Source organism: Azospirillum rugosum (genome assembly GCF_017876155.1).
Classification (GTDB): Bacteria; Pseudomonadota; Alphaproteobacteria; order Azospirillales; family Azospirillaceae; genus Azospirillum; species Azospirillum rugosum.
Genome location: NZ_JAGINP010000030.1, coordinates 1 through 101,087 on the forward strand (window position 1 = coordinate 1; position 101,087 = coordinate 101,087).

Here is a 101,087-nt window from a genome sequence, read left to right on the forward strand (position 1 = left end):
CAGGAACCAGCCCGCGGACCACAACGGCTCATCACCGCCGCCTGCGCATCCCTTCTCACAACACGGTATCCACTTATCCAAGAACCCGCGGTCCCGAAACGAGGAACCGCAATGCCCCGCGCTCAACCCTCCCGAAGGAGTGAGCCGCCAGGGCGAATTGTCTGTCTGTTTCCGCCGCGCCGCCGCCTCGTTGGCGACCGTCGCTGCGGTGGACGGGGTTATAGGCGCGGCCCCGTCGATGAGGCAAGCGGTTTTTTGCACGCCGATGAAAATTTCCTGACGGTTTGACTTTTCACCGGAGACGGGCCGGGAAACCGTGTATGGGGAAAGGGCGATCCCTGCCCCCAATGATGGGACAAGGATTGTCGATGGAGCCTGCTGTACCGGCTTCGCCAAGCCTGACCTTCACGGTTGACAGTGGCAATAACGGCGCGCATGGTCGGTCACGTTTCATCTCCGCACGGATGGCTTCACATCCGGCTTCACGAAAAATTTGTGGTTCGGGTGAGGAACAATAGGAGGATGACGGTGCGTTCGAGGCTTGGCAGCCTTCCCACGCTCGCCCTGGTCGCCGCTGCGCTGGCGGGGGTCCTCTCCCACACGGTCTGCCGTTCGGCGCTGGCGGCGAACAGCCGTCCCGCCGAGCAGGAGCGCAACAGCGCCGACGCGGACGACGAGGGCAAGCCGACGGCCGCGCACCGGCAGGTTCTGTCGGTCGGCAACGGCGACACGCTGATGGACATGCTGACCGGGGCCGACGTGCCGGCCGACGAGGCGACCAACGCCATCGCGGCGCTTCGCAAGGTCTATGACCCGCGCAAGCTGCAGGTCGGCCAGCGGGTGACGGTGCTGTTCGAGCCGCGCCGCGGCGGATCCAAACGGTTCGTGGGGCTGGAGTTCGTTCCCGATGTGGTCCGTTCCGTCTCGGTCTCGCGAAAGGGCGACAGCGATTTCACCTCCAACGAGGTCGAGAAAGCGGTGACCCGCCAGCCGGTCGCCGCCCAGGCCGTCATCCGGTCCAGCCTGTTCGAGGCGGGAAGTGCTGCCAACGTCCCGGTGTCGGTGATGATGGCGCTGATCAAGGACTATTCCTACGACATCGACTTCCAGCGCGACCTGCAGCCCGGCGACCGCTTCGAGGTGCTGTACGAGCGGCTGGTGACCGCCGACGGCAAGGTCGCCGGCGAGGGAGACATCCTGTACGCGGCGCTGGTGCTGAGCGGCGAGGAGTTCCCGATCTTCCGGCACAAGAGCCGCGACGGCCGCATCGACTACTACAACCGCGAGGGCGAGAGCATCCGCCGCGCCCTGCTGCGCACGCCCATCGACGGCGCCCGGATCACCTCCGGCTTCGGGATGCGCCATCATCCCATCCTCGGCTTCAGCAAGATGCACAAGGGGATGGACTTCGGCGCCCCGACCGGAACGCCGATCTTCGCCGCCGGCAGCGGCGTGGTGGAGGAGGTCGGCCCGCACGGCGGCTACGGCAACTACATCCGCATCCGGCACAACACCCAGATTTCCACCGCCTACGCCCACCTGAGCCGCATCGCCAAGGGCACCAAGCGCGGCGCGCGCATCGACCAGGGCGACGTCATCGGCTATGTCGGCACCACCGGCCGATCGACCGGCCCGCACCTGCATTACGAGGTGCTGAAGGCCGGCCAGCAGGTGAACCCGAAGAGCGTCGACCTGCCCACCGGCGAAAAGCTGGCAGGCCGCGAGTTGCAGGCCTTCGAGCAGACCGTCCGGTCGGTGGAGAAATCCTTCGAGCAGGCGCGCAGCGGCATGCAACTCGCGAAGAGCCCAGGTTCCCACGACGACAAGAGCTGCACCAAGGCCACGACCTGCTGACGGCCGTCGCCCGGCGGCCAGTCACCCCGCAGCGGGAGTCCTATTCCTGGTGAAGGAGGTTGCGGATGGCCGAGGCCAGGACCTGCAGCCCCTTCTCCTCATCCTCCGCCATCTTGCGCAGACGGTCGCGCATCGCCTGGACCTTCGGCTGGCGCTGGGCCGCCTTGGCGATGGCGAGCTGGGCCTCTTCCGGTGTCATGCCATTGTCGTCGGCCATGCGCGCCTCCTTGTGCGGACCCAGGATGATGCAAGCGGCGGGACGAATCAACGCCCGCCCGTCGCCTAACGGTAGAGACCGACCGTCTCGGTCGCCTGCCCGCCCGTGCCCAGCTTGAACTCCGTCACGCCGGGGGCGCTCTCCGGGTTGATGCCGCCGAGGTCGAGCCAGTCGACCCCGCGCGCCTTCAAGGCCAGCGCCGCCCGCCACAGCACCAGGCGCATCGCCCCGCTCTTGCGCCCGGCGTCGTTGGCCCAGCCGATCTGGTAGGTGGCCGACCGGCCATGGATGTAGAAGAGGCCGCTCGCGACCGGCTTGGCGTCCTTCGCCCGGCTTTCCAGCGCCGCCGCCATCAGAACCCCGCTCCCCTTGTTGTCGCCCTTGTTGACCAGAGCGTTGCGGATCCGGACCGCGAGCGGGCCGGTCATGGGCCGGAACTGCTTGGTCAGCGCCTGGTCATGCTCCTGCTTCATCAGCCAGGGGAGATTCTTCGCCTCCCAGTCCAGGTCGACGACCAGCCCAGCCTTCTCGGCGGCCTTCAGGCGCTGGCGCCAGTCGCGGGCCATGGCGGCGCGCAACTCCTCCTCACTGCGGCCGAGGTCGAGCCACACCGTGCGGTAGCCCGGGCCGAAGCGGCGGAACCCGCAGCGGTCGAGCATCGCCGCCGTCTCCGGATCGGCCGGCAGCTCGGGCAGCAGGCTCGCCCGGCTGAGCGGGTTGTCCGGGCAGGCGCGGCGCAGGAGGCGGAAGGTCTCCTCGCAGCTGGCCGCATCGGGCGGAACGCCGTCGAACCACAAAGGCCCGCGGTGCATCTGGCGCTGGCGGAACAGCCGGAGCAGGCGGCGTTCCAGAATCTGGACGAGACCGATGGGCTCCCCATCCCGCCGGATCACGCCGAGACGCGGCACGAAGCCGTGGGTCCGCCCCATGGCCTGGGCATAGCCGAAGCATTGCGGCAGGGTCGAACGCGGAATCCGGGCGAAATGGGCGTTCCATTCGCCCATCGTCCCGTCGTTCCAAGTGATGGAAATGGGCATCGGCTTGCCTACGCCGGCGGCAGCGCGGACGTCGCCTCTTCCACGTTGGCGAAGGTAGGTCGGTATTCGGGTTCCAGCACGTTGCGCGCGTATTCGACGGAAATGGCCGGGGCGTAGCCGGACAGATGGGCGATCAGGCCGGTCTTCATCGCTTGGTAGTACTTGCCCTCGGCGTGATAGACGTTCTTCAGGCCGCTGGCGATCGGCGCGACGAACCCATAGGCCACGAGCACGCCGGTGAAGGTGCCGACCAGCGCGCCGCCGATCAGCTTGCCCAGCACTTCCGGCGGTTCGGTGATCGAGCCCATGGTGTGGATCACGCCCAGCACCGCCGCCACGATGCCCAGCGCCGGCACGCCGTCCGCCACCGCCTGGATGGCGTCGGACACGCGCTGGTGCTCGTGGTGCATCGTCTCGATGTCCTCGTCCATCAGGTCCACCAGCTCGTGCGGGTTGTCGGCGCCCAACGACATCAGGCGGAGATAGGTGCAGAGGAAGGCGATGGCGTGGTGGTCGGCGTAGAATTTCGGGAACTGCTGGAACAGCGGCGAGTCCTCGGGCTTCTCGATGTGCTGCTCAAGCGCCAGCAGGCCCTTGGTCTTCGCGATCTTGAAGACCTGGTACATCATCGTCAGAAGTTCGAGATAGTCGTCCTTCTTGTATTTCGGCCCTTTGAAGAGGTGGCCGATCTCCTTGCCGGTGTGGGTGATGACGCTCTTCGGGTTGGCGATCAGATAGGCGCCGGCGGCGGCGCCCAGGATGATCAGGTATTCGAAGGGCTGCCACAGCACGCCCATGTGGCCGCCGCCCATGACGTAGCCGCCGAACACGCAGAACAGCACGACGCCGAAGCCGATCATCACGAACATGTCTTACCGTCCTCCAGCGCCCACCCGGTCCGCACCCGCCGACCGGCCGTCGATGCCCGTTTCCGTTTCGCCGCTACAATGACGGGAAAACCTCTTGAGTTTTTGTAAACTCCTCAAGACACGGGCCAACAAAATCGCCGGCCCGATCCTACCGGCCACCGCCGCCCCTGTCACGAAGGGAGTACCCCGGAAACGAAGAAGGGCCGCCCGCAGGCGACCCCTCCCCTAGCCATTCACAGTGTCCGTCCGAAGCGTTCGGCTCAGCCGATGCGCCACACGTCCGGGCTGGCTTCCAGGCGCTTCAGCAGTTCGACGCGCTGCTGCTCGATCTCGTTCGGCAGGTGACTGCCGAAGCGGTTGAACAGTTCCTCCTGGTCCTTGGCCTCGGCCTCGGCTTCCTTCCGGTCGATGTCCATGATCTTCCGGAACTTGTCCTCGGCGAAGTTCAGGCCGGCCCAGTTCAGGTCCTGGTAGTGCGGCATGTAGCCGAACGGGCTCTTCGCCGGCTCCGGCGCACGGCCGCGGACGCGGTCGACGATCCACTTCAGGACGCGCATGTTGTCGCCGAAGCCCGGCCACACGAACTTGCCGTTCTCGTCCTTGCGGAACCAGTTGACGCGGTAGATGCGCGGCAGGTTCTCCACCCGCTTCTCCATCGCCAGCCAATGGTTCCAGTAGTCGGCCATGTTGTAGCCGCAGAAGGGCAGCATGGCGAACGGGTCGCGGCGGATGGCGGCCTGGCCCACGGCGGCGGCGGTCGCCTCCGAGCCCATGGTCGCGGCCCAGTACACGCCCTCACGCCAGTTGTAGGCCTCGAACACCAGCGGGAAGGTCTTCGACAGGCGGCCGCCGAAGATGAAGGCGGAGATCGGAACGCCGGCCGGATCCTCCCAGGCCGGGTCGATCGACGGGCACTGCTCGGCCGGCGCGGTGAAGCGCGAGTTCGGGTGCGCGGCGGGACGGCCCGACTCCGGCGTCCAGTCGTTGCCCTGCCAGTCGATCAGATGCGCCGGCTTCTCGTCGGTCAGGCCTTCCCACCACACGTCGCCGTCGTCGGTCAGCGCGACGTTGGTGAAGATGACGTTGGCGTTCAGCGTCTTCAGCGCGTTCGGGTTCGACTTGATGCTGGTGCCCGGCGCCACGCCGAAGAAGCCGGCCTCCGGGTTGATGGCGCGCAGCGTGCCGTCCGGTTGCGGCTTCACCCAGGCGATGTCGTCGCCGATGGTGCGGACCTTCCAGCCCTCGAACTCGGCCGGCGGAACCAGCATGGCGAAGTTGGTCTTGCCGCAGGCCGACGGGAAGGCGGCGGCGACGTAGGTCTTCTCGCCCTCCGGGCTCTCGACGCCCAGGATCAGCATGTGCTCGGCCAGCCAGCCCTGCTCGCGGCCCATGGAGGAGGCGATGCGCAGCGCGAAGCACTTCTTGCCGAGCAGCGCGTTGCCGCCGTAGCCCGACCCGTAGGACACGATCGAATGGTCCGCGGGGAAGTGGACGATGTACTTGTGCTCGGCGTTGCACGGCCAGGCGACGTCCTGCTGGCCGGGCTCCAGCGGCGCGCCGACGGAGTGCAGGCAGGGCACGAAGTCGCCGTCGCCCAGGATGTCCAGCACCTTCTGGCCCATGCGGGTCATCAGGCGCATGTTCACCGCGACGTAGGGGCTGTCGGAGATCTGCACGCCGATGTGCGAGATGTCGGAGCCCAGCGGGCCCATGCTGAAGGGCACCACATACATGGTGCGGCCGCGCATGCAGCCCTCGAACAGGCCGTCCAGCTTCGCCTTCATCTCGGCCGGGGCGACCCAGTTGTTGGTCGGGCCGGCGTCTTCCTTGCGCTCGGAGCAGATGAAGGTGCGGTCTTCCACGCGGGCCACGTCGCCCGCGTCGGACCGGCAGAGATAGGAGTTCGGGCGCTTCGCCTCGTTCAGCTTGATGAAGGTGCCCGATGCGACCATCTCGGCGCAGAGACGGTCGTACTCCTCCTGCGAGCCATCACACCAGTACACCCGCTCGGGCTTGCATTTCGTCGCGATCTCCTCGACCCAAGCCAGGAGCTTCTTGTTCCGCGTGCGCGTCGTTCCGGTCATCCTTTGCCTCTCAACTCATCCCCGGCGTTCCACCGCCCTGCGACATCAGGGCGCGGCACCGGAGGTTCTGACGGATGGGCCTGTTCCGACCCTTGTGGAATCCGTCGCCAAACGATGGCGGCATTCACCGCCGGTTCATCACGCCATCACCCGCCCGGGGGCGGAGCGGCACACCATCACCCGCCACAGGACGGGGCGGCGAACACACCGATGCGCGCGGCCGGCGCATCCGGTTCCCTGGATCGGCAAGAACGGGGAGGCCCGAGAGCCACATACCCGGAACGGCGACAAGTCGGTCCGTTATGGTCCACTGACGTTTTCTCCTGGTTGCGCGGGTGCGCGCCGCTTTGCGCGGCGTCGTGGTTTGACGTCTCACTCTCTCGATCAGAGCCTGGGGCTCCCCGTTCCCGCGCCGGCGTTGCCGGCTGAGGACAGGGGTTGGCGGGCCCTTCGGGCAAGCCCGGCCAAGTTGACCCTAGCACTCATGGGGTCATCCACGCGCTGATCGAAATCAACCCGCGCGATGGTGCCGCCGCAGCGGAGGTCGCAGCCGTCCGGATCGAGTCCGGTCATCGTCCAGCCCTCTTCCGCTGTATTTTGGGACACGCCGGCGAGCACCGTGGCGTAGAGCCGGACGGCGTCCGCGTGGTCCGCGTTCATGTGCGCCAGAATGTCGCCCTCCGCCTCGGCCAGCGCGGCCGGGACGCCATAGGGGAGCAGATCGGCGCGCTCGATCCAATGGACGCGCCCGAAACCCGCGACGTGATGCGCCCGCTCCACCGAAACCGCGTAGATCGCGAAGTCGCCGAAGCCGGCGTAGAAGGATGCGGCGGGATGCCGCGCCAGGAAACGCGCGCGGTGGCGCGGCTCCTCCGACCGCTCGGCCCGGCCGAGAACCGACACGCGCGAACCGGCCAACGGCTGCGCCAGCCCCGCGGTGCCGTCGAACAGCAGCCCGACGCGCGGATCGGCCGCGATGTTCTTCGTGTGGTCGGCCAGCGTGGAGAGAAGGAGAAGCGGCGTGCCGTCCAAGTCCAGCGCCACCTGCACCAGCGACGGGTAGGGCCAGCCGCCAAGCTCCCCCGCCGGATGGTCGCCCCGCAGCGCGCCCCCCAATGCAGTCGCCAGCGCCGCCCGGTCGACGGCGCGCATGACGCGCCGAGCCGCGTCGCCCAGCATCGCGGGGGAAGCGTCGGACGACGCGGACGGAGCCGGGCCACTGGGGGGACCGCTGGGGCCGCCGGCGTTGGAAGGCTGGTCGGAACTCATGCCCAAAACGAATGCGTTCTCCCACGCCGCGCCGTTTCTCCGGCGCCGCATTGGTGCCATATTGGCCCAGAAAAATACGTCGGGAAAAGCAAAAACTTGCCGCGTCATGCCATTGGGTCGCCATATGGCTAAGATGGCGAAAAGGTCAGACCGCTTTTCGAAATAAGTTGGAACCACTCTTCTGTATCGGGCAAAGGCTATAGGCGGATCCGCTGAACGCCGAGAGTCCGAACTGGGAAGCCGCATTGAGAAGCTGAGGACCATGTCCCACACCGTAGCGCTGGTGGACGACGACCGGAACATCCTGACCTCCGTTTCCATGGCGCTGGAAGCGGAAGGGTTCGAGGTGCGCACCTACACCGACGGGGCCGACGCCCTGCGCGGCCTGACCCAGCGCCCGCCCGACCTGGCCGTGCTGGACATCAAGATGCCGCGCATGGACGGGATGGAGCTGCTCCAGCGGCTGCGCCAGTCCAGCCACATGCCGGTCATCTTCCTGACCAGCAAGGACGACGAGGTGGACGAGCTGATGGGCCTGCGCATGGGCGCGGACGACTACATCAAGAAGCCCTTCTCGCAACGCCTGCTGATCGAGCGGATCCGCGCGCTGCTGCGGCGGGAGACTCTGACCCGCGACAAGGCGGTGGTGGCCGACCCGGGGCAGGTCCTGACCCGCGGCCCGCTGGCCATGGACGGTGCCCGCCATTCCTGCACCTGGAAGGGCCAGCCGATCGACCTGACGGTGACCGAGTTCCTGCTGGTCAAGGCGCTGGCCCAGCGGCCGGGCCACGTGAAGAGCCGCGACCAGCTGATGGACGCGGCCTATGGCGAGAACGTCTATGTCGACGACCGAACCATCGACAGCCACATCAAGCGGCTCCGCAAGAAGTTCAAAGCCATCGACTCCGACTTTTCCCAGATCGAAACGCTCTATGGCGTCGGTTACCGTTACAAGGAATAAGGCGTCGGCCGCCGAGGAGCGCGCCGACGCCCCTGCCCAAGCCTCCGCCGGAAAGGCGGGGGCCCGGCCCGGCCGCCCCGCCGGCCGCCCCGCCACCCGGCCGCGGCGGCACTGGGGCGTGTCGCCGCTGACCCTGCGCATCCTGGCCGTCAACGTGCTGGCGCTGGCGCTGCTGGTGGTCGGGCTGCTCTACCTTGGCCGCTACCAGGACCGGCTCGTCCAGGCGGAGCTGGACGCGCTGGAGACGGAGGCGCGCATCTTCGCCTCGGCGCTGGGCGAGGGCGCGGTGCAGCGCGCCGCCAACGAGGCCGAGACGGGGCGGGAGAGCTACGAGCTGTCGCCGGAGCTGGGGCGCCAGATGGTCCGGCGCCTCGCGCTGGCGACGGACACCCACACCCGCCTGTACGGCGCGGAGGGGCAGCTCCTGTCGGACAGCCGCGTGCTGACCGGCTCCCCCGGCAAGATCGAGATCCGCGAACTGCCGCCCCCGCCGGCCGGCGACGCGGTGTCGCGCACGGTCAACGACCTCTACAGCCGCTTCATCGACGTGGTGCCGAGTCGCGAGGGGCTTCCGCTCTACCGGGAGCGGTCGTCCGGCAAGGACTCCGAGCCGCCGGACGTGGAGCGCGCGCTCGCCGGCGAGAACAGCAAGACCGTCTGGCGCCTGGAGGCGCGCGGGGAGCACGCCGACCTGCTGCTGACCGTGGCGGTGCCCGTCCAGCGCTACAAGGAGGTGCTGGGCGCGGTGCTGCTGTCGCGCAGCGGCGCCGGCATCGACGACGCCATCCGCTCCGTCCGGTTCGACATCCTGAAGGTCTTCGCGGCGGCGCTGCTGGTCACGGTGGGGCTCTCCTTCTATCTGGCCAGCACCATCGCCCGGCCGGTCCGCCGGCTGGCCCAGGCCGCCGACCGGCTGCGCACCGGGCACGGCCGCCACACGGAAATTCCCGACTTCACCGGCCGCGGCGACGAGATCGGGGAGCTGTCCGGGGTGCTGCGCGACATGACCGCCGCGCTGTGGGCGCGCATGGACGCGATCGAGCGCTTCGCCGCCGACGTCGCGCACGAGATCAAGAATCCGCTGACCTCGCTGCGCAGCGCGGTGGAGACGGTCAACCGCATCCAGGACCCCGGCCGCCGGGACCGGTTGATGGCAATCATCGCCGACGACGTGCAGCGGCTGGACCGGCTGATCAGCGACATCTCCAACGCCTCGCGCCTGGACGCCGAGCTGTCCCGCGCCGAGCCGGAACCGGTGGACGTCGGCGCCATGCTGGACACGCTGGCCGACATCCACCGCGCCACGGCGGCCTCCGCCGGGAGCGAGGGCGAGGACGCGAACCCGCCGCGGGTGGTGGTGGAGGTGCCGCCGGGCGGCGGCCTGACCGTGCCGGGGCTGGAGGGGCGGCTGACCCAGGTGTTCCAGAACCTGATCGCCAACGCCCTGTCCTTCTCGCCGCCGGGCGGGCTCGTCCGCGTGGCCGTGCGGCGCACCGGCAACGGCAGCCGCGGCATGGTGGAGGTCACCGTCACCGACGACGGCCCCGGCATCCCCGACGGGAAGGAGGAGGCGATCTTCGAGCGCTTCTACACGGAGCGGCCGGCGGGGGAGAAGTTCGGCACCCATTCGGGCCTCGGCCTGTCCATCTCCAAGCAGATCGTCGAGGCGCACGGCGGCCGGATCACCGCGGCCAACCGCCGCACGCCGGACGGCGACGTGGCGGGGGCCGTGTTCACCGTACGGCTGCCGCGCCCCTGACCGGGGTGCGGCAAAGTTGCATTGACCGCAAACCGCCTGGACATTCGCGAGTGCACAACGGATGCTGTTTGCGGTCATGCACCGCTTCGCCGGCCGGCTGGCCTTCGTCCGCACTCACGAGGGGTCATGTCCGAGACAGCGCCTGCGACCGCCCCGGTCTCCGCCCAAGTCACCGCCCAGGTCATCGACCTCCGCCGATACCGCCTGGCGCGCCTGATTCGCAACGCCAGCGGCCAGCAGAGCGAGTTGGCCCGGTTGATGCGCGCCTCCGTCGCGGAGCGGACCCAGCTGGCCGAGGCCCTGCAGGGCGCGCAGCGCCACCTGTCGCACATCGCCGACAGCTACAAGGTCCTGCTGGTGCGGCTGAAGCGGGAGAAGGACTTCCGCGACGCCTGCCAAGAGGCCGCGGAGCTGGACGATCTGGACGAGATGATCCGGCGCCGCGACGCCCTGGTGCGGGAGCTGGAACGGATCCGCGTCGACCGCCGTCCCCCGCCCCGCCACCAGGACGACGCCTAGGCGAGCCCTCCGGAAGGCTCCGGGACAGACATACTCGGGCATGTCAGCTCCGAGAAATAACGCATTTTCTCCATCCCATTGACAGAACCCGCGCAACGCCTCACCTTCGCGGGATCATGGTGACGATACACGGCACCTGCGTCCTGATTTCGGGCATCGGTGTCCTGCTGCGCGGTCGGTCCGGCAGCGGGAAATCCGATCTGGCCCTGCGGCTGGTCGACAGGGGTGCGCGGTTGGTGGCCGACGATCAGGTGGAGCTGCGCATGGTTCACGGCAGACTGATGGCGACAGCGCCGGCGGCGCTGGCCGGTCTGCTGGAAGCGCGCGGCGTCGGCATCCTGCCCGTCCCCGCGGCGGACGCGGCGGAGGTCGCGCTGGTCGTCGACCTGGTTCCGCGCGACCGGGTGGAACGGCTGCCGGAACCGGAAACGGCGCTTCTCCTGGACCGTCCCGTGCCGCGCCTGTCGCTCTGCGCCTTCGACGCGTCGACCCCCGCCAAGCTGCGGCTCGCCGCCGCGGCCGCGCGGACCGGCACCCTGGGAAACATCCCGGAGGCAAACATCCCGGCGGGAGAGGTTCCGGCACAGCCATGACCCTTCAGCCCCCTCCGGAGTCGCCGAACACCGCCATGCCGCCCACCCCGTCTGCCGGCCAGCACGGCCGGCTCGTTCTCGTCACCGGCATGTCCGGCGCCGGCATGTCCGTGGCGCTGAAGGCGCTGGAGGATTTGGGGTACGAGGCGGTGGACAACCTGCGCCTGTCGCTGGTGCCGGCGCTGCTCGAACAGGCGGACCCGCGCAAGCGCCCTCTGGCGCTGGTGATCGACAGCCGCACGCGCGACTTCTCCGCCCACGCGGTGCTGGAGCAGGTCGAGTCGCTGAAGGCGCGCGACGACCTGGACGTCCGGCTGGTCTTCCTGGACTGCGGCGACGAGGTGCTGCAACGCCGCTTCACCGAGACGCGGCGGCGCCACCCGCTGGCCATCGACCGGCCCGTGCCGGACGGCATCCAGCGCGAACGGGCCCTGCTCTTCCCGCTGAAGCAGGAAGCCGACGTCACCATCGACACGACGCAGCTGTCGATTCACGACCTGCGCCGCCTGCTGGCCGGCAATTTCCAGATCGACGCGCAGGCCGCGCTTCAGGTCTTCGTGACCTCCTTCTCCTTCCGGCTGGGATTGCCGCGCGAGGCGGACCTCGTGTTCGACGTGCGCTTTCTCACCAATCCGCATTATGATCCGGATCTGCGGCCCCTGACCGGGCTGGATCCCCGGGTGGCGGCGCGGGTGGAGGGGGACCCCGATTTCGACGCCTTTTTCCGCCATCTGACGGACTTGTTGCAGCCGCTCCTGCCGCGCTACAACCAGGAAGGAAAGAGTTACCTGACCATCGCGGTCGGCTGCACGGGGGGACGGCACCGGTCGGTGTTCGTCGCGGAGCGGCTGGCGGCGTGGTTGACGGGATTGGGCCTCAAGGTCGGATTGAGCCATCGGGAATTGGACCGCCAGTCGTCGCGCGCCGGGTGAGAGGGCGCGTCTGCGGGAACGAGCGGTCCGGTCGGTGAAAGAACGGGAACAGGCGTGGCCTTGGAGGATCCCAAAGTGAAGGATGTCCCATGATCGGTATGGTTCTGGTGACCCACGGACGCCTCGCGGAAGAGTTCATCGCCGCGCTGGAACATGTGGTGGGCGAGCAGCAGCAGGTGCGGGCTGTCTGCATCGGTCCGGATGACGACATGGAGCAGCGCCGCCAGGACATTCTGAACTCCGTGGCGGAGGTCGACGACGGCTCGGGGGTCGTCGTGCTGACCGACATGTTCGGCGGCACGCCGTCGAACCTCGCCATCTCCATCATGGACAAGGCGAAGGTGGAGGTCATCGCGGGGGTCAACCTGCCGATGCTGATCAAGCTCGCCAGCGTCCGCCGCCAGGAGACCCTGGCCCACTCCGTGGCCGCCGCGCGCGAGGCCGGGCAGAAATACATCAACGTCGCCTCTTCCCTGCTGTCGGACGGATGACCGGATGACCAACCCAGACGAGAAGACGCCCACCGAGGGCGCCCAAATGAACGGCGCCCAGATGACGGGCACCCAAATGACCAGCGGGCATAACCCCGAGATCTGCCAGACCGTCACCATCCGCAACCAGCGCGGCCTGCACGCCCGCGCCGCCGCGAAGTTCGTGAAGCTGGTCGCCACCTTCGACTGCGAGATCGAGGTCCGCCGCGGCGAGACGCAGGTGTCCGGCGAATCGATCATGGGCCTGATGATGCTGGCCGCCGGCCCCGGCACGTCGGTGGAGCTGTGCGCCTATGGCCGCGAGGCCGAGGCGGCGATGGCCGCCCTCGTCGACCTGATCACGCGCAAGTTCGATGAAGACTGACGTTCCGGCCGCCGGCCAGGGACGGTCGCTGCGCGGGCTGGGCGTGTCGCCCGGCATTGCCATCGGTCCGGCCCATGTGGTGGAGAGCGGCGCCGTCCGCGTCCCCGAATACAGCCTGACCGCCGACCAGGTGGAGGCCGAGGCCGCGCGCTTCGCCGAAGCCTGCGGGAAGGCCCGGCGCCAGATCCGCAAGCTGAAGAGCAAGGCGCTGATCCTGCCCGGCTCCGCGTCGGAGGAGATCGGCTTCCTTCTGGACGCCCATCTGGCGATGGTCACCAACTCCCGCCTGACCCGCGGCGTCGAACGCCGCATCCAGGAGGAGCGCGTCAACGCCGAGGCCGCCGTCCAGGCGGAGATCGCCACCATCGCCCAGACCTTCGCGGGCATGGAGGACAGCTACCTCGCCGGCCGCATCGCCGACGTGCGCGAGGTCGGGCGGCGGCTGATCCGCAACCTGATGCGGCACGAATACACGGCCTTCTCCATGCTCACCCCCGGGGCGGTGATCCTGGCGGAGGAGCTGACACCCGCCGACACCGCCCTGCTGGACCCGCGCCGCGTCGCCGGCTTCGCCACCGTGCTGGGCGGGGCGGAGGGGCACACGGCCATCATGGCGCGCTCGCTGGGCCTGCCGGCCGTGCTGGGCGCCGCCGGGCTCCTGACGGGCATCAAGAACGGCATCACCGTCATCGTGGACGGCGTGCAGGGCCGCGTGATCATCGACCCGACGCCCGAGACGCTGGACGATTACCGGCTGCGCCAGGCGGAGCGGGAACGCGAGCGCGAGCAGCTGAAGAGCCTGCGCAAGCTGCCGGCGGTCACCCGCGACGGCACGGCGATCACGCTGCAGGCGAACCTGGAGCTGCCGCGCGACCTCGACCACGCGCTGGAGAACGGGGCGCAGGGCATCGGGCTGCTGCGCACCGAATTCCTGTTCATGAACCGCGACCACCTGCCGGACGAGGACGAGCAGTACACCGTGCTGCGCGCCATCGTGGAGGGCATGGGCGGGCGCACCGTCACCGCCCGCACCATGGACGTGGGCGGGGAGAAGCTGGCCGGCTGGATGGCCGGCCGCTATGGGGAGCCGGCCAACCCGGCGCTCGGCCTGCGCGCCGTGCGGCTGGGCCTGCGCGAGCCGAAGCTGATGGAAACGCAGCTCGCCGCCATGCTGCGCGCGGGCGTGCACGGACCGCTGCGCATCCTGCTGCCGATGATCTGCTCGGTCAGCGAGGTGCAGCGCGTGCGCGAGATGATGGGCCAGGTGGCCCGCCGCCTGCGCCGCCGCGGCGTTCCCATCGCCGACCCGCTGCCGCCCGTGGGCGTGATGGTGGAGGTGCCGGGGGCCGCCCTGTCGGCCGACGCGCTGGCCTACGCCGCCGACTTCTTCGCCATCGGCACCAACGACCTGACGCAGTACACGCTGGCCATCGACCGCGGCGACGAGCAGGTCGCCTCGCTCTACGACCCGCTGCACCCGGCGGTGCTGCGCCTGATCCAGTTCACCATCGAGGCGGCGCTGCGCGCCCGTATCCCCGTGTCCGTCTGCGGCGAGATTGCCGGCGACCCGCGCTACACGGCGCTGTTGCTGGGGCTCGGCGTGCGCGACCTGTCGATGGTGCCGCCGGCCATCGCCGTGGTGAAACGGCGCATCCGCACCCTCGACCTGATGGAGGCAAGCCGCCGCGCCCGCGTCATCATGGACCAGAGCGACAGCGGCCGCATCGCAACGCTGCTGGACGACTTCAACGCGGTGGGGTGAGGCGCGCCGCGGGCAGCGTCCGAGCCTGCCGGATTCCGGACAGGATGCCCGTCGGCAACCCTCCTTTCTTGACGGTCATCGCCCCGACGCTATGGAATTCTTGATCACGCGCAACTCTTTTGACATTGCCTCAAGCTCAGCGCTCATCCGATTTCGTCCAACCAGGCTTCGCACGCACATATAGAACACGGCCGCCAACCCAATCGGAATGATGGTCGTTTGAACGATAAAGATTTTGATGATGTTGACCACATGGTCGGCGGTGTCACTGATCATGCTCTTGATTTTGGCAACATCCGGAACGTTGCGCACGGAATCAGGAACGGCGGATTTCACCCCATCTTTCACGGTGCTGGCGGTCTTCTGGAACCACTCCATGAGGCCCCCGTCTTCTTGCGCGCTGTCTGGGGAGATTGCACTTCCACAGTTCATATCAGAGACACACGAATATTTTGCTTGGCTGTCCAGGGATTCATTCGCGATCTGGACTGACTGAAGAGAGGCTTCAAGGTCCCGGCTTAGGAATTTCTCGCTGATTTCACTGCCCAGCCAACCGGTGAAAGGCACCAGGAACCGGAAAAAGACGATGAGCATCAACAAGGAACGGCTCAACGTCGAAAGCCTTTGCCGCGCCCCAATCATTGATGCTGGGGTCCAGACGGTCAAAAGCCATATCGCCCCCAGCATCGGAACGCCAATCTTCAGCGCGAAATCCATCGAGATCTTGTGAGCCAGATCCTGAACGAAAAGAGCTGATATGGCATAAACCATGACCTGCGAGAAGTCTTTGGACAGATCATCGATAGGTTCAACTATTTGAAGTGGATTGACCCCAACGAACACCAAATTCAGCTCAAATGACTTCAAGACCGATAAGGCCGCGTTTAAAGATCGCGCCGCCACGAAGGCGACGGCGGCCTTTTCTTGAGATTGATGGAAATAGCTCGACGCAGCCTGATCCATGGCACCAAGGGGGCTGCTGTTCACCAAAAGATCCCAAATCCCCACCACACCGGCAAGAATGACCGCACAAATCAGCAGAGACTTTCCAAATTTTGCAAAGAACTTCCGAACCGAGCGTGCGGACATCTTTCCTTGCCTTTCATATGCTGCATGCGGTCTTGCGCGCCGAAAACCTGCCACACGCAAGAACACGCGTATTAGGATGCTTTCCTTTTAACGTTTTCTAGCCTTGGTACCAAGCAGCACATTTGGCATACACCTACGGATTTGCTCCGCCACACTCTAAAGCGTCCCCATTTGCGCAGCGCTGGAGACCGGAAACCCGTGGCGCCGGGCAGGGAAAGACATGAGACGGCCCGCTTCCCCCCACACGGCCGGGCAAGGCAGGCGGAGGGCACTCAAAGCCGGATAGACGTTTGCGCGGGAGCGCTTTCAAGCGCCCAGCACCCGCACCGGGTTCCCCGCGCGCCAGGCCAGGATGTCCTCCAGCGCGTCGCGGTAGAAGACCTCGCAGTTCTCGCGGGTGACGTAGCCGAGGTGCGGGGTCAGCACCGTGTTGGGGGCGTCCAGCCAGGGGCTGCCGGCCGGCAGCGGCTCCACCGGGTAGACGTCGATGCCCGCCCCGGCGATGCAGTGCTCGTGAAGCGCCGCCAGCAGCGCCGTCTCGTCCACCAGACCGGCGCGGGAGGTGTTGACGAACAGGGCCGTCGGCTTCATCGCCGCGAACTCCTCCGCCCCCACGACGCCGCGGGTGCGGTCGCTCAGCACCAGATGGACGCTGACGATGTCGGACGTGGCGAACAGCTCCCGCTTGTCCAGGCGGGCGGCGCCCGCGGCGGCGGCGCGCTCGTCGGTCAGGTTGGGGCTCCAGGCCGCGACCTCCATGCCGAAGGCCCGGCCGACCGCCGCCACCTGGGTGCCGAGCTTGCCGAGGCCGACCAAGCCCAGCCGCTTGCCCGCCAGCCCCTGCGTCAGGCCGGTCTGCCAGCGCCCCTCGCGCAGAGCCCGCTCCTCCGCCGGGATGCGCTTCACCAGGGCCAGGATCAGGCCCCAGGTCAGCTCCGCCGTCGGGGTGCCGACCATGCGCGTCCCGCAGACGGGGATGCCCCGCGCCTGACAGGCCGCCAGATCGATCGCGTTGTTGCGCTGGCCGGTGGTGACCAGCAGGCGCAGGTTCGGCAGCCGGTCGATCAGGGACGCTGGGAAGGGCGTGCGTTCCCGCATGATCACCAGCACGTCGTAGGGCTCCAGCGCCGCCGCGACCTCGTCCGCCGGGATCGGGCGGTCGAAGACGGTCAGCGCGCTGCCGTTCGGCAGCTGGTGCCACTCCGCCAGGTCGCGGGCGACGTTCTGGTAATCGTCGAGGATGGCGATCTTCATGGTCGTTTCGGGCGATCAGTTCGGAACGTACGGCGCCAGATTGGCGCGGATGCGCTCGACGACCGGGGTCACCGCGGCGGGGACCTCGAAGGTCTGGCCGGTGATGGTCTCATAGGCCTCGATGTAGATGCGCGCGGCCTCCAGCACGACCTCGGCGGGGATCTCCGGGATCGGGTCCTTGTAGGGGTCGCAGCGCTGGGTGACCCAGCTGCGCACGAAGTCCTTGTCGAAGCTCTCCGGCCGTTGCCCGGCCTCGTAGCGCTCCGGGTAGCTGGCGGCGAACCAGTAGCGGCTGCTGTCCGGCGTGTGGATCTCGTCGGCCAGGATGATGTTGCCGGCCTCGTCGAAGCCGAACTCGTACTTGGTGTCCACCAGGATCAGGCCGCGCGCCGCCGCCATCTCCCGCCCGCGGGCGAACAGCGCCAGCGCCTTGGCGGTCACCTCGTCCCACTGCGCCTGGGTCAGCAGCCCGCGCTCCACGATCTGGGCGGCGGTCAGCTCCTCGTCGTGGCCGGCGTCGAAGGCCTTGGTGGTCGGGGTGATGATGGTCTGCGGCAGCTTCTGGTTCTCGCGCAGGCCGTCCGGGAAGACGTGGCCGTACATCTCGCGCCGGCCCTTCTTGTACATGGTCCACAGCGAGGTGCCGGTGGTGCCGGCCAAATAGTCGCGGACCACGATCTCCACCGGCATGATGGTCAGCCGCTTGGCGACCACCACGTTGGGATCCGGGTATTCGATGACGTGGTTGGGGCAGAGGTCCTTGGTCGCCTCGAACCAGTGGCGGGCGATCTGGGTCAGCACCTGCCCCTTGAAGGGGATGGCCGTCAGGATGATGTCGAAGGCCGACAGCCGGTCCGTTGCGATGATCACGCGCCGCCCGTCCGGCAGGTCGTAGTTCTCGCGCACCTTGCCCCGGTAATGGTTGGGCAGTTCGGGGATGGCGGCGTCGCGCAGGACGTTCGACAGGTGCGGGGCAAGCTGGGCGGTGTCGACCATGGTTCCAAATCCGGCAAAAGGGAGCCGCATGATAGCGCAATCGCCGCACAGGGCCAGCGCGGTTATGATCCCGCTTTCGGCGGATGAGGGCTGCGCATGGTGACGGGTGGGGCGATAGAGGTCTGGTATGCCGATCTCGGCGCCCTGTCGGGCCGTCTGGAGGCCTTTCGCGCCCTGCTCTCCCCCGACGAGGCGGAGCGCGCGGCCCGATTCCGGACCGAACCGCTGCGCGAGCGCTGTGTGCTGCGGCGCGGGCTGCTGCGCCACCTGCTCGGCCGGGCGACGGGGCGGAATCCTGCCAGCCTGTCCTTCGCCTACGGGCCGCAGGGCAAGCCCTTCCTGGCGGACGGGCCGGCCTTCAACCTCGCCGACTGCAAGGACGACGTGCTGGTGGCCATCGCCCCGCCCGGCGCGACGCCCACCCTGCCGCTCGGCGTGGACGTCGAGCGGCTGCGCACCGTCCCCGACGCCGACGGGATCGCCGAGCGCTTCTTCGCCCCGGCTGAGCACGCAGCCTTCCGGGCGGTGCCGGAGCCGTTGCGCCCGCGGGCCTTCCTGAACGGCTGGACCCGCAAGGAGGCGGTCATCAAGGCGACCGGCGCCGGCCTGTCCATGCCGCTGGACCGCTTCGCGGTGGAGCTGACCCCCGGACGCCCGTCCCGGCTGCTGTGGATCGACCCGTCCCTGGGCGAAGGCGAGGCGGAGGACTGGGCGCTGTTCGACCTGCAACCCGCCACGGACCGGGTGGCGGCGCTGGCCGTGCGCGCCGGCGGCTGGCGCCCGCTGCTGCGGCCGGTCGCCGAGGCGCTCAGCCCCGCGTGACTTCCCAGGCGATGCGGGCGGGCTCCTCCCCCAGCTCGGGCGTGCCGATGACGATCTCCCCGCGCGGGCCGAGCGGGATCGTGTCGCCTTGCGCCAGCACCTGCGGTTCGGCGCCCGGCACCAGGACCTGCGTGCCGTTGCGGCTGAGATCCTCCAGCATGAAGACGCCGTCCTGCTGGAACAGCGAAGCGTGCTGGCGCGAGGCCGACGGAACGTCCAGGACGATCCCGCATTGCGACGACCGCCCAATGACCAGCTGCGGCCCATCGTCCGGAATCCGGTGGGTCTGCCCGCGGAAGGACAGGACCAGCCGCGCCGGAACCGCCCGCGGCGCCCGCACGTCGACGGTCTGCTCCGCGGAGTGCGCCACCGGCGGCGCCGAGAATGGGGCCGCGGCTGGCACCGGCGCGCCGAGCAGCGGCGTGCTGAGCGAGCGCTGTCCGTCCGGGATGGAGGCGATCTTGGCGATCAGCCCTTCGGCCAGTGCGCGCGGAATGCCGGCGGCGCGCAGCCGGCGGCCGAGGCCGGCGCGCACCTCGTCCACGCTGACGCCGGGGGCGGCCAGTTCGCGGGCGGAGGACACCCGCTCGAACTCGCCCGCCACCTGCCGGATCAGCACGCTGGCCTTGTGCCGGCCGAAGGGGCTGGTCGCGAGGTCGAGCAGGAAGCCGATGCGCTGCGCCGGCATGGGCAGGCGCCCGGCCAGCCGCTGCACCGTCGCGTCGAAGGCCGCGTCCTGCCCGCCGGCACCCCAGACCATCTTGGCGCGGCGGGTGAGCGATTCCGCCATCGCCGGACCGCCCAGATAGCCGTCGAAACCGGCCAGCCGGTCCAGGATCGCCTGGAAGGCCTTGCCCTCCGCGGAATCGGAGGTTCGGGTCAGCGGCGTCAGCCCGCCCAACCCGCCCTGGACCCGCCGCAGAAGCGCCCCCCGCGTTTCCAGAAAGCCGCCGCCGCCCAGCGCGTTCGACAGGGCCAGCAACTCGTCCGTCATGGGCAGCCGGTCGTCCAGGTCGCCGTGGACCACCGCCAGCAGGCTCTGCAACGCGGTCCCGAGGTCGGGCGCGTAGCCGATCAGGGCGCGCACCGGCTCCCGCCCGTCCACCGTCTCCGCCAGGAACTGGTCGATGACGCCGCCGTTTTCCGCGTCGCCCTCCTCATGGAAGCGCAGGATCGCGGTGACCTTGGACGGCCAGTCGCGGCACGGCTCCAGCACGGCGCCGAAGGCGTGGGTGACCAGGCGGTCGCGCTCCTCCGGCGCGCGGTCGAGCGTTGCCGCCAGCAGCCCCGCCACGCCGCCGCGCGCCAGCGCCTGGTCGAAGGGAGCCAGCGCGTCGGAGCCCTGCGCCAGCTCCTTCAGCGCCGCGAACAGGCGGAGGATCTGGTCGTGCCGGTCGAAGGGCTTGATCCCCAGAAGCGGCGCCTGGAGCGTGGCCAGCCGCATGATCGCCGGGTTGAACAGCAGCGCCTCGCGCTCGAAGTAGCGCAGCGGGTAGTAGCGGTGGAGCTGCTCCGCCGGAATGACCGCCTGCTCGTCCCAATAGCCGCGCAGCAACCGCAGCAGCACCTTCCGGCTGCCGAAGGAAAAGACCTGAAGGACGTCGGTGCAGAGTTCGGCGGCGGAAAGGTCGGCTTCGTCGATGTGCGAAATGGTCGTGGTCTTGGCGCCGCCCGAAGAGGCTTTCTGGAAGATGACCTCTTCCTTTCCCGCCCCATTGGTCTTCATGACCCGGACAACCGGAAATTTCGCAAGGCGCAGCAAATAGCCGGCCCGCTCCCGCGCCGCCGCTTCATCCTCGAAGACTCCGTCGATGTTGGGCTTGCCGCCCTGTTCGACGACCACTTCGAATTTCACGTCCCGACGCCGTGACATCATTGGCCGCGTGCCTCTACTCTGTTCGCGCGGGGACCCTTTGGCCACGTTATGGTAGGGGAGCTTCGCCTTTTTCGCAGCAAGAATCGATCCGTTCCACCCCGGCGAAACCTCCGAATGCTACCGGCGACGCCGGGCCCTTTGCGTTAGACTGCCGGACCATGCGCTTCCCGATCGTGTCCCTGAGGGTCCTGCTGGTCTGCCTGGTGGCGGCTTCCGCCCCGGCGGCCATCCATGCCCAAGCCGTCTCCGGTCCTGCCATCGCCAGTCCCGCCAACGTGGGGCCGGACGACCGCGAGGCCATCGCCCGCTCCAACTTCCGGGCGGAGGACGTCGGCTATGTCCTGTTCGACCTGGACAGCGGCGCCCCGGTTGCCGCGCGGCAGGCGGACCGGCCGTTCGCCCCGGCCTCCGTCGCCAAACTCCCGGCCATGGCCGCCGCCCTGGCGATCCTCGGGCCGGAGCACCGGTTCGAGACCAGCCTGCACGTCACCGGCACGCTGCGCGACGGTGTGCTGGACGGCGATCTGGTCCTGAAGGGCGGCGGCGACCCGTCCCTCGCCACAGAAGGGCTGATGGAGCTGGCGGCGGAGCTGCGCGCCATGGGCATCGCGCGGATCGCCGGCCGCTTCCTGTTCGACGCCTCCGCCCTGCCGGAACTGCCGGAGATCGATTCCGGCCAGCCCTGGACGGCCGGCTACAACACCGGGGTCGGGGCGCTGTCGGTCAATTTCAACCGCTTCCAGCTGTCCTGGACGGCCCGCGCGGGGCAGCCCGTGCAGGCGTCCGCCTGGTCGGTGTCCGACGCGGGGCGCGTGCCGCTTGACAGCGTCGCCGTGGAGATCGCCGCGGGCGAAGCGCTGACCGTCACGCCCGTCTCCACCAAGGGGGTTTCCGCCAGGGAGGGCGAGCGCTGGCGCCTCGCCCCGCGGCCGGGAGCCGCGTCCAGCGTTTGGCTGCCCGTCACCCATCCCGGGTTGGCCGCCGCCCACGTCTTCCGCCGCGTCGCCGCCGACACCGGGGTCGCTCTTCCCGCCCCGGTGCCGGGAACGGCGCCGCCATCGGCCACGCTGGCCGCCCTGCACCGGAGCGAGCCGTTGGGCGTGCTGGCCCGTCAGGTGCTGCGCTATTCCAACAACCTGTCGGCGGAGCTGATCGGGCTGGCCGCCGCCCGGCGGCTTGATCCACGGGTGGCGACCCTGGCCCAGTCGGCGGCCGTGCTGTCGGCCCTGCCCATGGCAGCCCTGCCCAGGACCGACTGGACGGGCTGGCGCCTGCTCAACCACTCCGGCCTCACCACCGCGTCCCGGGTGACGCCCGCGCAGATGGCGGCGGTGCTGCGCGCGGCCGGGCCGGAGGTCTGGGACCTGTTGCCCGGCGAGGACGAGGGCAAGGTCCTGCCCCGCGGGGTCCACGCCAAATCCGGCACGCTGGCCTACGCCAAGGCGCTGGCCGGCACGCTGACCACGGCCGGCGGGCGCCGGCTCGGCTTCGCCTTCTTCGTGACGGACGAGGGGCTGCGCCGCGCCATGGACGCCGCCATGGACCGCCGCGTCGCCGAGATCCCGCCGGAAGCCCGCGCGTGGCTGGCCCGTGCCCGGACGCTCCAGGCGGATCTGCTGGCGCTGTGGATTGCGCAATTGTGAAATAGCGCGCCGCCGCCCACCGCCGCGGTTGCCAAGCGGGAGCGGCGCTGTACATTAGAGGAGTCTCCGCCATTGGACTGCGTCACTGGGACGCGCGACTGGGGAATGCCATGCCGATGACACCGACAGGGCCGACCAGCCAAGCCCGGCGGCGCGCCGGGGCTCCGGTGGAGCATCGGGACATCGCGGCCAACCGCTACCACGACCGGCGGCTTGGGGCGGAGATGGTCAACATCGTGGTCGGCGGCTGCGTGGTCAGCGACGATCCGAACGTGATCATCACGACCACGCTCGGCTCCTGCGTCGCCGCCTGCCTGTTCGACCCCGTCGCCGCGATCGGCGGCATGAACCATTTCCTGCTGCCGGAACAGGGCAACGACCGGTTGTCCATCGCGTCCCGCTATGGCAGCGCCGCGATGGAGCAGCTGATCAACCGCCTGTTGTCGGTCACCGGCCGGCGCGACCGGCTGCGCGCCAAGATCTTCGGCGGGGCCAGCGTCAACGCCGCCAGCGGCCGCAGCGCCAACATCGGCCAGCGGAACGTCGAGTTCGTGATGGAGTATCTGGCGACCGAGGGCATCCCGACCATCAGCTGGGACGTCGGCGGCACCGCGCCCCGCGCGGTGCGCTTCTTCCCGACCAGCGGACGGACGCAGCGCCGCCTGATCGGGGAGGAGACGGTGCGCGACATCGCGCGGTCCGAAGCCTCCTTCATGGAACGGTTGCGCACGACCGAGATCGAGGGCGATATCGAGCTGTTCTGAGGCGTGCTGTTCCGAAGCGGGCCTGTTTCCACGAAGGGTGTTCCGACCGCATGCTCCACGGCCTTTCCCGCCTGCTGCCCGAGATCGAGGAACAGGGGCTCGACGAGGCCGCCGTCTACCGCCGCGAGGCGCTGTACGAACGGCCGCGCTTCGAACAGGGCCGCGGGCGCCTGACGCCGGCCCGCGGCGCCCTGCTCTGCCCCGTCTGCGGGCGCAGCGCCACGCGCTTCCTGCCCTTCGGGCTGGGCGGGCGGCCCAACGCGCGCTGCCCGGATTGCGGGTCGCTGGAGCGGCACCGCTTCCTGTGGACCTTCCTGGCGGAGCGCACCCCCCTCCTGCGCCGCCGGCTGAGCATCCTGCACACCGCGCCCGAACCCTGCCTGGAACCCGCCCTGCGCGCCCGGCACGGCCGTCGCTACGTGACGCTGGACCGCTTCAACCCCAAGGCGGACGTTCGGGCCGACCTGACCGACCTGCCCTTCCCCGACGGTCGCTTCGACCTCGTGCTGTCGAGCCATGTGCTGGAGCATGTGCCCGACGACCGCGCGGCGCTCAGCGAGATCGCGCGGGTGTTGAAGCCTTCGGGCATCGCGGTGCTTCTGTTCCCCTTCGATCCCAAGGGGATCACGCGGGAGGACCCGGCCGTGGACACGCCGGCCAAGCGCCTGGCCGCCTATGGGCACCCCTACCATTACCGCATCTACGGAACCGACACGCCGCAGCGCATGTTCGAAGCCGGGTTGGAGGCGACGCTCGTCGCCTCGGCGGATGTGTTGAGCGCGCACCGGCGCCGGCGCCGGCGCATCAACCGCAACCACCTGTTCCTGGCGCGCCCGCGCTCCACGGCGGCGGAGCACGGGGACGGCCCCGGAGAACGTTCCAGGGGACATTGATGAGCCGAGAGTTCCGCATCGCCACCTTCAACCTGGAAAGCCTGGACGACACGGGCGAGCCGCCCTTCGAGGAGCGGGTCGCCGTCCTGCGTCCGCAGTTGGAGCGGCTCCGGGCTGACATCCTCTGCCTTCAGGAGGTCAACGCCCAGCGGGTGGCGAAGGGGGAACCGCGCACGCTCCGCGCCCTGAACCGCCTGCTGGAGGGAACGCCCTACGCCGGCTATCACGTCACCACGGGGGGCGCAGGGAACAAGGGAGACGGGCACAAGCTGGCCGACCGCCACAACCTGGTGCTGCTCAGCCGCTGGCCCATCGCGGGGGCGCGGCTGTACCGTCACGACCTCGTGCCGGCCCCGCAGGTCCGCATGGTGACGGCCGATCCCGCACCCGCCGCGCCGGAGCCGGTCGTCTGGGATCGTCCCGTGCTGCACGCCGAGGTCGACCTGCCCGGCGGACGCCGCCTGCACGTCTTCGACCTGCATCTGCGCGCACCCATCGCCGCCCCGGTGCCGGGGCAGAAGAAGAACGCCTCCACCTGGAAAAGCGTCGGCGGCTGGGCGGAGGGGTTCTACCTCGCCTCCCTGAAGCGGGCCGGACAGGCGCTGGAGACGCGGCTGGCGGTGGACCGGCTGTTCGACGCCGACCCGCAGGCGCTGGTCGTGGTCGCCGGGGACCTGAACGCGGAGTTGGAGCAGACCCCGGTCCGCATCATCCGCGCCGACCTGGACGAGACCGGCAACGGCCATCTGGCCGGCCGGTCGCTGGTGCCGCTGGAACGCTCCGTGCCGGAGGAGCGGCGCTTCTCCGTCCTGCACGGCGGGGAAGCCGTGATGCTCGACCACCTCCTGGTGTCGCGCGCGCTGCTCGGCTGGTTCCGTCGCGCGGAGATCCACAACGAGGCACTCGGCGACGAACTGATCGCCCATGCCACGGTCAGCCATTCGCCGGAGAGCTATCACGCTCCCCTCGTCGCCCATTTCGAAATGCCGGAGTAACTGACCGAACCCGCCGTTACACCGTCACCGACACCAGCCCGCCGGGTGCGCCGCGGGTCGGGCCGGACGGCGCCGGAACAACACCGGCCGCACCACTTGAACCGGCTTGCGTGGCGGCTGCCGAAGAGCCGCTCGTCGGTGCCGGGGCCGAACGGCTCGCCGGAAGGCCGGCTGCGCTTCCCGAGTCGGAAAACCCGGCGGAAAGTCCCGAGGCCGACCGTACTTCTTGTCCCGTACCGGCGGTGGAGGAGCGGTCCGCCCTGGCCTGCGCGTCTTTCCCGTCCTCCTCGGCCTTCCGTGCCGCCGCGGTGTCCGTTCCGCCGTTCAGGCGAAGCGAGTTGCGCCGGTATTCCTCGACGATCCGTTCGGCCGGGATCTGGTCCTTGGTCTCGCCCGTGTCCGTGTCGCGGAAGAACAGCACCGCGACATGCGCCATCTGGTCGTAACGCAGATAAGGGCTGATGTAGCCGCCAGTGACCCGCCCCGGTGTCGTGGGAGCGGCCGAGGATGTGGCTGGGGGTGCGGCGGACGACGGGGCCGGCGCACTTTCGGCCGCCGGCGTTCCGACGGGCGATGGCGCCGCCGCGCCGCCGCTTGGCGCTGCACGCGTCGCTGCGATGCTGGACAGGCTGCCAATCACCATCGCTGCCCCGCCTCTCCGCTACGGCGGCTGGCTCCCAATCGCGAGGCCGCCCGTGACCGGGCGCGCGACCGGATGGCGCTCGCTCAGGCCGTGATGTTCAGGTTCTGCCCACGGGTCGGCGTCGTGTATCCGCCGCCGCTTTGCGCCTGCTGGGCTTGCAACTGTTGGGTCTGCTGGTCCTGGCGCCGACGGTTTTCCTCGGCCGCCGCCGTTTGCGCGGTGGAACCGGCGTCGTCGGTCTTCTGGGCCGCCGACGGTCCGCTGCTTAACGGTGTGACGTAAGGCTGCTGATAGCCCCCTATGCCGCTGACGCCCATGGCTCGCACTCCTCGCTGGCAGCACCACTACCTCGATAGAGTAGGCAATTTTTGCCGATTCTTCAAGCCGGCCTCGCTCAAGGTGGCTGGGTTTGGCGCGGGCAAGTTGTCGCGTCCCGGATCGGCGCGCCGAACGCTCCGCCGACGCAAGGGTTTGGCAAGCATTCACGCGCCACAGTCGGGATTTGGCGCCATCGGGCGGACGGGGTGATGAGACTTCTCTACCGCAAGGGCGACGTGCTGTTCCGCGAGGGCGATCCCGGCGACTTCGTCGCCCGCGTCCTGGACGGGCGCGTGGCCGTGGAAAAGGACCATGACGGGGAGGCGGTGCGGCTGGGTGACCTCGGCCCCGGCGACTTCGTCGGCGAGATGGGCGTGATCGAGCGCAAGCCGCGCAGCGCCACCGTCCGCGCCCTGACGGAGGTGACGGTGGAGTTGATCCCGGCGGACGCCTTCCTGGAACGCATCGCCGCGGAGCCGGAGACCGCCCACGCCCTGCTGTTCCGGCTGAGCGAAAAGCTGCGCACCCTGAGCGAAGAGGTCGTCCGCCTGCACGGCCTTCAGGAGACACCCGCGCCGGTCCCGGCCGCCAACCCCGTCGCGGAACCGCTGACCGGCGGTGCGCTGGTCCCCATGGTACCGGCGGGCGTCGTCCTGGAGCGGGGCATCCAACTCTACCAGCGCTCCTCGACCGCCTCGACGCGAATCGGGCTGCGCTGCGAGCGGTTGTTCGGCGGTCGGACGCTGTGGATCGACCAATTGCCGTTCCGAGTCGCTCGCACCAAGCGCTGGAACGATCCGCCCGCCGCCACGCCGGGCCTGCTGCGCGTGCCGGACGCCGAGCCGCACCGCCTGTCCGACCCGCATTTCGCGATCGACCGCGACGACCGGCTGGGCTTGGTCGTCCGCGACCTAGGCAGCGAGCTGGGCACCACCGTCAACGGGCAGTTCCTGGGCGGCATTTTCGCCAAGGACACGCAGATCCTGCACCTCGGCGAGAACTGCGTGGTGGCCGGCGGCGTCAAGTCGCCCTTCGTCTTCCGAATCGACGTGACGGGCTGATTCGTCAGGCCGGTTCCGGCGCCAGGAAGGCGTCCTCGCGGATGGCGAAGTCGAAGCGGTCGCCGCTGAGTGCGGTGACGTCGTAGACCAGGGTCTTGTCGATCCGGTTGTCCGGCAGAAAGGTCAGGACCCGCGGCTTCAGCGTGGCGATCTCCGCCGGCTGGCAGTAGAGGGAGGCGGCGATGATCACCTCGTCCCCCGGCTGGCAGGTCCGCGCCGCCGACCCGTTCAGCACGCAGCAGCGCGACCCGCGCTCGCCATAGATCACATAGGTGCTAATCCGCGCGCCGGAGTTCTTGTTCCAGATGTCCACGAACTCCAGCGGATAGATGCCGACCGCCTCGCACTGCTCGGGGTCGAGCGTGATCGATCCCTGATAGTTCAGGTTCGCGTCGGTGACGCGGATGCAGTGAAGCTTGGCGCGAACGACTTTGATCATCAGCCCTCTCCGGTCGGCAGCCCGGCCCATGGCCCCGTAGGTTGGGTGGAGCCGCAGGCGCAACCCAACACCGCTGGCGTGGCGACGTGTGTTGGGTTTCGCTGACGCTCCACCCAACCTACGGAATTTTACATGCCGCCGGGGTAGTTCGGGCCGCCGCCGCCTTCCGGGACGACCCAGTTGATGTTCTGGGTGGGGTCCTTGATGTCGCAGGTCTTGCAGTGCACGCAGTTCTGCGCGTTGATCTGCAGGCGCGGGTTCGTCCCGTCCTCATTGCGCACGATCTCGTACACGCCCGCCGGGCAGTAGCGCGTCTCCGGCGCGTCGTACAGCGCCAAGTTCACCCGGATCGGCGTCTCCGCGTCCCGAAGCGTCAGGTGCGCCGGCTGGTTTTCCTCGTGGTTGGTGTTCGACAGGTACACCGACGACAGCCGGTCGAACGACACCACGCCATCCGGCTTCGGGTAGGCGATCTTCGGCGCCTCGCTGGCCTTCTTCAGCGTCGCGTGGTCGCCGTGCTTGTGGTGGAGCGTCCAGGGCGACTTCCCCCGGGTCGCCGTCTCGTAGGCCGCGTTGGCCAGCCCGGCCCACAGCCCCTTTTGGAAGCCCGGGCGGATGTTGCGGACCTCATGAAGCTCCTTCCACACCCAGGACGCCTTCAGCGCCTCCGGGTAGGCCGTCACTTCACGCCCGTTGGTGCCGCCGGTCAGGTGCTCGAAGATCGCCTCGGCCGCCAGCATGCCCGACTTCATGGCGGTGTGGTTGCCCTTGATCTTCGGCACGTTCAGGAAGCCGGCGGCGTCGCCGACGATCAGCCCGCCGGGGAAGGTGAGCTTGGGGATCGACTGCAAGCCGCCCTCGCTCAGCGCGCGGGCGCCGTAGGCGATGCGCCGGCCGCCCTCGAAGGTCGGGCGGATGGCCGGGTGCGTCTTGTAGCGCTGGAACTCCTCGAACGGCGAGAGGTGCGGGTTCTCGTAGTCGAGCCCGACCACGAAGCCGACCGACACCAGGTTGCCCTCCATGTGGTAGAGCCAGCTGCCGCCGTAGGTCTTGGGGTCCATCGGCCAGCCGATGGTGTGGACGATCAGGCCGGGCTGCGACTTGGCGGGGTCGACCTCCCACAGCTCCTTGATGCCGATGCCGTAGGTCTGCGGGTCGACGCCGTCGCGCAGGTCGAACTTGTCGAACAGCGTCTTGGTGAGCGAGCCGCGGCAGCCCTCGGCGAAGATGGTCTGCTTGGCGTGCAGTTCCATGCCCGGCGTGTAGTTGCCGGTGCGCTCGCCGTCCTTGCCGATGCCCATGTCGCCGGTGGCGACGCCCTTGACCGCGCCGTCCTCGTCGTAGAGCACCTCGGCCGCGGCGAAGCCCGGGTAGATCTCCACGCCGAGCTCCTCGGCCTGGGCGGCCATCCAGCGGGCGAGGTTGCCCAGGCTGATGATGTAGTTGCCGTGATTGTGCATCTGCGGCGGGGTGAAGGGCGACTTCAGCGCCTTGGTCGGGGTGAGGAAGAGGAAGCGGTCCTCGCGGGCCGGCGTGGTGAGCGGCGCCCCCTTCTCCTTCCAGTCCGGGATCAGCTCGTCGAGCGCGTGCGGCTCGAACACCGCGCCCGACAGCAGGTGGGCGCCGACCTCCGAGCCCTTCTCGATGACGCAGACCGACAGCTCCTGCCCGGCCTCATTGGCCAGCTGTTTCAGGCGGATGGCCGCGCTCAGGCCCGACGGGCCGGCTCCGACGACGAGGACGTCGTACTCCATCACCTCGCGCGGGTCGCGATCCATATCCCCTAACCTCCGCGTTGTCGTTGCCGCCGCCGGGGGCCCAGTGTCCGCTTGGGTCCGCTGGGTCCGGTTGCCGTCCGGGGCGGGGGGCGCCATTTCGCACCCGCCAAAAAGGATATCGGGGGCATGAAAGACCACAGGAGCCGTGCTAAGGTCAAACGATGATTGACCAATGCGACATCCTTGCTGCGCTGCGCTGGCACGTGGACATCGGCTGCGACGAAGCCATCGGCGACGAACCGGTGGACTGGGCGAGCTTCACCGCCCGCCCGCTCGTTGCGCGCGCTCCGGCCCCCACACCCGGTGGTCCGATGCCCGGCGGCGGGATGGCGGGCGGTGCGATGCCGGGGTCCGCACGTCCGGCCGCCGCGGCGCGTGCCTCCTACGCCGCGACTCCGGCGCCGACCCAACCGCTGGGCGCCAGCGAGGCGGGGGCGAGCGCGCGGGCCCGCGCCAAGGAAGCGCGGACCCTGGCGGAGTTGGAAGCGGCGCTTCGCGACTTCGACGGCTGCCCGCTGAAGGCGACGGCGATGAACACGGTGTTCGCCGACGGCAACCCGCAGGCCTCCATCATGCTGATCGGCGAGGCGCCGGGCGAGGACGAGGACCGGCAGGGCAAGCCCTTCGTCGGGGTCAGCGGCAAGCTGCTGGACCGCATGCTGGCGCAGGTCGGGCTGGACCGCGGCAAGGTCTACATCAGCAACATCCTGCCCTGGCGCCCGCCCGGCAACCGGTCCCCCACCCAGGCGGAGATCGCCGCCTGCCTGCCCTTCCTGGAACGGCATGTGGAGCTGATCGCGCCCAAGGTGCTGGTGCCGCTGGGCGGAACCTCGGCCAAAACGCTGCTGAACCGGGCGGAAGGCATCACCCGGCTGCGCGGCCAATGGTTCGACTACGCGTCCCCCGGCCTGCCCGGCCCGGTGCCGGTCATCCCGATGCTTCACCCCGCCTACCTGCTGCGCAACCCCATCGCCAAGCGCGAGGCGTGGCGCGACCTTCTGACGCTGGCGCAGCGCTTCGGGGCGTAGCGCCCGGCGCGGGCGGCGTTCGCCACACCCAAATGCTTAAAATACTTCGTTTATGCGATCTATTTTCGCCGCAACCACCGAATATTCGACTCTTTTGAATTTCACAGTAAAAGCCAAATACTCCGATCGATCGGAAAGGTTATCGAAGATCCCGCTATGCGGTTGCGCCGAACCAGACAATGTGACGCATGACCTAGCGCCGAACGGGTCTTCCATCCGAGCTAGGGCCATTTTTCCGGTCATATTAAGTGCCTGAAAAACATCACGAACGCACCAGCTAGTCCGTCATTGGAGAATCATCTACTTGCGATTCTCGGCGTATGCGGTTACACGGATTCCATGCTCCGGAACTTTTGCATCGCAGCGACGACGATCGCGCTGCGGCGGAACCTTCTGGGGGCGCTGGGAACTGTGGCCGTTTTATGCGCGGCACCCGACCCGACCGGCGGTTTCCGTTCGGCCCAGGCAGCCCTCGTGATCCACGCGCCGGACGGACGCCCCGTGATCCCGCCGGGCTTCGAGCGCGCGGACCAGCCCCTGATGCTGGCCACCGACGAGGATGCCCTCTCGGTCCAGATGTCGGAGGAGGAGGCGCACCGCTACCGTCGCATCTTCGCGCTCCAGGACCGCGCGGAGTGGGAGGCGGCCGATTTGGAAATCAACCAGCTCCGCGACAAGCGGCTGCTGGGCTATGTGCTGCGCCACCGCTACCTGCACCCCGACCGCAAGGCCAGCTACGAGGAGCTGGCCGCCTGGATGCGCGAGTACGGCGACCTTGCCGGGGCGGAGCGCGTCCACAGCCTCGCCCAGCGCCGCCAGCCGGCCGGCCAGCGCGCGCCGAAGCCGCCGCGCGGCAACGACGGGGAGCGGCTGACCGGCTCGCTGGAACGGCTGGGCGGCTTGCGCCCCGATCCCCCGCCGGAACCCGCGCTGGAGGAGGCGTCCGTCGAGGATGGAGCCATCGAGAGCACGGCCATCGAGAACACGGCCGACGAGAACGCCCCGGGCGATGCGCCGGCGGAGTCCGCGGACGCCGTGGCGGAAAAGGACAAGGAAAAGATCACCGTCGCCCCGCGCAGCCGCACGACGAACCGCCCGCGCGACGACCGCAACGCCGTGGCCCGCGTGCAGGATCTCCTGCGCGCCGGCAAGCCCGGCGCGGCGCTGGCCCTGCTGAGCCAGGACGACATCGGGCGCAAGCTGGACAGCGTGCAGTACGACCGGTCGCGGGCGCGGATCGCCGCGGCGCTCTATTATTCGGGGGAGGTCACGCAGGCCCTGTCGCTGGCCTCCGCCAGCGCGGCGCGGTCCGGCGACGTGGTGACGGACGCGCATTGGATCGCCGGGCTCGCGGCGTGGCGGCTGAAGCAGCACGACCGCGCCGCGCGGCATTTCGATGCCATGGCCGCCGCCCGACCGCGGTCCCCCTGGATGGCCACGGCCGCCGATTATTGGGCGGCACGCGCGCACGCCCGCAAGGGCCGCGCCGAGGAGGCGCGCGCCCATCTCGCCGCGGCGGCGCGTTTCCCCCACACCTTCTATGGCCTGCTGGCGCACCGCACGCTGGGCGGGATCGGGAACCTGCACTGGCAGACCCCGGAACTGACCGGCCGGCATCTGAAGGCCCTGGCGGACAAGCCCGGCGGCCTCCGCGCGATCGCCCTGCTGCAAGCCGGCCAGCGCGACCTGGCGGAGCTGGAGCTGCGGCGCATCCACCCGCGCGGCGATGCGCTGGCGGAGCAGGCGCTGGTGGCCCTGGCCGAGCATGCGGGGCTGCCGGCCCTGGCGCTCCAGGTCGGCAACGCGGTCACGGGGCCGGACGGCGCGCCCTACACGGCGGCGCTCTACCCGATGCCGCACTGGAAGCCGCGCGACGGCTTCGCCGTGGACCGGGCGCTTCTGTTCGCGGTGATGCGCCAGGAATCGCGCTTCGACCCGAAGCTGGTCAGCTCCGCCGGGGCGTCCGGGCTGATGCAGATCATGCCCGCCACCGCCCAGCACGTGCAGGAGCGCAACGCCGACATCGGGGAGGCCGACACCAACCGGTCCGGCCTGTTCGACCCCGCCACCAACATGGAGCTGGGCCAGCGCTACCTCGCGGAACTGCTGAACAGCCCGGACATCGGCAACAACCTGTTCCTTTTGGCCGCCGCCTACAACGCCGGGCCCGGCACGCTCGCCCGCTGGCGCCGGGACATGGCGGAGGTCACCGACCCGCTTCTCTTCATCGAGAGCCTGCCTTACGCCGAGACGCGGAACTATGTGGAGAAGGTCGTCGCCAACTTCTGGATCTACCGTTTGCGCCTTGGGCAGGAGATCGGGTCGCTCGACGCTGTTGCGGCCGGGGAGTGGCCACTCTATATGGCAGTGGACGTCCGCCCGACCGCACGAGCAGCCCAAGTCGCCCAGCATGCCGAAGATTGACGAATCCCGCCCCTTCCTGTCCGTCAACATTGCCGTCGTGACGGTGTCCGACACGCGCACGCTGGAGGACGACCGCTCCGGCGACGCCCTGGTGGAGCGGCTGACCGGCGCCGGCCACCGGCTGGGCGCCCGCGCCATCGTGAAGGACGACATCGCCAGCATCCGCGCCCAGGTCCAGGCCTGGATCGCCGACCCGGAGATCGACGTGGTGCTGACCACCGGCGGCACCGGCGTCACCGGCCGCGACGTCACGCCGGAAGCGGTGGAGGCCCTGTACGAGAAGCCGATCCCCGGCTTCGGCGAGCTGTTCCGGTATCTCAGCTACGCCAAGGTCGGCACCTCGACGATCCAGAGCCGGGCGACCGGCGGCGTGGCCAACGGCACCTACATCTTCGCCCTGCCCGGTTCGCCCAGCGCCTGCCGCGACGCGTGGGACGACATCCTGGTGTGGCAGCTCGACAATCGCCACCGCCCCTGCAACCTCGTCGAGTTGATGCCGCGCCTGCGGGAGCATCAGGCCTGACGGCGGAAGCGCCGCGCCGGGCCCAATCATGCTGACCGCCCTGCACACGGCGCTCGCCCGCCTGCCAGGCTTCGCGGATCTCCCGCCCGACGCGCTGGAACTTATGCCGCGCAAGGGCGTGGCGCACGACCATGTTCGGCTGAAGGGCCGCGGTCTGGTCGCGCGCGTGCCGCGCTGGAGCCAGATGGGCCTCGACCCCGCGGCGAACCTGGAGCAGCAGGCCACCGCCTTCCGCCGCGCGGCGCCCAGCGGCCACACGCCGGAACTGGCGGCCGTGCTGCCGCCCGGCCCAAGCCCAACATCTGCCCTCCCCATGGGCGCCCTGCTGGTGACCGAAATCGTCGGCCGCTCGCCCCGCCTGCCGGAGGACATGCCGGCGATCGCCCGCGCCCTGGCCGCCCTGCACGCCTTGCCCCTGCCCGATCCGGCCGACCGGCCGCCCCTGCCGGCGCCCGCCGACCCCGTCGCCGCGACCTTGGCGCAGGTGGAGCGGCAGGCCGCCTGGTTCGACCGCGCCGGCTTGGCGCCCGAAGCGCTGGCGCGCATCCATGCGGAGTTGGAGGCGGCGCGCGCCTTCCGGCCGGCGACGGCCCCGCCGTTGACGCTGGTCGGCAGCGACGTGCACCCCGGCAATTTCCTGATCGACGGTTCCGGCAAGGCCTGGTTCACCGACCTGGAGAAGGCGCAGTACGGCCACCCGGCCATCGACCTCGCCCACGCCAGCCTCTACACCTCGACGAAATGGGAGCGGGAGGTCGCCGCCGCCTTGACGCCCGAGGAGGTCGCGGACTTCATCGGCGCTTGGCAGGCCGCGGTGCCGGCACCCCTCGCCGAAGCGGTCCGGCCGTGGCTGCGCCCCTTGCGCCGGCTGACCTGGCTGCGCACCTTGTCCTGGATGGCGCGGTGGGCGGTCGAAGGGGCGGCGCTGTCGCCGGACATGCCGGAGTCGCTGGCGGCCTACATGGACGCCCACGCGACCGACGTCCTTCGTCCGGACACCGTCGAACGGGTAAGCCGTGATTGGCGGTAGCGACTCGGGCTTGCCCAAGGTTAATGTTTCTTGTTGATTGCTCCAGGCCATCCGGCCGTTCGTGGGTCATGATGGCTTGATGACGTGGACACAGTTGTCCTTCATTTAAACCCGGTGGCGTGCAGGTGAACGCGGCATGACGACATTCCGAAGCAGGCCCTTCAGCGGCGGTCCCTTCAGCGGTGGGCGGGCGGCCCTGGCCGCCCTGCTCCTCTCCACGGCGGGCGTTCTGCCGGCCGCCGGCGCGGAGGCCGCACCGGGCTCGGTGGACCGGCCGTCGCTGACCTCGGCGACCGGCAGCTACCTCGCCGGGCGCTACGCCCAGCGCCAGGACGACTGGAGCAACGCCGCGCTGTTCATGGCGCATGCCCTGTCGGCGGACCCCGGCGACCTCGCGCTCCTGCGCCGCACCTACCTGCTGAAGCTCGGCGAAGGGCGCATCGACGCCGCGCTGGATCTGGCCAAGCGGCTGATCGACAAGGACAACGATCCGCAGCTCGCCATCATGCTGCTAGCCGCCGACAATCTGGCGCGCGACAAGCTGAACGAGGCGGAGGCGATGGCCGCCCGCATGCCCAAGGAGGGCATGGCGAAATACATCGGCCCTCTGCTCGACGCTTGGCTCGACGCCGCACGCGGCAAGACCGACGAGGCGTTGCAGGCGCTGCGCCCGCTCGGCCAGGCCAGCGGCTTCAACGCGCTGCACGACCTGCATGCCGGGCTGATCCTCGACCTCGGCGGCCGCAAGGACGAGGCTGCGGAGCGCTACGCCAAGGTGGTGGACAAGGAAGCGCCGCTGCGCGTCGTCCAGATCGTCGGCAATTTCTATGAGCGCGCCGGCCGCAAGGACGACGCGCGCAAGCTCTACGAGGCATTCCGCGCCGACAATCCCGACAGCCTGATGATCGAGCCGACGCTGAAGGCGCTGGACGGCGGCACAGCGCCGGCTCCCACGGTGGGCGACGCCCGCCAAGGCCTTGCCGAAGCCATGTTCGACATGGCCAGCGCCGTCCATCACGAAGGGGCGGAGGAGACCGCCCTGCTGTTCGGCCGGATCGCCCTGCACCTGCGCCCCGACTTGACGCTGGCGCGCCTGATGATCGGCGACGTGATGGAAAGCCGCGACCATCACGCCGATGCGCTGGCCGAGTACTCGTCGCTGGACAAGGACCCCGTGCTCGGCTGGTCGGCCCGCCTGCGCGCGGCCGACGCGCTGGCGCGGATGGACCGCAACGACGACGCCATCGCGCTGCTGAACCAACTGTCCGCGGAGCGGCCGGAACGCACGGACGCGACCATCCGGCTCGGCGACCTGTACCGCAGCGCCAAGCGCTTCGACGAGGCCGCAGCCACCTACACCCGCGCGCTGGACCGCATCGGCAAGCCGGAGGAACGGCATTGGGCGGTGCTCTACGCCCGCGCCATGTCCTACGACAAGATCGACCGCTGGCCGGACGCCGAGCGCGACCTGATGGCCGCGCTGGCCCTGAAGCCGAACGAAGCCTACCTGCTGAACTACCTCGGCTACAGCTACGTGGACCGCAACATCAACCTCGACGAAGCCAAGGGGATGATCGAGCGGGCGGTGGCCCTGCGCCCGAAGGACGGCTACATCGTGGACAGCCTGGGCTGGGCCCTCTACCGCACCGGGGACTTCGAGGGCGCGGTGGAGAAGCTGGAGCGCGCGGTGGAGCTGAAGCCGACCGACGCGACCATCAACGACCACCTCGGCGACGCCTACTGGCGCGTCGGCCGGCGCAACGAGGCGCGCTTCCAGTGGAACCGCGCGCTGCGCACGGCCGACGAGGAACCGCTGAAGGAGCAGATCCGCGCCAAGCTCGACCAGGGCCTCGTCGACCCCAAGGCCGCGCAGGCCGCTCATCCGAAGGTGCAGTGAGAGCGAGTTATCCCTCTCCCGCCCCGGGAGAGGATGGCCGCGCAGCGGCCGGGTGAGGGTCGCGCGAGGATCAGCGCAATGATCCTTGGCAACACCCTCACCCTCCCGCCTTCGGCGGGCCCCTCCCTCTCCCGAGGCGGGAGAGGGGTTTTTCGGCTTTCCCACCATCACCAAATCCGCTTTAGTCTCCGCGCCCCACCGCGGAGACGACCGACCATGACCGCCATCGCCGAGACCGCACCGGCCAAGCTGAATCTCTACCTCCATGTGGTCGGCCGCCGGCCGGACGGGTACCATGAGCTGGACAGCCTCGTGGCCTTTGCGGAGGTGGCGGACCGGGTGACGGTGCAGCCGGGGATCGCGCGGCTCGCGCTCCGCGGGGTGGAACTGCCGCCGGTCGGGCCGCGGCTGGCCATTTCCGGGCCGTTCGGTCCCGTGCTGATGGGGGAGAACCCGGCGCAGAACCTCGTCATCCGCGCAGCCTACGCGCTGGCCGGCCGGCTGGGGCGGGACGCGGACGCGATGATCGGGCTGGAGAAGCTTCTGCCGGTCGCGTCGGGCATCGGCGGGGGGTCGGCGGACGCGGCGGCCACGCTTCGTGGGCTCGCCCGGCTGTGGGGCGTGCCGGTCACCGACCCGCGCCTGTATGAGGTGGGCGCCGCGCTGGGCGCCGACGTGCCGGTCTGCCTCGCCGGGCGGGCCTGCTATTTCGGCGGGATCGGGGATGTCCTGGACGAGGCCCCCGCCCTGCCCGAAACCCAGGTGGTGCTGGTCAATCCCGGCGTGCCCGTGCCGACTCCGGCCGTCTTCAAGGCGCGCACCGGCGGCTTTTCCGAGTCGGCCCGCTTCACCGAGGCCCCGGCCGACGCCGCCGCCCTCGCGGCCCTGCTGCGGGAGCGCCGCAACGACCTGACGGCGCCGGCCCTGACCGTGGCGCCGGTCATCGCCGACGTGCTGGCGGCGCTGGAGGCGACGCCCGGATGCCTGCTGGCGCGCCTGTCCGGCAGCGGCGCCACCTGCTTCGGCCTCTACGCCGACGCCGGCGAGGCCGCAGCCGCGGCGACCGCCATCCAGGCGGCGCAGCCGCGCTGGTGGGTCAAGGCGGCGCGCCTGCTGCCCACCGCTGCGGACGCGCCGCCGCTGCCCAAGGGGATCGCCGCCGCTCCGGCCGGAGCCGTCGCCCCGCCACCGCCGGTCCCCTTCCCGGACACCGGCGGCTGGGGCGTGGGCTGACCGGGGCTGACCGCTCCCTTGTTGCCGCGACGGAGCGTCAGCAGCCGCCGCCGCGGGTCATCGCACCGCCGAGCATAGCGCCGCCGAGCGTGCCGGCGGCGGTCGCCGCGAGCTTGCCGTCGCCGCGACCGAACTGCGACCCGACCAGACCGCCAACGGCCGCCCCGCCGAGCACACCGACCAGATCGCCGTCCAGCAGGCCGCAATCGGCCGGCGGAGGAGCTTGGCGTACGACCCGCCGGGGCTGCTGGACGATGACCGGGGGCGGCTCCTCCACATAGACGGGGGCCGGGGCGTAGTGCACTACGGGCGGCGCTTGCCGGACGATCACCGGCGGCGGCCGGCGAACGATCACGACCTCGTCATCCTCGTAATACTCCCGCTGATGCCCGTGGTGGCCGTGCTTGGCGCGCCAGCCATGGGCCGGCGCCCAGTCGGGCGGATCGGCCAGGACCGGCGGCGCCCAGGCGCCGAGGGCCACGACGCCGGCCACCAGCGCGACGGCGAGGGACTTGGGTGCGAAGCGGACGTGCGACATGGAAGCTCCAAAGGAGTGTTCTTACCCAGATGAACAGCTGGGGCTGAGCGGTTCTTCCATCAATCAACCCAGACGGGGCATGACATTTTGTGGCCCCTGGCGCCGATCGGGCAGCCACTCCGGGAGGAGGCGCGCCGCAAGCGTCGCGCCCGTCCGCAAAGCGGATTGTTGGGAAAGCAAATTTTTTTCGTCCCTGACGGATTAAGTGCGATCCCGCTTCGTAAACCGTATGTCAGTGAGCGCCTCAATGGTCGCGCATGACAACAGGCGTTTTATTGTGCCCGTTCAGCAAGAAACACGTTTCGACAACAAGATGAGGAATTTTCTTGAAGATGATCTTGCAGGAAAGCGTGGCTTTCATTAAATAGACATCGCCGGCGAAGAGCAGACGTTGGCCCTTCGGCCGATCAGGCTGAATGAAGCGATCTCATTGCGAGGCCGCACCGTAACAGGTGCGGCCTTTTTTTGCTTTCCTTCTGGTAGAAATCGGTAAGCAATCCTTACGTTCCCCGGATTTTTTTTCGCGACCACGGATTAAGACTCGGTTTTCCCCCAAAGAGCCCACTTGCCTTTCCCGATGATTGTGGTATACCAAGTACCAGATGCGGCACACCAAGCGCTTGTCTCAAGCGCGGCACCGCGAGAACACGAAGGGCGAAACGCCCCGATCAAAGGTCAATGCGACAACGACCAACAGCCCCGCCTGGCTGAAGCGAATTGTTTGAACACCGCATTGGGGAGGACCAGATGAGTCACACCGTAGCCGCACCGCCAGCCGGGCCATCCGCCATGGTGTCCGACAAGGTGCGCTGGATGCAGATCGTCGCCGGCATCGTCTGCATGGTGGCGTCGGCGAACATCCAATACGCCTGGACCTTGTTCGTGCCGGAAATCCAAGCCACCCATGGCTGGACCCGCGCCTCGATCCAGACCGCCTTCACGATCTTCGTGGTCGTGCAGACCTGGCTCACGCCCATCGAGGGCTATTTCATCGACCGCTACGGCCCCCGCGTGATTGTCGCCTTCGGCGGCCTGATGACCGGCCTCGCCTGGATCGTCAACAGCTACGCCGGTTCGCTGTCCTTGCTCTACGTCGGCTCCGCCATCGGCGGCATCGGCGTCGGCTGCGTCTACGCCACCTGCGTCAACAACGCGCTGAAGTGGTTCCCGGACAAGCGCGGCCTCGCCGTCGGCCTGACCGCGGGCGGCTACGGCGCCGGCTCGGCCCTGACGATCCTGCCCATCGCATCGATGATCGCCAGCTCCGGCTACCAGTCCACCTTCTTCTTCTTCGGCATCCTGCAGGGCGCGATCATCTTCGTGGCCGCCTGGTTCCTGCGCACCCCGGCCAAGGAAGAGGTGAAGGTTTCCAACAAGGTGGCGCAGAGCCGCCGCGACTACACCCTGTCCGAGGCCCTGCGCACCCCGGTCTTCTGGGTCATGCAGGTCATGTTCATCTGCACGGTCACCGGCGGCCTGATGGCCGTGGCGCAGCTGGGCGTCATCGCCCACGACCTGGGCGTCAAGGAAACCCCGGTCAGCATCCTCGGCATCACCATGGCCGCCCTGCCCTTCGCGCTGATGCTCGACCGCATCATGAACGGCATCTCCCGCCCGCTGTTCGGCTTCGTGTCCGACCACATCGGCCGTGAGGCGACCATGTTCATCGCCTTCACGCTGGAAGGCCTGGGCATCATCATGCTCAGCCGCTTCGGCCACGATCCGATGATGTTCCTGATCCTGTCGGGCATGGTCTTCCTGGCCTGGGGCGAAGTCTACAGCCTGTTCAGCGCCACGTCGGCCGACACCTTCGGCACCAAGCACGCCGGCAAGATCTACGGCGTCCTCTACTGCGCCAAGGGTGTCGCCGCCCTGCTCGTGCCGCTCGGCAACCTGCTGATGGAAGCGACCGGCACCTGGGCCACCGTGCTCTACGTGACGGCGACCATGGACCTGATCGCGGCCTTCTGCGCCATCGCCGTCCTGAAGCCGATGCTGAAGCGCCACCACGCCCGCAACGAGGCCGAAGCCGCCGCCCGGCGCGGCAGCCCGGTGGCCGCCACCGTCAGCCCCTGATCGCGGCACCACCGAAAAAGGCAAAAGGGGTCACGGCATCCGTGGCCCCTTTTTGCCGTCCGGCGTTATTCAGGTCCGGCCTTATGGCCGGCAAGGAACGGGCGGGGAGCGAATGGGCAAAGGGAGAATGGACCCCGACGACTGGAGCAATTTGAAGCTGGTCTGCGCCTGGGCCATCGGCGGCCTGACGGTCAGCGCGGTGGCGGTCGCAGCGCTCCTCACGGTTCCGAAGCCGCCCGGCGGGGTCATCGTCGAGCGGGCGATCCACAACATGGACCAGGAGACCTGCGAGCGGCTGCTGCGCCGCTTCGCCGAACAGCCCCTGACAGGATCGAGCATATCGGGTTTGGGCATGGCGGGATCGCGGGTGCTGTGGCTGTGGGCGGAGGAGTCGACGCCGGGCGTCTACACGGGCGCCCCCTGGACCGCGCAGATCGCGGGCATGCCATCAGCCGGGGGCACGACCGCCTCGCCGCGCCCCTACGCCTTCGACCCGGCCGCCCAGGCCATTCCGCCGGAGGCCTGCTCCTTCCCCAGCAACTCGCTGTACATCGTCGCGGTGGAAGGGGCGGCGGGCGAGAAGCACGCCTCGGAGCGGACCAAATCGCCATAAAAAAAGCGGCCGCGCGAGGCGGCCGCAGTTACCCAAGACAGTACCGAACTTGACAGAAGGAAACCCGTATCAACCCGTACTCGTTGCCCCTTACTCCTCGCGCTGCCCCATGAGCTGGAGGAGCATCTGGAAGAGGTTGATGAAGTTGAGGTAGAGGGAAAGCGCGCCCATGACGGCGAGCTTGGTGTTGGTCTCGTGGCCGTAGCCCTCGGCGTACTCTTCCTTGATGCGCTGGGTGTCGTAGGCGGTCAGGCCGGTGAAGATGACGACGCCGATGACCGAGATGGCGAACTGCAGCGCGCTGGAGCCGACGAAGATGTTGACCAGGCTGGCGATGACGATGCCGATCAGGCCCATCATCAGGAAGGAGCCCATCTTCGACAGGTCGGCCTTGGTGGTGTAGCCCCACAGGCTCATCGCGGCGAACATGGCGGCGGTGATGAAGAACACCCGCGCCACGCTGGCCCCGGTGAAGACCAGGAAGATCGACGCCATGGAGACGCCCATCACCGCGCAGAATGCCCAGAACAGCCCTTGCAGGCCGCTCGCCGACATCCGCTCGAACCGCCAGGACAGAACCATGATGAAGGCCAGCGGCGCCAGCATCACCACCCACTTCAGCGGCGTGGTGAAGATCGGCACGTACAGCGCCGGCGTGCTCGCCACGAACAGCGCCACCAGCCCGGTCACGCCCAGGCCCAGCATCATGAAGTTGTAGACCCGCAGCATGTGCTTGCGCAGGCCCTCGTCGAAGGCAGCGCCGTAGGTCTGGGCGGCGCCGCCGAATCCTTGTCCGTAATAGGGTCCGCTCATCGTTTCACCGTATGAATTGCAAAGGGGGGATCAGAACCACGCCATCCGCGCGTCGCGGGCGTGGGCCAGGATTTCACGTTCGGACCGCTCGCCGCACAGCGCGTAGACGGTGGTCCCGACCTGCCAATAGGCGACCGAGACCTCGCCGATGCGCTCCGCCTGCGGTTCGGTCACGGCGAAGCTGTCGACCTCGCTGGCGAACAGCGTGATCAGTTCGTTCTGGCTGGAGTGGTAGGCGGCCTGGATCGCCACGCCGCCGTCCCAGGCCACCGTGCGAAGCCCGTCCGGCGCGCGCGCGATGTCCAGCTCCGGCAGCGGGACGGCCGCCGCCGGGTCGGCGGGGCTGTGCAGGCGCTGGAACAGCGAATGCGCGACCTCGGCGAAGGGCTTGAAGGAGATCTCGCTGTGCTGGGCCTGCTGGTGGGTCTGCGCGGCGATGGTGATGTAGTGGGTGGCGGCGTGCGCCGCGGCCACGGGGTTCACCGACAGGTGCTCCATCGTCGCGTGCCCGACCCAGCCGAACCCGATCAGGCACAAGGCCGCCGCCGCGCGGCGCCCCTTCCCGGAAGCCGAACGGTCGCGCGCCCGCCGGGGCGCCGGGGCATCCGCGCGACGCCACAGGGACCGCCAGCCGAGCCGGCGCGGCTGCGCCTCCCCCGTGGGGACCGCCTGCGGTTCGGGTGCCGGTTTGTTCGCCTTTGGCACCGGCACCGGGGCCGGGCTGTCCATGAACAGGATGATCTCGTCGCGCACCCGCATGTCGTGCATGACCCGCGCGGCGATCTCCGGGTTGTTTTCCAGATAGGCTTCCACGTCGATGCGCCGCCGGGCATCCAGTTCGCCGTCGATGTAGGCGTTCAGGTCGATGTCGCTGATCGGTTCGTTCATCGTCACTTCACCACGCGAAACGGGGGGCGCGCCTGACCGCTGGAAAGGGGGGCGCCGGAGGTGGCAGCCGGGAATGAGCCCGCCGGGCGCTCGCCGCTGGTCGCCGCCCGCAGCGCCTCGCGGGCGCGGCCGAGGCGCGACATCAGGGTGCCGACCGGCACGCCCAGGCATTCCGCCGCGTCCTTGTAGGTCATGCCGTCCAAGGCCACGAGGACCAGCGCCTCGCGCTGTTCGACCGGCAGGGTCATCAGCGCGGCGATGGTCTGGCCCAGGTGGACGGCGCTCATCTGCGGCGGCGGGGCGGCCTCGTCGGCCATGGACAACAGATCGCCGGTCGCCTGCCGCTCGGCCTGCAGCCGCCGCCAGCGGTCCACGAAGGTGTTGTGGACGATCGCCAGCAGCCATTTGCGCAGGTCCCGCCCGTCCATGTAGGACGCCGAGCCTTCGATGGCCTTGACAAGCGCCTCCTGGACGAGGTCTTCCGCCTGGTCGGGATCACGCATCAGGACGAGGGCGTAGCGCCGCAGTACGTCCAGATGCTGTCCCAGCTGCTCCTTCATCACCCTTCCCGAACTGTTCTCAACCGCGGGGGCCGTTACCACCCCTCCCTTCGAATACGGATGGCGAGACACCTTAATCCCAGTTCTGCCGGAAAAATTGGATTCGAGGAAATTGGCATCGATGGGACTTTTCACTAACGTCGCCCCGGCAAAGGAAGAGGCAAGCATGGCAAACGAAAAGGAAGCGGTGGCGCTCGGCTCGATCCTGGCCAGCGGGGCGATGACCGTGGGCAAGTTCACGGTCGGCATGGCGACCGGCAGCCTGGGCCTGCTGTCGGAGGCTCTGCACAGCCTGCTCGACCTCGGCGCCACCGTGCTGACCTGGTTCGCCGTGCGGATCAGCGACCAGCCGGCCGACGCGGAGCATCCCTACGGCCACGGCAAGGTGGAGAGCGTCAGCGCGCTGGCCGAGACCGGCCTGCTGTTCCTGACCAGCGCCTGGATCATCTACGAGGCCGCACACCGCCTGATGGCCGACCGGGTGGAGGTGGAGGCGACCTGGTGGGCGGTGGCGGTGGTGCTGGTGTCCATCGCCATCGACTACTACCGCGCCCGCGAGTTGTCCCGCGTGGCGAAGGAAACCAACAGCCAGGCGCTGGAGGCTGACGCCCTGCACTTTTCCTCCGACATCCTCAGCTCCGCGGTCGTGCTGGTCGGGCTGGGGCTGGTGTGGCTCGGCTATCCCCGGGGGGACGCGCTGGCCGCCATCGGCGTGTCGATCTTCGTGTGCCTGGCGGGCTACCGGCTCGGCCGCCGCACCATCGACACGCTGATCGACGCCGCCCCCGCCGGTGCCGCGGAACGGGTGGAGGGCATCGTGCGCGCGGTGCCGGGAATCGCCGCCGTGCAGCGGGTGCGGGTGCGCCCGGCGGGCAGCCTGCTGTTCGTGGACCTGGACGTGGCCGTCGGCCGCGCCCTGCCGCTGAACCGGGTCGCGGAGATCAAGGCCGCCGTCGTGGAGGCCCTGCGCGCCGCCATGCCGGAGGCGGAGGTGACCGTCGCCGCCCACCCGCTGGCGCTCGACGACGAGACGGTGCTGGAGCGCGTGATGGTCCGCGCGGCCGACCTCGGGGTCGGCGTCCACCACGTCACCGTGCAGCGGGTCAACGGCCGCCTGTCGGTCAGCTTCGACCTGGAGGTGAACGGCCGCCTGCCGATCCGCCAGGCCCACGCCCTGTCCTCCCGCCTGGAACGCGCGCTGAAGGAGGAACTGGGCGACGACATCGAGGTGGAATCCCACATCGAGCCCCAGCAGGACAATGGGCAGGAGGACGGCGTCGACGGCGTGGACATCGCGGCCGAACGGACCGCGGCGATGCAGGCCCGCATGGAGGCCTGGGCCGCGGAATCCGGACGACTTCTCGACGTCCACAACGTCCGCGTCCGCCAGACGCCGTCCGGGCTGGTGGTCAACTTCCACAGCCACGTCCCGCCCGACCTGACCGTGTCGGAGGTGCACGACGCGGTGGACGATCTGGAACGCCACATCCGCCAGCAATGGCCGGAGGTCTGCCGCATCGTCGGCCACCCCGAACCCGCCCACGACCCGGTGGGGGGAGGGACACCTGTCCCTTCTCCCCTCCGGGGAGAAGGTTAGGATGAGGGGGCGCCCGAAGGGCGGACAGGCACTGCAATGAGCGTGCGTTGTCGGCCTACGGCCGCCCCCTTACCCAACCCTCTCCCCAGAGGGGCGGGGGCTTGAACTCCGATCGGCCCTGCAATCCGGGCATGCCTCCGTGTGCGGATTGTCCACTAGGCTGATCGCCCCTTGCCGCCTGCCGCCGAGACGATGCCGAACTCCCAGCCCGCCCAGCCGGCCGCCCCACCGGCGGAGACCGCCACATCCGCCATGCGCGCCGTCTCTCCCAGTGATTCCCGGGGCGACTTCCGATCCGCCTTCCGCCACCGCGCCTTCGTCCTATTCTGGTGCGCGCGCATTGCGGCTTGGCTCGCCATGCAGATGCAGGTTGTAGCGGTGGGCTGGCAAATCTACGCGATGACCGGGACGGCGATCAGTCTGGGGCTGGTCGGGCTGCTCCAGTTCCTGCCGACGCTGCTGCTGGTGCTGGTGTCCGGGCACATCGTGGACACCCACGACCGGCGGAAGATCCTCGTCGCCGTGCTGGCGGTGGAGTGTGCCGCCATCGGCGCGCTGTTCGCGCTGACCGCCTCCGGCGCGCTGACCCCGGCGCTGATCTTCGCCATCGTCATCGTGCTGGGGACCGCCAAGTCCTTCGAGGGGCCGGCGATGCAGGCGCTGCTGTCGGCCTTGGTCCCGCCGGAGGATCTGCCCAACGCCATCGCCTGGAACTCCTCGGCCATGCAGTCGGCGATGGTCGCCGGCCCGGCGCTGGGCGGCCTTCTCTACGTCGCCGGGCCGGCGGTGGTCTACGCGACCAGCACGGTCCTGCTGGCCGTCGCCACCCTGTTCGTGGTCCTGCTGAAGCCGCGGCCGGTGGAGCTGCCGCGCCGGGCGGTCAGCCTGTCGACCCTGCTGGCCGGCGTCTCCTTCATCCGCAACCAGCCGGCCATCCTCGGCGCCATGTCGCTGGACATGGTCGCCGTGCTGCTGGGCGGGGCCACGGCCCTGCTGCCGGTCTACGCGCACGACGTGTTGCTGGTCGGCCCCTGGGGCCTTGGCCTGCTGCGCAGCGCCCCGGCGGTGGGCGCCCTGCTGATGGCGCTGGCCCTCGCCCGCTTCGGCGTGCGGCGCAACGCCGGCGCCTGGATGCTGGGCGCCGTCGCCGGCTACGGCGTGGCGACCATCGTGTTCGGCCTGTCCACCTACCCCGGCCTGTCCTTCGTCGCGCTGGCGATCCTGGGGGCCATGGACCAGGTCAGCGTGTTCGTGCGGCAGACCCTAATCCAGCTGTCCACGCCCGACCAGATGCGCGGCCGCGTCGGCGCCGTGTCGTCGCTGTTCATCGGCGCCTCCAACCAGTTGGGCGAGTTCGAGTCCGGAGTCGCGGCCACCTGGCTGGGCGCCGTCCCGGCGGTGGTGGCCGGTGGCGTCGGGGCCTGCGCCATCGCCTTCGTCTGGGCCTGGCGCTTCCCCAGCCTGCGCCGCCTGGACCGCCTCGACCGGCTGACGCCGTTGGGGTGATGCGCGTTTTCATCCGTCATTCCCGCGAAGGCGGGAATGACGATGGAAGGGTGTCGCCCAGGACACCTTCCGCTTTACGCCACCAGCTGCGCGCCCAGGAACTGCTGAAGCTCCGGCGTGCGGGGGCTGCCGAACACCTCCTCCGGCGGGCCGATCTCGTGGACGCGGCCCTGGTGCATGAAGACGACGCGGTCGCAGACCTCGCGGGCGAAGCGCATCTCGTGCGTCACCATCATCAGCGTCATGCCGTCGGCGGCCAGTTCCTTCACCACGGCCAGCACCTCGTTCACCAGTTCCGGGTCGAGCGCCGAGGTGATCTCGTCGCAGAGCAAAGCCATCGGCTGCATGGCCAGCGCCCGCGCGATGGCGACGCGCTGCTGCTGCCCGCCGGAGAGCTGGTCGGGAAAGGCGTCGAACTTGTGGCTGAGGCCGACGCGGTCGAGCATGCGGCGGGCCATGGCCTCCGCCTCCGCCGCGGGCGTCTTCTTGACGACCATCTGCGACAGCATGACGTTGCGCCCGGCCGACAGATGCGGGAACAGGTTGAACTGCTGGAAGATCATGCCGACCTTGAGGCGCAGCGCCTTCAGGTGCAGCTCGTCCGGGATCAGCTGCGCGCCGGCCACCATGATGGAGCCGTCGTCGATCATCTCCAGCCCGTTGACGCAGCGCAGGAGCGTGCTCTTGCCCGAGCCGCTCTTGCCGATGATGGCGATCACCTCGCCGCGTTCGACGTCCAGGTTGATGCCCTTCAAGACTTCGACGTCGCCGAAGCGCTTCTTCACCTCAGTGATGGCGATGAGCGACATTGAACTTCCTTTCCAGAATCTGGCTGCTCTTCGACAGGGGCCAGCACAGCGCGAAGTAGATCAGGGCGACGAGCCCGTAGACGGTGAAGGGCTGGAAGGTCGCGTTGGTGACCACCGTGCCGGCCTTCGACAGTTCCACGAAGCCGATGATGGAGGTCAGCGCCGTCCCCTTCACCACCTGGACCGAGAAGCCCACGGTGGGCGGGATGGCGACCCGGACGGCCTGCGGCAGGATGACGTAGCGCATCTGCTGCACATAGCCCATGCCGAGGCTGGCCGAGGCCTCCCACTGGCCGCGGGTGACCGATTCCACACAGCCGCGCCAGATCTCCACCAGGAAGGCGGCGGTCCACAGGATCAGCGCCAGCCCGGCGGCGAGCCAAGCCGGCACGTCGATGCCGAACAGGCCGAGCCCGAAGAAGGCCAGGAACAGCTGCATCAGCAGCGGCGTGCCCTGGAACAGCTCCACATAACCCTGCACGAACAGCCGGCCGGCCCGCCGCTTGCCGATGCGCAGGAACAGCAACGCAAGGCCCAGCAGCCCGCCGCCAAGGAAGGACACCAGCGACAGCAGCACGGTCCAGCGCGCGGCCAGCAGCAGGTTGCGCAGGATGTCCCAGACGGTGAAGGTCATCATCGCGCCGCCCTCCGCGGGAACAGCAGGCTGCCGACGCCGCGCAGCGCCTGGCGGAGCGCCAGCGCCAGCAGCAGGTACAGCGCGGTGGACAGGAAGTAGGTCTCGAACGCCCGGAAGGTGCGCGACTGGATGAAGTTGGCGGCGAAGGTCACGTCCTCCGCGGCGATCTGCGACACCACGGCGGAGCCCAGCATGACGATGACGATCTGCGACGACAGGGCCGGCCAGATCCGTTGCAGCGCCGGGATCAGCACCACGTGCCGGAAGGTCTCGAACCGCGTCATGGCGAGGCTGGCGCCCGCCTCGAACTGGCCGCGCGGGGTCGCCTCGATGCCGGCGCGGATGATCTCGCTGCTGTAGGCGCCGAGGTTGACGACCATCGCGAGGTTGGCGGCCTGAAGCTCCGACATCTGCAAGCCCAGCGACGGCAGGCCGAAGAAGATGAAGAACAGCTGGATCAGGAACGGCGTGTTGCGGATCAGCTCCACATAGGCGGCGACCACGGGGCGCAGCCAGCGCGGCCCCAGCGCCCGCACCCCGGCGCAGGCGACGCCCAGCGCCACCCCGCAAAGCGCCCCGACGAGGATCAGTTCCACCGTCGTCAGCAGCCCCTTCAGGATGACGGGCCAGTAGAGGGGAAGCCACGAAAAGTCAAAGCGGTAGGTCATTCAGCCCTCCGGTCGGCCGCGCGTCCGCCACATCCGAGAAATGGCGAACTCCGGCGTAAAGCCCTTCTCCCCTCGTGGGAGAAGGGTTGGGATGAGGGGGCGGCCGCAGGCCGGAAAGGTCTCTCCAAACCAGCGCCCTACCCCTCACCCCAACCCCTCTCCCACAAGGGGAGAGGGGCCACACGCGAGCCTCAGAGATCCTTCGGCAGGTCGGCGGACAGCCACTTCTGCGCAATGGCGTTCAGGGAGCCGTCGGCCTTGGCCGCCGCGATGATGGCGTTCACCTTCGCCAGCAGGGCCGGCTGTTCCTTGTTCAGGCCGATGAAGCAGGGGGAGTTCTTGATCAGGAACTTCAGCTCCGGCCGCTTCGGCGGGTTGCGCTCCAGGATCGCCGCGGCGACCACGTTGCCGGTGGCGACCACCTGGACCTGACCCGACAGGAAGGCGGAGATGGTGCCGTTGTTGTCCTCGTATCGCTTGATGACCGCGTCGGTCGGGGCGATCTTGGTCAGCTCCAGATCCTCGATGGCGCCGCGGGTCACGCCGACCGTCTTGCCGACGAGGTCTTCCGGCTTGGCCACCGCCACGCCCGACGGGGCGAAGACGCCGTTGAAGAAGGGCGCATAGGCGTCGGAGAAGTCGATGACCTTCTCGCGCTCCGCGTTCTTGCCGAGGCTGGAGATCACCAGGTCGACCTTGTTGGTCTGCAGGTAGGGGATGCGGTTGGCGCTGGTCACCGGGACCAGTTCCACCTTCACGCCCATCTTCGAGGCGATCAGCTTCGCTACGTCGATGTCGTAGCCCATCGGCGTCATGTCCGTGCCGACCGAGCCGAAGGGCGGGAAATCCTGCGGGACGGCGATGCGGATGGTGCCGCGCGCGGTGACGTCCTGAAGCGCGTCGGCGCGCGCCTCCGGGGCCTTGGCGAGCGTCAGACCGGCGACGGCCGCGGCGGCCAGGGCAAGCAGGGTCCTGCGGTTCATGTCTCTTCTCCTCCTGCGTTTGGAAAGGCAGTGTTGGAATTGGCGGCAAAGGGAAAGGCGGGTGCGCCGGGCGACAGGATTTCGCGCAAGCCCGCCAGGGGATCGGGTGTGGCGGCGAGGTCGAGCCCGTCCTCGACCCGCCGGATGTGCTCGTCCATCAGCGCCGCGGCCCCGGCGAAGTCGCCGTCGGCCAGCAGCGCCACGATGCGGTCGTGGTCGTCGCTCGACTCCGCGGCGTGCTGCTCCGACTGGTAAAGCATGGACACCAGCGTGGTGCGCGCGGTCAGGTCGCGCAGGATGTCGGTCAGGAAGGGGTTGCCGAAGGTGTGGGCGAGGTGGATGTGGAAGTCGCCCAGCAGGCAGGTGCGGGAGCCGACCTGCCCGGCGTCCAACGCGCGGCGTTCCTCCTCCACATGGGCGCGCAGATGCGCGACCGCGTCCGCCGGCACATGGTGGAGCGCGCGCAGCATGCCGGCCTCGATCAGCCGCCGCGCCTGGAAGGCGGCGCGCGCGTCGGTCGCCGAGGGCTCCACGATGAACCAGCCGCGCCGCGCGCTGACATGGACGATGCCGCGCGCCTCCAGCCGCATCATGGCCTCGCGCACGCGTGTCCGCGACACGCCGTAGATCTCGGCCAGCTTCGACTCGCCCAGCCGGGTGCCGGGCCTGAGCCGGCCGGCCAGGATGGCGGTGACGACGGAGTCTTCGATGCTGTCGGACGCAAGGGTCATCAAACTGCCGAACCAATCTTGTATACAAGACTGATCAGCAAGAGCCGTGCCAGCCGCGAAGCCGCGGTTTTGCTCGACCAGGGCAATACCTTTGGTCAAAACACAGGCACACGAATGACCTGCTCAAGAACAATGCATCGATATTGGGCAAGCGGGAGCGGCGCAGGATTCGCGCGCCGGCGGCGGCGCGGTTGCACCGGTGGCCAGCTTGGGCATGGAATTGGAAGGGAAAGAATTCGTCCCCGCGCTAGACCTGCGGTCCGCGCCGACGAAAGCATTGCCGCGCGAAAGAGTCAGGTTCCGCCTGTCGGCGGAAACAGCGGCAAGATTTGGGGGAGAAAGGAAAAGTGGTGCCCAGGGGCGGAATCGAACCACCGACACGGGGATTTTCAGTCCCCTGCTCTACCAACTGAGCTACCTGGGCACCGGGGCTGCGGCGTCTTCGGCCTTGTCGGCCACCGCAGCGCGTCGAGGCGCGCTTTGTAGGAAAAATCGGAGGGCCTGTCTAGCCCAAAAATGCAAAAAATACGGCGCTCACCGAACGCCGTCCTCATCGTCGTCGGCGCCCGGATCGACATCCGGCCGGTCGCCGCTTTCGATGCGGTAGACACCGCCCAGCCAACGCGACAGGTCCACGTCGGCGCAGCGCTTGGAGCAGAAGGGATGCGCCTCCGGCGTCGCCGGACGGCCGCAGATCGGACAGGGCTTGTCCGCGGACTTCCTGTTGTCGTTCATCGCTTATCCTCCGTCGAGGGTACAGACGGCCGCGCCAGCAGGTCGGCCAACGCCGTGCCGCGCCGCGCCCGCGTCATCTCCACCAGCCCGAGCTTCGACAGCCCATAGACCTGGGTCTGCGCCGGATCGTCCTCCACCGCGCGGGACAGGGCGTTCAACAGGCGCTCCGCGTCGCCGCGGTTGCGCATGTTCACGAAGTCGACGACGACGATCCCGCCGACGTTGCGCAGGCGCAGTTGCCGGGCGATCTCGTCCGCCGCCTCCAGATTGACGTCCAGCGGGTTGCCGCGCTCCCCGGCGTTCACGTCCACGACGGTCATCGCCTCGGTCCGTTCGATCACCAACGACCCGCCGCCGTCCAGCGGCACGCGGATGCCCAACAGCCCGGCGATCTCAGCGTCAAGATCCCGCAGGTCGAACAGGCGCTTCGCCCCGCCCGCCGCCGCAATCGTTGCCGCGGCCAGCGGACGCGGGTCGTGCGGCGCGATGCGGTCCTCCAGATCCGGGGCGCGGTCGGCGCACCAGACCGCGAGGTCGCGGGCCAGGGCCGCGTCGTCCACGATGACCCTCTCGACCCCGGCCGCACCATGCTCGATCAGGGCGCGGCGCGGCGCGTCGGGGCCGGGCAGCAGCAGGGCGGGGGCGGGCCCCCGCTCCGCAGCCGCGCTGAGCGTCCGCCACGCGAGGTGCAGCGCGTCCGACTCGGCCGCCAGCAACCCGTCGTCTGCGGCGGCGGCACCGGCCCGCACGATCCAGCCGGAACCGGACGCGAGGCCCTGGATGCGACGGGCCAACTCCGCGCGCTCCGGGCCGCTGCCCAGGCGCTTGGACACCGCCACGTCGCGTCCCAGCGGCGCGTGCACCAGGAAGCGGCCGGGCAGCGTGACGTCCATGGTCAGCGACGGCCCCTTGGCGCCGACCGCGTCGGCCTTCACCTGGACGAGCACCGACTGGCCGGTGCGCAGCAGGGTGCCGATGCGGTCGTCCCGGCCGCGCGGCCGGCCTTTCGGCCCGCGGACGTCGCCGCCGGACAGCAGGCCCGAGACTCCGTTGCCGAGGTCGACGAAGGCCCCGTCCAGCCCGGTCGCGATGCGCTCCACCTTGCCGAGGAACACATGGCCGAGCAGCGACGGGCGCTCCGCATGGTCGATGTAGAGGTCGGTGAGGCGGCCATCGGTCAGCACGGCCGCCCGCGTCAACGGGCCGTCCCGGTCCACCAGGATTTCCAGGGAGCGGCCCATCCGAGAATCCGCCTTGCCGGTCACGGCAGCGGGAAACCCGCACCGCGGAGCAGGGCGGCCACCTCGAACAGCGGCAGCCCGACCACGTTGCTGTAGGAACCGCCGATCCAGCGGACATGGGCCGCCGCCCGTCCCTGGATCGCGTAGCCGCCGGCCTTGCCGTGCCATTCGCCCGACGCGAGGTAGGAGTCCACCTCGTCGGGGCCCAGCACCTTGAAGGTCACGTCGGTGCGCACCACTCGATCCGACCGGCGGGGCGGTTCGCCGGCGCCGGTGGGGGACAGCAGCACGACTCCGCCGAACACCCGGTGTCGGCGCCCCGAAAGCAGGCCGAGGCAGGCGCGCGCCTGCGTCTCCTCGTCCGCCTTGGGCAGGATTCGCCGGCCGCAGGCGACGACCGTGTCGGCGGCCAGCACGAAGGAACCGGGGTGACGGGCCGCCACCACGGCAGCCTTTTCGCCGGCCAACCGCAGGGCATGCTGCGGCGGCAGCTCGCGCGGCAACGGCGATTCGTCGATGTCTGCGGGATCGACCGCGTCGGGAACCACGCCGATTTGGCGCAACAAGTCGAGCCGGCGGGGCGAGGCGGACGCCAGCACAAGCCGGGGCGTGGATACAGTGCTCATCACGCGGGAAGGAATGCCGACTACTTGAACCGGAACGTGATCCGGCCCTTCGTCAGATCGTAGGGAGTCATTTCGACGTTGACGCGGTCACCGGCCAACACGCGGATGCGGTTCTTGCGCATCTTGCCCGACGTGTGAGCCAGCACCTCATGCTCGTTGTCGAGTTTCACCCGGAACATCGCGTTCGGCAGCAGTTCAACGACCGTCCCGGAGAACTCGATCAAATCTTCCTTAGCCATAGCCCCTATAGTCCGTAACAGTTTCGTGGCAATAACTGACCTCCCCAAGCCCCGTGGTCAAGGGGGATTCCGCCGTGATGCTCAACCATAGACGGGGATGTTCGTTTCGTCACGCCCGACGACTCAGCCGGGCAGCGCTTCTTCGGCCGCGTCGTCGTCCCCGGCCGGCGGTCCGTCCGGCAGTTCCGCGGACTGGAACGGGTTGAAGGGCGACGGGCTGCCGTCCAGCCGCTGGCGCGGTTCGGCGGCCTGCGCGATCCGCGCGAACATCTCCTTCTGGTCCGTCTCCATCCGCCGGGTCAGGCGCGCGATGGTCTCGGACGCCGTCAGCGCCCGGCCGGTGGAGCGGTCATAGAACACATTGCGGTTGCTCTTCGCTGCGGACGGCAACAGGTCCGCCGCCGTCGCCGTCGGGGACGACTCGGCCGCGCGGATCAGCTTCGCAGCACCCCCCACGCCCATGACGTAGGCGATGCGGCTTTCCGTTTCGGTGACCTTACGGCCCAGCCGGGACTGCAGACGGTCCCGCCCTTCGGAAAGATAGCGCGCCGCCATGCCCGCGGACAGGTCCACGTCCTGGCGCAGGTCGAGGATTTTGCGCCGCGTCGCCGGATCCTTGACCGACGGAATGCCGTTGCGGCTCTCGATCGCGCCGGCCAGCTCGCCCTGCCCATAAGCGGCGCCATGCCGGCGGAACAGGTCGAGCCACGTCCGTTCCAGGAACTGAAAGGGACCGGCGGCCGAGCTGGACCGGTTGCGGGCGGACGGGTTGAGGCCGCTTTCCTGGGTCGCCTGGGCGAGGATCGCGGTGAAGCTGTGGCCGGACAGGCCCGCCACCTGCTGCGCCGCCAGCACCACGCGCCCGGCAGCGGGGTTGCCCGCCAGGGCGCCGGCCGGCGTGAAGCCCCCGCCGGCTTCAGGCTTGCGCGCCGGGAACGGCACCCGCGTGCCGTCGGCCAGCTCGATGGGCGCCTCCGGCTTCCGCGCCGGGGCCGCGGGAATCTTCTGCCCGTTGCCCAGACGCCCCCGCGGCAGGGGCTGCGCGTCGGCCAGCACGTCCCGGAATGAGGCCCGGACCGTCGCCCCGGCCCCGGCGTCGGCCATGGGGTCGCCCCCGGGCCGGCCGGCGACGTCCGGCTTGCGCTCTGGAATTGGGGCGAAAGGAGGCTGCGCGACCTTCATGGAACACCAGCACCGTCAAGGCGGTGCCGCCGCGGCGCTTCGGAAGGCAAGGACCGGGTCCACGCGATTCGAACGCTCCGGGCGGCGGAATACGACCGTGCCCGTATAGCACACACTCGTTAATATTATTCAACCATGTCGGTACCGACGTGGGCCGACAGCCTTTTGTCCGAGCCCGTTTCCTGCTCCGCACCCAGGTCCGTGATCACGCCGGGAACCAGCGGCGTGGTCAGCGGGCGGGCGACATCGTCATGGCTCCGGTCGAGGCGCCAACGGTCGATGGCGGCGAGCAGCTTGGATTTCTCCAGCGGCTTCGCCAAGTGGTCGTCCATGCCCGCTTGGTGGCAGCGCTCCACCTCGATCGCCAGGACGCCCGCCGACAGCGCCAGGATCGGGATGCGGCCGGTGGCGCCGGGCAGCGCCCGGATGCGCCGAGTCGCCTCCAGACCGTCCATGACCGGCATCTGGACGTCCATCAGCACGATGTCGTAGGGATGCTCCTGCACGGCGGCCAGCGCGGCCGCGCCGTCCTGCACCGCCTCCACGTGGTGGCCGGCCTTGGTCAGCATCGTGATGGCAAGGTCGCGGTTCATCGCCAGATCCTCGGCCAGGAGGATGCGGGCGCCCCGGCTGGTGGGCTCATTGGGATGGACGGCGCCGCCCTCCCGCTCGTCCACGGCCCCGGCGCTGGCCGGTTGCAGAGGCAGGCTGAACCAGAAGGTGCTGCCCACGCCGGGGCGGCTCTCCACGCCGATTTCGCCGTCCATCAGCTCCACCAGCCGGCGGCAGATCGCCAGGCCCAGACCGGTGCCGCCACGCCCGCGCTCCAGCTGCGTGAAGCGCTGGAACAGCTCCCGCTGGCGGTTTTCCGGCACGCCGATGCCGGTGTCGCTGACCGTGAAGGTGTAGCGGCGGGCACCGGCGTCGTCGCCCATGGCCTTGATGGTCAGCCGCACGCTGCCCCGGTCGGTGAATTTCACCGCGTTGCCCAGCAGGTTCAGCAGGATCTGGCGGACGCGGTCGGGATCGCCCAGAACGTAGCCGCGCGCCGCGGCCGACACCGTCGTGTTCAGCTCCAGCCCTTTCTGCTCCGCCGTCAGCCGCACCATCGCCTGGCAGCGGTCGGCGAGATCGTCGATTCGGAAGGGCACGCAGACGAGGTCGAGCTTCCCCGCCTCCAGCTTCGACAGGTCGAGCACGTCGTTGATGACGGTCAGCAGCGACCGCCCGGCCTCCCGCACCTGGGTGGCGTAGCGCCGCTGCTCGATGGTCAGCGGGGTTTCCAGCAGCATCTCCGCGAATCCGATCACGCCGTTCATCGGCGTGCGGATCTCGTGGCTCATGGTCGCCAGGAACTCCTCCTTGGCCCGGCTGCCGGCGCGGGCTTCCTCCATCGCGGCGCGCAGTTCCAGCTCGCGCGACTTCAGGCGGCCCGACATGTCGTTGAAGGCGGTGGCGACCAGCCGGATCTCCTCCGGCGCGCCGCGGGTTTCCACCACGGCCCCCACCTCTCCCGCACCGATGCGCGTCGCCGCCTGGCTGAGAATCCTCATCCAGCTCAACACGGAAGCGTGCAGCAAGGCCCACAGGGCGGCGACGCTGAGCAGCCCGGCGATCCCCAGCAGGACAAGGCCGCGCATCAGGTCGCGCCGCGCCTCGGCGAAGATCGGCTCCGTCGGCATGCCGACCGCGAAGGTGGTGTCGGTCTCAGTGGAATGCTGGAAGGCCCAGATCCGGCTGCGCCCGTCGGCGCTGCTGCCGTCGAAGACACCGTTGCGCTCCGTCAGCATGCGCTGGATGTGCGGGAACTCCGACAGGCTGCGGCCCACCCAACCTTCCGGGTCCGGCTGGCGGGCGATCAGGGAGCCGTTGCGGTCGAGCACGATGATGCGCGCGTCATCCTGCTTGGTGACCTTCACGAGGTCGGTCAGCCAGGCGAGGTCGATGGCCACGCCCATCACCCGCTGGATTTCCCCGTTCTCCAGGATCGGCTGGACCGCCAGGATCAGCGGCTTGGCGGAGCGCTTGCCGATGACGAAGTCGCTGAGAACGAAGGACTTCGTGTCGAGCGCCTTCTGGAAATAAGCGCGCTCGCGCAGGCTGATGCCGGCCCCGGGGCCGGTCGTGTCGCAGATCAGGTTTCCGTTCGCGTCGGTGACCCAGACGCCGGTCGTCCAGCGGTGCTGGCGCGGCATCGGGGCCAGCGTGGCGACGCAGGCGTCCGTGTTGTCGGGCGTGGCGTCGCGGATCGCGGGCACCAGCGACAGGACGCCCAGCAGGTTCCGCGCCTCGCCGATCAGGTCGCGCTGCCGTTCCACCCCGTCCTCGGTCAGGTGGCGCGCCAGCTCGCGGGCGGTGTTCAGCCGCTGGTCGAGCTGCTGGTCGAAAAAGTAGATGACTCCTGCCAGCGGCAGGGCCAGGGAGGCCAGTACGACACCCATCAGCCGTACGCGCAGGCTGCGCGGACCGACGGCACGGTTCAGGCGGGACAACAAGCCAGAGGGCATCAGGCGGACAACCTCTTCCAGGAGCGGCACAGCCTACAGGCCCAGCATGCCCCCTTCGATGATTCACCTCAATACCGCCGCAACCCGGCCGTGAAAATCCATTTCGGCATGGTTACCGGCGTGTGGCGCGACCATGGCACAGATGCGCCCACCTGTGGATGGGGATCGGCGGCTCCAGCCTGCGCGAAACGCCGCAGCTTTGACACCGCGTCAAACCGTCGGCCCGCGGCTCAGGGGGAAGCGGTCCTTGATCTTGTCCAGAAGCCCGTCGCGGACCTTCCGGTAGGTCTCCATCATGGTCTCGCGGTTGCCATGGATCAGCGTCGGGTCGAAGGTGTTCCAGAACTCCACGTCGCAGGCCATGGTGCGCGTCATTTCGATGGCGCGGTGCTGCGCCTCCGGCGACAGGGAGACGATCAGGTCGAAGTTGGTGTCCTCCAGATCCTCGAAGGTCCGGCAGCGGTGACGGGACAGGTCGATGCCCATCTCCTCCATCACCGCGACGGCGAAGGGATCCACCTCGTCACCCTCGCGCACGCCGACCGAATCGACGTAGACGCGCGCGCCGTGGAAATGGCGCATCATCGCCGCCGCCATCGGCGAGCGGATCATGTTGTAGGTGCAGGCGAACAACACGCTCGTCACGGGGAGCGGCTGCAGCACCGGGGCCATGCGCCGCCCCGCCCCGTCAGCCGCGGATGTGGAGGACGCAGATCAGCGTGAACAGCCGCCGCGCCGTCTGGAGGTCCATTTCCACCTTCCCGGCCAGCCGTTCGCGCAGCATCTCCGACCCCTCGTTGTGCAAGCCGCGGCGCCCCATGTCGATCGCCTCGATCTGCGAGGGCGTGGAGCGCTTGATGGCCTGGTAGTAGCTTTCGCAGATCAGGAAATAGTCCTTCACGATCGACCGGAAGCCGGTCACGGGAAGGGTGATCTTGTCCAGCGCGCTGTCGTCGTCGCGCCGGACGTCGAAGACCAGCCGGTTGTCCTCGATGGACAGGTGCAGGTGGTAGGGGCCGGAGTCGGCGTGGTCGCAGGGACAGAACTCGTTGTCCTCCAGCAGGTCGAAGATGGCAACCGCGCGCTCGTGCTCCACCTCCGGCTTGCGCCGGATGACGGTCTTTTCGTCGAGCGTCACGTGGACGATGCGGCGGTTGCCCTTCGAACTCACGCCTTCCCCCCTCCGTTAAGACGCAGCGCCACCGACAGCGCGTGGGCGTCCAGCCCTTCCGCGCGCGCCAGAGTCACGGCCGCGGGGCCGATGGCCTGCACGCTGGTCGCGTCGCAGGCGACGAAGGTCGTGCGCTTCATGAAGTCCAGCACGTTCAGGCCGGAGGAGAAGCGCGCGCTGCGCGCCGTCGGCAGCACGTGGTTCGGCCCGGCGACATAGTCGCCGATGGCCTCCGGCGTGTGGCGGCCGAGGAAGATGGCCCCGGCATTGCGGACCTTGGCCGCCAGCGCGTCCGGGTCCTCGACGGCCAGCTCCAGATGCTCCGGCGCCAGCCGGTCGACCAGCGCGGGGGCGTCGGCCAGCAGGTCGCGCACCACGATGATGGCCCCGTGCTCCCGCCAGCTCTCCCCGGCGATGGCCGCGCGGGGCAGCGTCTCCAGGTGCTTGTCCACGGCCTTGGCCACCGCGTCGGCGAAATCCTTGTCGTCGGTGATCAGGATCGACTGGGCCGATTCATCGTGCTCCGCCTGCGACAGCAGGTCCATGGCGATCCAGGCCGGATCGTTCCTGTTGTCGGCGACCACCAGGATTTCCGACGGGCCGGCGATGCTGTCGATGCCGACCGTGCCGTAGACCAGCCGCTTGGCCGCCGCCACGTAGGCGTTGCCAGGGCCGACGATCTTGTCCACCGGCGCGATGGTCGCCGTGCCATAGGCCAGCGCCGCCACGGCCTGGGAGCCGCCGATGCGGTAGATCTCCGTGATGCCGCAGCGCTTGGCGGCGGCCAGCACCAGCGGGTTGATCGCCCCGTCCGGCGTCGGCACCACCATGACGATGCGCTCCACCCCCGCCACCTTGGCCGGCAGCGCGTTCATCAGGACGGAACTGGGGTAGACCGCGGTGCCGCCGGGCACATACAGGCCGACCGCGCCGACCGCGGTCCAGCGGGCGCCCAGCCGCACGCCCTGGGCGTCGCGGTAGTCGGTCACCTCCGGCACCTGCAGGCGGTGGAAGCTCTCGATCCGCTCCGCCGCCGTGTCGAGCGCCTGCAGCAGCGCCGCGTCGCACTGCGCCAACGCCGCGTCCACCTCGTCCTGCGCGATGCGCAGAGTGGCGGGCGTCAGGGTCTGGCGGTCCCAGCGGGCGGTGTAGTCGATCACAGCGGCGTCGCCGCGCTTGCGCACGTCGTCGATGACATCGGCGACCTTGGACTGCACCTCCTCGCTCGTCTCGCGCTTAGCGTGCAGGAGCTTCTCGAATTCCTCGGCGAAGCGGGGATCCTGGGCATCAAGCCTGACGGGCATTCACGGCCTCCCGGAAGCGTTCGATCCAGCGGGAAATTTCCTCGGGCCGCGTCTTGAAGGCGGCCCGGTTGACGATCAGGCGGGAGGTGACGTCCGCGATGTGCTCGATCTCCACCAGCCCGTTCGCTTTCAGCGTCGAGCCGGTGGACACGAGATCCACGATGCGGCGGCACAGGCCGAGCGTCGGGGCAAGCTCCATCGCGCCGTTCAGTTTCACGCACTCCGCCTGCACGCCCCGCGCGGCGAAATGCCGTTTGGTGACCTCCGGGTATTTGGTCGCGACGCGCACGTGACTCCAACGCGACGGATCGTCGCTCTCCCCCAGCGCGGCGGGCTCGGCCACCGACAGGCGGCACTTTCCGATGCCGAGGTCGAGCGGCGCGTAGATCTCCGGATAGTCGAATTCCATCAGCACGTCGTTGCCGGCCACGCCCAGATGGGCGGCGCCGAAGGCGACGAAGGTCGCCACGTCGAAGGACCGGACGCGGATGATGCTGAGATTCGGCACGTTGGTCGCAAAACGCAGGAGCCGGCTGTCCTCGTTGTCGAATTCCGCTTCCGGCACGATGCCGGCGTGCGTCAACAACGGGCGCAACTCCTTCAGAATGCGTCCCTTGGGCAGGGCCAGGACCAGCTGGTCGTCGACCGCCGGGACATCGACCAATTGGTTGGTGCCCGGCGCGCCAAGAGCACGGGTATCGGCGGACAAAGAACTCTCCTCGGGCTGGACCGCTGCCCGGATATACCACATTCCGCGCCGCCGTCACGGTCTTAGGAGACGTATTCCGGCGCATCGCCGACCCGCCGGGGGATCAGGGCGGGCGTTCGGGCGGGGGAACTCAGCCCGCCGCCCCTGGTTGGATTCGCCTTTCCGGAAAAGGATCCACCCATGGCACAGGACAGCACCAAGCATCCGATCAACCCCCGCGGGCCCCACATCGGCGGTGATCCGAGCGGCTCGCAAACCCCGGCGCCGAACGCGGACGAAACGCGATCCGACGACGCTCCGACCGGGATCTCGGAACGGCTCCAGGCGGAAAAGGAAGGCCGCGCCATCAAGGCCACCACGCCGGACGGCAAGCCCTACGCCGACGAGATGGACCCCGATCGGCTGGAGAAGGGACGCGCCAACATCGGAACGCCCGGCGGTTCCGTCTGATCCGCCGCGACCGAAACGCCCCCGCCACGCCGCGGGGGCGCTTTCACATAACAACTACGTTATTTTGGCGCTTTCACAAAAAATGCGGAATCTTGCCCTTGACGGTAAGCCCACTCGCATCGTAGATAAATCCATGGACGCCCATCGTGGGCGCCCCGCGGCAATTTGATCGCAGCAGCTTGCGCCGCGTCACCAAACGCTAAAGCGCCACGATGCCGGTCGTGGAACTCTGAGAAGGAGTGACCGGAATGACGAAGACGTTCTTCCCCTCCCCCGCCGAACGGATCGGCACCGTCACGGGCATGTGTTGCGCCGGCCCCTGTGGCCGCTAAGCGCTGTCGTCGCTGAGCGCATCCGCGGCCTGAGTGCCGCCCGTCTCCAGACCATCCGATCCGTGCCAAACCCGCGAGCGCCGCGCGCCGCGGGCCGAGGGGAGCTTTTGCCATGAGCCTGTCCAGCAACGCCGCCGCTTACGCCATCGAAGTCCAGGGCCGGTCCGCCGGCATCGTCGTCGCAGAGCGCGGCGGCTTCACTTTCTTCGTGTCCGACTGGACCTTCAAGGACCTGGACCGCCGCACCTTCCGCAACATCGGCCAGGCCGAACGGGCCGCCGCGCAACTGGCGCGGGAGGCGTTCGCCCGCCGCGGGAGGCTGCGCCGCCATTGATCGGCAACCCACCCGCCAGTGTTCTTGCGCAACGCGTTCCCAGCATCCGGCAAAGAAGGCACCATGTCGTGGAAGCGCCGAGAAAAGCCGCCCGGAAGCCCGGCGTGGAACGATCGTCAGAGCACGATATAATTCAGTGGTGCCGGGGGCGCATTGCGCACTACAACGTGCCGCGCACCGTCGTTTTCAGCGACCTGCCGAAAACATCGACCGGAACGATTCAGAAGACCGTCCTGCGCGACGCAGCCCGCAAACTGGGAACGCGTCGGGAGGCCCAGACCGTATGATCACTTTCGAACACCTTCAGAAAACCTACCCCGCCCGCGGCACCGGCGCACCGGTGCAGGCGCTGGCCGACATCGACCTGACCGTCGAGCGCGGCGAGATCTATGGCATCATCGGCCGTTCCGGCGCCGGCAAGTCCACGCTGCTGCGCACCGTGAACCTGCTGGAGAAGCCGACCTCCGGCCGCGTGCTGGTCGACGGGGTGGACATGACCTCCCTGTCCGCGCGCGAGCTGCGCGAGGCGCGGCATTCCATCGGCATGATCTTCCAGCACTTCAACCTGCTGTCCTCGCGCACGGTGTTCGACAACGTCGCCCTGCCGCTGGAGCTGGCCGGCGTGGGGAAGGCGAAGATCCGCGAGGCGGTGGAGCCGCTGCTTGACCTCGTCGGCCTGACCGACAAGCGCGACCGCTACCCGGCGGAGCTGTCGGGCGGGCAGAAGCAGCGCGTCGGCATCGCCCGCGCGCTGGCCAGCAAGCCGAAGGTGCTGCTGTCGGACGAGGCGACCTCCGCGCTCGACCCGGAGACGACGACCCAGATCCTCCACCTGCTGGCCGACATCAACCGGCGGCTGGGCCTGACCATCGTGCTGATCACGCACGAGATCGCGGTCATCAAGGAGATCTGCCACAAGGTGGCGGTGATGGAAGGCGGCCGCATCATCGAGCAGGGGCCGGTCTTCGACGTCTTCGCCCACCCGAAGCATCCGACAACCCACACCTTCGTGGACCCGGTCATCAACCGCGGCATCCCCGACGCGCTGCGCGGGCGGCTGTCGGCGACGGAGGTGCCGGGGTCGAACATGGTGCTGCGCATCACCTTCACGGGCGAGCGCGCGACCTCCCCCGTCATCAGCGCGATCAGCCGCAAGCTGAACCTGGACCTGAACATCTGGCACGGCCAGATCGACGAGATCCAGGGCGCGCCCTTCGGCACGCTGGTGGTGGAGGCCATCGGCAACCCGCAGTCCATCGAGGCGGCGATCAGCCTCCTGAAAGTCAACAAGCTCGGCGTCGAGGTGCTTGGTTATGCTGTCCCCGGAAATCTACGCGCTGCTGTTTAAGGCGCTGCTCGACACGCTGCAGATGGTGGCGGTGTCGGGCCTCCTGGGCACGGCGCTGGGCCTGCCCATCGGCGTGCTGCTGGCCGTCACCGGCCGCGGCGAGCTGTTGCAGAACCTGACCTTCAACCGCGTCGTCGGCGCCGTCGTGAACATGACGCGCTCCACCCCCTTCATCATCCTGGTGGTGGCGATCATCCCCTTCACGCGGCTGGTCGCCGGCACCTCCATCGGCACCACCGCAGCCATCGTGCCGCTGACGGTCGCCGCCGTGCCCTTCATCGCCCGCATCGTCGAGGGTGCGGTGCGCGAGGTGGACCGCGGCCTGATCGAGGCGGCGCAGGCCATGGGCGCCACCCCCTTCCAGATCATCGTGAAGGTCCTGCTGCCGGAGGCGATGCCGGCCATCGCGCTCGGCCTGACCTTGTCGGTGGTCAGCCTGATCGGCTATTCCGCCATGGTCGGCGCGGTCGGCGGCGGTGGCCTGGGCGACCTCGGCATCCGCTACGGCTACCAGCGCTTCCTGCCGGAGGTGATGCTGGCGGTGGTGGTGGTGCTGATCGTGCTGGTGCAGATCGTGCAATCCACGGGCGACTGGATCGCCCGGCGCGTCAACAAGCGAAACCTGAAGTCCTGAGCCCAAAATAATTCTGAGGAGTTGGAGATGTTGCGTTCCCGTGTGCTGGGCACCCTTGCCGGCATCGCGACCCTGGCCGTTGCCTTCAGCGCGTCGGCCGAAGCCCTGAAGATCGGCGTCACCCCCGGCCCGCACGGCCAGATCCTGGAGAAGGTGAAGCCGCTGGCCGCCAAGGAAGGGCTCGATCTGACCGTCCTGGAATTCTCCGACTACGTCATCCCGAACCAGGCCTTGGCGCAGGGTGACCTGGACGTCAACTCCTTCCAGCACCAGCCCTACCTGGACAACCAGGTGAAGGACCGCGGCTATGACCTGGTCAGCGTCGCCAAGACCGTCATCTTCCCCATGGGCGTCTATTCCAAGAAGGTGAAGAGCCTGGACGAGCTGACCAGCGGCGCCAAGGTGGCCGTGCCGAACGACCCGACCAACGGCGGCCGCGCCCTGCTGCTGCTCCAGGCCAAGGGCCTGATCAAGGTGAAGGAGAGCGCCGGCCTGAAGGCGTCGCCGCTCGACATCTCCGACAACCCGAAGAAGCTGCAGATCGTCGAGCTGGACGCCGCCCAGCTGCCGCGCTCGCTGGACGACGTCACCGTGGCGGTGATCAACACCAACTTCGCCATGGAAGCCGGCCTGGACCCGAACAAGGACGCCATCGCGCGCGAGGCCAGCGAGAGCCCCTACGCCAACATCATCGCCGTCCGCAAAGCCGACAAGGACAAGCCCTGGGTCGCCAAGCTGGTGAAGGTCTACCAGAGCGACGAGATCAAGCAGTTCATCCTGGAGCGCTTCAAGGGCGCGGTCGTCCCCGCCTGGTAAGGCTTTGACGACACCCAGAAAAGCCCCTCTCCCTTGAGGGGAGAGGGGTTGGGGTGAGGGTGAAACGCTGACAAATATTAATTGAGACAGGGTCTTTTTCCCGGCTGCCGCCGGTAACGACCCCTCATCCCAACCCTTCTCCCCCAAGGGGAGAAGGGCTTTTTCTAATTCATCATGCGCCAGGTGCCGTCCGGCTGCCGGCAGGCGGTGCCGTGGCTGGGCTGGGGGACGCCGCCGATCATCAGGGTCGTCTGGTACTCGCGGCAGAGCTGCCCGCTTCGCGCCGTGTAGGACGGGCCGGCCGGGTTTACGGTGACCGGACCGGGCTGCGGCTGGGTGAAGACCACCGCGGGCGGCGGGGCCGGTTCGTAGTAGACGACCGGCGGCGGCGGGACGACGTAGACGGGCGGCGGCGGGTAGTAATAGTGGCGGGGCGGCGGATAGGCCGGCCACACCGGCCCGACGCCGACATAGACGGACGTCCGCGCGTCGGCCGCCCCGGGAATCGCGAGCATCGCTGCCAGCGCCACGCCGCACGCCAGAAAAGCGCGGCCAATCCCAGCCTGGCCAACTCCATTCCGACCGACCATGGTCACCCTCCGGTTACAGACGCGGGATCTATACGCCTAAAGTTTCAACCCCGCCACACCGTCGAGGATCACCCCGTCCATCAGCGCCTTGCGCTCCAGCTTGGCGCCGAACAGCCGGGCGTGGCTCAGGTCCGCCTTGGTCATGTCGCAGCCGATCAGGTTGGCGAAGGACAGGTCGGCCCCCGCCAGGGTCACCTCGCGCAGGCAGCCGCCCCGCAGGTCGGCGTAGCGCATCCGCGCGCCCGTGAGGTCCGACCGCATCGACCGCTTCTCGTCGAAATAGAGCGGGCGCAGGTTGACGTTGCGCAGGTCGGCGTTGTTCAGCTTGGCGTCCTTCAGGTTGATGCCGCGCAGGTCGCCGCCCTGCAGCTTCGCGACGCGCAGGTCCGCACCCTCCAGCACCGCCGCCTGGAGCTGCACGTTGGTCAGGTCGAGACCGTAGAGCGTCGCCCCCACCGCCCTCAGCATGGTCAGGCAGTTGTGCGCCAGCGACGGCGCGTGGCGCAGGTCGAACCCCGACAGGTCGAGTGCCGCACCCTGGGCGCCGCCGGTGCCGACCCACAGGATGTGCTCGCGCAGCAGATCCTCCAGCGGCCGGCCGAGGTCCGCGACGACCCGACCGACCGGATCGTCGGTCAGTGCCTCCTCCATGTCGGCGTCGGTCATGTCCGTCATGGTGAGGGAGGCGCCGGTCAGCACGGCGCCGCGCAGGCAGGCCCCCCGCAGGTCGGCGCCCGACAGGTCGGCGCCTTCCAGGTTGGAACCGCTGAAGTTGGCGCCGCGCATGGTGGCGCGGACCAGCTTGCAGCCCTTCATCACCGCGTCGGTGAAGTCGGTGTGGATGGCCATGGCGCCGGACAGGCGCGCGTTGGTCAGGTTGGCGCCCGACAGGTCGGCGCCGGTCGCCTCCGCCGGTTGCGCCTCCACATGGATCATGCGCAGGCTGCCGTCGCGGTCCTTTTCCGCCAGCGTGCCGTCGCGCAGGTCGGCCTCGAACAGGTTGGCGCCGACCAGGATCGCCCCGCGCAGGCAGGCGCCGCGCAGGTCGGTCTTGATCAGGCTGGCGTTTTCCAGGTTGGCCTGGCGCAGGTCGGTCGCGAACATCGCGGCGCAGTCGAGCCGCGCACCGCCCAAGTTCGTGCCGCGCAGCGACGCGCCGACGAAATCCGCGTGCGCGAGGTCACGCCCCGACAGGTCGAGCCCGCTGATGTCGAAGAAGGACAGCGTCGCCCGCGCCCCGCCGACGCGCGCGTTCCGGAACATCTCATGCCGCCGGACCACGGCGTCGAGCTGCGACTGATCCAGGCGGGTGAGTGGACGCTGCTGCATGGGCCGTGTACGCCTCCGGTCACAACCCGAGCTTAGCCTTAACGTCCTTCAAGAATTATTAACGCTCGTAACTTTTGGGTTACGAACCGATGACGCGGCTCACGCCGCCACTCACGCAGCCGTCTGCTGGGTTTGGCGCAGGGCGCCGCGCTCCGTCGCCACGGCGTTCAGGGCGTCGCGCAGCACGTCGGGGGTGAAGGGCTTGTGCAGCAGGCGGCAGCCCACGGCCACCGCCTCGCGGATGCGCTCGGGCGCCGTGTCGCCGGTCAGGATGATGCCGGGAATGGGATGGCCGGCCAACTCGCCGGCGCGGGTGACGGTGTCGGCGCCGGTCATGGCGCCCGGCAGGCGGAAGTCGGTGAGGATCACGTCGGGTCGGCGCGGCGCCCCGCGCAGGGCGTCGAGCGCCGCGGGACCGTCCACCGCCGCCAGCACCTGATGGCCCCAGCTTTCCAGCAGCAGCTGCATGCCGGCGCGCTGGACCGGGTCGTCCTCCACCACCAGGATCAGCCGCGCCGCCTTCGCGTCGGCGGCGTGGCCCGTGATGGGCAAGGACGCCGGCTCCTCCTTGGGTTCGCTGGCGGCGACCGGGACCATGATGGAGAAGACCGACCCCTGGCCGAGGCGCGAGCGAACCTCCACCGCGTGGCCGAGCAGCGCCGCCTTGCGCCGGACCTTCGACAGGCCGAGGCCGAGGCCGCGGCGCCGGTCGCGCTCCGGATTGCCGAGTTGCACGAAGTCCTCGAAGATCGCGTCCAGCTGCTCCGCCGGGATGCCGGCGCCGGTGTCCCACACTTCGATGCGCAGCCACTGCCCGCGCCGGCGGCAGCCGACCACCACGCCGCCCATCGGCGTGTAGGACAGGGCGTTGCGCACGAGGTCGCGCAGCATGCGCGTCAGCAGGGCCGCGTCGGTCCGGACCAGGGCGTCGCAGGGGCGGATCCGCAGATCCAGCCCCTTCTCCGCCGCCACCGCGCGGAATTCCGTCGCCACCGAGTCCAGCACCGTCGCGACCGGCACGTCGGCGATGTTCGGGCGCACCACCCCGGCGTCGAGCGTCGCGACCTCCAGCAGCGAGTGGAGAAGCTTCTCCCCGCTGTCCAGCGCCTCGCCCATCTTGTCGGCGATGGAGCGGTCGCGCGGGTCCTTCAGCCGTTCCATCAGCAGGTGGTGGAACAGGCGCAACGCCTGGAAGGGCTGGCGCAGGTCGTGGTTGGCGGCGGACAGGAAACGGGACTTGGCCTGGTTGGCGCGTTCCTTCTCGGCCAGCGCGCGGACCAGCTTCTGGTTGAGCGACCGCAGGTCGGCGGTGCGCTCGTCGACGCGCTGTTCCAGCCGGGCGTTGGCGTCGCGCAGGGCGTTGCGCGTCTCCTCCTCCCGCCGCAGGCTGGCCCAGCCGAGCCAGGCCAGGCCGAGCATCGCCAGGAAGCTGACGCCGACCACCGACAGCCCCTGTTTCAGGCGGACGACCCAGGGGGCGAGCACCACCTCGCGCGGCAACGCCACCGCGGCGACCGCCGGGAAGGCCTGCATGCGCTTCAGCCCGATCACCGTCCGTTGCCCGCCGACCAGCCAATCGTGATCGCCGCCGCCCGATCCCGGCTCCATGCGCGGCACCGGCCCCAGATCCTGGGGGCCGACGCCGGCCAGCCGCGCGCCGTCGGTGCGGAACACCCCGGCGAAGCGGTGCGCCCCGTCGCCGAACACGTTCAGCACGGTCGATAGGTTCGCCTCCGGCAACGCGAGCAGAACGGCGCCGTCCACCCGGCCTTGGCGGTCGAGCAGCCGGCGCGCCAGCACAATGGACTCCGCCCCGTCCGCCCGGCCGTGGAGCATCAGGACTCCGCCGCCGGCGCCGCCCGCGTCCGCGGCAAGGTCGCCGCCCAGCGCGGCGTCCAGGCCGCTGCCGTCCAGCGCGATGGTCGGCCCGAACACGGTCCGCCCGCCGGCGTCCACGATCGACAGCGCCCCCCGCGACGACACGGACAACGCCTCCCCAAGCGCCTGTTCCGCCAGCACGGACAGCCCGCCGTCCCGCATCCGGTCGGCGACGCGGGACACCGCTCCGACGCCGCCGTCCACCATCGCCGCGGCGTGCCCTTCGAGCAGCGCGGCCATCTGGCGGGCGTCGCGTTCCGCGCGGTTCAGCGTGTCCACATAGTCGAACAGGGTCAGCGCACCCCAGGCCATCGCGCCCAGCATCGTCATGGACGCGACGATGGCCGCCAGGACGGCCTTGGGGTGGAAGTTCAGCAGGGCGCGGACGGAAAGGCGAAGCATGGGCGCAGACAATGCAGAGGGCCTTGCCCCGCGACGGATCGCGGGAAAGCCGTTTCGACAGGCCGGTTCATTGAGCCAGACGGCATCAAGCCAGACGGGGACGACCGTGCGCGAGGGCGCTACAGCCGAAGAGCCGGCAACCGGTTGCGACGTTGAACGCACCCACCAGCGTCGTGAGCACATTCACAATGCTGGATTGCCGAATGCCGCCACCGCTCGTCAGGGCAAGAAGTTTCTTCCATTCAGCACCCGCATATCACGTCATTACTGCACGTCTCGAAGCGCGATATCCTACCAATATTTTATGTTTATTTGTTTGCGCGGATCATAGCACGGGGCTGTTCCCGACGCGACCTGCCATGACGACTATGACCATGCTCATAACGGCCTTACACCTTGGGTGAATCGCCACCGTTTCCGCGAAGGTTCCCGCGAAGCACAGAACGCAACGCGCCAGGGATCACCGGACGGCTTCGCGCGTTCTTGTGTCGCCGCACGCTGAACATTGACGCCGACAACCGCCGAAATGAGGTTCGCCTTGAAGAAACCGCCCTTCGCCTCGCAGGTTATCCGCCACTCCCGCATCCGGGAGGGACTCCCCTACCCGCTCGGCGCCACCTGGGACGGGCTGGGCGTCAATTTCGCCCTGTTCTCGGCGAACGCGACCAAGGTCGAGCTGTGCCTGTTCGACCCGGAGGGCCGCCGGGAGCTGGAGCGCATCGAGCTGCCGGAATACACCGACGAGGTGTGGCACGGCTATCTGCCGGACGCGCGGCCCGGCACGGTCTACGGCTACCGCGTGCACGGCCCGTACGAGCCGCGGGCGGGGCATCGCTTCAACCCCAACAAGCTGCTGCTCGATCCCTATGCCAAGCACCTGATCGGGCCGCTGCGCTGGTCGGACGCGCATTTCGGCTACCGCGTCGGCTCCCCCCGCGCCGACCTGTCCTTCGACCGGCGCGACAGCGCGCCCGGCATGCCGAAATGCGTGGTGATCGACCCGGCCTTCACCTGGGGCCACGACCGCGCGCCGGCCATCCCGTGGGAGCGCACGATCGTCTATGAGACCCACGTGCGCGGCTACACCATGCGGCATCCGGCCGTGCCGCCGCAGCACCGCGGCACCTTCGCCGGGCTCGCCCAGCACGAGGTGGTGGAGTACATCCGCTCGCTGGGCGTCACCGCCGTGGAGCTTCTGCCGCCGCACGCCTTCGTGGACGACCGGTACCTGCTGGAGAAAGGCCTGCGGAACTACTGGGGCTACAACACCATCTCCTTCTTCGCGCCCGACCCGCGCTATCTGGCGACCGGCGCCATCAACGAGTTCAAGGAGATGATCGCCCGCCTGCACGACGCCGGGATCGAGGTGATCCTGGACGTGGTCTACAACCACACGGCGGAAGGCAACGAGATGGGGCCGACCCTCTCGTTCAAGGGCATCGACAACGCCTCCTATTACCGGCTGGCGCCGGACCCGCGCTACTACATCAACGACACGGGCACCGGGAACACGCTGAACGTCACGCACTCCCGCGTCCTCCAGATGGTCACCGACAGCCTGCGCTATTGGGTGACCGAGATGCATGTGGATGGGTTCCGCTTCGACCTCGCCACCATTCTGGCGCGCGAGACCTACGGCTTCGACCACAGCGGCGGCTTCCTGGACGCCTGCCGCCAGGATCCGGTGCTGTCCCGCGTCAAGCTGATCGCGGAGCCCTGGGACTGCGGCCCCGGCGGCTATCAGGTCGGCGGCTTCCCGCCGGGCTGGGCGGAGTGGAACGACAAGTTCCGCGACACCGTCCGCGCTTACTGGAAGGGCGACGAGGGCAAGCTGCCGGAAATGGCGACGCGCATGGCGGCATCCGCCGACGTGTTCAACCGCCGCGGCCGCAAGCCCTGGGCCAGCGTCAACTTCGTCACGGCGCACGACGGCTTCACGCTGAACGACCTCGTCTCCTACAACGACAAGCACAACGAGGCGAACGGCGAGGACAACCGCGACGGCCATTCCCACAACATCTCCTGGAACCACGGCGCCGAGGGGCCGACCGATGATCCGGAGATCAAGGCGCTGCGCTTCCGCCAGATGCGCAACCTGCTGGGAACGCTGCTGCTGTCGCAGGGCACGCCGATGATCCTGGCCGGCGACGAGTTCGCGCGGACCCAGCACGGCAACAACAACGCCTATTGCCAGGACAACGAGATCGGCTGGATCGACTGGGAGAACATCGACGAGGACGGGCAGGCCCTGACCGACTTCGTCCGTCACCTGATCGGCCTGCGCCAGAGCCACCCGCTGCTGCGCCGCGGCCGCTTCTTCACCGGCGCCTACAACCCCGACCTGGACGTCAAGGACGTCACCTGGATCACCCCGGCCGGCGTCGAGAAGGCGACCGAGCAGTGGCAGGACCCCATGGCCCGCTGCCTGGGCATGCTGCTGGACGGGCGGGCGCAGGCGACCGGCATCAAGAAGGCGGCGTCGGACGCCACGCTCCTGCTGATCATCAACTCCCACCACGACGTGGTGCCGTTCAAGCTGCCGGAGGTCGTGGGCGGGCACCAATGGCTGCGTCTGGTCGACACGACGGAGCCGGAGCGCGTGGAGATCTCCACCGCCGGCACCGGCGACGAGATCCCGGTCGGCGGGCGGTCGCTGCTTCTGTTCGAGCTGATCCCGGACCGCCGTTCCGAAAGCTCGCTGCGCGCCGCGGCCCGCGCCATTCGCAGCGCGTCGGAAGGGGCGGCGGACGATGCGAAGGCCGAGGTGGTGGCCGGCGAACCGGTTCAGCCTGCGGGCGCCCCGGCAGATGCCCCGGCCGGGTCCGCCCCGGAGCCGGCCAACCAATCGGGCGAGTGACCGCTTCGACGCGGCAATGACGTGAAGGGATGCGACGTGAAGGGATGCGGCGACCCGCCGCATCTCCTCGCCGCCGAGAAAGATATAATTTTATGAAAATCCATTTTGTCGGCGAAACCCATGGTTCCGCATCCCGCCGACGCAACCGTCCGTCAGGGGCGCCGCCAATGGCTCAGGGCAACTACATCCGCTTCCTTGTGGCGACCAACGCCGACCCGGCCCTGAAGGCGGCGATGACGCGCGTCTCGCGGGATCTGCTGACACCGGCGGATCTGGTCGTCTTCGCGGAAGAGCACGGCTACCGGTTTGCCGAGGAGGACATCCCTTTGCAGGCCGCGCAATCGGCAGCCTGACACCCTTGATGGGAACGGGCAACCGGAACGCCCCGACGGCCCCGGCGTTCCCGTCAGGCGCGGCTGCCTTCCAACTCCGGGTTCAGGCGGAAGGTGATGGCCCGGCCGAGCTTGGAGTCGCGCAGCAGGATTTGCTTGGTCTCCAGCAGCTTGATGGCCCGGTTGACGTTGGGCCGCTGCATGCCGAGCGCGTCCGCCAGTTCGGACTGCAGCACCGGCACCGGGCGGTCGAAGTGGAGCCGCCGGCTCAGGTAGGTGAACACGCGAAGCGCTTCCAGGGTGATGTCGCGGTCGGTCGAAACGGCCCTGGAGAGGAAGTCATGGTGCTGCATGGCGGCCTCGGTACTTTGGCTTGCACGGCATCGCAGTGCGGTTGAGACACATTACGGCTGTGCGCCGGGCTTCGGCCCGACACGTCCCCCCATCACGAAAACCCACACGGCGGAGGCATCCCGAACCCATCCCGTGGTCCGACCCGGCGCCCGCATCGCGTTTGGTTTCGCTGGAAGAAAAGATTACCGCCCTATTGTTGTCCGAATGTGTCTCGACTGTTTCGTCCCTGACATAAAACACGTTTTGCGCAAGTGGGCCGGGACATTTTCCCCCGGAACCCTTCCCCCTCGGCGGCCGTTGCGTCGGGACGGACGTCGCCCCCGGCGTCCGGGAAAAGACGGCACGCAAGGGAGGAACGGGCGATGCATCGACTCGTGCTGCTCCGGCATGGCCAGAGCGTCTGGAACCGCGAGGACCTGTTCACGGGCTGGACCGACGTGGACCTGACCGACCAGGGCGTCGCCGAGACCCGGCATGCCGCCGGCCTCCTCCGCCAGTCCGGCGTCGACTTCGACGTGGCCTTCACCTCCGTCCTGAAGCGGGCCATCAAGACGCTGGACATCGTGCTGGAGGACATGGACCGCCTGTGGCTGCCGGTGCACAAGCACTGGCGCCTGAACGAGCGCCACTACGGCGCGCTCCAGGGGCTGAACAAGACGGAGACGGCGGCCCGGCACGGCGCCGACCAAGTGTTCGTCTGGCGGCGAAGCTGGGACGTCCCGCCCCCGCCCATCGAACCGGACGACCCGCGCTCGGCCGTCTCCGACCGCCGCTACGCCGGGCTGGACCGCGCCAACCTGCCGCGCGGAGAAAGCCTGAAGGACACGACGGAGCGGGTAATTCCCTTCTGGCGCGAGGGCATCGTCCCCGCCCTGCGGCTGGGCGCCCGGGTGCTGGTGGCCGCGCACGGCAACAGCCTGCGCGGCTTGGTCAAGCACCTGGACAACGTCCCCGACCAGGACATCCCGCTGTTCGAAATCCCCACGAGCCGCCCCCTGGTCTACGAGCTGGACAGCGGCCTGGTCCCGATGCGCCGCTATTTCCTGACGGACGATGGCGGGCAGGAGGAGATCACCTGGCCGGAACGGAGCGGGAGTGCCGCGGCGTAGGGGGTTGGTGGAGAGTGGTTTCGTTGGGCCCCCACCCTAACCCTCCCCCACTTCGCGGGGGAGGGACTTGGCGCAGGTGAGGCGGCAGTCCCCTCCCTCGCCGAAGGTGGGGGAGGGTTAGGGTGGGGGCCCAGCGCAACCGCTTAACCGCCCGAATCCGACAGTTACGCCCCCGCCGGCCGCCGGCCCCGGTGCCCGGCCCCACCCTTGCCGCGCTTTTTGCCGGGAAGCGGGTGGTGGAAATGCGGGTGGCCGCCTTGCGGCTGCGCCGGCGCGCCGTCCGCCGGTGCCGGTGCCGGCCCGCCGCGGCGCTGACCGTCGCCACCACGGCGCCCACGGCGCCCGCTGTGCTCCTCCACCCGACCGGCGTAGCAGTTGTCGCAGACCCGGAAGCGGTGGTTCGCCTTCAGCCGCGTCCCGCAGACCGGGCAGGCGCGGGCGAGCGAGCGCTCCGCCAGCGTCCGTTCGATGAAGGCGTTCAGCATGGCCCGGCGTTCCTGGCACAGGTCCATCTCCGGATAGGAGTCCGGGAAACGGTAGGCCAGCCAAGCGTAGGCCGTCAGCTCCTTCACCGCCCGCTCCGCCCGCTCCAGCTCCACGTCGGTGCCGACGCGGTGGTGGAAGCGCTCCGCTTCGTCCGGGGCGGGGTTGGGCATGCCCTTGCCCTGGTTGATCGCCCAGCGGGCGAGTAGCAGCAGGTTGTTCTTGTCGCGCACGTCGATCGGGCAGCGCGCCAGCATGTCGCGCTGGGCCAGCGGCAGCTTCGCCTTGTCCACGGCGGCGGCGGCCTGGATGCGCTGCTCCAGGTCGGTCATGCGGAAGGTCTGGTTGGCGCGCAGCAGCTCCTGCCCGGCGGTGCGCAGCACCTTGGCGAGGCTGTCGGTGTCCAGCTCCCGCGCGATGGCCTCCACGTGGGTCAGGTTGGGGCTGATCCAGGCGCGCGGGTCTTCCGGCGGCTTGGGCGGGGTGGTCAGCGCCCGGCGCACCGGGTTGATGTTCTCGCCCTCCAGCACCGCGACGCGCCCTTCCTCGTGCATGCCGAAGCGGCCGGCGCGCCCGCCGATCTGGCGGATTTCCGACGAGGTCAGCTCGCGCTCCTCCCGCCCGTCGAACTTGCGGGTGGTGGACAGCACGACGCGCGCCACCGGCAGGTTGAGGCCCATGCCGATGGCGTCGGTCGCCACCAGGACGTCGGCCGTGCCCTCACGGAAGCGCCGCGCCTCGGCCCGCCGCACCTCCGGCGACAGGGCGCCGTAGATCACCGCGACCGTGTGGTCGCGGGCCAGCAGGTCGCGCCGCAGCCCCATCACGTCCTTGCGCGAGAAGGCGATGACCGCGTCGCCCCGGCGCACGTTGGCGAGCGGCACCCGCTCCTCCTGGATGCGCAGCGGCGACTTGCGGGTGAACTCCACGACCTCCAGCTCCTCGCCCAGCGCGGTGGCGAGCCGCTGGACGTAGGGAATGGCGTCGGCGGAGCCGGTCATCAGGATCTCCGGCGCCGCGACGCCGGCCACCGCCTGGGTCCAGGCCCAGCCGCGGTCGGGGTCGCCGATCATCTGGATCTCGTCGATGACGCAGGCGCCCCACACCTTGCCGGTGTTGACCATCTCGATGGTGGAGGAGGTGAAGGCCGCCCCCGGCCGCACGTCGCGCTCCTCGCCGGTGACGAGGCTGCACGGGCGCCCGCGGTTCTCCAGCGCCTCCTGCCCCTCCAGCGCCAGCAGGCGCAGCGGGGCGAGGTAGCAGCCGCTCTCCGCCTCGGCCAGCCGGTCCATGGCGGCGTGCGTCTTGCCGGAGTTGGTGGGGCCGACGAACAGCCGCAGCTTGCGCACCATGGCGCGCGCCGTGGCGAAGCTGTCGAGATAGACGCCGAGGCCCGACGCGTTCTCCAGCCGCTCCCGTCGCACCTTCAGGCCGGCGCGGGCGGCGGCGGTGGAGAAGGCCTCCTCCAGCGCGTCGAGCAGCGCCTGAAGGCGCGGGATGCGCCCGCCGAAGCCGACCACGCGGCCAAGCTCGTCGGCGAAGCCCTTGGGCCGCCAGGACTCGCCGAAGCCCTCCGCCCGCTTGGCCATGGAGGCGAACCAGCTGTCCACACGCCCGCGCGCCTTCTCGACGGCCGGCGAGGCGAGCCCGGCGGCCTTGACCTTCTTGCCCAGCGCGCGGGCCTGCGGACGGCCGAAGCCCTCCTCCGACGTCATCAGGCCCCACAGCTCGGCCTCGATGTCCGGAAGCGGGCCCAGGGCCACGCGGAAGCGCAGCTTCAGCCGGCGGTCGGTGCCGGGAACCACGACCTCGTGCACCACGGCGACCGACCAGCGGGCCGGCGTGCTGTCGGCGTCCACCTCGAAGCCGTCGCCGCGCACCACGGCCGCGATGGCGCGGAGCGCGTCGCGCCGGTCGAACTCGTCCGCGGTTCCGGGTTGGCGGGGTGTGGTTTCGTCGTCGTTCATCAGGATCTTCTTGTTGTCGTTCGTTGTCGCCGGGCGCCCACCGCGACCATCCACCGCCGCGGTTCCGCGGGAAGCCCGCGAAGTGCACACCTCGAATTTTGGAACAGCGCCGGAGGGATGCCGGCACGGCGAGGACGTCGATCCCCCATCTGCACACCGGTGACCAGCCGGCGTACCTATATGGGCGGAGCCGTTTTTCACCGCAAGCCGATTCCGTGGTCCCCCGGCAAGGCCGGGCTAATTCGCCTGTCCTGCCCTTTCGCCGTTCCCACCGCTGCGAAAAAGGGGCGTCACCAGCCACATAGATCGACGTTGCGCAGCGATCGTCCATCAAAGGGGGTAATCGTTCGCGCAGCTCGGCGGGACTCCCCGATCGGATGGGTTAGTAAGCATTACCGTCTGACCGGGCCGTATCCCGTCATGCATCATCGGTGCGGTGACAGCGCATTGAATTGTCGCTACGCAAAATTGTTTAGGAGATCTGCATGCCGAGCCCTCGTGAAGTCCTGGCACTGATCGAGAGAATCCGGTGCATTTCAAGCGAAGAAGAGCGTCACGCCTTGCTGGATTCCTTGGCTGCCGTGGATCGGCCGACCATCCTGTCGTTCGTCAACGCGCACGGCGTGAACCTCTGCGCGCGGTCGGCGCCGGCGCTGACGGCCTTCCGGTCGTCGGACGTGCTGCTGCGCGACGGCGTGGCGCTGGAACTGGCACTGCCCCGGCTGGATTTGCCGGCCGGCTTCAACATGAACGGCACCGACTTCATCCCCTTGCTGCTCCGCACTTTTCCCGCGCGGAAGGTGGCGGTCTACGGCACGGCGGACCCGTGGCTGGAGCGCGGCGTCGAGCGGCTGAAGGCCGGCACGCCGCACCGCTACGTCGACACCCAACACGGCTTCCACCCCGTGGAGCATTACATCGAGCGCGCCCGGGAGCACCGGCCCGACATCATCATCCTCGCCATGGGCATGCCCCGGCAGGAAGAGGTCGCGGTCCTGCTGAAGCGCGCGCTCGATCATCCCGTTTTGATCGTGAACGGGGGCGCAATCGTCGATTTCCTCGCCGGAAGGTTTGCGCGCGCCCCGACGTACATTCAGCGCCTGGGCCTCGAATGGGCGTTTCGCCTGGCCCAGGAACCCCGCCGCCTGTTCCGCCGCTACTGCGTCGGAGCCTTCGGCTTTGCCCACAATGTCCTGCTTATGCGCCGTGCCGCCGCCTCGCGTTCGTCCAGCGCCCCAGCACCAGCGCCCATGCATAAGGAGCTTTGAGAAGTGGAAAACCTGCCCCAGATCAACCACGGCGGTCCGCCGGTCCCGGCTTGGCCCGCCGTTCCCGGCCCGGCCGCCCGTGCCGAGTTCGAGGGTCAGACGCCGTCCATGGGCCCGGACTTCCGGTTCATCCTGCGGGTGCTGGGCAGCCACAAGTGGCTGATCGCCTGCATCGTGGTGGTGCTGACGGGCCTGTCGGCGCTCGGCGTGTCGACGCTGAAGGACCAGTACACCTCCGAAGCCCTTCTGCTGGTGGACAACCGCCAGGTGCGCATCGTGCGTGAGGTGGACCAGGTGGTCGGCTCCCTCCCCACGGAGGACGCCGCCATCCTGAGCGAGATCGAGATCCTGAAGTCGCAGCAGGTGCTGAACCAGGTGGTGAACGATCTCCAGCTCACCAAGCATCCGGAGTTCAACCCGCCGGCGCAGGAGGACGAGACCCTGCCGTTCGTCGAACGCGCGGTGGCCTACGGCCGCGACCTCGCCGGCCGGGTCTGGGGCGACAGCCTGCCGGGCCCGGTGGCCTGGATGCTGAGCCACGGCGACGAGATGGCCCAGGACATCCGGGCCCGCGAGGCGCACGCGGCGCTGGGCAACGACCAGATCATCGCCCGCATCCACCGCAAGCTGGACGTGGCCATCGTCGGCCGGTCGCGCGTGATCCAGGTCCGCTTCTCGTCGAAGGAGCCGCAGCTGAGCCGCGACGTGGTGGACGGCATCGTCCGCCGCTACATGGAAACCCGCCAGCAGATGGACCGCGACCTGTCGACCAGCGCGATCTCCTGGCTGCAGGACCGCATCACCACCCTGCGCCGGGAAGTGGCCGAGGCCGACCAGAAGGTCGAGACGGCCCGCGTCAAGGGCGGCCTGCTGAAGGGCGGCACCGGCCTGATGGCCCAGAACGAGCTTGAGCAGACCCGCCTGCGCCTGGCCGAGGCCTCGGCCATCCGCGCCCGCTCGGTCGCCCAGGCCGACGCGCTGGAGCGCAACCTGAAGGCCGGCAACTGGAACGCCATCGGCGGCAGCATCGCCTCGCCGGTCGTCGCCCAGCTCCGCGCCACGGTGGCGGCGATCTCCACCGAGATGGCCCAGCTGTCCCGCCAGTACGGTCCCAAGCACCCGCGCATCGTCGAGCTGCAGGGCCGCCTGAACGAGGCGAACGCCTCGCTCCAGCAGGAAATCCGCCGCGAGATCAACGGCGTCCGCGAGGCCGCCCAGGTCGCCGTGGAGCAGGAAAGCGCCCTGAAGACGATGATCGGCCGCATGGAGGGCAACTACGCCACCATGCAGGAAAGCGCGATCCCGCTGCGCACGCTGGAATCCGAGGCGACGGCCAAGCGCCAGCTCCTCGACAGCCTGCTCGGCCGCCTGGAAGAGGTCGAGGCCCAGAAGGACAGCCGCGCCTTCCCGGCCGCCGTCAAGCTGGTGTCGGCGCCGCAGGTCCCGCACGAGCCGTCGGGTCCGTTCCGCATCCTCCTGCTGCTGGCCGGCTTCGTCGCCTCGCTCGCCCTGGCCGTCTTCTCGGTCTTCGGCCTGGAGCTTCTCCAGCGCCACGTCCACACCCCGGACGCCGTCCGCCGCATCCTGGGCGTCGGCACCGTCCACATCGTGCCGCACCAGAGCGACCGCGGTGCCAAGGGCCGGCTGTACAAGGTCTTCCAGCGCCATCCCTTCTCGCTGTTCAGCGAATCGCTCCGCGCCCTGTTCCGCAACCATCTGGCGGACCTCGGCCCGGTGGGCTCCCTGGCGGTGACCTCGGCCCGCCCGCAGGACGGCAAGACCTCGCTCAGCCTCGCCGTGGCTCAGGTGGCGAGCCAGGCCGGACGCCGCGTGGTGGTGGTGGACACCGACTTCCGCCGGTCGCGCATCGACGGCCTGTTCGACCTGTCCGCCAAGAAGGGCCTGTCCGACTGGATCGCGGGTGAGGCCATGCTGGACGAGATCGTCCACGTGTCCGACGACGTGCCCTTCGCGATGGTCCCGGCGGGCAAGCTGAACTCCATGACGCTGGATCGTTTCAACGTCGACTGCCTGGTGCAGCTGATGGCCGGCCTGTCGCCCAGCTTCGACCTGGTGGTGTTCGACACCGCCCCGGCGCTGGCGGTGTCCGACGCCCGGATCGTCTGCGGCGCCGCTTCCAAGGTCCTGTTCGTCACCCGCTGGGGCCACACCACGGCCAGCGACCTGCACGCGGTGGCGGACCTCGGCCCGATCGACCACGACAAGTTCGTGTGCGTGATGACCGACGTGAACCTGAAGAAGGCCGCCAGCAAGGGCTACCAGGGTCCGTACAACAGCTACGTCGCGACCCGGAAGTACTACGGCAACCCGACCATGCGGGCCACGTCCTAACCATCCCGATGCAAAGCCCTTCTCCCCGCCATTTAACGAAGGTTGGGGAGAGGGGTTTGGGATGAAGGGGCGGCCGCGAGGCTGAAAACGACTTCGAAGCCGGACGTCACCACAGAGGCACAGAGACACAGAGAACATCACAAACAGGCCAGCTCCCCCGGACCGATCCGACGAGCACAAGTGCTTTTGTGAGTTCTCTGTGTCTCCGTGTCTCTGTGGTGACGATCATTTCTGAAATTGCTCACCACAACCACGAGGCCCGACGCCCATGGCCCAGACCTCGCCGAAACGCTTCCCGCCGCTTTCGCTCTCCCGCCGCGACGCGTTGCGCGCCGTGGCCGCGGCGGCCGTGCTGGCCAGCTGCAAGGCCACCACCGACCCGTCGGTCGCCGAGGCGGCCTCGACCGCCGCCACCTCGCGCGCGGTCCCCGACGTGACCCTGCGCGATGCCTGCCGCGCCGCCGGCATCAAGCACGGCGCCGCCCGCGACCATTACATCGAGCCGGAAGATCCCATGCTCGACCGGCTGATGGAGCGGGAGTGCGACGTCGTCACGCCGGAGAACGGCGGGAAATGGGCGGTCTTCCAGCCGCAGGAAGGCCAGTTCGACTGGAGCCGTTTCGACGCTTCCGTGGAGCTGGCGCGGCGCATCGGCGCCCAGCCGAACTGGCACTGCGCCCTGTGGCAGCACATGGGCATGCCCGATTACATGAAGCTGCCGCAGCGGCGGATGGCCGAGCTGGGGATCGGGGAGAAGGCCTACTTCTCGGCCGAAGGCACGCTGTCGCCCGACAACTACTGGCAGCGCTTCACCGACATGGTCGCGGCCGTGAAGAACCGCTACGGCGACATCTTCTACCGCATCGATGTCGTCAACGAGGTCTTCTTCTGGGAGACGGGGCGCAGCCATCCCCAGGAACAGGACCGCTACGGGTTTCGCCGCGGCCAGTGGTGGGTGGCGGCGGGCGGGGCGACCAAGGGGCCGGAGTGGATGGACCCCTTCTTCCACCACATCCGCAAGGAATTCCCCTCGGCCAAGCTGGTCCTGAACGAGTTCGGGATCGAGATCGACGAGGGCTGGCAGCAGCGCAAGCGCGCCTACCTCCAGACCTGGCTGACCGACGCGGTCAAGCGCGGTGTTCCGATCGACGGGCTGGGGCTGCAAAGCCACCTGATGGCCGGCAAGCCCTATGACCGCGACGGCATGCGCGGCTTCCTGCGCGCGGTGGACCGGCTGGGCCTGCCCGTCCACATCACCGAGTTCGACGTGGACGAGCGTCACCTGCCGCGCAGTTGGTCCCGCGCCGAAAAGGACCGCGCCATGGCCTTCCTCGCCGCCCAGTATGTCGGCGACATCGCCGGCAACGCCAAGCTGGCGGAGCTGGTCTGGTGGCACCTGCGGTCCGATATGAACTACATCGCGCGGGAATTTCCGGAGCTGAACCCGCACCCGTCGCCCTACGACGCGGCGTCCAAGCCGTTGCCGATCTACGAGGCCACGGTGCAGGCCCTGCGTAATCGGAACAGGGCCTAGCAGCCGGGTAATATCGAAACCGACATGGCGTACCCCCTGCACGAGGGCTCCACCGTGGAACGTACGACAGCGAACGATCTGGTTGCCCGCTACAAGCGCAAGTTCGGCCTGTCGCCGAGCTATCCCTTGAGCGAGGCGATGGTGCTCCAGCACTGGAACCTGGAGCGCCGATTGGCCCGCGAGTTGCTCGACTCCCGCCGGGAGGAGCGCTGGTCCATCTTCGAACGCGCCTACACCGCGCTGTACAAGAATTGTCCCTGGCTGAACGATGCGGTGGACACCTCCGTCCACGACGATCAGCTCGATTTCGGCCATTTCCTGACCTTGCTGCGGGGCGCCAAGGACGTCTACGAGGTCGGGTCGGGCAAGGCCCGGCTGCTCGGCTTCCTGGCGCGCCACGGCTATTCCTGCGTCGCCACCGAGATCACGCGGGAGCGCGGCGAGCGCTGGACCGACGAGCGCGCCAACGTGACCTGGCGCTGCTGCGACGGCGTCAACCTCGCGGAATTCGAACCGCGCGACCGGTATGACGCGGTCGTCTCCACCCACGTCATCGAGCATTTCCATCCGGACGACGTGCCGACGCACCTGAAGAACGTGCACGCCATCCTGAAGCCGGGCGGGCGCTACGTGCTCAGCATGCCGCACAAGCACGCGGGACCGATGGATCTGTCGGAGGTGTTCGGGCTGGACGAGCCGGTCTGCATGCACCTGCGCGAATACACCTGGGCGGAGACGGAACGGGCGCTGGCCGATGCCGGCTTCACGGGCATGAAGGCGGTCTACGTCGCCCCGCTCGCCGTGCGGCGGCGGCTTCCCATCCACTTCTCCGGACGCCTCTACCTCGCCTATGTCAAGGCCGTCGAGGCCCTGTTGGGTGCGATGCCATTAACCATGCGGCGCAAGCTCAGCGCGCTCGGCCAGCTCTACCTGTTCCGGCCGGAGGTGTTCATGGTCGCGCACAAGCCGGCGGACGCCAAATCGCGGGCCTAAAATTGTAACAGGTTCAGAGGTTTGTGGGCGCGGGGCCGCACTGTTGCGCGAGCGACGCAGTAAAGTGCGATTCTCGCGTCCCTTTCTTTTCACAGCCTATAGTGGCTTTTGAGCAGCATTTCGCTAAAATTTGAAATACCTCGTTAACCATTCTGGACGAACCTGGGCTCCACCGAAAACGGAGAGAGGTTTCTTCCAATGGCAACGACCACCACGAGCCTCGTCGACACGACCTTCGTCGTCAACGCCTCGGGGCAGGCTGCCGGCGGGATCTGGCCGCAGCTGAAGCTGCGCTTGGATGGCGTCGATATCGGCCAGGCGACGGTCAGCTCGACCAGCACCGGCCGGTACACCTTTAAGGCCCAGGTCGCTCCGGACCAGGCCCACAAGGTTCAAATCGTCTATGACAACGACGGTTTCGTAAACGGTCAGGACCGCAACCTGATCGTCAAGTCGATTGAGGTCAACGGCAAGACCGTCAACTCCACCAACTCGCTGGTCACCTACGACAAGGGCGCGCTTGACGGCATCGACGTGGTGCCCGGCCAGGAAGGCCTGTGGTGGAACGGCGCTCTGAACTTCGCGCTGACCAAGGATTATTTCCCGGTTCCGACCCCGTCGGCCCCGGCGGGCAACGCCCAGATCGTCCTGAACCTGCAGGGCAACGCCGCGGGCGGCCAGAACGCCCATTTCAACCTGCTGGTCGACGGCAAGAAGGTCGGTGAAGGCACCGCCGGCGCCACCGCCAAGGATTTCGCCTTCGCCACGAACGTGACGCAGGACCAGGCGCACAAGATCCAGATCCAGTACGACAACGACGCGACGGTGAACGGCGTCGACCGCAACCTGATCGTCAACAAGGTCACCATCAACGGCCACGCCGTGAACCCGACCGACGCCAACGTCACCTACGACAAGGGCGCGCTGGACGGGCAGGACGTGGTGAAGGGCCAGTCCGGCCTGTGGTGGAACGGCACCCTGCAGGTCGCCGCCGACAAGTCCTGGTTCCCGGGCTCCACGACCACGCCGACCACCCCGCCGGCCCCGACCCCGACGAAGCCGTCGATCGCGGTCAGCGACGTGTCGGTCACCGAGCCGACGGGCACCAAGACCAGCGCGGGCATCGCGCCGGGCTTCCTGCACACCGAAGGCGGGCAGATCGTCGATAGCGCCGGCCACAACGTGAAGCTGACCGGCGTCAACTGGTTCGGGGCCGAGGGCTACGCCTTCGCGCCGCAGGGGCTGTGGATGGACAGCTACCAGAACCACATGGACAAGATGCAGGATCTGGGCTTCAACGTCATCCGGCTGCCCTACTCCGACGCCATGCTGGACAACGGCCGCATGCCGACCGGCATCGACTACTCGAAGAACCCGGACCTGGCCGGCAAGACCTCGCTCCAGGTCTTCGACAAGATCATCGAGTACGCCGACAAGATCGGCATGAAGATCATCCTCGACCACCATCGCTCCGGCGACGGCGCATCGGCCAACGAGAACGGGCTCTGGTACACCGACCAGTACCCGGAATCGAAGATGATCGCCAACTGGAAGATGCTGGCCCAGCGCTATGCCGGCAACGATGCCGTCATCGGCGCCGACCTGCACAACGAGCCGCACAACCCGACCACCTGGGGTGACGGCGGCCCGAACGACTGGGCCCGCGCGGCGGAGCGCATCGGCAACGCCATCCAGACCGTGAACAAGGACTGGCTGCTGATCGTCGAGGGCAACGAGGTCTACAACAACCAGTGGTACTGGTGGGGTGGCAACCTGCTGGGCCAGAAGGCCTACGACGTGAAGTTCAACACGCCGGGCAAGCTGGTCTATTCGGTGCACGACTACGGTCCGTCGCTGCACATGATGGATTGGTTCAAGGACGCCAACTTCCCCAACAACATGCCGGCCAAGTGGACGGAGATGTGGGGCCGCCTGATCCAGAACGACCAGCATCCGGTTCTGGTGGGTGAGTTCGGCAGCCGCATGGAAACGGCCATCGACCAGAAGTGGATGCCCAAGCTGGTCCAGTACATGAACGGCGACTGGAACGGCGACGGCAAGGTCGATCTGGCGGCGGGCGACCAGGGCGCGAGCTGGACCTACTGGGCCTGGAGCCCGGGTTCGGGCGACACCGGCGGCATCATGAACGACAGCTGGCAGGTCGACTACAACAAGTACAACGCCATCAAGGCGGGCCTGTTCAGCGGCTCCAGCAGCACGCCGAACACCGCGGACGCGGTCTTCACCGTGAAGCTGTCGCAGGCCTACAGCCAGACGGTCACCGTGGACTACGCCACGGCGGACGGCACGGCCAAGGCCGGTTCCGACTACACCGCGACCAGCGGCAAGCTGACCTTCGCCGCCGGCGAGACCAGCAAGACCGTCACCGTCAAGGTGCTGAGCGACAGCGTGACCGAGGGTTCCGAGACCTTCAACCTGAAGCTCTCCAACGCCACCCAGGCCACGATCGCCGACGCCACCGGCGTTGGCACGATCAACGCGCCGGCCTCCGCCCAGGCCCTGTCGGCCGACGTCGACGTGCTGAACCACACGGTGACGCAGCAGGCCACGGCGACCGTCCAGTCGGTCGACGTCACGTCGGCCAGCGCCGCCCAGGCCCAGGCCGCGTTGGATCTGGCCCACCTGGCCACGCTGACCGACCACATGGACCACACCGTGAGCCCGTACGCTCACTTCATGACCGACGGCGCCTGATCGGCCCATCGGTTGTACGAGGAAGGGTAAACTCGGGCCGGCAGCGCACGCTGCCGGCCCTTTTTGCCGTCCGAATTTCTGTAGGTTACGGGGCTGAGGGCGCCCGGCGCATGCCGCCGGACAGCAGCTTGCCCAGCATCGCCCGACCGTCGGCGCCCAGGCCGGGGCCGAACACGGCCACCGCCAGGAAGACCAGGGTCAGCCCGACCTTCTCGGCCGTGAAGGCGGGATCCACCGCGTCCCCGAACAGGACCCAGCCCACGCTGTAGGCCGCCGCGGCCGGCACCAGGATCCAGCCGATCCGGACAGCGTTCAGCGGGATCTCGTCGCGGCACAGCCGGCGGCGCACCGCTTCGGTCAGCAGGATCTGGAACATCTCGCGCCCCAGGTTGGCGAGGGCGGCGCCCAGCAGGCCCCACTGCCACACCAGCCCCACGGCCAGCGCCGTCCCGACCGCCAGGCTCGCCGCCGAAATCCACGGCAGGACGCCGACCCGCTTGGCCTTCAGGATCGCCACCTCCGGGTTCATGCGCACCCCGTGCAGCACATAGGCCATCACCAGGAAGGGCATGCAGGGCAACACCGGCGTGTAGTCGTGCGACGCGATCAGCCACAGGATCTCCGGCGCAGTCAGCGCCAGCCCTAGCCCGGCCCCGGTCAGCAGCACGACGAACAGGTGGAAGACGAAGTTCGCCTGGCCGTGGTCCGACGCGCCGTGCTGCGCCTCCAGCCGGCTGACCGACCAGATCTGCAGGAAGGAGGCGGTCAGGAACATGAACAGGATCTGCGACAGCCGCATGCCGAAGGCGAACAGGCCGACCGCCGCGGTGGACAGCAGGATGTTCAGCAGCCAGCGCGAGACGAAGTTGTTGGCGATGTCCAGCAGCGACTGCGGCGCGTAGGGCATCCCCAGCGCCGCGACCCGGCGAAGGATCGGGAAGGAGAAGGCAATCCCGCTGTCCTTCAGGATCATCACCATCAGCAGGGCGCCCAGCACGGCGAAGGACGCGCCGTTGGCCAGGAAGATGCCGGTGACGCCCAGGTCCAGGCCCCACAGGAACACCACGTTGAAGGCGAGCAGGGCCACGACCTTCGCCAGGGAGACGGTGAGGCACAGGCCCGACCGCTTGCGCGCCCGGTAATAGGCCAGCGCCAGCTCGAACAGGGTGGTCAGAGCGACGCTGCCCAGCGCCACCGCCATCACCATCGCGTGTTCGGCCGATCCGAACATCGCCCAGCTCGCCGCGGCGCCGGCCGGCCAGGCGAGGCCCAGCATCGCCACGGCGGCCCCGACCAGGGCCAGCAGGCAGGTGCTGATCACCCGGCGGCGCCCCTCCTCGTCGGGATGTTCGAAATAGACCGCGGTGAAGGCGTTGTTCATGCCGATCATCAGCATGACGGCCAGCAGGTCGCTGACCACCACGACCAGCGCGTAGACCCCGAATTCGGATGGGGACAGCAGCTTCGTGTAGAGGGGCAGCAGAAGGAGACCGGCCGCCCGGTTCACCACGTTGGCCAGCATGAACATCCAGCCATGCTTCAAGATCGTCGCTGCTTCGGACGCCATCAGGAACTCCGCAAAGGCAACGCCCGGCAACACCGGATACCGGCCCGGACACCGGTCCGGCCGCCGAACGCACACGGAATGATTGGAACAGAGATGAGGGGTGTCAATTTCGCCTTGGGACCGCGGACGGCTCTTCGGTCGTACACGCGACGGCGTATGCAGTCCGTCCGCCCGCCGGTCGGTCAACCAGGATCCACCGTATCTTGGTGACGTTGCCGGCCGGTCCGCAGCCCTTCAACGGTGCGTTGGGGCCGCCCCGTCATCCGGAATCGTTTGCCTACCGTCGTTGGGGATACACCGCCCCAAGCACCCGCCCAAGTGGGGTGCCGGCCCTGCGCATGGCCCCGCCTTTCGCCACCGCGTCCCACCACAGGAGATCGGGAACCCTAACCCTCTACCTCCTATTTGCGGTGAATTTCGGGGGTTCCGGGTCGGAATCCCCTGCTCCGCTCGCCGAATGCAGTAGACACAACTGGGGTGCTCAGCCTTTCGGAGTCTCTTTAATATTCGACGCATGGATCCGAACGAAGCCACGCGGTATTCCTCCGGACCAACGGACCCACTTGTGATTTGTTGATAAACGGCAGCCTTTATCCTAATTCGTCACCAACAACGAGCGGCCTGGAACTCTGATCACCTAGGGAGCCACGCTGTTAATATTTGTGTGTCGATCAGAACACAGGCCGCATCAAAGACAATGCTGATGAGACGACATCTCCCGCCGCAGAGCGTTAGCTCAGGCGCGAGATGGATGGCATTCCATTTCAAACATAATGGAACCTGCGATGAGCAAACTGGACCCTGAAGCGGTCATCAATCTGGCTCCTGCCAAAAAGACGGCCATGCCGATGCTGGGCCCCGGCCTGCTGCTGGCGCTGTCCGACGGCTTCGTGCTGACCCTGCTCGGCTGGGCCCTCCTCCAGCTGTTCGGGCACGACACCCTGTCCATGGAGGCGGACCTGTCGCAGCGGGCGCTGGTCACGGGGTTGATGCTGGTGCCTTTGGTCAAATCGGTTTTCGGAATCTATTCGTTGGGTCGTTTTGACTATCTGGAGCGGACCCGCCGCACCTTTCAGGCGGCGTTGCTGTCCGGGGCCGTGTTGGCGGTTCCCTTCGTGGTGATGGACGGGTTCCGGTCCTTTTTCGTGGAGTCCCTGTCGGTCGCGCTGATCGGCTTCGTGGTGACCTACGCCGCCGACCTGCTGGTGGTGCATGGCCTGATGGCGAGCGCGCTGAACTGGCGCACGCCGGTGGTCATCGTCGGCGCCGGCCCGCAGGGTGCCGCGATCGCGGAAAAGCTGCAGCGCCTGCCCTGGCTCGGCATGCGGCCGGTCTGCTTCTTCGACGACGACGACAGCCTGTGGCAGACCCGCGTCGCCAACCTGCCGGTGGTCGGCCCGACGGAGCTGCTCGCCACGTCGCCGGCCTACGCCCAGCAGGCCCAGGCCGCCATCGTCGCGGACATCGGCCGCCACCGCAAGGAATTGACCGAGCTGGTCGGCCGGCTGCCCTTCAAGCAGGTCTATTGCCTGCTGGGCGAGGGCAACGTCAGCGCGGTGGACGCGACCTACCACAACCTGCACGGCTCGCTGGCACTGCGCGTCTCGGTCCGTCCGCCGACCGGCTACCTGCGCATCCGCCGCTTCCTGGACGTGGTGCTGGCCTCGCTCCTGCTGGTCGCGGTCGCCCCGCTGATGCTGGCCATCGCCGTGGCGATCAAGCTGGACAGCCCGGGTCCGGTGATGTTCCGGCAGCAGCGCTGGGCCGGCGGCAAGCAGACCTTCGACCTGCTGAAGTTCCGCTCCATGCACGTCAACGCGGAAGAGCATCTCCAGCGCCTTCTGGAGAGCGACGCGAAGATCCGCGAAGAGTACATGACCTACCACAAGCTGACGGTCGACCCGCGCATCACCCCCTTCGGCCGCTTCCTGCGCAAGACCTCGCTCGACGAACTGCCGCAGCTCTGGAACATCCTGATGGGCGACATGAGCCTGATCGGCCCGCGCGCCTACATGCCGAAGGAACTGCCGGAGGTCGGGGCGTCGGCGGACGTCATCGGCACGGTCCGGCCGGGACTGACCGGCTACTGGCAGGTGTCCGGGCGCCACCGCACCACCTTCCAGGAACGCGTCTCGATGGACGTCTTCTACGTCCGCAACTGCGGCCTGCTGTTCGACTTCTACATTCTCTGCAAGACGGCCATCATGGTCCTGAAGGGCGACGGGTCGTGATCCCTTCCCACCGCGAGGCCCCCTCTTCCACGCCGGGAGAGGGGGCCTCGCGCGTTTGTACGCCGGGCTTGCGCCCGTTGCCGGCCCGGCCCGAGGTCGGGGCTCCCCCCTTACGCGCGCAAGGACGGATACCCTCCGCGACGCGGGGTACTCCGGACGGTCGGAGCCTCCTTCGGCCTAACGCCACCGCTCGGCTATCAGGGCGGGCATCGGGGAGACATCTTCTGACCAGGAAGCAAGGTGCGTCCGCCGGGCGTTCCATGCCTATCGCAGCCCTTTCACCCGGAACAGCGGTCCCATGAAAGTCCTCGAAGTTCTGGAAAAGAGCATCACCGTCTTCTGCATCGTCTCGTTCGGCGGATCGGTCCTTCCGGCGCTGCTGACCGGCGGGGGGAGCACCGACCCGGACGCTCCCGGCGCGGTGTTCTGGTTCATGGCGGTCTATGTGCTCATCCTGGCGCTGATCGCGTCGCGTCCCCGCCTGGCGTTCCGCATCCCGACGGGCAGTCCGGCCTTGTCCCTGGTCGTCGTGCTCGCCTTCGTGTCGGCGCTGTGGTCGATCTATCCCGACGTGACGCTGCGCCGGTCGATCGCCTTCCTGTTCACGACCGCCTTCGGCATCTACCTGGCCCTGCGCTACAGCTTCCCGGAGATCATGCGGCTGCTGGTGACGGGCCTGTCCATCCTGATGCTCCTGTCCTTCGCCGCGGTCTTCGCGATGCCCGACGTCGGCCTCGACCACGAGCAGCATGTCGGCGCCTGGAAGGGCGTCTTCTGGCAGAAGAACGTCACCGGCCGCATGATGGTCTGGCTGGTGCTGTGCCTGCTCTGGCTGGACTGGCAGCGCGAGGGCAAGCGCTGGCTCCTGCGCCCGCTGCTGGCGCTGGCGCTCCTGCTGATCGTGATGAGCCGGTCGGGCACGGGCCTCGTCACCTCCTTCCTGGTGGCCGGCCTGCTGTTCTCCAGCAGCCTGGTGCGCGGGAGCATCCGCAGCTTCGCCCCGACCTTCGCCTTCCTGCTGCTGCTGGCCGTCGTCGGCCTGACCAGCGGCACCACCTTCTGGCACGACATCCTGTACGGTCTGGGCCGCGATCCGACCCTGACCGGCCGAACGGTGCTGTGGGAACACACGCTGATGTCGATCCAGGACCGCTTCGTGCTGGGCTGGGGCTATGCGGCCTACTGGTACGGCGCCTATGGTCCGGGCAGCGCCTTCACCCAGGGCTGGGGCATCAACTCCGCCCACAACGGCTGGATCGAGGCCTGGCTGGACCTCGGCCTGGCCGGCGTCGCCCTGGTGATCTTCCTGCTCGGCCGCATGCTGTTCCAAGGCTTCGCCGCCATCCGCTACAGCACCAACAAGGCCGAGCCGGCCTGGATCTTCACCGTCGGCTGCGCGCTGCTGCTGATCTCGATCTCCGAGAGCGTGTTCCTGGAGCGCCACTCCCTGAACTGGATCGTGCTGGTCGTCGGCGTCACGCGGCTGGTCCAGCGCCGCCGCTGGGCGCGGCTCCAGGCCCGCATGCAGGCGCAGGCGGCGCGTCCGGCCTTCGCCAGCTCCTCCCCCTACGGGACATCCTACGGCGCGCCGCCCGCGGCGGCCTGGACCGGGTCCAGGCGCCCCAGCTGACGGCGCCCAAGCACCCAACCGTTTCCGCCCAGCCGTTTCCGCCCTGAATTTCCGTCGCGACTGAAGGTTTTGTCATGACGTCCTCGCAAGAGATGGTCACCGTCGTCATCCCGACGCGAAACCGGCCCGATATGGTGACACGGGCTGTCGAGAGCGCCCTGGCGCAGACCTACGAAGCCCTGGAGGTGATCGTCATCATCGACGGTCCCGACCCGGAGACCGAAACGCGGCTCGGCACGATCGCCGACCCGCGCCTCGTCGTCATCCCGCTCCAGAAGAACCTGGGCGCCGCCGGCGCCCGCAACCTGGGCGTCGAGCGCGCCAAGGGCAGCTGGATCGCGTTCCTCGACGACGACGACGAATGGATGCGGGAAAAGGTCGCCGCGCAGATGGCCGCCCGCCCGCCCGGTGTCCGCTACCCGATCATGAGCTGCCGCTGCAAGGTCGTCACGGCCCGCGGCGACTTCGAATGGCCGCGCCGGCTGTGCACGCCGCGCGACGCGATCGGCGACTACCTGTTCGTCCGCCACGGCCTGTTCAAGGGCGAGACCTTCGCCCCGACCACGACGCTGCTGGCGCCCAAGGAGCTTCTGCTGCGCCAGCCGATCCCGAAGTCGGCCTTCGACGACTGGGAATGGCTGATCGCCTGCGGCCGGATCCACGGCTGCGCGCTGGTCACCATCCCGGACGTGCTGGCGATCCACTACACGGAAACCGACCGCATCACCCTGTCCACCTGCCACAACATCGACATGGCCCTGGGATGGGCCGAGTCGATGCGGCCGATGCTGTCGCCGCGCGCCTACGCCAGCCTGCTCCTGCAGGCGACCGGCGGCGAGCAGGCCGCGCGCACGGCCACCGTGCGCCGGCGCATCCTGCGCGCCGCCTTGCGGGACGGGGCGCCGACCCCGATGGCGCTGGCCACCTTCCTGATGCATTCGCTGATGCCGGTCGGCCTGCGCCGCCGGCTTCGCCAGGCGATCTACTCCGCCCCCGGTGCCGCTTGAGGATGATGGAACTCATGCGCAAGAAACGGTCATCTGCGTGCATTGTCTTCGCCACGCCCGGAGCCTTGGACGGCGGGGGCGGCATCGGGCGCATGACGGGGTACATCGTCGACTGCTTCCGGCGGACGCCGTCGGCGCCGGAAACGATCGTGCTGGACACGCGCGGCGACGGCAGCGCGGCCGCCTCCCCGGTCTACCTCATGCGCACGCTCGCCCGGCTGGCGGGTCTTCTGGCGCGCGGGAAGGCCTCCGTCGTCCACATCAACGTGTCGGAGAACGGCAGCTTCTGGCGCAAGGCGGCGGTGCAGGTGATCGCCGACCTGTTCTCTTGCCCGACGGTGGTCCATCTCCACGGCGCCACCTTCGTGGAATATTTCAACAAGGGCCCGATGGCCCGGGCGATTTCCCGCTGGCTGTTCGACCACTGCGGCCTGGCCATCGTGCTTGGCGAAAGCTGGCGGACCTTCCTGGTGCAGTCGGTCGGCACCGATCCGCACAAGGTGCGCGTCCTCTACAACGCGGTCCCGGACATCGGCGCCGACCTTCCCCCGCGGGAGGCCCCGCCGGAGGGGGCGGTCCTGTCGCTCCTGGTGCTCGCCAACCTGTCCGAGCGCAAGGGCATCGGCACGATGCTGCGCGCCTGCCGCCTGATGAAGGACGAGGGGCTGATGTTCCGCGTCACCATCGGCGGCGGCGGCGACGTGGACGGCTACCGCCGCATGGCGGAGGAGCTGGGTGTCGCGGAGGAGTGCGATTTCCGCGGCTGGGTCTCGCGGGAGGAGGCGCACGGCCACATCCGGTCGCACGACATCCTGCTGCTGCCCTCCACGCACGAGGGCCTTCCGATGGTGATCCTGGAAGCGCTGTCGGCCGGCCTGCCGGTCATCACCACGCCCGTCGGTTCGATCCCGGAGGTCCTGACGGACGCAGAGACCGCCCGCATCATTCCGGTCAACGACCCCGGCGCGCTGGCGCAGGCCGTCACCGACCTCGCCCGCCATCCGGCGCTCTACGCCCGGCTGTCGGCGGAGGGGCGGCGGCTGTTCCTCGAACGGTTCGTGATCGACGCCTACGGGCGGTCCCTGCAGGAGCTGTATTCGGAACTGGACAGCGCCGACGCCGTCCGGCTTCCGCAGCGCACGCCCCTGTCGGACACCACCGCGCCAAAGCCGTCCTTGCCCCGTGTAGGACGTCAATAGCCACATCCATAAGCCAGAAAGATTAACCCAAAAAATCTTGACCTACCTTCTCGAACGAACGCTCGCTTCGATTGTCTTTCGGGCAGTAACCTTTGACCAAAGCGTACTACACCAGCGATGTTGCCGCGGATTTTAACGCAGCATAGTCTGACTACAGCGCTGGTCCATTTGGTCAAGAACGGTCGTTGCGCCTCAATCGGAGCAGTTCGACGGGCAGGGTACAAGACCAGGAGCAGAGATGATCTACATCGTTTCACCCGGCGGCACCCGCGAGAAGGGCGGCATGGGTCGGATCGTCGACAACTTCACGACCGATCTGCGGCTGAACAGCCCGGAGCTGCGCTTCGAGGTGATCGACACCTACGGGCCGAACGGCAAATTCCATTTGATGCCCTTCTATTTCGCCGCGGCCTTCCTGCGGCTTCTGGTCTGCTTCGCGCTGGGCCGGGGGCAGCTGATCCACATCCATATGGCGGAATACGGCAGCGTCCTGCGCAAGGGGCTGCTCATCGGTCTTGCCTCCCTGTTCCACGTGCCGGTCGTGCTGCACCTGCACGGCGGCCGCTTCCCCAAGCATTACGAGGACGCCGGCCCGGCGGCCCGCTGGGCGATCCGGCAGATGTTCGCGATGACCAGCGAGATCGTCGTGCTGGGCGAATACTGGCGCAACTGGGTCGTCGACACCTTCGGTCCTGCGGCGCGGCGGGTCACGCTGCTGCACAACGCGGTGCCGGGCCCGGACGTGGTCCCGGAACGCCCCGATGAGGACCCGGTCCGCCTTCTGTTCCTGGGGCGCCTGATCAAGCTGAAGGGCATCGACGTCCTGCTGGACGCGCTGGCCTCCGACGTCTGCCGCGGCAAGCCCTGGCACCTGACCATCGCCGGCGACGGCGACCTGGAGACCTACCGGGCGCAGGCCAAGGCGCTGGGCATCGAGGACCGCATCCGCTTCACCGGCTGGCTCGACCAGCAGGGCTGCCGGCGCGAGCTGGTCGCCGCCCACGTCCTGGTCCAGCCCTCGATGTTCGAAGGCCTGCCCATGTCGGTGCTGGAGGCCATGGCCAACGGCCTGACCATCGTCGCGACCCCGGTCGGCAGCGTCGGCGACGCCATCGCCGACGGCGAGACCGGCCTGCTCGTGCCGCCGGGCGACCGCGTGGCGCTGGCCGAGGCGCTGGCCCGCGTCATCGACCAGCCGGACCTGCGCCAGCAGCTCGGCCAGGGCGCCCGCGCCCGCTTCGAGCGGCAGTTCGACATCGCCGTCTATCGCGAACGCATCATCGAGATTTACCGCCGCAACGCCCGCGTCTGGCTGGCCGACCCGATGCCGTCGGCGCGCACCGCCGGGACCGGAGCCTCCATCCGCACGCGCAGCGCGCGTTCCGGCTGACCCTCGGCGGACCCTTCGGAAGGAAAGAGCCATGTCGAAACAAGCCCTCGCCGCCGGAATCCTGCGCTGGACAGGGTTCGGCGCCATGCAGCGCCTTCTGTTCGCCCGCCGCCGGGTCAGCATCGTCGTCTACCACGACCCCGAGCCCGAGATCCTGCGCGAGCACCTGGCCTGGTACGCCAAGCGCTACAACTTCACCACGCTGGAGGCGGTCGCCGATGCCCTGGAGACGGGGCGCTGGGGCGACCTGCCGCCCTACCCGCTGGTGGTCACCTTCGACGACGGTCACAAGGAGAACGCCAAGCTCGCCCCGCTCTTCCGCGAGTTCGGCGTGCGGCCGACCGTCTACCTGTGCAGCCAGGTCGTCGGCACGACCCGCCCCTACTGGTGGAAGACGCCGGCCGCCGACAGCATCGGCGTGGAGTCGCTGAAGCGCGTCCCCGACGGGGAGCGGCGCCGGCGCCTCGCCGAGGCCGGCAACGACCCGGACCGCGAGACCGACAGCCGCCAGTCCCTGACCTGGGACGAGGTGCTGCGCCTGCGCGACGTGGTCGACTACGGCGCCCACACCCGCACCCACCCGATCCTGCTGCAGTGCGACGACCACCGCGTCACCGACGAAATCGCGCTCTGCAAGGCCGAGCTGGAGGAGGCGCTGGGCGAGCCCTGCCGCCACTTCGCCTTCCCCAACGGCGACTTCAGCGACCGCGAGGTGGACATCATCCGCCGCGCCGGCTACCGCACCGCCCGCACCATCGACCCGGGCTGGAACGGCCCGAACGCCGACCCGCTGCGGCTGAAGGCGGTGCCGATCTCCGACGACGCGTCGGTGGACTGGCTGGCCGTCCAGGTGACCGGCCTGACCGCCTGGCTGCGTAAGCGCAAGGGCGGCGCCGCCCCCATGGCCCCGGCCGCGTCGCATGGCCAACCCGTCCCGGCGGCGTGAGGCCGCGGCGTTCGTGACGCGTTCCATGGCTCCGTCCGCAGGCGCCCGTTGTGCAGCGATGCACAGCGGGCCTTGCCCTATGGCGGCCAGTCCCAAAGCCGGCAGCCCCAAAGCCGGCAGCCCGCCGCCACGGCGTCATGAATGAAACATCGTGCAACGCTGTGAAACACCCGATGACGTCGCGTCTCACGGCCGGCGGGCGCACCACGGGCGCTGTCGGACCCATCCTATTCCGTCACCGTGAACAAAGCAAGACCATGGACGGTGGCGCGGAGGGCAATTGCAGTTGAAATCCCTCTCCCGTCCCGGGAGAGGGAAGGGACCCGCGCGAAGCGTGGGAAGGGTGAGGGTGCCGACAAGGATCAGCGACTTGATCCTTGTCGGCACCCTCACCCGGCTCTCAACGGATGCCCTTGGCATCCGCCTGACGCCGTCAGCGCTGGCCGTAAGCCAGCGCGAGAGGCCCTTCGGGCCACCCTCTCCCGGGACGGGAGAGGGATTTGGCGCCAAATGCGATAGCCCTGCGTGGGAAAGCGTCATTGAAGACGCCCGCCCCAGCCGCGCCGAGAAAAGGCCGGCGTTCTCCACCACCCACGGCCTATGACCCGCTTCGGCCAAGGGCTCCCCTTCGGCGAAGCTCGCAAGCTCAGCCTAGGCCGCCCGCCCGATCCTGATGGGTGATGATATGACATAGTATTCCTCCCGAAAATGCAATGCCTCTGAGTGGCTAACCACTGTCTTCACCGGGCAACCATCGTTTGCCCACTCGAAAACGCCGATCCCGGATGCAATAAAGAGTGGCGTGCTCAGCGTTGTTACCGCCAGCCCACTGCAAGGACTGAACAATTCGTTGCCCAATCATTCCCGGACGAAGCGGTAACACGGAACAGATCAAGAAGCGCTTTCGGATTACGACGACAGACGGCCCAGTGCCCTGTCACGATCTGCCGGCCAAGGTTCGATGAACAAACCCACAGGAGTTGCCAGCGACATGCGGACCGCCATCACCACCGAGACGACCCTGAGCGCCCCCGTCCTGCCGGAGATCCGCGCCTTCATCGTGGAGAACTTCCTGCTCGGGAACGACTCCGGCTTCGACAACACGGAGTCCCTGCTGGAGTCGGGCATCATCGACTCCACCGGGATCATGCATGTGGTCGCTTTCCTGGAAGAGCATTTCGGCATCGTCGTGGACGACGAGGACATGGTGGCCGACAACCTGGAGTCGGTCGCCCGCATCTCCGACTACGTGCAGCGCAAGCAGGCCCTGAAGACCGCGGCCTGAGCGAAGGCCGCTATCTCAGCCGGAATCCCCAACCGGGTGCCGTCAGACACCGGCGGGGCACGGGGACGCAACACAGGGACGAGACACGGGGACGAGTCATGGCCCACCTGCTTCATCACTATCTGAGTGAGACGGCGGCACGGACGCCGCGGCACCCGGCGCTGGTGGCGGGGGAGGTCAGCGTCGGCTTTGCCGAGCTGGACCGCCTCAGCGACGCCGTGGCCCGCGCGCTCCAGTCCGCCGGCGTGGTCCGCGGCGACCGCGTCGCGGTCATGCTGGAGAACTCCATCGAGTATGTCGCCGCCCTGTTCGGCGCGCTCAAGGCCGGCGCCGTCTACGTCCCCGTCAACCCCTCCACCAAGGCCGACAAGCTCGCCTACATCCTCACCGATGCCGACGTCCGCGCCCTCGTCGCTCCGGCCGCACTCGCCCGCCAGGTCGTCCCGGCGCTCGGCGAGGCGCCCCACCTCGCCGCCACCCTCTGGGTCGGCCCGGCCGGCGCCGATGGGCCGCGCAGCCTCTGCTGGGCCGACGTCACCGCCGGCCCGCACCGCGCCCCCGCCGACCCGGGGCTGATCGACCAGGATCTGGCCGCCATCCTCTACACCTCGGGCACCACCGGCCGGCCCAAGGGCGTCATGCTCAGCCACGCCAGCCTGGTCAGCACCACCTGGTCGATCTCCACCTACCTCGCCAACACGCCCGACGACGTCGTCTTCTGCCTGCTGCCGCTGACCTTCGGCTACGGCCTCTCCCAGGTCCTCACCGGCGCGCGGGTCGGCTTCACCGTCGTGCTGGAGCGTTCCTTCGCCTTCCCGGCCGACACGCTGGCCCGCATGGTCCGCCACCGCATCACCGGCCTGCCCGGCGTACCCACCGTCTTCTCCACCCTGCTCGGGCTCGACGCCTTCAAGGGCGCGGACCTGTCCAGCTTGCGCTACCTGACCAACGCCGCCGCCCCGCTGCCGACATCCCACATCCAGCGCCTGCGCGAGCGTTTCCCCGACGCCGCCTTCCATTCCATGTACGGCATGACCGAGTGCTGCACGCGCATCTGCACGCTCGACCCGCGCGACCTCGACGCCAAGGCCGCCTCGGTCGGCCGCGCCATTCCCAACTGCGAGGCCTACGTCGTCGACGAGCAGGGCCACCGCGCCGCCCCCGGCGTGATCGGCGAGCTGGTGGTGCGCGGCGCCAACGTCATGCGCGGCTACTGGAACCGCCCCGACGAGACGGCCAAGCGCCTGCGCACCGGCCCGCTGGGCGAGACGCTGCTGCACACCGGCGACCTGTTCACCTGCGACGCCGACGGCTTCCTCTACTTCGTCAGCCGCAAGGATGACGTCTTCAAGTGCCGCGGCGAGAAGGTCAGCCCCAAGGAGGTCGAGAACGCGCTGTACGAGCTGGAGGCGGTGGCCGAGGCGGTGGTGGTCGGCGTGCCCGACCCGGCCGACGGCATGGCGGTGAAGGCCTACGTGGTGCCGCGCGACGGTGCGACCCTGTCGGAGGCGCAGATCCGCCAGCACTGCCGCGGCCGGCTGGAAAGCCATCTGGTCCCCAAGTTCGTCGAGCTGCGCGACGCGCTGCCCAAGACCGACTCCGGCAAGATCAAGCGCGCCGTCCTCGCGGAAACCGCGTAGCCCACCGCCACCGTAGGTCGGGTGCAGCGCAGCGAAACCCGACATTTCGATCCGACACTGTTGGGTTGTGCCTGCGGCTCCACCCAACCTGCAGAATCCGAGGAGCATTTCCCCATGTGTGGTGTCGCCGGTGTTCTCGCCGGGCCGCGCGCCGCGCCGGCCGAACTGGACGAGTTGAAGCGCATGATCGCCATGCTCGGCCACCGCGGCCCCGATGGCTACGGCTTCTACCGCGACGGCCGGATCGGCCTGGCGCACGCGCGCCTGAGCATCGTCGGCCTGGCCGGCGGCTTCCAGCCCATCCACAACGAGGACCGCACGCTGTGGATCTCGTTCAACGGCGAGATCTTCAACCACGTCGAGTTGCGCGCCGAGCTGGAAGCGCGCGGCCACCGCTTCTACACCCAGACCGACACCGAGGTCATCGTCCACGCTTTCGAGGAATACGGCCCCGCCGCCTGGGCCAAGCTGAACGGCCAGTTCGCCATCTGCCTGTGGGACACGGTGAAGCGCGAGCTGTGGCTGGTCCGCGACCGGCTGGGCATTCTGCCGCTGTTCTACGCCCGCGTCGGCGACCATCTCGCCTTCGCGTCGGAGGCCAAGGCGCTGTTCGGCGGCGGCCGGGTGGAGCCGCGCTTCGATGCCGCGCGGCTGGCCCAGGTCTTCACCCACTGGAGCGTGGCCCCGCAGGGCAGCGTCTTCGCCGGCGTGCAGGCCGTGCCGCCGGCCACGGCCATCCGCGTCGACGCCGACCTGCGCCTGCACGAGGACCGCTACTGGGAGCCGGACCTGTCGGGCGACCCGGCCCTGTCCCGCATTTCGCTGGACGAGGCGGCCGACCGGCTGGAGGAGAAGCTCACCGACGCCATCCGGCTGCGCCTGCGCGCCGACGTGCCGGTCGGCGTCTACATCAGCGGCGGGCTGGACAGTTCGGTCATCGCGGCGCTGGCCCGCCGGCTCGACACCACGCACATGCACAGCTTCGGCGTGCGCTTTTCCGACGCCGCCTTCGACGAGACGGCCCAGCAGCGCCTGGTCGCCGGCCATGTCGGGACCGAACACCACGACATCCTGTGCGGGGCGGAGGACATCCAGGCCGCGCTGCCCGACGTGGTCTGGCACGGCGAGGCGCCGCTGGTGCGCACCGCCCCGGCCCCTCTGTTCCTGCTCTCCCGCCTGGTGCGCGACAGCGGCATCCGCGTCGTGCTGTCGGGCGAGGGCGCCGACGAGTGGCTGGCCGGCTACGACATCTTCAAGGAGGACAAGGTCCGCCGCTTCTGGGCGCGGCACCCCGACAGCGCGGTGCGCCCGAAGCTGCTCAGCCGCATCCACCCCTTCGCGGCGGTGAACGGCCAAAAGGACAGCCCGCTGTGGCAGGCCTTCTGGAAGCGCGGCATGACGGAGACCGACGACCCCTTCTACGCCCACCGCATCCGCTGGACCAACACCGCCTGGACGCAGCGCCTGCTCGCCCCCGACGTGCGGGCGACGGCCAACGCGGCGGCCTTCGACGCGGCGGTCGCCGCCCACCTGCCGGCGGGCTGGTCGCGCTGGAGCGCGCTGGCCCGCACGCAGTGGGTGGAGATGGCCGCCTTCATGACGCCCTACCTGCTGACCAGCCAGGGCGACCGCGTGGCGATGGCGCACAGCATCGAGGTGCGCTACCCCTTCCTCGACCCCGGGGTGGACGACCTGTGCGCCGCCCTGCCCGACCGGGTGAAGATGCTGGGGCTGCGCGACAAGCTGGCCCTGCGCCGGCTGGCCGCCCGCCTTCTGCCGGCGGAGATCTTCCAGCGGCCCAAGCGTCCCTACCGCGCCCCGATGACCACCGCCCTGTTCGGCGCCCAGGCGCCGGGCTATGTGCGGGAGCTGCTGTCGGAGGAGGCGCTGGCCCGCTACGGGCTGGTCGACGCCACCGGTGTCTCCGCGCTGGCCGCCAAGGCGCACCGCCAGGACGGCCGCATGGCCGGGGAGCGGGAGGAGATGGCGCTGGTCGGCGTGCTGACGCTGCAGATGCTGGCCCGCGCCACGCTGGACGAGCTGCCCGCCCGGGCGGCGGCGGCGCGCGCCAAGCTCGACAATACCCCCATCCACATCCTGGAGGAGCATAGCCTTCAGGACTCCTGCGCGGCCGGGGCGGCCTGACCGCGCGGCGTTTTTTTCCTCTCACACACGATCCAACACACACTCGAACCGGGATAACCGAGCCATGCTGAAGGCCCTTTCCTCCTTCGACGCCACCGCCCTTTCGCTGGACTGCGCGGCGGCGGCGCGCGAGATCGAACAGTTCATCCAGCGCACGGTTGCCCACGACCTGAAGCGCCAGGGCGTCGTGCTCGGCGTGTCGGGCGGCATCGACAGCTCGGTGTGCGCGGCGCTGGCCGTGCGGGCTTTGGGTCCGGAGCGCGTGCTGGCCATCCTGATGCCGGAGAAGGAGTCCTCGCCGGACAGCACGCGGCGCGGCCGGCTGCTGTGCGAGAGCCTGGGCCTTGAGCCGATCATGGAGAACATCACGGCGCCGCTGACGGCGCTGGGCTGCTACGAGCGGCGCGACAGCGCGATCCGGCGGCTCTTCCCGGAATACGGGCCGGGCTGGAAGCAGAAGATCGGGCTGGCGGCCGGGCTGCTCGACGCCGACCGGGTGAACTACTTCACGATGACCGTTCAGTCGCCGGACGGGGAGATGCAGACGAGCCGGATGCCGGTGGACGTGTACCTGTCGGTCGTGGCGGCGACGAACCTGAAACAGCGCGTGCGCAAGACGATGGAGTACACGCACGCCGACCGGCTGAACTACGCGGTGCTGGGGACGCCGAACCGGCTGGAGTACGAGCTGGGCTTCTTCGTGCGCGGCGGCGACGGTCTGGCCGACCTGAAGCCGATCGCGCACCTGTTCAAGTCGCAGGTCTACCAGATGGCGGCGTGGCTGGGCCTGCCCGAGGACATCCAGGGCCAGGCGCCGAGCACGGACACCTACACGCTGCCGCAGTCGCAGGAGGAGTTCTACTACGCCATCCCCTACGACAAGCTGGACCTGGCACTTTGTGCTTTTGGCCGCGGCGTGTCGGCGGAGGACGCCGCGGAGGCGCTGAACCTGTCGGCCGAGCAGGTGCGCCGCGTCTACAAGGACATCGTCCTGAAGCGCCGCACCTCGGGCCGCATCCTGCGCAACGCCGCGCTGGTCCAGCATGTCGAGGTCGACGGGAGCGACGCATGACCGTGATGGCGTGGACCCAGCGCGGGGTCGCCCGTTACGAGGCCTGCGATCGTCCGGCGCTGGAGGCGTTCCAACGGGACAGCTTCGGCACCGACGCGATCCAGCTCGACGAGGCGCATTTCCACTGGCTGTTCGAGGAACCGCCGGAGCGGGATCCCGAAGGGATGCAGCTCTGGGTCTGCAAGCGCAACGGAGGGATCGTCGGCCAGCAGGCCGGCATCCCCTTCGCGCTGAAGGTCGGCGACCGCGTGCGCCGCGCCTCCTGGGCGATCGACCTGATGGTCGCCCCGGAATGGCGGCTGCGCGGCGTCGGGCCCGGCCTGTCGGAGTCCCACGCGGCGGCCAGCGAAGCGGCCATCTCGCTGTCCATGACCGACGCCGCCTACAAGTCCTACAAGCGCGCGGGCTGGCTCGACCTCGGCAACGTGCCGACCTACCTGCGCGTTCTCGACCCGCCGCGCTGCCTGCGCGTCAGCCCCTACGACGGCGGGCTGGCGCGGATGGCCGCGCGGCTCGGCAAGCCGGCGCTGACCGGCGCGTCGCTGGCCTGCCACGCCGCCGCCCGCGCCTTCGGCGGCCGGCTGGTGGAGGTCGACCACTTCGACCCGCGCGTGGACGATCTGTGGGCGGCGGCGGCGCCGCAGCACAGCTGCATCGCGCGGCGCGACTGGGCCTTCCTGAACTGGCGCTTCGACAGCATCCCGACGGCGCAACGGCACCGCCGCTTCTACATCATGCGGCGCGACGCGGTGATGGCCTACGTCGTGCTGCGGGTCGACCGCTGGCGCGGGGAAAGCGTCGGGGTCGTCTGCGACTACCTGGCCCGGCCGGGCTGGCTGATGCCGGCCTTCGCCCTGGTGGTCGAAAAGGTCCGGCGCGAGCGGATGGCCGCCTTGCTCTGCCGCACCCTGAACCCGCTCGCCGCACGGCCGCTGTCGATGATGGGCTTTCTGTGTCTGAAGAACGGGCTGCGCCAGCCGACCCGGATGATGGCCAGGGCCGCCGCCGACCGGGCCGACCTGGCGCCGCTGCTCGGCGACCCGCGCAACTGGTTCGTCACGGCGGCCGACAGCGACATGGGGTTCAAGGAATTAGGGGAATAAGGGGCGTAGAACGCGAAAAGGGCGTCCGCAATGCGGACGCCCTTTTCGTGTGGTCGTTCATAAGGTCGAGATGAGCGGGATGCATCGTCCGGCGCATGAGCGGCTTGCCGCTGCACACGACGTTCGGTTTTGCGCGCCGTTTCCGGCGCGGGGATCAAGCCGATCGAGCGATTAGTAAGGCTCAGCTTCAGGCGTTGCCGCCCGTCCACATGCCTCCTATCGACGTGATGGTCTGTCACGGCTCT

The 101,087-nt window shown here is 68.9% G+C and carries 88 protein-coding genes, 1 tRNA gene and 1 rRNA gene; 50 read left to right on the forward strand and 40 right to left on the reverse strand.

The window, feature by feature from the left end:
• Nucleotides 1-522 precede the first annotated feature (522 nt).
• Complete coding sequence (locus J2851_RS30485) at nucleotides 523-1,854, forward strand: M23 family metallopeptidase (RefSeq protein WP_246501046.1); 1,332 nt, start codon at nucleotides 523-525, stop codon at nucleotides 1,852-1,854.
• Between the two features lie 40 nt (nucleotides 1,855-1,894).
• On the opposite strand, the gene J2851_RS30490 is transcribed toward J2851_RS30485, so the two are convergent.
• The 5 genes from J2851_RS30490 to J2851_RS30510 form a co-directional block, all read right to left on the reverse strand.
• Complete coding sequence (locus J2851_RS30490; protein ID WP_209771371.1) at nucleotides 1,895-2,071, reverse strand: hypothetical protein; 177 nt, start codon at nucleotides 2,069-2,071, stop codon at nucleotides 1,895-1,897.
• Nucleotides 2,072-2,136: 65 nt separating this feature from the next.
• Entirely contained in the window at nucleotides 2,137-3,108 is a 972-nt protein-coding gene (locus tag J2851_RS30495) for a GNAT family N-acetyltransferase (RefSeq protein ID WP_209771373.1), read from the reverse strand.
• An 8-nt stretch (nucleotides 3,109-3,116) separates the two neighbouring features.
• Complete coding sequence (gene motA / locus J2851_RS30500) at nucleotides 3,117-3,977, reverse strand: flagellar motor stator protein MotA (RefSeq protein WP_209771375.1); 861 nt, start codon at nucleotides 3,975-3,977, stop codon at nucleotides 3,117-3,119.
• Between the two features lie 260 nt (nucleotides 3,978-4,237).
• Nucleotides 4,238-6,061, reverse strand: coding sequence for a phosphoenolpyruvate carboxykinase (GTP) (locus J2851_RS30505; protein WP_209771377.1), 1,824 nt, complete (start codon nucleotides 6,059-6,061; stop codon nucleotides 4,238-4,240).
• Between the two features lie 384 nt (nucleotides 6,062-6,445).
• The gene (locus J2851_RS30510) at nucleotides 6,446-7,330 is read right to left on the reverse strand and encodes a HugZ family pyridoxamine 5'-phosphate oxidase (protein WP_246501047.1); all 885 of its coding nucleotides are present in this window, start codon (nucleotides 7,328-7,330) and stop codon (nucleotides 6,446-6,448) included.
• A 262-nt stretch (nucleotides 7,331-7,592) separates the two neighbouring features.
• On the opposite strand from J2851_RS30510, the gene J2851_RS30515 reads away from it, so the two are divergent.
• The 8 genes from J2851_RS30515 (at nucleotide 7,593) to ptsP (ending at nucleotide 14,711) form a co-directional block, all read left to right on the forward strand.
• Nucleotides 7,593-8,291, forward strand: coding sequence for a response regulator transcription factor (locus J2851_RS30515; protein ID WP_209771379.1), 699 nt, complete (start codon nucleotides 7,593-7,595; stop codon nucleotides 8,289-8,291).
• Entirely contained in the window at nucleotides 8,263-10,050 is a 1,788-nt protein-coding gene (locus J2851_RS30520; RefSeq protein WP_209771381.1) for a stimulus-sensing domain-containing protein, read from the forward strand. Before J2851_RS30515 ends, J2851_RS30520 begins: the two co-directional genes overlap by 29 nt.
• A 126-nt stretch (nucleotides 10,051-10,176) precedes the next feature.
• Entirely contained in the window at nucleotides 10,177-10,569 is a 393-nt protein-coding gene (locus tag J2851_RS30525; RefSeq protein ID WP_209771383.1) for a hypothetical protein, read from the forward strand.
• A gap of 116 nt (nucleotides 10,570-10,685) precedes the next feature.
• The gene (locus tag J2851_RS30530) at nucleotides 10,686-11,162 is read left to right on the forward strand and encodes an HPr kinase/phosphorylase (RefSeq protein ID WP_209771386.1); all 477 of its coding nucleotides are present in this window, start codon (nucleotides 10,686-10,688) and stop codon (nucleotides 11,160-11,162) included.
• A complete protein-coding gene (gene rapZ / locus J2851_RS30535) occupies nucleotides 11,159-12,094 on the forward strand; it encodes an RNase adapter RapZ (protein ID WP_370881327.1) in 936 nt (311 codons plus the stop codon). Before J2851_RS30530 ends, rapZ begins: the two co-directional genes overlap by 4 nt.
• A gap of 89 nt (nucleotides 12,095-12,183) precedes the next feature.
• Complete coding sequence (locus J2851_RS30540) at nucleotides 12,184-12,585, forward strand: PTS sugar transporter subunit IIA (RefSeq protein ID WP_209771388.1); 402 nt, start codon at nucleotides 12,184-12,186, stop codon at nucleotides 12,583-12,585.
• A 4-nt stretch (nucleotides 12,586-12,589) separates the two neighbouring features.
• Entirely contained in the window at nucleotides 12,590-12,949 is a 360-nt protein-coding gene (locus tag J2851_RS30545) for an HPr family phosphocarrier protein (RefSeq protein ID WP_209771391.1), read from the forward strand.
• Complete coding sequence (gene ptsP, locus J2851_RS30550; RefSeq protein WP_209771393.1) at nucleotides 12,939-14,711, forward strand: phosphoenolpyruvate--protein phosphotransferase; 1,773 nt, start codon at nucleotides 12,939-12,941, stop codon at nucleotides 14,709-14,711. The genes J2851_RS30545 and ptsP overlap by 11 nt, the downstream gene beginning before the upstream one ends.
• A gap of 75 nt (nucleotides 14,712-14,786) precedes the next feature.
• Here the strand turns inward: ptsP and J2851_RS30555 are convergent, their stop codons facing one another.
• From J2851_RS30555 to J2851_RS30565, 3 genes are all read right to left on the reverse strand, one after another.
• Complete coding sequence (locus J2851_RS30555; RefSeq protein ID WP_209771395.1) at nucleotides 14,787-15,800, reverse strand: hypothetical protein; 1,014 nt, start codon at nucleotides 15,798-15,800, stop codon at nucleotides 14,787-14,789.
• A gap of 306 nt (nucleotides 15,801-16,106) precedes the next feature.
• A complete protein-coding gene (locus tag J2851_RS30560; protein WP_209771397.1) occupies nucleotides 16,107-17,054 on the reverse strand; it encodes a D-2-hydroxyacid dehydrogenase family protein in 948 nt (315 codons plus the stop codon).
• A gap of 15 nt (nucleotides 17,055-17,069) precedes the next feature.
• Nucleotides 17,070-18,050 carry a phosphoribosylaminoimidazolesuccinocarboxamide synthase gene (locus J2851_RS30565; protein ID WP_209771399.1) on the reverse strand — a complete coding sequence of 327 codons (981 nt, stop codon included), beginning with the start codon at nucleotides 18,048-18,050 and terminating at the stop codon, nucleotides 17,070-17,072.
• Between the two features lie 96 nt (nucleotides 18,051-18,146).
• Between J2851_RS30565 and J2851_RS30570 the strand changes: the two genes are divergently transcribed.
• On the forward strand, nucleotides 18,147-18,872 hold the full coding sequence (locus J2851_RS30570; RefSeq protein ID WP_209771401.1) for a 4'-phosphopantetheinyl transferase family protein: 726 nt from the start codon (nucleotides 18,147-18,149) through the stop codon (nucleotides 18,870-18,872).
• On the opposite strand, the gene J2851_RS30575 is transcribed toward J2851_RS30570, so the two are convergent.
• A complete protein-coding gene (locus tag J2851_RS30575) occupies nucleotides 18,859-20,727 on the reverse strand; it encodes an FHA domain-containing protein (protein ID WP_307420635.1) in 1,869 nt (622 codons plus the stop codon). The genes J2851_RS30570 and J2851_RS30575 overlap by 14 nt on opposite strands.
• A gap of 179 nt (nucleotides 20,728-20,906) precedes the next feature.
• Here J2851_RS30575 and dacB point away from each other — a divergent pair, with 179 nt between their 5' ends.
• The 4 genes from dacB (at nucleotide 20,907) to J2851_RS30595 (ending at nucleotide 25,043) form a co-directional block, all read left to right on the forward strand.
• On the forward strand, nucleotides 20,907-22,391 hold the full coding sequence (gene dacB, locus J2851_RS30580) for a D-alanyl-D-alanine carboxypeptidase/D-alanyl-D-alanine endopeptidase (protein ID WP_209771405.1): 1,485 nt from the start codon (nucleotides 20,907-20,909) through the stop codon (nucleotides 22,389-22,391).
• Nucleotides 22,392-22,507: 116 nt separating this feature from the next.
• Nucleotides 22,508-23,155, forward strand: coding sequence for a chemotaxis protein (locus tag J2851_RS30585; RefSeq protein ID WP_209771408.1), 648 nt, complete (start codon nucleotides 22,508-22,510; stop codon nucleotides 23,153-23,155).
• Between the two features lie 50 nt (nucleotides 23,156-23,205).
• Nucleotides 23,206-24,048, forward strand: a complete 843-nt coding sequence (locus J2851_RS30590; RefSeq protein ID WP_209771411.1) for a class I SAM-dependent methyltransferase — start codon at nucleotides 23,206-23,208, stop codon at nucleotides 24,046-24,048.
• Complete coding sequence (locus J2851_RS30595; RefSeq protein ID WP_209771414.1) at nucleotides 24,048-25,043, forward strand: endonuclease/exonuclease/phosphatase family protein; 996 nt, start codon at nucleotides 24,048-24,050, stop codon at nucleotides 25,041-25,043. The genes J2851_RS30590 and J2851_RS30595 overlap by 1 nt, the downstream gene beginning before the upstream one ends.
• A gap of 16 nt (nucleotides 25,044-25,059) precedes the next feature.
• Here J2851_RS30595 and J2851_RS30600 read toward each other — a convergent pair whose 3' ends face one another.
• A complete protein-coding gene (locus J2851_RS30600; RefSeq protein WP_209771416.1) occupies nucleotides 25,060-25,686 on the reverse strand; it encodes a hypothetical protein in 627 nt (208 codons plus the stop codon).
• An 83-nt stretch (nucleotides 25,687-25,769) separates the two neighbouring features.
• The gene (locus tag J2851_RS30605) at nucleotides 25,770-26,003 is read right to left on the reverse strand and encodes a hypothetical protein (protein WP_209771418.1); all 234 of its coding nucleotides are present in this window, start codon (nucleotides 26,001-26,003) and stop codon (nucleotides 25,770-25,772) included.
• Nucleotides 26,004-26,213: 210 nt separating this feature from the next.
• On the opposite strand from J2851_RS30605, the gene J2851_RS30610 reads away from it, so the two are divergent.
• A complete protein-coding gene (locus tag J2851_RS30610) occupies nucleotides 26,214-27,065 on the forward strand; it encodes a cyclic nucleotide-binding domain-containing protein (protein WP_209771419.1) in 852 nt (283 codons plus the stop codon).
• Nucleotides 27,066-27,069: 4 nt separating this feature from the next.
• On the opposite strand, the gene panD is transcribed toward J2851_RS30610, so the two are convergent.
• Nucleotides 27,070-27,504: an aspartate 1-decarboxylase gene (gene panD, locus J2851_RS30615; RefSeq protein WP_209771421.1), complete on the reverse strand. Its 435-nt coding sequence runs from the start codon at nucleotides 27,502-27,504 to the stop codon at nucleotides 27,070-27,072.
• Between the two features lie 128 nt (nucleotides 27,505-27,632).
• Nucleotides 27,633-29,282 (reverse strand): electron transfer flavoprotein-ubiquinone oxidoreductase, encoded by a 1,650-nt coding sequence (locus J2851_RS30620; RefSeq protein WP_209771423.1) that lies wholly within the window; start codon nucleotides 29,280-29,282, stop codon nucleotides 27,633-27,635.
• 161 nt (nucleotides 29,283-29,443) lie between these two features.
• Here J2851_RS30620 and J2851_RS30625 point away from each other — a divergent pair, with 161 nt between their 5' ends.
• From J2851_RS30625 to J2851_RS30650, 6 genes are all read left to right on the forward strand, one after another.
• Complete coding sequence (locus J2851_RS30625) at nucleotides 29,444-30,310, forward strand: uracil-DNA glycosylase (RefSeq protein ID WP_209771425.1); 867 nt, start codon at nucleotides 29,444-29,446, stop codon at nucleotides 30,308-30,310.
• Nucleotides 30,311-30,649: 339 nt separating this feature from the next.
• Nucleotides 30,650-32,734, forward strand: a complete 2,085-nt coding sequence (locus tag J2851_RS30630; RefSeq protein WP_209771427.1) for a lytic transglycosylase domain-containing protein — start codon at nucleotides 30,650-30,652, stop codon at nucleotides 32,732-32,734.
• Nucleotides 32,721-33,257, forward strand: a complete 537-nt coding sequence (gene moaB, locus J2851_RS30635) for a molybdenum cofactor biosynthesis protein B (protein ID WP_209771429.1) — start codon at nucleotides 32,721-32,723, stop codon at nucleotides 33,255-33,257. The genes J2851_RS30630 and moaB overlap by 14 nt, the downstream gene beginning before the upstream one ends.
• A 28-nt stretch (nucleotides 33,258-33,285) precedes the next feature.
• Nucleotides 33,286-34,287: a phosphotransferase family protein gene (locus tag J2851_RS30640; protein WP_209771431.1), complete on the forward strand. Its 1,002-nt coding sequence runs from the start codon at nucleotides 33,286-33,288 to the stop codon at nucleotides 34,285-34,287.
• A 136-nt stretch (nucleotides 34,288-34,423) separates the two neighbouring features.
• Nucleotides 34,424-36,184, forward strand: coding sequence for a tetratricopeptide repeat protein (locus J2851_RS30645; protein ID WP_209771434.1), 1,761 nt, complete (start codon nucleotides 34,424-34,426; stop codon nucleotides 36,182-36,184).
• A 216-nt stretch (nucleotides 36,185-36,400) separates the two neighbouring features.
• Entirely contained in the window at nucleotides 36,401-37,417 is a 1,017-nt protein-coding gene (locus J2851_RS30650; protein ID WP_209771436.1) for a 4-(cytidine 5'-diphospho)-2-C-methyl-D-erythritol kinase, read from the forward strand.
• Nucleotides 37,418-37,454: 37 nt separating this feature from the next.
• On the opposite strand, the gene J2851_RS30655 is transcribed toward J2851_RS30650, so the two are convergent.
• Complete coding sequence (locus J2851_RS30655) at nucleotides 37,455-37,955, reverse strand: glycine zipper 2TM domain-containing protein (protein ID WP_209771438.1); 501 nt, start codon at nucleotides 37,953-37,955, stop codon at nucleotides 37,455-37,457.
• Between the two features lie 747 nt (nucleotides 37,956-38,702).
• On the opposite strand from J2851_RS30655, the gene oxlT reads away from it, so the two are divergent.
• The gene (gene oxlT / locus J2851_RS30660; protein ID WP_209771440.1) at nucleotides 38,703-40,031 is read left to right on the forward strand and encodes an oxalate/formate MFS antiporter; all 1,329 of its coding nucleotides are present in this window, start codon (nucleotides 38,703-38,705) and stop codon (nucleotides 40,029-40,031) included.
• Between the two features lie 127 nt (nucleotides 40,032-40,158).
• Entirely contained in the window at nucleotides 40,159-40,644 is a 486-nt protein-coding gene (locus tag J2851_RS30665) for a hypothetical protein (RefSeq protein WP_209771442.1), read from the forward strand.
• Nucleotides 40,645-40,734: 90 nt separating this feature from the next.
• On the opposite strand, the gene J2851_RS30670 is transcribed toward J2851_RS30665, so the two are convergent.
• From J2851_RS30670 to J2851_RS30680, 3 genes are read right to left on the reverse strand one after another with little or no spacing between them, the layout of a single operon-like run.
• Nucleotides 40,735-41,457 (reverse strand): Bax inhibitor-1/YccA family protein, encoded by a 723-nt coding sequence (locus J2851_RS30670; RefSeq protein WP_209771444.1) that lies wholly within the window; start codon nucleotides 41,455-41,457, stop codon nucleotides 40,735-40,737.
• Between the two features lie 30 nt (nucleotides 41,458-41,487).
• Entirely contained in the window at nucleotides 41,488-42,345 is an 858-nt protein-coding gene (locus J2851_RS30675) for an anti-sigma factor family protein (protein ID WP_209771445.1), read from the reverse strand.
• Between the two features lie 2 nt (nucleotides 42,346-42,347).
• Complete coding sequence (locus tag J2851_RS30680; protein ID WP_209771447.1) at nucleotides 42,348-42,905, reverse strand: sigma-70 family RNA polymerase sigma factor; 558 nt, start codon at nucleotides 42,903-42,905, stop codon at nucleotides 42,348-42,350.
• A gap of 166 nt (nucleotides 42,906-43,071) precedes the next feature.
• On the opposite strand from J2851_RS30680, the gene J2851_RS30685 reads away from it, so the two are divergent.
• On the forward strand, nucleotides 43,072-44,502 hold the full coding sequence (locus J2851_RS30685) for a cation-efflux pump (protein WP_209771449.1): 1,431 nt from the start codon (nucleotides 43,072-43,074) through the stop codon (nucleotides 44,500-44,502).
• Nucleotides 44,503-44,673: 171 nt separating this feature from the next.
• A complete protein-coding gene (locus J2851_RS30690; protein ID WP_246501048.1) occupies nucleotides 44,674-46,008 on the forward strand; it encodes an MFS transporter in 1,335 nt (444 codons plus the stop codon).
• 74 nt (nucleotides 46,009-46,082) lie between these two features.
• Here J2851_RS30690 and J2851_RS30695 read toward each other — a convergent pair whose 3' ends face one another.
• The 16 genes from J2851_RS30695 to hisG form a co-directional block, all read right to left on the reverse strand.
• Complete coding sequence (locus J2851_RS30695; protein WP_209771451.1) at nucleotides 46,083-46,817, reverse strand: amino acid ABC transporter ATP-binding protein; 735 nt, start codon at nucleotides 46,815-46,817, stop codon at nucleotides 46,083-46,085.
• Nucleotides 46,795-47,454 (reverse strand): amino acid ABC transporter permease, encoded by a 660-nt coding sequence (locus tag J2851_RS30700; RefSeq protein WP_209771453.1) that lies wholly within the window; start codon nucleotides 47,452-47,454, stop codon nucleotides 46,795-46,797. The genes J2851_RS30695 and J2851_RS30700 overlap by 23 nt, the downstream gene beginning before the upstream one ends.
• Complete coding sequence (locus J2851_RS30705; protein WP_209771455.1) at nucleotides 47,451-48,122, reverse strand: amino acid ABC transporter permease; 672 nt, start codon at nucleotides 48,120-48,122, stop codon at nucleotides 47,451-47,453. The genes J2851_RS30700 and J2851_RS30705 overlap by 4 nt, the downstream gene beginning before the upstream one ends.
• Nucleotides 48,123-48,313: 191 nt before the next feature.
• Nucleotides 48,314-49,105 carry a transporter substrate-binding domain-containing protein gene (locus J2851_RS30710; RefSeq protein ID WP_209771457.1) on the reverse strand — a complete coding sequence of 264 codons (792 nt, stop codon included), beginning with the start codon at nucleotides 49,103-49,105 and terminating at the stop codon, nucleotides 48,314-48,316.
• On the reverse strand, nucleotides 49,102-49,836 hold the full coding sequence (locus J2851_RS30715; protein WP_209771459.1) for a GntR family transcriptional regulator: 735 nt from the start codon (nucleotides 49,834-49,836) through the stop codon (nucleotides 49,102-49,104). The genes J2851_RS30710 and J2851_RS30715 overlap by 4 nt, the downstream gene beginning before the upstream one ends.
• A gap of 348 nt (nucleotides 49,837-50,184) precedes the next feature.
• Nucleotides 50,185-50,260, reverse strand: a tRNA-Phe gene (locus J2851_RS30720).
• A gap of 110 nt (nucleotides 50,261-50,370) precedes the next feature.
• Complete coding sequence (gene yacG, locus J2851_RS30725) at nucleotides 50,371-50,571, reverse strand: DNA gyrase inhibitor YacG (protein WP_209771461.1); 201 nt, start codon at nucleotides 50,569-50,571, stop codon at nucleotides 50,371-50,373.
• On the reverse strand, nucleotides 50,568-51,812 hold the full coding sequence (locus J2851_RS30730) for a ribonuclease E/G (RefSeq protein ID WP_209771463.1): 1,245 nt from the start codon (nucleotides 51,810-51,812) through the stop codon (nucleotides 50,568-50,570). Before J2851_RS30730 ends, yacG begins: the two co-directional genes overlap by 4 nt.
• Before the next feature lie 20 nt (nucleotides 51,813-51,832).
• Complete coding sequence (locus J2851_RS30735; RefSeq protein WP_209771465.1) at nucleotides 51,833-52,438, reverse strand: Maf family protein; 606 nt, start codon at nucleotides 52,436-52,438, stop codon at nucleotides 51,833-51,835.
• 20 nt (nucleotides 52,439-52,458) lie between these two features.
• On the reverse strand, nucleotides 52,459-52,677 hold the full coding sequence (gene infA, locus J2851_RS30740; protein ID WP_014198195.1) for a translation initiation factor IF-1: 219 nt from the start codon (nucleotides 52,675-52,677) through the stop codon (nucleotides 52,459-52,461).
• Nucleotides 52,678-52,800: 123 nt separating this feature from the next.
• Nucleotides 52,801-53,781 (reverse strand): lysozyme family protein, encoded by a 981-nt coding sequence (locus J2851_RS30745; protein ID WP_246501049.1) that lies wholly within the window; start codon nucleotides 53,779-53,781, stop codon nucleotides 52,801-52,803.
• A 203-nt stretch (nucleotides 53,782-53,984) separates the two neighbouring features.
• Nucleotides 53,985-56,366, reverse strand: a complete 2,382-nt coding sequence (locus J2851_RS30750) for a hybrid sensor histidine kinase/response regulator (protein ID WP_209771469.1) — start codon at nucleotides 56,364-56,366, stop codon at nucleotides 53,985-53,987.
• Nucleotides 56,367-56,576: 210 nt separating this feature from the next.
• Nucleotides 56,577-57,038 (reverse strand): arsenate-mycothiol transferase ArsC, encoded by a 462-nt coding sequence (locus J2851_RS30755; protein ID WP_209771471.1) that lies wholly within the window; start codon nucleotides 57,036-57,038, stop codon nucleotides 56,577-56,579.
• Between the two features lie 16 nt (nucleotides 57,039-57,054).
• Nucleotides 57,055-57,537: a UPF0262 family protein gene (locus J2851_RS30760; protein ID WP_209771473.1), complete on the reverse strand. Its 483-nt coding sequence runs from the start codon at nucleotides 57,535-57,537 to the stop codon at nucleotides 57,055-57,057.
• Nucleotides 57,534-58,841, reverse strand: a complete 1,308-nt coding sequence (hisD, locus tag J2851_RS30765; protein ID WP_209771474.1) for a histidinol dehydrogenase — start codon at nucleotides 58,839-58,841, stop codon at nucleotides 57,534-57,536. Before hisD ends, J2851_RS30760 begins: the two co-directional genes overlap by 4 nt.
• A complete protein-coding gene (gene hisG / locus J2851_RS30770) occupies nucleotides 58,825-59,550 on the reverse strand; it encodes an ATP phosphoribosyltransferase (RefSeq protein ID WP_246501050.1) in 726 nt (241 codons plus the stop codon). Before hisG ends, hisD begins: the two co-directional genes overlap by 17 nt.
• 180 nt (nucleotides 59,551-59,730) lie before the next feature.
• Between hisG and J2851_RS30775 the strand changes: the two genes are divergently transcribed.
• From J2851_RS30775 to J2851_RS30800, 6 genes are all read left to right on the forward strand, one after another.
• The gene (locus J2851_RS30775; protein WP_209771476.1) at nucleotides 59,731-60,000 is read left to right on the forward strand and encodes a hypothetical protein; all 270 of its coding nucleotides are present in this window, start codon (nucleotides 59,731-59,733) and stop codon (nucleotides 59,998-60,000) included.
• A 444-nt stretch (nucleotides 60,001-60,444) separates the two neighbouring features.
• Nucleotides 60,445-60,666, forward strand: a complete 222-nt coding sequence (locus J2851_RS30780) for a hypothetical protein (RefSeq protein ID WP_209771478.1) — start codon at nucleotides 60,445-60,447, stop codon at nucleotides 60,664-60,666.
• Between the two features lie 104 nt (nucleotides 60,667-60,770).
• Nucleotides 60,771-60,953, forward strand: a complete 183-nt coding sequence (locus J2851_RS36625; RefSeq protein ID WP_307420669.1) for an AMP-binding enzyme — start codon at nucleotides 60,771-60,773, stop codon at nucleotides 60,951-60,953.
• Entirely contained in the window at nucleotides 60,950-62,014 is a 1,065-nt protein-coding gene (locus J2851_RS30790) for a methionine ABC transporter ATP-binding protein (RefSeq protein ID WP_209771480.1), read from the forward strand. The genes J2851_RS36625 and J2851_RS30790 overlap by 4 nt, the downstream gene beginning before the upstream one ends.
• Nucleotides 61,980-62,648, forward strand: a complete 669-nt coding sequence (locus J2851_RS30795) for a methionine ABC transporter permease (protein WP_209771482.1) — start codon at nucleotides 61,980-61,982, stop codon at nucleotides 62,646-62,648. Before J2851_RS30790 ends, J2851_RS30795 begins: the two co-directional genes overlap by 35 nt.
• 27 nt (nucleotides 62,649-62,675) lie before the next feature.
• Nucleotides 62,676-63,464, forward strand: a complete 789-nt coding sequence (locus J2851_RS30800; RefSeq protein WP_209771484.1) for a MetQ/NlpA family ABC transporter substrate-binding protein — start codon at nucleotides 62,676-62,678, stop codon at nucleotides 63,462-63,464.
• A gap of 164 nt (nucleotides 63,465-63,628) precedes the next feature.
• On the opposite strand, the gene J2851_RS30805 is transcribed toward J2851_RS30800, so the two are convergent.
• The 3 genes from J2851_RS30805 to J2851_RS30815 form a co-directional block, all read right to left on the reverse strand.
• On the reverse strand, nucleotides 63,629-63,979 hold the full coding sequence (locus J2851_RS30805; RefSeq protein ID WP_246501052.1) for a hypothetical protein: 351 nt from the start codon (nucleotides 63,977-63,979) through the stop codon (nucleotides 63,629-63,631).
• Between the two features lie 111 nt (nucleotides 63,980-64,090).
• Nucleotides 64,091-65,383 carry a pentapeptide repeat-containing protein gene (locus J2851_RS30810; RefSeq protein WP_209771488.1) on the reverse strand — a complete coding sequence of 431 codons (1,293 nt, stop codon included), beginning with the start codon at nucleotides 65,381-65,383 and terminating at the stop codon, nucleotides 64,091-64,093.
• A 111-nt stretch (nucleotides 65,384-65,494) separates the two neighbouring features.
• Nucleotides 65,495-67,663, reverse strand: coding sequence for an ATP-binding response regulator (locus J2851_RS30815; RefSeq protein ID WP_209771490.1), 2,169 nt, complete (start codon nucleotides 67,661-67,663; stop codon nucleotides 65,495-65,497).
• Nucleotides 67,664-68,189: 526 nt separating this feature from the next.
• Between J2851_RS30815 and glgX the strand changes: the two genes are divergently transcribed.
• The gene (gene glgX, locus J2851_RS30820; RefSeq protein ID WP_370881329.1) at nucleotides 68,190-70,520 is read left to right on the forward strand and encodes a glycogen debranching protein GlgX; all 2,331 of its coding nucleotides are present in this window, start codon (nucleotides 68,190-68,192) and stop codon (nucleotides 70,518-70,520) included.
• Between the two features lie 167 nt (nucleotides 70,521-70,687).
• Nucleotides 70,688-70,873, forward strand: coding sequence for a Nif11 family protein (locus J2851_RS30825; protein WP_209771492.1), 186 nt, complete (start codon nucleotides 70,688-70,690; stop codon nucleotides 70,871-70,873).
• Nucleotides 70,874-70,926: 53 nt separating this feature from the next.
• Here J2851_RS30825 and J2851_RS30830 read toward each other — a convergent pair whose 3' ends face one another.
• Nucleotides 70,927-71,205, reverse strand: a complete 279-nt coding sequence (locus J2851_RS30830; RefSeq protein WP_209771495.1) for a MarR family transcriptional regulator — start codon at nucleotides 71,203-71,205, stop codon at nucleotides 70,927-70,929.
• Nucleotides 71,206-71,568: 363 nt separating this feature from the next.
• Here J2851_RS30830 and gpmA point away from each other — a divergent pair, with 363 nt between their 5' ends.
• Nucleotides 71,569-72,315, forward strand: coding sequence for a 2,3-diphosphoglycerate-dependent phosphoglycerate mutase (gene gpmA, locus J2851_RS30835; protein WP_209771498.1), 747 nt, complete (start codon nucleotides 71,569-71,571; stop codon nucleotides 72,313-72,315).
• Nucleotides 72,316-72,479: 164 nt separating this feature from the next.
• Here the strand turns inward: gpmA and J2851_RS30840 are convergent, their stop codons facing one another.
• Nucleotides 72,480-74,765, reverse strand: coding sequence for a helicase-related protein (locus J2851_RS30840; RefSeq protein WP_209771500.1), 2,286 nt, complete (start codon nucleotides 74,763-74,765; stop codon nucleotides 72,480-72,482).
• A gap of 485 nt (nucleotides 74,766-75,250) precedes the next feature.
• Here J2851_RS30840 and J2851_RS30845 point away from each other — a divergent pair, with 485 nt between their 5' ends.
• The 5 genes from J2851_RS30845 (at nucleotide 75,251) to J2851_RS30865 (ending at nucleotide 83,627) form a co-directional block, all read left to right on the forward strand.
• Nucleotides 75,251-76,033: a WecB/TagA/CpsF family glycosyltransferase gene (locus J2851_RS30845; protein ID WP_209771502.1), complete on the forward strand. Its 783-nt coding sequence runs from the start codon at nucleotides 75,251-75,253 to the stop codon at nucleotides 76,031-76,033.
• Between the two features lie 3 nt (nucleotides 76,034-76,036).
• A complete protein-coding gene (locus J2851_RS30850) occupies nucleotides 76,037-78,385 on the forward strand; it encodes a GumC family protein (protein ID WP_307420662.1) in 2,349 nt (782 codons plus the stop codon).
• A 268-nt stretch (nucleotides 78,386-78,653) separates the two neighbouring features.
• Nucleotides 78,654-79,919 carry an endo-1,4-beta-xylanase gene (locus J2851_RS30855; RefSeq protein ID WP_209771504.1) on the forward strand — a complete coding sequence of 422 codons (1,266 nt, stop codon included), beginning with the start codon at nucleotides 78,654-78,656 and terminating at the stop codon, nucleotides 79,917-79,919.
• Between the two features lie 24 nt (nucleotides 79,920-79,943).
• A complete protein-coding gene (locus tag J2851_RS30860) occupies nucleotides 79,944-80,912 on the forward strand; it encodes a class I SAM-dependent methyltransferase (RefSeq protein ID WP_209771506.1) in 969 nt (322 codons plus the stop codon).
• A 198-nt stretch (nucleotides 80,913-81,110) separates the two neighbouring features.
• Nucleotides 81,111-83,627 carry a cellulase family glycosylhydrolase gene (locus tag J2851_RS30865; RefSeq protein WP_209771508.1) on the forward strand — a complete coding sequence of 839 codons (2,517 nt, stop codon included), beginning with the start codon at nucleotides 81,111-81,113 and terminating at the stop codon, nucleotides 83,625-83,627.
• Between the two features lie 85 nt (nucleotides 83,628-83,712).
• On the opposite strand, the gene J2851_RS30870 is transcribed toward J2851_RS30865, so the two are convergent.
• Nucleotides 83,713-85,194: a lipopolysaccharide biosynthesis protein gene (locus J2851_RS30870; protein ID WP_209771511.1), complete on the reverse strand. Its 1,482-nt coding sequence runs from the start codon at nucleotides 85,192-85,194 to the stop codon at nucleotides 83,713-83,715.
• A 785-nt stretch (nucleotides 85,195-85,979) separates the two neighbouring features.
• Between J2851_RS30870 and J2851_RS30875 the strand changes: the two genes are divergently transcribed.
• The 11 genes from J2851_RS30875 to J2851_RS30925 all read left to right on the forward strand — a co-directional run bounded on the left by J2851_RS30875 (nucleotide 85,980) and on the right by J2851_RS30925 (nucleotide 100,842).
• Nucleotides 85,980-87,425, forward strand: coding sequence for an exopolysaccharide biosynthesis polyprenyl glycosylphosphotransferase (locus tag J2851_RS30875; RefSeq protein ID WP_209771512.1), 1,446 nt, complete (start codon nucleotides 85,980-85,982; stop codon nucleotides 87,423-87,425).
• Between the two features lie 298 nt (nucleotides 87,426-87,723).
• Entirely contained in the window at nucleotides 87,724-89,055 is a 1,332-nt protein-coding gene (locus J2851_RS30880; protein WP_209771515.1) for an O-antigen ligase family protein, read from the forward strand.
• A 74-nt stretch (nucleotides 89,056-89,129) separates the two neighbouring features.
• The gene (locus tag J2851_RS30885) at nucleotides 89,130-90,062 is read left to right on the forward strand and encodes a glycosyltransferase family 2 protein (RefSeq protein ID WP_209771517.1); all 933 of its coding nucleotides are present in this window, start codon (nucleotides 89,130-89,132) and stop codon (nucleotides 90,060-90,062) included.
• A gap of 92 nt (nucleotides 90,063-90,154) precedes the next feature.
• Entirely contained in the window at nucleotides 90,155-91,261 is a 1,107-nt protein-coding gene (locus J2851_RS30890) for a glycosyltransferase family 4 protein (protein WP_246501054.1), read from the forward strand.
• A 238-nt stretch (nucleotides 91,262-91,499) separates the two neighbouring features.
• Nucleotides 91,500-92,651, forward strand: a complete 1,152-nt coding sequence (locus J2851_RS30895; RefSeq protein WP_209771520.1) for a glycosyltransferase family 4 protein — start codon at nucleotides 91,500-91,502, stop codon at nucleotides 92,649-92,651.
• A gap of 31 nt (nucleotides 92,652-92,682) precedes the next feature.
• A complete protein-coding gene (locus tag J2851_RS30900; protein ID WP_209771522.1) occupies nucleotides 92,683-93,597 on the forward strand; it encodes a polysaccharide deacetylase family protein in 915 nt (304 codons plus the stop codon).
• 991 nt (nucleotides 93,598-94,588) lie between these two features.
• A complete protein-coding gene (locus J2851_RS30905; RefSeq protein WP_209771524.1) occupies nucleotides 94,589-94,882 on the forward strand; it encodes an acyl carrier protein in 294 nt (97 codons plus the stop codon).
• Between the two features lie 98 nt (nucleotides 94,883-94,980).
• A complete protein-coding gene (locus J2851_RS30910; RefSeq protein ID WP_209771525.1) occupies nucleotides 94,981-96,522 on the forward strand; it encodes a class I adenylate-forming enzyme family protein in 1,542 nt (513 codons plus the stop codon).
• Nucleotides 96,523-96,636: 114 nt separating this feature from the next.
• A complete protein-coding gene (asnB, locus tag J2851_RS30915; RefSeq protein ID WP_209771528.1) occupies nucleotides 96,637-98,667 on the forward strand; it encodes an asparagine synthase (glutamine-hydrolyzing) in 2,031 nt (676 codons plus the stop codon).
• 64 nt (nucleotides 98,668-98,731) lie between these two features.
• Nucleotides 98,732-99,739, forward strand: a complete 1,008-nt coding sequence (nadE, locus tag J2851_RS30920; RefSeq protein WP_209771533.1) for an NAD(+) synthase — start codon at nucleotides 98,732-98,734, stop codon at nucleotides 99,737-99,739.
• Nucleotides 99,736-100,842, forward strand: coding sequence for a GNAT family N-acetyltransferase (locus tag J2851_RS30925; protein WP_209771536.1), 1,107 nt, complete (start codon nucleotides 99,736-99,738; stop codon nucleotides 100,840-100,842). The genes nadE and J2851_RS30925 overlap by 4 nt, the downstream gene beginning before the upstream one ends.
• A 150-nt stretch (nucleotides 100,843-100,992) precedes the next feature.
• On the opposite strand, the gene J2851_RS30930 is transcribed toward J2851_RS30925, so the two are convergent.
• Nucleotides 100,993-101,087: ribosomal RNA gene (locus tag J2851_RS30930) — 23S ribosomal RNA — on the reverse strand; the annotation flags it as partial.

What these genes read in the sequence shown, in the direction of transcription:
- J2851_RS30620 (WP_209771423.1), bottom strand. Translation starts at nt 29,282, where the DNA reads ATGGATCGCGACCCGCGCGAGGTGATGGAGTACGACGTCCTCGTCGTC.
- J2851_RS30780 (WP_209771478.1), top strand. Translation starts at nt 60,445, where the DNA reads ATGAGCCTGTCCAGCAACGCCGCCGCTTACGCCATCGAAGTCCAGGGC.
- J2851_RS30805 (WP_246501052.1), bottom strand. Translation starts at nt 63,979, where the DNA reads ATGCTCGCGATTCCCGGGGCGGCCGACGCGCGGACGTCCGTCTATGTC.
- J2851_RS30630 (WP_209771427.1), top strand. Translation starts at nt 30,650, where the DNA reads ATGCTCCGGAACTTTTGCATCGCAGCGACGACGATCGCGCTGCGGCGG.
- J2851_RS30905 (WP_209771524.1), top strand. Translation starts at nt 94,589, where the DNA reads ATGCGGACCGCCATCACCACCGAGACGACCCTGAGCGCCCCCGTCCTG.
- J2851_RS30895 (WP_209771520.1), top strand. Translation starts at nt 91,500, where the DNA reads ATGATCTACATCGTTTCACCCGGCGGCACCCGCGAGAAGGGCGGCATG.
- J2851_RS30510 (WP_246501047.1), bottom strand. Translation starts at nt 7,330, where the DNA reads ATGAGTTCCGACCAGCCTTCCAACGCCGGCGGCCCCAGCGGTCCCCCC.
- J2851_RS30605 (WP_209771418.1), bottom strand. Translation starts at nt 26,003, where the DNA reads ATGGGCGTCAGCGGCATAGGGGGCTATCAGCAGCCTTACGTCACACCG.
- J2851_RS30545 (WP_209771391.1), top strand. Translation starts at nt 12,590, where the DNA reads ATGACCAACCCAGACGAGAAGACGCCCACCGAGGGCGCCCAAATGAAC.
- J2851_RS30525 (WP_209771383.1), top strand. Translation starts at nt 10,177, where the DNA reads ATGTCCGAGACAGCGCCTGCGACCGCCCCGGTCTCCGCCCAAGTCACC.
- J2851_RS30710 (WP_209771457.1), bottom strand. Translation starts at nt 49,105, where the DNA reads ATGAACCGCAGGACCCTGCTTGCCCTGGCCGCCGCGGCCGTCGCCGGT.
- J2851_RS30530 (WP_209771386.1), top strand. Translation starts at nt 10,686, where the DNA reads ATGGTGACGATACACGGCACCTGCGTCCTGATTTCGGGCATCGGTGTC.
- dacB (WP_209771405.1), top strand. Translation starts at nt 20,907, where the DNA reads ATGCGCTTCCCGATCGTGTCCCTGAGGGTCCTGCTGGTCTGCCTGGTG.
- J2851_RS30680 (WP_209771447.1), bottom strand. Translation starts at nt 42,905, where the DNA reads ATGAAGGAGCAGCTGGGACAGCATCTGGACGTACTGCGGCGCTACGCC.
- nadE (WP_209771533.1), top strand. Translation starts at nt 98,732, where the DNA reads ATGCTGAAGGCCCTTTCCTCCTTCGACGCCACCGCCCTTTCGCTGGAC.
- J2851_RS30885 (WP_209771517.1), top strand. Translation starts at nt 89,130, where the DNA reads ATGACGTCCTCGCAAGAGATGGTCACCGTCGTCATCCCGACGCGAAAC.
- J2851_RS30730 (WP_209771463.1), bottom strand. Translation starts at nt 51,812, where the DNA reads ATGGGCCGCTCCCTGGAAATCCTGGTGGACCGGGACGGCCCGTTGACG.
- J2851_RS30650 (WP_209771436.1), top strand. Translation starts at nt 36,401, where the DNA reads ATGACCGCCATCGCCGAGACCGCACCGGCCAAGCTGAATCTCTACCTC.
- J2851_RS30520 (WP_209771381.1), top strand. Translation starts at nt 8,263, where the DNA reads ATGGCGTCGGTTACCGTTACAAGGAATAAGGCGTCGGCCGCCGAGGAG.
- J2851_RS30665 (WP_209771442.1), top strand. Translation starts at nt 40,159, where the DNA reads ATGGACCCCGACGACTGGAGCAATTTGAAGCTGGTCTGCGCCTGGGCC.
- J2851_RS30565 (WP_209771399.1), bottom strand. Translation starts at nt 18,050, where the DNA reads ATGGTCGACACCGCCCAGCTTGCCCCGCACCTGTCGAACGTCCTGCGC.
- yacG (WP_209771461.1), bottom strand. Translation starts at nt 50,571, where the DNA reads ATGAACGACAACAGGAAGTCCGCGGACAAGCCCTGTCCGATCTGCGGC.
- J2851_RS30810 (WP_209771488.1), bottom strand. Translation starts at nt 65,383, where the DNA reads ATGCAGCAGCGTCCACTCACCCGCCTGGATCAGTCGCAGCTCGACGCC.
- J2851_RS30540 (WP_209771388.1), top strand. Translation starts at nt 12,184, where the DNA reads ATGATCGGTATGGTTCTGGTGACCCACGGACGCCTCGCGGAAGAGTTC.
- J2851_RS30560 (WP_209771397.1), bottom strand. Translation starts at nt 17,054, where the DNA reads ATGAAGATCGCCATCCTCGACGATTACCAGAACGTCGCCCGCGACCTG.
- J2851_RS30700 (WP_209771453.1), bottom strand. Translation starts at nt 47,454, where the DNA reads ATGATGACCTTCACCGTCTGGGACATCCTGCGCAACCTGCTGCTGGCC.
- J2851_RS30830 (WP_209771495.1), bottom strand. Translation starts at nt 71,205, where the DNA reads ATGCAGCACCATGACTTCCTCTCCAGGGCCGTTTCGACCGACCGCGAC.
- J2851_RS30825 (WP_209771492.1), top strand. Translation starts at nt 70,688, where the DNA reads ATGGCTCAGGGCAACTACATCCGCTTCCTTGTGGCGACCAACGCCGAC.
- hisD (WP_209771474.1), bottom strand. Translation starts at nt 58,841, where the DNA reads ATGCCCGTCAGGCTTGATGCCCAGGATCCCCGCTTCGCCGAGGAATTC.
- J2851_RS30625 (WP_209771425.1), top strand. Translation starts at nt 29,444, where the DNA reads ATGATTGACCAATGCGACATCCTTGCTGCGCTGCGCTGGCACGTGGAC.
- J2851_RS30855 (WP_209771504.1), top strand. Translation starts at nt 78,654, where the DNA reads ATGGCCCAGACCTCGCCGAAACGCTTCCCGCCGCTTTCGCTCTCCCGC.
- J2851_RS30570 (WP_209771401.1), top strand. Translation starts at nt 18,147, where the DNA reads ATGGTGACGGGTGGGGCGATAGAGGTCTGGTATGCCGATCTCGGCGCC.
- J2851_RS30750 (WP_209771469.1), bottom strand. Translation starts at nt 56,366, where the DNA reads ATGCCCTCTGGCTTGTTGTCCCGCCTGAACCGTGCCGTCGGTCCGCGC.
- J2851_RS30715 (WP_209771459.1), bottom strand. Translation starts at nt 49,836, where the DNA reads ATGACCCTTGCGTCCGACAGCATCGAAGACTCCGTCGTCACCGCCATC.
- J2851_RS30675 (WP_209771445.1), bottom strand. Translation starts at nt 42,345, where the DNA reads ATGAACGAACCGATCAGCGACATCGACCTGAACGCCTACATCGACGGC.
- J2851_RS30745 (WP_246501049.1), bottom strand. Translation starts at nt 53,781, where the DNA reads ATGGCCGACGCCGGGGCCGGGGCGACGGTCCGGGCCTCATTCCGGGAC.
- oxlT (WP_209771440.1), top strand. Translation starts at nt 38,703, where the DNA reads ATGAGTCACACCGTAGCCGCACCGCCAGCCGGGCCATCCGCCATGGTG.
- J2851_RS30490 (WP_209771371.1), bottom strand. Translation starts at nt 2,071, where the DNA reads ATGGCCGACGACAATGGCATGACACCGGAAGAGGCCCAGCTCGCCATC.
- asnB (WP_209771528.1), top strand. Translation starts at nt 96,637, where the DNA reads ATGTGTGGTGTCGCCGGTGTTCTCGCCGGGCCGCGCGCCGCGCCGGCC.
- J2851_RS30485 (WP_246501046.1), top strand. Translation starts at nt 523, where the DNA reads ATGACGGTGCGTTCGAGGCTTGGCAGCCTTCCCACGCTCGCCCTGGTC.
- ptsP (WP_209771393.1), top strand. Translation starts at nt 12,939, where the DNA reads ATGAAGACTGACGTTCCGGCCGCCGGCCAGGGACGGTCGCTGCGCGGG.
- J2851_RS30755 (WP_209771471.1), bottom strand. Translation starts at nt 57,038, where the DNA reads ATGGCCCCGGTGCTGCAGCCGCTCCCCGTGACGAGCGTGTTGTTCGCC.
- J2851_RS30815 (WP_209771490.1), bottom strand. Translation starts at nt 67,663, where the DNA reads ATGCTTCGCCTTTCCGTCCGCGCCCTGCTGAACTTCCACCCCAAGGCC.
- rapZ (WP_370881327.1), top strand. Translation starts at nt 11,159, where the DNA reads ATGACCCTTCAGCCCCCTCCGGAGTCGCCGAACACCGCCATGCCGCCC.
- J2851_RS30495 (WP_209771373.1), bottom strand. Translation starts at nt 3,108, where the DNA reads ATGCCCATTTCCATCACTTGGAACGACGGGACGATGGGCGAATGGAAC.
- J2851_RS30655 (WP_209771438.1), bottom strand. Translation starts at nt 37,955, where the DNA reads ATGTCGCACGTCCGCTTCGCACCCAAGTCCCTCGCCGTCGCGCTGGTG.
- J2851_RS30775 (WP_209771476.1), top strand. Translation starts at nt 59,731, where the DNA reads ATGGCACAGGACAGCACCAAGCATCCGATCAACCCCCGCGGGCCCCAC.
- panD (WP_209771421.1), bottom strand. Translation starts at nt 27,504, where the DNA reads ATGATCAAAGTCGTTCGCGCCAAGCTTCACTGCATCCGCGTCACCGAC.
- J2851_RS30590 (WP_209771411.1), top strand. Translation starts at nt 23,206, where the DNA reads ATGCTCCACGGCCTTTCCCGCCTGCTGCCCGAGATCGAGGAACAGGGG.
- J2851_RS30880 (WP_209771515.1), top strand. Translation starts at nt 87,724, where the DNA reads ATGAAAGTCCTCGAAGTTCTGGAAAAGAGCATCACCGTCTTCTGCATC.
- gpmA (WP_209771498.1), top strand. Translation starts at nt 71,569, where the DNA reads ATGCATCGACTCGTGCTGCTCCGGCATGGCCAGAGCGTCTGGAACCGC.
- motA (WP_209771375.1), bottom strand. Translation starts at nt 3,977, where the DNA reads ATGTTCGTGATGATCGGCTTCGGCGTCGTGCTGTTCTGCGTGTTCGGC.
- J2851_RS30735 (WP_209771465.1), bottom strand. Translation starts at nt 52,438, where the DNA reads ATGAGCACTGTATCCACGCCCCGGCTTGTGCTGGCGTCCGCCTCGCCC.
- J2851_RS30870 (WP_209771511.1), bottom strand. Translation starts at nt 85,194, where the DNA reads ATGGCGTCCGAAGCAGCGACGATCTTGAAGCATGGCTGGATGTTCATG.
- J2851_RS30640 (WP_209771431.1), top strand. Translation starts at nt 33,286, where the DNA reads ATGCTGACCGCCCTGCACACGGCGCTCGCCCGCCTGCCAGGCTTCGCG.
- J2851_RS30585 (WP_209771408.1), top strand. Translation starts at nt 22,508, where the DNA reads ATGACACCGACAGGGCCGACCAGCCAAGCCCGGCGGCGCGCCGGGGCT.
- J2851_RS30610 (WP_209771419.1), top strand. Translation starts at nt 26,214, where the DNA reads ATGAGACTTCTCTACCGCAAGGGCGACGTGCTGTTCCGCGAGGGCGAT.
- J2851_RS30645 (WP_209771434.1), top strand. Translation starts at nt 34,424, where the DNA reads ATGACGACATTCCGAAGCAGGCCCTTCAGCGGCGGTCCCTTCAGCGGT.
- J2851_RS30695 (WP_209771451.1), bottom strand. Translation starts at nt 46,817, where the DNA reads ATGTCGCTCATCGCCATCACTGAGGTGAAGAAGCGCTTCGGCGACGTC.
- J2851_RS30790 (WP_209771480.1), top strand. Translation starts at nt 60,950, where the DNA reads ATGATCACTTTCGAACACCTTCAGAAAACCTACCCCGCCCGCGGCACC.
- J2851_RS30505 (WP_209771377.1), bottom strand. Translation starts at nt 6,061, where the DNA reads ATGACCGGAACGACGCGCACGCGGAACAAGAAGCTCCTGGCTTGGGTC.
- J2851_RS30685 (WP_209771449.1), top strand. Translation starts at nt 43,072, where the DNA reads ATGGCAAACGAAAAGGAAGCGGTGGCGCTCGGCTCGATCCTGGCCAGC.
- J2851_RS30515 (WP_209771379.1), top strand. Translation starts at nt 7,593, where the DNA reads ATGTCCCACACCGTAGCGCTGGTGGACGACGACCGGAACATCCTGACC.
- J2851_RS30875 (WP_209771512.1), top strand. Translation starts at nt 85,980, where the DNA reads ATGAGCAAACTGGACCCTGAAGCGGTCATCAATCTGGCTCCTGCCAAA.
- moaB (WP_209771429.1), top strand. Translation starts at nt 32,721, where the DNA reads ATGCCGAAGATTGACGAATCCCGCCCCTTCCTGTCCGTCAACATTGCC.
- J2851_RS30900 (WP_209771522.1), top strand. Translation starts at nt 92,683, where the DNA reads ATGTCGAAACAAGCCCTCGCCGCCGGAATCCTGCGCTGGACAGGGTTC.
- J2851_RS30910 (WP_209771525.1), top strand. Translation starts at nt 94,981, where the DNA reads ATGGCCCACCTGCTTCATCACTATCTGAGTGAGACGGCGGCACGGACG.
- glgX (WP_370881329.1), top strand. Translation starts at nt 68,190, where the DNA reads ATGAGGTTCGCCTTGAAGAAACCGCCCTTCGCCTCGCAGGTTATCCGC.
- J2851_RS30890 (WP_246501054.1), top strand. Translation starts at nt 90,155, where the DNA reads ATGACGGGGTACATCGTCGACTGCTTCCGGCGGACGCCGTCGGCGCCG.
- infA (WP_014198195.1), bottom strand. Translation starts at nt 52,677, where the DNA reads ATGGCTAAGGAAGATTTGATCGAGTTCTCCGGGACGGTCGTTGAACTG.
- J2851_RS30865 (WP_209771508.1), top strand. Translation starts at nt 81,111, where the DNA reads ATGGCAACGACCACCACGAGCCTCGTCGACACGACCTTCGTCGTCAAC.
- J2851_RS30670 (WP_209771444.1), bottom strand. Translation starts at nt 41,457, where the DNA reads ATGAGCGGACCCTATTACGGACAAGGATTCGGCGGCGCCGCCCAGACC.
- J2851_RS30555 (WP_209771395.1), bottom strand. Translation starts at nt 15,800, where the DNA reads ATGTCCGCACGCTCGGTTCGGAAGTTCTTTGCAAAATTTGGAAAGTCT.
- J2851_RS30860 (WP_209771506.1), top strand. Translation starts at nt 79,944, where the DNA reads ATGGCGTACCCCCTGCACGAGGGCTCCACCGTGGAACGTACGACAGCG.
- J2851_RS30800 (WP_209771484.1), top strand. Translation starts at nt 62,676, where the DNA reads ATGTTGCGTTCCCGTGTGCTGGGCACCCTTGCCGGCATCGCGACCCTG.
- J2851_RS30795 (WP_209771482.1), top strand. Translation starts at nt 61,980, where the DNA reads ATGCTGTCCCCGGAAATCTACGCGCTGCTGTTTAAGGCGCTGCTCGAC.
- J2851_RS30595 (WP_209771414.1), top strand. Translation starts at nt 24,048, where the DNA reads ATGAGCCGAGAGTTCCGCATCGCCACCTTCAACCTGGAAAGCCTGGAC.
- J2851_RS30600 (WP_209771416.1), bottom strand. Translation starts at nt 25,686, where the DNA reads ATGGTGATTGGCAGCCTGTCCAGCATCGCAGCGACGCGTGCAGCGCCA.
- J2851_RS30705 (WP_209771455.1), bottom strand. Translation starts at nt 48,122, where the DNA reads ATGACCTACCGCTTTGACTTTTCGTGGCTTCCCCTCTACTGGCCCGTC.
- J2851_RS30840 (WP_209771500.1), bottom strand. Translation starts at nt 74,765, where the DNA reads ATGAACGACGACGAAACCACACCCCGCCAACCCGGAACCGCGGACGAG.
- J2851_RS30845 (WP_209771502.1), top strand. Translation starts at nt 75,251, where the DNA reads ATGCCGAGCCCTCGTGAAGTCCTGGCACTGATCGAGAGAATCCGGTGC.
- J2851_RS30925 (WP_209771536.1), top strand. Translation starts at nt 99,736, where the DNA reads ATGACCGTGATGGCGTGGACCCAGCGCGGGGTCGCCCGTTACGAGGCC.